Source organism: Afipia birgiae 34632, from assembly GCF_000308295.2.
GTDB lineage: Bacteria > Pseudomonadota > Alphaproteobacteria > Rhizobiales > Xanthobacteraceae > Afipia > Afipia birgiae.
This window is the reverse complement of sequence record NZ_HG326652.1, coordinates 1,758,186-1,873,528: the sequence shown is the minus strand read 5'-3', so window position 1 is coordinate 1,873,528 and position 115,343 is coordinate 1,758,186. Positions and strand designations below refer to the sequence as shown.

Genomic DNA, 115,343 nt, shown 5'->3' with positions numbered 1-115,343 from the left:
ATGCGTGGCGGGCGACGACGCTGAAGCAGGGCGGGTTGTTCGCCCCGATCTCGCGCGAGGGCGCGCTGGTGCTGAACAACCTGTTGCTGACGACCGCCTGCGCGACCGTCTTCGTCGGCACGCTGTATCCGCTGGCGCTTGAGGTTCTTACAGGCGACAAGATTTCCGTCGGTGCGCCGTTCTTCAATCTGACGTTTGCACCGTTGTTCCTGCCGCTGATGATCGCGGTGCCGTTCGGTCCGCTACTGGCGTGGAAGCGCGGCGACATCGTCGGCGCGTCGCAGCGCCTGACCGCGGCCGGCATCGTTGCGCTGGTGACGATGGCGGTGCTGTGGGCCTGGACCAAGGGCGGCGGCGCGTTCGCACCGCTGATGATCGGCATCGCGGTGTTCGTTGTGATCGGAGCGATGACCGACATCGTGGAGCGCACGCAACTGTTCCGCGCACCGCTGACGACCTCACTTCATCGTGCGCGCGGCCTGCCGCGTTCGACGTGGGGCTCGGCGTTTGCTCACGCGGGGCTTGGCATTGCGCTGATCGGAATTGTCTGTGAGACGACGTGGAATTCGGAGAGCATCGCATCGATGAATCCGAAGGATGTCGTCACTGTCGGCGGCTATCAGGTGCGCCTCGATGATGTGACGCAACAGCAGGGCCCCAATTACCGCGAGGCGATTTCGCATTTCACGGTGATGCTGGACGGCAAGACCATCGGCATCCTTTCGCCGTCGAAGCGCGACTTCGCGACGCGCAACATGTCGACCACCGAGGCTGCGCTGCTGACGCGGGGCGCGAGCCAGGTTTACATCTCTCTCGGTGATGCTCATGCCGACGGATCGATCGCGGTGCGGATCTATCACAAGCCGATGGTGCTGCTGATCTGGTTCGGTCCGGTGCTGATGGCGTTCGGCGGGCTGCTGTCGCTGACCGACCGGCGGTTGCGCGTCGGCGCGCCGAAACCGGCAAAGGCGGGCAAGAAGGCCGGCGCGTTGCAGGCGGCAGAGTAGCTGCGATGAAGCGCATTCTGGCGGCCTTGTTCGCGATCATGCTGACGGTAATGCCGTCGGCGCTTTACGCCGTGCAGCCCGACGAGATCATGGCCGATCCGGCGCAGGAGGCGCGGGCGCGTAACCTGTCGCGCGAATTGCGCTGCATGGTTTGTCAGAACCAATCCATCGACGATTCCGATGCGCCGCTGGCGCGCGATCTGCGTCTGCTGGTACGCGAGCGGATCGCGGCAGGCAGTACCGACCAGCAGGTGATGGACTTTCTCGTCGCGCGCTACGGCAAGTTCGTGCTGCTGAAGCCGCCGGTCGGGCGTGACACGCTGATCCTATGGCTGCTGCCGCCACTGGTTCTGGCTGGAGGCGGCGTTGCGCTGTGGTTCTACAATCGCCGCCGCAATCGTGCGGCCGCTAATGAGGAGGGTGCGTCATTCCAACTCACCCCCGAGGAAGAGGCGCGGCTGGAAAAGCTGATCGCCGCTCAGGAATCGCCGGAAAAGCCGGTTTAACGCGCGTTTTGGACCGGTTCCGGGGCGGCATTCCCCGCGGCCTCGTTTGCGGGGGTCCAGCCCAAGGCCAGTAATTTTGCAGGATTGACAACAAGCGGGCGTCCAATGCGGTCCCACGCATCGCTGTGCCCGGTCGAACGGCACAGGATCTCGATCAACCGTTCAGGCACATTTAGCAATCCGGCCCGGCGACCAATTTGGGCCCGCATTTGAGAGATCAACGCGCCAAGCGTCACCGGCTCCGGGTCGGCGACAACGTAGGTCGTGTTCAGCGCGTTCTCGCTTCGCAGCACTGTAAGCACGGCCGAATTGAAATTGTTTACGGTCAGGACGGAACGCTTGGTCCGCAGTGCGCCGAATGGCAACGGAGCGCGCAGCGCGGCGATACGGTGCAGGGTGGCGATGTTTCCCTTCGCTCCGGCTCCAAGCGTCACGACGGGGCGCAGGATCGTGTACGGCGCGCCGGTAGACGCCAGCGCCCTTTCCGCCGCCAACTTCGCGCGTCCGTAGGTCGTAGTCGGGCGCGGTTCTGAGAGCTCAGTTTGAACGTCATTGGAAAAGGGGCCGACCTGAGCCGCGATGGACGAAATAAAGATGAACCGAGAAACACCGGCAGCTTTTGCATCCGCCGCGAGTGCCGCCGTCCACCGATGGTTGACTCTGTCGATTTCATCTTCGCTGTAATCGCCGTGCGCGAGGGCAGCCAAATGAACGACCGCATGAACACCGTCAAAGTTTGGCGGTGCTGATCGCGTTGAACGGATCACGTGGTAGCCCGCAGTGGCCAGGAAGGGCGCAAGATGCGACCCTAAGAAACCTTCAGCTCCGGTGACCAGTACCCTCATACTTCCCCCCTCACGGTGGGTTTAATAAGGCCCCCAATTTTTGTATGCCCTGCAATATTCCCCGCTTGGAACCGCTAGACAAGGCGCTGAAAACACCAGCGTTTTTGCTTTTTCCGATCATGTTACGAGAAAACTGCAAGGTTACAAAACATTAATTCCCCCGTCAGAGCGCGGTAAGGCCGCGTGCCCCATCTTCCGGAGCACAGGTGCACACATGCACCGCGAGATTCGCACCCCGTTTTCGCCGTTCTCCTGGAGATTGTTCATGACCGACCACCCCACCGATCTTTCCAAACTCCCATCCTACGTCGCTCCCCGCCGTTCCATTTTCTCCGCACGCAAGTTCGCGCTGATGGCGTCGGTGGTGGCTGGTCTGGGTGTTGCCGCCTATGGCTTCAGCCCGTCGAACAACTTCGATGTGCTCACGACGACCGCGCACGCGCAGGTCAACAAGGAAGTCCGTCAGGTTCAGCAACCGATCGGCTTTGCCGACATCGTTGAACGCGTGAAGCCGTCGGTGATTTCGGTGCGCGTCAAGATGGCCGAGAAGGCAGCCACCGGTGAGGCGAGCCCGGAAGATAATCCGTTCCCGCCGAACTCGCCGATGGAGCGCTTCTTCCGCCGCTTCGGTGGTCCGGATGGATTCCCCGGCCCCGGTGGCCGTGGTGGACGTGGTGGACGCGGCGGTGGTCAGATGACCGGCCAGGGCTCGGGCTTCTTCATTTCGGCTGACGGCTTTGCCGTGACCAACAATCACGTCGTCGACGGCGCCGACAAGGTTGAAGTGACGACCGACGACGGCAAGGTCCACACCGCGAAGGTGATCGGTACCGATCCGCGCACCGACCTCGCCTTGATCAAGGTCGATGGCGTCAACAATCTTCCGTACGCCAAGCTCTCCGACAGTCAGCCGCGCATCGGCGACTGGGTGCTCGCGGTCGGCAACCCGTTCGGCCTCGGTGGCACTGTCACCGCGGGCATCGTCTCAGCGCGTGGCCGCGACATCGGCAACGGACCTTATGACGATTTCATCCAGATCGACGCGCCCGTGAACAAGGGCAACTCCGGTGGCCCGACCTTTGACACCACGGGCGACGTGATGGGCGTCAACACGGCGATCTACTCGCCGTCGGGCGGCAGCGTCGGCATTGCCTTCGCGATCCCGGCCTCCACGGTGAAGAGCGTCGTCCAGCAGTTGAAGGACAAGGGTACGGTCAGCCGCGGCTGGATCGGCGTCCAGATCCAGCAGGTGACGCCTGAGATCGCCGACAGCCTCGGCCTGAAGAAGCCCGAAGGCGCGCTCGTTGCGGAGCCTCAGGTCAACGGTCCGGCTGCCAAGGCCGGCGTTGAATCGGGAGACGTGATTACGCGCGTCAACGACCAGCCGGTGAAGGATGCGCGCGAACTCGCCCGCACCATCGGCAGCATGGCGCCGGGTCAGACCGTCAAGCTGGTCGTGGTCCACAAGGGTCAGGACAAGATCCTGAACATGACGCTCGGCGAGTTGCCGAACGCCAAGGCTGCGAAGGCCGATACCGACCAGAAGGACAGCGGCAAGGCGGGCCGAGGCAACGTGACGGTGCCGAACCTCGGTCTGACACTGGCTCCGGCGAACAGCGTTGCCGGCGCGGGCAAGGAAGGCGTGGTCGTGACCGACGTCGATCCGAACAGTCCGTCGGCAGAACGTGGCTTCAAGGAAGGCGATGTCATCCTCGAAGTCGCCGGCAAGCTGGTGAGCAATCCGGCCGAAGTTCGCGACGCGATCGCCACTGCGCGTAACGAGAACAAGAACAGCGTTCTGGTTCGCGTGAAATCCGGAGACTCGTCGCGCTTCGTCGCGATGCCGGTCGCCAAGGGCTGATCAAGGGCTAAACATCCGCGCAAGCGGGTGAGGAATGGGGAGTTGTCGCCGGCATAGTAGCCCCCGCCGACGGCTCCTTCCCGGGGGCGGGCCAAAAGCCCGTCCCTTGAATCCAGGCATGATGCTGCCTTTTTGCATCATGCAGAGATGCTTTCGGTGGAAAACGCCCCCCTCCGTCGAAAGCGGCGCGATCGCACTCCAGTCGGTCGTGCAGTGCGGGCGGTGAAGTCCCCCAGCTTCGCCGCCCGTTTTTATGCAAGGGGCTGGCGGCCGCAGGCACGTCATTCGCTGCCTTGCATGAGGACGATCATCGCGCCATGGTGACACAAAGCTCCGCTGCTCAGATCCAGACCGAATCACAGATGCGACTGCTCATCGTTGAAGACGACCGCGAGTCGGCTGACTATCTCGTGAAGGCGTTTCGCGAGGTCGGTCATGTTGCCGACCATGCAAGCGACGGCGAGGAAGGTCTCGCGCTCGCCGAGTCCGGCGAGTACGACGTGCTTGTGATCGACCGTATGCTGCCCAAGCGCGACGGGCTGTCGATCATCGGCACCCTGCGCGGCAAGGGCAACCATACACCTGCATTGATCCTGTCTGCGCTGGGCCAGGTTGACGACCGCATCAAGGGTTTGCGTGCGGGCGGCGACGATTACCTGCCGAAGCCTTATTCATTTGCCGAGTTGCTGGCGCGCGTCGAGGTGCTGTCTCGCCGTCACGGCGGTCCGTCCGAGGAGACGACCTATCGCGTCGGTGATCTTGAACTCGATCGGCTCTCGCATCAGGTCAAGCGCGGCGCCGCCGAGATTACGCTGCAGCCGCGTGAATTCCGGTTGCTGGAATACTTGATGAAACATGCGGGGCAGGTGGTCACCCGTACCATGCTGCTCGAAAACGTGTGGGACTATCATTTCGATCCGCAGACCAACGTGATTGACGTGCATATCTCGCGGCTGCGCTCCAAGATCGACAAGGGCCAGGACAAGCCGCTGCTGCACACCATTCGTGGTGCCGGATACATGATCCGTGACGGCATTCGGTAAGCTGATACGAACGACGGCGTTTCGGCTGACGCTGGTCTATCTGCTGCTGTTTGCGCTGTTCGCGGCGTCGCTGCTGGGCTATTTCGCCTGGAATACACGGCGCATGATCACCGAGCAGATCACCGACACCGTCAATTCCGAGCTGAGTGAACTTTCCGAGCAATATACAAAGGGCGGCCTGCGCGGACTTGTCGCCGCGGTCGAGGGCCGCGCGCTGCGTCCGGGGGCCAATCTCTATCTCGTCACCACGCCGCAGGGGCAGGGCGTCGCCGGCAACGTGTCGTCGCTTGAGCCCGGCGTGATGGATCATCCCGGCTGGGCCGAGACCTTCTACAAGCGGCTCGAAGAAACCGACACCAAGAACCATTACGCGCTGGTGAAGGTGTCGCAACTCTCCGGCGGTTTCCGGATTCTGGTCGGCCGTGACCTCGAGGAGCGGCGGCGGCTGTTCGGGATTGTCGCCAAGGCGGCGCAATGGTCGGTGCTGATCGTGGTCGTGCTGGGTCTGGGTGGCGGGGTGTTCGTCGCGCGTCGCGTGCTGCGCCGGATCGACGCCATGACCGGCACCACGCAGCGGATCATGGCGGGTGACCTGTCCGAGCGATTGCCGGTGGGGCGGAGCGGCGACGAGATCGACCGGCTCGCGGAAAATCTCAACGCCATGCTGGAGCGCATCGAGGCGCTGATGGTTGGCCTCAAGGAGGTCTCCGACAACATCGCCCACGATCTCAAGACGCCGCTCACGCGGCTTCGCAACCGCGCCGAGGAGGCGCTGGCGAAGGCCGGCAACGAGGGCGAGTACCGCGCGGCGCTGGAGCGGACCATCGACGAGTCGGACGGCCTGATCCGGACCTTCAATGCGCTGCTCATGATCGCGCGCGCCGAATCCGGTCAGGCCCGCGACAACATGATCGTCTTCGATGCCGCGGAAGTGGCTCATGGCATCCATGAACTTTATGAGCCGCTGGCCGAGGACAAGGGCCTGACCCTCGACGTCGCGGCCGACGCCGCGACAATCCATGGGAACCGCGAGTTGATCAGCCAGGCGCTGGCCAATCTGGTCGAGAACGCCATCAAATATGGCCAGCCAGCTGGCGCGCCCGCAGGGAAGGACCCCGTTGGCTCCGGTGCCGCCGCAAGAAACCCCGATATTCTGATCGAGGCGCACCGGGAAGGGGACAATGTTCTTCTCAGTGTCACAGACCACGGGCCTGGTATTCCAGAGGCCGACCGGCAGCGCGCGGTCGAACGGTTTGTCCGGCTGGAGGCCAGCCGTACCCAGCCCGGATCCGGGCTCGGTTTGAGTCTGGCATCGGCAGTCGCGACGTTGCATGGTGGCGACCTGCGACTCGCGGACGGCCAGCCGGGGCTGCGCGTGACGCTTGTGATCCCGAGCCGGGGCGTGGAACAGAAGACCGTATGAGTTCACCCGAGATGGGCGGTGCGGACCGACCCACCCTGGCGGCCCGTTTCGTGGCCGGACCGAAACTGTTCGCGCCTGAACAAGCCGGACGGCGGCTCGCAGAGTGGCTGGGCGATGTCTCGCCCGAGGCCGCGAGCGCGCTCAAGGCCATATCCGGCTCTCTCCCGCAGGCAAAGACAATCCTCGAAGGCATCGCGGAAGCGTCGCCCTATCTGTTCGACCTGATGCGGGCGGACGCGGGGCGCGTCGTGCGCCTGCTGCAATCCGATCCCGACGATCACCTCGCTGCACTGATCGCCAAGACGGAGGTCGATGTTGCTGCCGCGCCGGGCGAAGCCGAGGTCATGACCGCGCTGCGCCGGATGAAATCCGAAGCCGCACTGTTGATCGCGCTGTGCGATATCGGCGGTGTCTGGCCGGTGATGCGGGTGACCCGGGCGCTGACCGACATCGCCGTGACCTCCGTTCAGTGCGCCATTCGCTTCCTGCTCAAGCAGGAGGCCGCACGCGGACGGCTGCTTCCACCCGATGCAGAGCATCCGGAGGTCGGCAGCGGCCTTGTCGTGCTGGCGATGGGCAAGATGGGCGCGGGCGAGCTGAATTACTCCAGCGACATCGATCTGATCGTGTTCTACGAGCTGGAGGCGCCTACGCTGGCCGACGAAGGTCGAGCCGTCGCCGTTCTTCGTCAAGGTCGCGCAGGGCCTGTCGCGTCTTCTCCAGTCGCGCACCGCCGACGGATACGTGTTCCGTGTCGATCTCCGGTTGCGGCCCGATCCCGCGTCAACGCCGGCGGCGATCTCCATCGCGGCGGCGCTGCACTATTACGAGCGCGAGGGCCGCACCTGGGAACGCGCGGCGATGATCAAGGCGCTGCCCTGCGCGGGCGACCTGAAAGCCGGCGATGCGCTGTTGGCGGAGATCGCGCCGTTCGTCTGGCGTAAGCATCTGGATTTCGCCGCACTGGCCGATGTCCACGACATGAAGCGGCAGATGCAGACGTTCCGCGGCCAGAACGAGATTTCCGTCGAAGGCCATAACGTCAAGGTTGGACGCGGCGGTATTCGCGAGATCGAATTCTTCGCCCAGACCCAGCAGTTGATCGCGGGCGGGCGGCATCCCGAATTGCGTGTGCGCCCGACGCTCGAGGCGCTCAATATTCTGGCCAACAGCAACTGGATCACGTTCGAAGCCCGCGAGGAACTGACGGCGGCTTACGAATTCCTGCGCCGGGTCGAGCATCGCCTGCAAATGGTCGCCGACGAACAGACGCACAGCCTGCCGACGGAGGCCGAGGCGGTTGAACGCTTCGCGCGCTTCTTCGGATATGACGACCGCGCTGCGTTCGCCGGGGATCTGCTTGCGCATCTTAACCGTGTGCAGAACCACTACAGCCGCTTGTTCGAAGGCGATCCCGCCGGCACCGAGAAATTGCCGGACGTGGACTACAGCGCGGGGCCTGACGACAAGCGGTTGCTCGAATATCTGCTCACGCTGGGCTTCAAGAAGCCGAAGATGGTGGCGGAGACCGTCCAGCGCTGGCTGAGCGGCGAGTATCGCGTGTTCCGGGTGGACGCGACGCGGCAGGCGTTCAATGAGTTCGTACCCGACCTGATGCGGGGTCTGTCGCGCGCCGAGGAGCCGGACGATGCCGTGATGGCGTTCGACCGCTTCCTTCAGGCGCTGCAGCGGGGCGGGCGGCTGATCTCGCTGCTGAGCCAGAACAAGGATCTGGTGGCGCTGGTCGCGCTCGTGCTCGGCGCGGCGCCGCGCCTGAGCGACATGCTGGCGCGAAAGCCGCAGATCATGGACGGCTTGATCGATCCCCGCTTCTTCGGTGCGATGCCGGATCAGAGCGAACTGTCTGCGCGCCTTGCGGCGACCCTGTCCGATGCGAATTCGTACGAGGAGTTTCTGGATCGGCTGCGGCTGTTCGGGCAGGAGAGCCTGTTCCTGATCGGCACGCGCATCCTTTCCGGCACGGTGTCGGCACAGCATGCAAGCGTGGCGTTCGCCGATGTGGCGGAGGGCATCGCGCACACCGTGAATGGTCTGGTGATGGACCAGTTCGCGGAACAGCACGGACGGATCAAGGATCAGGAAACCGCCATCGTGGCGATGGGCAAGCTTGGCAGCCGTGAGATGACAGCGTCGTCCGATCTCGACCTGATCCTGATCTATGACTTCGACCACGAAGCTCCGGACTCGGACGGGGCGCGACCTCTGCAGGGCTCGCAGTATTTCGCGCGGCTCACGCAACGTCTCATCAGCGCCTTCACGACGCGAACCAATTACGGCGTGCTGTACGAAGTCGACATGCGGCTGCGGCCATCGGGGCGGGCCGGGCCGCTGGCGTCGCGGATCGACTCTTTTTCCGAGTATCAGGAGCACGAAGCCTGGACCTGGGAGCACATGGCGCTGACGCGCGCCCGTGTCATTTCAGCATCGCCCGCTTTTCAGGCCAAGATCGAGGCCGTTATCCGCGATGTTCTGACGCGCAAGCGAGAGACCGGCATTATTGCCAACGACGTTCTGGAAATGCGCCGCGCCATCGCTGAGGAAAAGGGCGAGAGCGACATCTGGGATCTGAAGAATGCCGCCGGTGGCATGGTCGATATCGAATTCATCGCGCAGTACTTGCAACTGATCCACGCGGCGGACAAACCGGGCATTCTCGATGTCAGCACGGTGCAGGTGCTGGATAATGCCGCGCGGCTTGGGGTGCTGTCGCAGTCCGATGCCGATATTTTGCGTGCGGCGTCACGGCTCTATCATGATCTGACCCAGATCATTCGTCTGTGCGTGATCGCGAAGTTCAAGCCGGAAACAGCTGGGGAGGATCTTCTGCGAGTGCTGACGCGGGCTGGCGACGCGCCGGATTTTTCGTCCCTTGAGGCGCGCGTGCGGGAGACACAGAGCGACGTGCGCGAGGTTTTCCTGAGGCTGCTTGAAGGGATGTCTCGGCAATAATGCTGGGGGCGGGCTGTTCGCGGTGTCCGCACGGCAGCATCACGCAGACGATGGTTCCGACGCCAAGCCTTGAGCGCAGCTTCATCGATCCACCGTGAAGGCTGGCGAGGGACTTGGCGATGGCGAGCCCGAGGCCTGAACCATGGTAGCTCTTGGTGAGCTGGCTTTCGACCTGCTCGAACGGGCGTCCGAGTTTCGCCAGTGACTGCGGCGCAATGCCGATGCCACTGTCCGCGATGGTGAGTATGATCGATCCGTTCCGCATTCGGCTGCGCACCGTGACCTTACCGCCGTCGGGCGTGAACTTCACAGCATTCGACAGCAGGTTGACCGCGATCTGCTTCATGGCGCGGCGGTCGGCGACGATCGGGATCGCGCCGCGGATGTCCGCGTTCAACGTCAGGTTTTTGTTCTCGGCGCGGCCGGAAACGACGCGCAGGGATTCGGTGAGGGTTTGGGCGAGATCGAGCGGCTCGTAATCGAGCTTCATGCGTCCGGCTTCGATCTTCGACATGTCGAGGATGTCGTTGATGACGTCCAGCAGGTAGTTTCCGCTGGTCATGATGTCGTGGCAGTACTCCTGATATTTCTCGGAGCCCAGCGCGCCGAACATGCCACTGCCCATCACTTCCGAGAAGCCGATGATGGCGTTTAGCGGGGTGCGCAACTCGTGGCTCATGTTGGCGAGGAATTTCGACTTGGTCTGGTTGGCTTCCTCGGCGCGGTTCTTCTCATCGGCATATTTCTGCGCGAGTTCGGCCAGCAGTTGCGCCTGTCGCTCCAGTTCGGCCTGTGAGCGCTTGAGGTCGATCACGTTGGCGGTGAGGCGCATGTCGTTCTCGATCAGCTTCTGCTCATGCAGCTTGATCTGGGTAATGTCGGTACCGACCGACACGTAGCCGCCGTCCTTGGTGCGGCGCTCGCTGATGTTGAGCCAGCTTCCGTCTTCCAGCTGGGCTTCGAAGGTGCGGGCGCCCGGGGCGACCGAGTTGGGCAGCCGGGTACGGATTTCCGGCATGCTGCCGACTTCGATGACGGTTTCGTAGGAGGTGCCTTGCTTGACGGCGGAGTCGGGGAGCTTGTGCAGGCGCTTGAAGTGCGAGTTGCAGAGGACCAGGCGGTTGTCGGCGTCCCAGAGTACGAAGGCTTCCGGGATGGTCTCGATGGCGTCGCGCAGCCGCAGGTCGGCCTCGACGGTTCGCTCTGCAAGACTCTTCTGTTCGGTGATGTCCACCGCGATGCCGATCAGGTGGCTGCCGCCGCCGTTCTGGCCCTGGCTCAGTTCGCAGCGGACCCGCAGCCAGATCCAGTGCCCGTTGGCGTGGCGCATCCGGAATGTCTGGTCGATATGATCGAGGTTGCCGGAGACGAGCTGATCGGCGATGTGGAACAGGTCGATGTCGTCGGATTTCACCAGCGCGTTGACCTCGCCAAAGGTCAGCAGGTCGCTGCGGCTTTCCAGTCCGAGCAGTTCGAACATCGACTGCGACCAGAAAATCCGGCCACGTGACAGATCCCAGTCCCACAGGCCGCAACGGCCGCGGTTGAGCGCCGTGTCGATCCGCGAGCGAACCGCGTCGTTGATGAGGTCGCCCTCGCGAGCACGGGTCGATTGCCAGTGAAACGCGAATCCAAGGATCAGCACCACGAAGCCGGTGGTCGCCGAGAGCGTGATTTGCAACGCCGCGTCGGAGCGCCAGGGCGATTCGACCTGCTCCTGAACGATGATGACCTGGCCGGGCAGCGATTTCACAATACGCTGGGTGGCAAGGGCGCGGGGGCCGCCTGGAAGTTCGACCTCGATCACATTGGTCTGGCCGAGAGCGCTGAGCTTCGAGGTGGCGCTGAGCACGTCAAGGATGCGTCCCGTATTTTCGGCAGGAGTATCGATGGGGACGCGCGCGATGATGCGCTGTTCGGGGCTGGTCACGATGATATGGCGGCCGGCGGCGGTGCCCCACGAGGGGACCAAGCCGGGCAACAGGCTCTGAAGCCGCTCGGCCGACGCCGCGCGATCCTGACGAACAGGGCCCGCGCGGTCGAGACGTTCTGCCAGCAGATCAGCCAGCGCTGAGAGGTCACGCTTGATGGACGCGCGCTTCTGCCGGGTCTGGTCGACGACCTGGACGAATGCACCGATGCAGATCGTGATGAGGAACGCGATGATCAGGGTGGGAACAGCGCGTCGCAACGCAGGCTCCGCAATCAGCAGCCGGTGATATGCCGGCTTCGCGATCGACTGTGCCAATCCCTTGATAGAATCGGATTGGACACACGTTGTCGCTGCGTGCGAACGCGCCATTCCTTCGCCCCTCGAATTTTCTTGTCTGCACCCCGTTCGGGAGGTTTTCCCCAACCCTCCGAATCAAGTGTGATTTGAATCCACTTTTCCCACGCTGTCGAGAGTCAACGAATCGTTAATGCGAAATAAATGTTGTCCCAAGGAAATTCAGACTCGTTTTTGCGTGTTGGGTTGAGTCCGAAACGAGAACGGCGCGCGTGAGAGCGTCATTGCGAGCGCAGCGAAGCAATCCAGCATCTCCGATCCGCAAACAAGGACTGGATTGCTTCGTTGCTTCGCTCCTCGCAATGACGGGGCGAGATTTCTTCACGGATGAGGTGTGGGAGTGAGCGCGATTCGCTAGCGCGCGGGCTCGGCGTGGCTGATGACGCGCTTCACGGATGGAAATGCGCGGCGTAGCGCGCGTTCGATCTCGTCGACCTTCTGGTGAACCGCGATAACGCTCATCGACGGCACTGCGCGGCAGTGAAAATTGACGATCTCGCCGGCGTCAGTGTTGCGTACCCGCACATTGTGGACGTCATGGATCGCGCCGCTCTCGGCCGCGAAGCGCATCAGGGCCTGCTGGATGATCTCGACGCGGCTGGTGGCGGCGTCGGTGCCGTGCGGCAGTTCAGGTTCGAGCGGTTCGATGTGGGTGTCGACTTCGACGTCGGCACCGAATTCGTCGCGGATGGCATGTTCGAGCCCGTGAGCGATGTCGTGGGCCTCATTCAGCGGCATGTCGCCATCGACCTCGAGGTCGATGCTGACCGTCAGTTTCTCTCCGAGGTCGTGCACGGTCACATGATGAATCGCCAGACCCGAATTGCGGGCGATCACCATGATTCGCTCGCGCACGCTTTCGTTGTTGCGCGCCACCGGTACGGCGGTGAACGTCAGATCGGCGTCGTGAAGTGCTGTGGTCACCGCGTCCTGCGCCTTGCGCTTGATGGCATCGATACGGTCGATGGGGTAGGTGCGGGGCACCTGCACCGTCGCATCGACGAAGTGCCGGGCGCCGACCATCCGCACGCGCAGCCGCTCCACATCGACGACGCCGGGAATGGCGCGGATTGCCTCCTCGGCTTTCTCGGACGCGCCTTCGGGCGCGCGATCCAGCAGCGTCTCGATGGTCGATTTGCCGAGCCGCAGCCCCAGAATCGAAATCAGCACGGCGACCGCGATCGCCGCACCGGCATCGCCCCAGCCATAGCCGAATGCCGCGAGGCCAAGGCCGATGATGACGGCGAACGAGCCGAGCACGTCTGAGGCAAAGTGGAGCGCGTCGGCTTCCAGCGCCTGGCTTTTGGTTTCCATCGCCGTGCGATGGAGCGCCCGCGCCCGCCAGAAGTTTACCGCGATGTCCACCACGAGCACGACGAAGGGCAACGCGGTCAGCGTTGGCGGCGCCACGCCTTCGCGCAGGCGGCTATAGGCCTCGACCACGATGCCGCCGGCCAGAATATAGAGAAGGGCGATCACGCCGAGCGCCGAGAGGCTTTCGAGCTTGCCGTGACCGTAATGATGTTCGGCGTCGGCAGGTTTGTCGGACACCCGCACCACGACCCATGTCACGATGGTGGCGATCAGATCGACCGACGAGTGCAGCGCTTCGGAGATCAGCGCGATACTGCCGATGGCGACGCCCACGGCGAATTTGACCGCGGCCATGCTGGCGCTGGCGGCGATCGAAATGGCGGCGACCCGTTGCTTGACTGCGCTCATCGGCTCCTCAATGCGCGGGTCTTGTCACGGCCGTGGAGTGAACGTCAATGCGGGAGTTCGCGATTCAAAATGCGTATCATTCGCAGGAAGCGTAGCCCTCAAAGCTTAAGGACAATCTTGCCGAAATGCCTGTTCGCCGACATGTAGTCCACAGCCTGTGCGATGTCGCCGAACGCGAATACGCGGTCGACCGGTAGCTTTAGTTTGCCGGATTCCACTGCGGACCAAATGTCCTGTTTGACCTTCGCGAAGATGTCGCGAATTTCCTTGATGGAGCGGGTGCGGAAAGTCACGCCGATGTACTGGATGCGGCGTGCGGCATGCAGATCGAAATCGAAATCGCCGTGGGTGCCGCCGAGCCGTCCGACATTGACAATGCGGCCGAGCACTTTGGTCGCCGCCAGATTCTGGTTGGCGAGCTTCCCCGAGACCTGATCGATGATGACATCGACGCCCGCGCCGCCGGTGGCTTTCAGGACCTGATCGACCCACGCCGGATCGTTCGAGTCGATCGCCATGTCCGCACCGTGGGCAGTGAGTTGCGCGCGCCGCGCAGCGTCCGTGGACGATCCGATCACCAGCTTCGCACCCTTGAGCTTGGCGATCTGTTGCGCCATCAACCCGACGCCCGAACTCGCGCCTTGCACCAGCACTGTCTGGCCTGGCTGGAGCGCACCATTGGTGACAACGGCGTTGTGCATGGTGGACAACGCAATCGGCAGCGTGGCGGCCTGCTCGAAACTCATGGGCGCGGGGACAGGAAGCAGGCGGCCATGGTCGGTCATCGTATATTCCGCATAGCCGCCGGGGCCGGAGCCCATCACCCGGTCGCCGATCTTGAGCCCCTTTGCATCGGGGCCGAGTTCAACGATTTCGCCGGCCCACTCCATGCCGAGTACGGTGCCGACACCGCCGGCCGCACCGTGAACATGCCCCTTGATCATGCCCAGATCGGCGCGGTTCATGCCGCAGGTATGGACCCTCACCAGAACCTGCGTGCCCTTCGGCGAGGGCTTCGGCGCATCGGTGATCGCGGCGCCGTTCGCGCCGTAAACGTAAGCCTTCATGTGATTGCTCTCTGAGTTACGCGCGCTGAGGATGGTCTTCAGGGTATAGCAGTACTTTCGCGGCCGCGTAAAATTGGCGTCTGCGACGCTTGTCGAGTGGGCGCCTATGGCCAGCGCGGCGAAATAGCCGATAATGACCCGCATTTTGGTAAGGCGGCGCTCACCAAATTCTGTCACAGCTTCGTTATCGGATTCGCGGCAACGGCCTGCGGATAGCATCCATGCGCGGAGAAATGATGGTCCTGCGGATAGCCTGTCTGGTGGTCATGCTGTTCTCGGTCCTGCCGTTCGCGCAGGCAGAGGATACAACATCAGCGATTCCGCAGCGCGAACTCGTGGTCGGCGTGAAGGATGCGCCGCCGTTTGCCGTGAAGGGCGCCGATGGTGCGTGGTCGGGCCTTAGTGTCGAACTCTGGCGTCAGGTCGCGAAGGCAGCGAAGCTGCAGTATCGCTTCACCGAACTGAAAGACATGCCGGAGCTAATCCAGGAAACGGCCGCTGGAAACCTTGACGTTGCGGTCGGCGCGATCACGGTCACCGTCGATCGTGAGAAGATTCTCGATTTCACGCAGACCTATTATTCGACCGGTACGGGCATCGCCGTTCCAATCGTGAGTGTCATGAACTGGGGCACGTTGCGCCGGGCGATGACGTCGTTCAATTTCCTGCAGGCGATCGTCGCGCTGATCGGACTGACGCTGGGGGCCGGCATTCTCGTATGGCTTCTCGAGCGGCGGCAGAACGAGTATTTCGGCGGAAGCGTCACCAAGGGCATCAGCTCCAGTGTGTGGTGGTCGACATTGGCGATGACGCAGCGATCGTCGGCGGAGAAGGGGCCACAAACCATTCTCGGCCGGTGCGTCGCGACGATCTGGCTGGTCGTCTCGGTGATTACAATTGCCGTATTCACCGCGGGTGTGACATCGGTGCTGACCACATCGCAAATTCAGGGAACGATCACCGGCGTCTCCGATCTGGCAGCCGTTCGCGTCGGTACTGTCAAGGGGACGTCGTCAGAAGGCGATCTCATCAGGCGCAAGCTTAAGTTTCACTCCTACGACACAACGCGCGATGGCCTGACGGCGCTGCGTGCCGGACGCCTCGACGCCTTCGTCTACGACAAGCCGTTGCTGACCTGGGCCATCCGCCAAGGTTATGCGTCACGGCTCAAGGTGCTGGATATTTCCATTGAAGCCCAGAACTATGCATTTGCGGTGCCGCCCGACAGCCCGCTGCGCAAACCGTTGTCGATTGCGATCCTTGCTACGATCCAGAACGAGCAATGGACCGAGGCGCGCATCCGCTACCTCGGAGAGGACTCACTGAGTTCGCCTTGAGGCCAGCCCGGTGCGTTCCGCAGTTACGAGACTATGGAATGGACGTAGCGTTGGCTCAGAACAGTTCGGCCGACGCGACGCGATTCAGAGCCTGAATTTGCTGCGGGGCAGGAGCCTGCTTTGAATTTTCGGCTTCCGCGACGATGTCCCTGAGCTTTCTGTACGCACGCTCCGCGGTATCCACCGGAAGCGGTGCTTCATCGAAGGACTCGATATATCTGTCGGCCATCGCCGCGAGCAACTGGTACAGCGCGCGATGCTCTGAGTCAGAAGCGGAAAGCTGAAGAGTTTTGGTGCGGAAGGCCTTGTAAGTATGAAGGCCGGGATGCTGACCCGAAAGCCAGGTACTGAGTTCACCCAAGATGTTTCTCCCTTGGAGCAAGAGGAAACAACCGTTTCTAATCGTGCGCCGCTATTCCCACAACCCTTGCTCAATCACAGCCGCTTGAGCAGTTCAGTAGACCCAGCCGCTTGTTTCGGCTCTCCACGCAATTGTTTCCGAAAGTTTCAATCGGTGCGCATATGCCGCATGCGCCACCGCCAGTGCAGCCCGGAGCCGATTCCGGCTAGATACGCATAATACGCCCCGCGCCCGCTTTCAGGACACTTCGCGAAATGGACGCAATTTCAGCGAAGCAGTCTCCGGCGACGGATGGTTTGCCGCCCGAACGCAGGCGGTGGGCTGTCCTCGCGATTTTCACTGCGCTGGCGATGGCTGCGCTCGATACTGCGATCGCCAACATTGCGCTTCCGGCGATTGCGGCTGATCTGAATACGACGCCCGCCGACGTGATCTGGGTCGTGAACGTTTACCAGATCGCCATGGTCGCAACCTTGTTGCCGCTGGCGGCTCTCGGAGAGATCGTCGGTCATCAGCGCATCTATCTTTGGGGCTTGCTGCTGTTCACGATTGCCTCGCTGGCCTGCGCACTGGCGTGGTCATTGCCGACGCTGCTGATCGCACGTGTGCTCCAGGGGTTGGGGGCGGCCGGTGTCATGAGCGTCAACACGGCGCTCGTCAGGTTTGTTTACCCGTCGCGTCTTCACGGGCGCGGCTTCGGTAACAACGCGCTGGTGGTGGCAACGGCCTTTACGCTGGGTCCGGCACTCGCATCCGGCATTCTGTCGGTGGCGTCGTGGCCCTGGCTGTTCGCGATCAACATCCCGTTCGGCGTGGCCGCGATGCTGATCGGCATGAAAACCCTGCCGCAGACGCCGCGCGCCGCCCATAGCTTCGACGTTCCCGGCGCGTTGCTGACGTCGATAAGTCTCTGTCTCTTTATTGTCGGAATCGGCAGCGCCGCGCACGGGACGTCTGCTGCCGTTGTCGCCGTCGAGCTTGTGGGGGCCGTCATCTTCGGTGCGTTGCTGATCCGCAGACAGGCCGATCATCCGGCCCCGATGCTGCCGGTTGACCTGTTTCGCAGGCCGATGTTCTCCCTATCGGTCGCCACGGCGGTGTGTTCGTTCGCGGTGCAGGGTCTCGCATTCGTGTCGCTGCCGTTCTACTTCGAGGACGTTCTCCACCGTACCCAGGTCGAGACCGGCTTCTTCATGACGCCATGGTCGGTTGTGGTCGGCATCATGGCGCCGATCGCAGGGCGGCTGTCGAATCGTCATTCTGCCGGGATGCTGGGCGGATTGGGGTTGCTACTGCTCGCGATCGGCATGGCGCTGCTGGCGACGTTGCCGCCATCGCCAAGCGTCCTCGATATCGTCTGGCGCATGGCGATTTGCGGTTGCGGTTTCGGCTTTTTCCAAGCCCCGAACATGAAGGCCATCATGAGCAGCGCGCCGGCCGGGCGCAGCGGCGGGGCCAGCGGCATCGTTGCCACCGCACGCCTGATCGGGCAGACCACAGGTGCGGCGCTGGCCGCGCTGTGTTTCGGGCTCGCCGGGCTCGCCGGGCACGACGGCGCGACGTGGGCGCTTGCGCTGGGCGCGGGGGTCGGTGTGCTCGGCTGCGTTATGAGTTTCCTGCGCCTGACTGTGCGTTGACGCTCCGGATTTTCCGGCCTACCGATTGTCAAAACAATAGTCGTCAGGGAGATGTCAGTGTCCGACCAGCCGGTGCTTCTGAAAGTCGATGGACCGATCGCCAGGATCGTTTTCAACCGTCCCAAAGTCCTGAACGCGCTCAGTGTGGCCGCCGCGGAAGCATTTCTCGCCGCCTGTAAAAGCGTCGCGGCCGATTCAGGAAATCGCGTTGTCATTATCGCAGGGGAGGGCCGCGCCTTCATGGCGGGCGGCGACATCTCCGCTTTCGAGGGATCGGCGGCAGAGGTGCGTATGCGTGTGCCGACGATCATGGAGCCGCTGCATGAAGGCCTCGAAATTCTGGCAGGGCTACCGAGGCCGGTGGTTGCGAGCCTGCAAGGGGCAGTCGCCGGGGCCGGCATGAGCATCGCGCTTTCGACGGATCTCGCAATCGCGGCGGACAACGCGATTTTCACGTTGGCCTATTCGAAACTCGGCACAAGCCCAGACGGATCGTCATCATGGACGCTGCCGCGGCTTGTGGGTTTGCGCAAGGCGATGGAAATTGCATTGCTGTCGGATGTCTATGACGCGCCAGAGGCGCTCCGGCTCGGTCTCGTCAATCGCGTGGTGCCTGCGGCCGATCTGGCCAGTGAAACCGACAAGCTCGCGCGCCGACTTGCCGACGGGCCGACATTTGCTTTCGGCAGGACCAAGGCATTGTTGCGTGGATCGCTGGACAACTCACTGCATGATCAGCTTGCCGCCGAGGCTGCGGGCTTTGGCGCGTGCATTGGGACCGCGGATTTCGCGGAAGGTGTCGGCGCGTTCCTTGGCAAGCGTCAGCCAACCTTCAAAGGCAAGTAACGGCGCAGCGTTTAGCTGGAATTGAGCGAACATCGGAGAATGAATCATGAAAACGAGACTGGCCCCTTACAAAATCGCACCTGACCTCATGAAGGCGATGGGCGCGCTTGAAGCCGCCGTTGCGGGCAGCGGGCTGGAGAAATCCCTGATCGAACTGGTCAAGACCCGTGCCTCGCAGATCAACGGCTGCGCCTTCTGCGTTCACATGCACACCAAGGATGCCCGCGCGCTGGGCGAAACCGAGGAGCGGCTTTACGTGCTGAGCGCCTGGCGTGAGTCGCCGCTCTACACCGATCGCGAACGCGCGGCGCTTGCCTGGACTGAATCCGTGACGCTGGTCTCACAGACCAATGTTCCCGACGATGTCTATGAGCAGGTTCGGGGCAGCTTTTCGGACGAGGAGATCGTCAAGCTCACCATGCTGGTGGCGACCATCAACGCGTGGAACCGTATCGCCGTCAGCTTCAGGTTTATCCATCCGGTGAAGGCGGCGGCTGTTGCCTGACCGCTACACCGCCGGCGATGCCGCCGCCGCAGATTTCTGCGGCGGCCCGATCAGCAGCTTCGTCAGCCAGCGCCGGCTCGGGTTTTCGACGGTGACGTAGGAGATGCGCCCGATCGCAAGCACCAGCAGCGAAATCGCCGTCACCAATAGAAGCTGCGGCATGAGGCCGATGGTCTTCGAGACCTGCGAGATGAGGATCATCCCGACCGCGTAGTGGTAGAGGTAGATCGAGTAGCTGCACTCGCCGATCCAGACCAGCGGGCGAACTTCGAAGATCCGCACCGATGCGGATTTCGTCGCCAATAGCCAGAACAGGGCCAGGAACGACAACGCGGCGGTGCTGGCGACGATCGGGTCGCGCCCGATCATGGCGTAGTTTGTACTGACCCGCGCGATCAGCGCATACATGACGGCGAGCATGATGAGGGCCGCGCGCTTCGTGAGGCGTTCCTTGTACATTTCATAGAACACCGCACCGGCCGCGAACCATGGCATGTAGTCCGGGATGAAAAGCGCGTCGTAGACGCCGTTATATCCCGGCATCGCGCGCCGTAGCAGCGCGCGGGCGATGTAGATAACGAGCGTGAAGATGACAAGGTTGCGCGCCAGCTTCTGCCGCGAGAACAGCCAGAACAGCAACACGGCGATCATATAGAATCTGATCTCGACCACGAGCGACCAGTAGACGCCGGTGACGAATTCAACCTTTGGAAACAGCCCCGACCACAGCGAGGTCGGCGTCAGTGTCAGCGAGGGCAGGAAGTTTGGCCAGAACTGGCGGCGGGTGAGGGCGAACGGTGAATCGGACCAGTTCAGCAAGAAGAAGGTGATGACTGCGGAGACAATCAGCGCCGGCCAGATGCGGACGAAGCGCCGCACCACGAAATCAAGCGCCGATGCCGATGACTCGAGCGTCATCGCGATGACGAAGCCCGAGATGATGAAGAACAGCTCGACGCCCATGTAGCCGTACTTGAAGATCAGGACGTTGCTGAACGTCTCGCCGTAGGGGTATAGCGTCGATTTGTAATAAAATGACTCCAGATGGTAGAAATAGTGGAAGCCCATCACCAGCAGGATGGCGACGCCGCGCAAACCGTCCAGGGCACGGAGTCGGTGGCTTGCCATGGCATGCCCACGTTTGTGATCGATCGCGGGCCGACAGTCAGTCCCGCCTGGTCGATTGTCTTTATGTTCCCTGTTTTGTCAATTTGCGTAAATGCAAAGGTGCTTAGCCCGCCCGCGCGATGTCCTCCGCCGTCCGCACTTCCGGCTGTGACAGCGCGCGAAGGTTCAAGGACTCTCCGCGCATTTGGGAGAGCGATTGTAACGCCCGGTCTCGATCTTCCTCAAGCAGTTTGCCGTGGCTTGCGACCGCCGCGTCCGGGTCTCGGCGCTTGATGGATTCCAGAGTCGACGTCATCAGATCTGTCGCCAGTCGCCTCAGGTCGCGAGTCTGATAGTCGAGCGGTGACTTCCAGATCGTCGTCCAGACCGTTTGATTGGCGAGGTCGGTGAGCAACTCGACCAGAAGTTCGTTGCCCGAGCCGCGTGCGACCGTCTTGACCGCGCGTGTTGTGACTCTGGCGAATGCCATCGGATCACCATTTTCGACCATCGTCTCGAGTTCCGCGCAGCGCCGCGCCAGCGTCTCGACATAGCTTTCGATAGGGGCGGTCGCCATCGCGCGAACTGCCAGTAGCGAAAGCGCCATGCGCACATTGAACAGGTCGGCGATCGATTTCAGTGAGAGCGGCCGCACGTAAGCGCCGCGGCGGGGCAGCAATTCGACGAGACGGCGGCGTTCGAGAATGCGAATGGCCTCGCGGATCGGACCCCGGCTGACGCCAAAGTCCCGTGCAAGGTCGAGTTCGACCAGACGTTCCCCCGCCTTGCGGCGGCCGGCGACAATCTCGGCGCCGAGTTCGTCGGCGACCTGGTCCGGGATCGTTCGCGCCGCGAACTTTCTCTCGAAGTCGTCGTCTCGTGTGGTCATTGGCTTTCGGAGGAGTGCTGCCATGACTTGGTTCTCTATCAATTGGTCCGCATATCGAACCCCTACGTCTATTCTACCGTTAAAAGTCAATTGTTGACAATCGACAAATGATGATCTTTCATGCCTGACGTCACCCTGCAAGGCGAACTCCATCGCATTTGTTCGGGAAAGGAGCCTGTCCGGGGCCGGATCTGACCGACCTGGATGCGAAAGGCCGACGATCGACCCGGCAACAAGACCGGTTAGTTCAGGGAAGGAGCAAGTAATGCAGACGCCGCGTGCGACGTTGATATTTGTGACTCCGGCGGCCGGAAGGACTTGCCGTAACGACCGCACAGCGTACGAGCCTGCTCTGAAATCCCTCTCAATTCATCTCGTCTGATCGCGCGATGGTTAGCGCGACTGATTTGTCCGACCCCACGGTGATGCGTCCGCAATCCGCGTCGCGGCTGCTCGATGTGCGGGGGCTTTCACTCTCCTTCGCAACGATCGAGGGTGAGTTGCCGATCACCAAGAACGTGAGCTTTTCGATCCGGCCGGGCGAGCGGGTCGGGATTGTCGGTGAGAGCGGCTGCGGCAAGACGGTGACGGGCCTTTCGCTGCTGCGCCTGCTGCCGCCGCAATCCGCGCGCGTGAAGGGCGAGATCCTGTTCGAAGGCACGGATCTCGCAGGGTTGTCGCAGCGGCAAATGCGCGCTGTGCGCGGCCGCGATATCGCGATGATCTTTCAGGAGCCGATGAGCGCGCTCGATCCCGTCTTCACTGTCGGAGACCAGATCAGCGAAGCCTATCGGGCGCATTTCCCGGCCAGTCGCGCCGAAGGGCGCGAGCGGGCCATTGCCGCGCTTGCGGAAGTCGGCATTCCCGCGCCGGAGCGCCGCTGCGACGAATATCCGCACCAGTTGTCCGGGGGCATGCGCCAGCGCGTGATGATCGCGATGGCGCTAATCTGCAAGCCGAAGCTGCTGATTGCGGACGAGCCGACGACGGCGCTCGACGTCACGGTGCAGGCGCAGATCACCGACCTTCTGCGCTCGCTGAGTGAGCGAACCGGGACCGCGCTCATTTTCATTACACACGATCTCGGCGTGGTGGCTGAAGTCTGCACGCGCATGATCACCATGTATGCCGGCGAGGTTGTCGAAGACGCGCCAGTCGACGACGCGCTGCTAAGGCCGCGCCATCCCTATACATCGGGACTTCTGCGTTCGTTGCCGGGCCTCAGTCAGCGCCGCGGCGTGCTGCCGTCGATTCCGGGCCGTGTCCCGTCGCCGACGGGCATGCCTGCTGGTTGCCGCTTTCGTCCGCGTTGCATGCACGCGGCAGACGGCTGCGAGCGCGAGCAGCCGATGATCGAGGTGGAGCCGGGCCGTTTGGCGCGTTGCTGGCGCGCGTCCGATCTCACTCTGCCGGGAGCGGTGAACTGATGGCCGAGACCAATTCCGCAGTGAAAGACATTCTGGCGGTGCGTGATCTGCGCATCCTTTTCCCGACGCGTGATGGCCGCGACACCGTGAAGGCGATCGACGGAATGGACTTTGACGTCCGCGCCGGAGAAACCTTCGGCGTGATCGGTGAATCCGGTTCAGGCAAGACGACACTGGGCCGTGCGCTGGTATCGCTGATTACGCCAACGCACGGACACATCCTGCACAACGGCACTGATCCTGAATCGCTCAGCACCAGCCAATTCAGGAAGCACCGGCGCGATTATCAGATCATCTTCCAGGACCCCAATGCGGCGCTCAATCCGCGGATGACGATCATCGATAGCGTGATCGAACCGATGGAAGTGATGCGGGAGGGCAACGACGCATCGCGCCGCAAGCGCGGGGTCGCGGCACTGGAGCGGGTAGGGCTCTCGCCCGAAACCGCCGGCCGATATCCGCACCAGCTCTCGGGCGGCCAGAAGCAGCGGGTCAACATCGCTCGGGTTTTGACACTGCGCCCCAAGGTTATCGTCTGCGATGAGGTCGTGGCCGCGCTCGATGTTTCGATCCGAGGCGACGTGCTCAATCTCTTCACCGATCTGCAGCGTGAATTCGGGTTGACCTACGTTTTCATCACGCACGATATTTCCGTCGTCTCCCATGTCTCCGACCGCGTCGCCGTGACCTATCTCGGCAAGCTGATGGAGCTTGGCCCGACGGAAGACGTGATCGAACACCCGCTTCATCCCTATACACGGGCGCTTCTGTCGGCGGAGCCTGTTCCTCTGCCGTCCAGCATGCGCGTTGATAAGCGGATCATTCTCCAGGGCGAAATCCCAAGTCCGGTGGCTCCGCCGTCAGGCTGCCGGTTTCGCACCCGCTGTCCCTCGGTCCAGCCGCGCTGTGCGGCGGAAGTGCCTGCCTGGCGGGAACTGAAGCCCGGACATTCGGTCGCCTGTCATTTCGCTACCGCGGAAGGGCCGCCGCCTGACAATCAAAATGCGCCAGTTGCGCAATAACAACGGGAGGAAAAAGGAATGAAGAAGTTCGATCACATGACAGGCGCATTGCACCGTCGCGAGATGCTGGCACTGATGGGCGGCGCCGCTGCCGCAGGAACCTTCGGGCTCCCGGCGTTTGCTCAGGACCAAAAGAAGGGCGGCATTCTAAAGATTGCGGCTCCGGCCAACCCGTCCTCACTCGATCCGGCCACGGGCGGCGCGGGCTCCGATCACAGCATTCTCTGGACCATGTACGACACGCTAGTCGAGTGGGACTACGAGACACTCAAGCCGAATCCCGGTCTTGCCAAATGGTCGTACCCTGACCCCAAGACCCTGGTGTTCGACATCCAGAGCGGCATCAAGTTTCACGATGGCACGCCGCTCGACGCGGAAGCCGTCAAGTTCAATATCGATCGCGGCCGCCAGGATCAGCGCTCGAACGTGAAGGCGGATCTTACCAGCATCGAGGCGGTCGAAGTCACCGGTCCGCTGCAGGTGACCCTGAAGCTGAAGAATGCGGACAGTGCATTGCCCGCAATCTTTTCCGACCGCGCCGGCATGATGGTGTCTCCGACCAACATCAAGGCGCTCGGCAATGACACCGACCGCAAGCCTGTCGGAGCGGGACCGTGGAAGTTCGTGCGGTGGGCCGACAACGAAATCATCGTCGTGACCCGCAATGAAAATTACTGGCGTCCCGGACGCCCATACCTGGACGGCATCGAGTTCAACATCATTCCGGAACTTGCGACCGCATTGCGCTCGGTGGTTGCAGGCCAGAATGACATGTCGTTCGCGCTGCCCGCGCGCCTGAAGCCGGTGATCGATCGCGCGAAGAACCTCACGACGGTGATGTCGCCGACGCTGTACTGTATTCAGATCTACTTCAATCACGCCCGCGCGCCGCTCGACAACGTCAAGGTCCGGCAAGCCATCAACTTCGCGCTGGATCGCGAAGCGTTCGTTAAGGCGACGATGGGTGGCCTCGGCGAACCGGCAAAAATGACGTTACCCAGCACCCACTGGGCCTTTGACAAGTCCATTGCCAGTCTTTATCCGCACGACCCGGACAAGGCGCGCAAGCTGCTGGCGGAGGCAGGCTTCAAGGATGGCCTTGAGTTGACCATCGGCGGTTACATGGATCAGGACTCGGTCCGTCGCGGCGAAGTGATTCAGGATCAGCTCGGCAAAGCCGGAATTCGGCTTAAATTCTCGCGGGGCACGATCGCGGAAATCAGTTCGCAGTTCTTCGCCACTGAAAAGAAGTTCGATCTTTTGGTGTCCGCATGGACGGGGCGGCCGGATCCGAGCATGACCTATGCGCTCGGTTTCGATAAGGGCGCTTACTACAACGCCGGTCGTCTCGCGGCTCCCGAACTGTCCACGCTGATTCAGGAAAGCCGCGAAAGCGAAGACCTGACCAAACGCGCCGCCGTGTTCGCGAAGATCCAGCGCTTCACGATGGAGAACGCGCTGTCCGCTCCGCTCGCGTTCCAGTTCGAGATCGACGCGCTCTCCGAGAAGGTGAAGGGCTTCAAGCCGAACCTGCTCGGCAAGCCGAAGTTCGAAAACATCTCGCTGGGATAATACCCACACCGGCGCCGCAGCGATGAGCGCGGCGCCGGTCATCGACCATCGAAGGCCTGGTTCCGTCATGATCACCGCCGCCAAACTCAGCATCATCGGCCGCCGTCTGCTCCAGACGTTGCCGGTGATCGTGTTGTCGACCTTCATCGTTTTCGGCTTGCTCAAACTGGTGCCGGGCGATGTCGCCGTGACGCTGGCGGGCGACAATGCGTCGGAGCAGCGGATCACGGAAATCCGTGAAATCTACGGTCTCGACCGGCCATTCTTCGTTCAGTACGGGACCTGGCTCTGGAAAGCCGCACATGGCGATCTATCGAACTCGCTGGTTTCGAGCGAAGCGGTTCTTACATCGATCAAGCGATGCCTTCCGCACACGCTGTTGATCGTGAGTCTGGCGTTGTTGCTGGCGCTGATCATCGGAATCCCGCTCGGTATTGCAGCGGCAAGCAGGCCGAGCTCATGGGTCGACAGCTTCGTCATGGCCGTTGCTTCGCTTGGCGTGGCGGTGCCGAATTTCTGGCTCGGCATGCTGTTGGTGGCATTTTTTGCGCTTGAGATGAATTGGCTACCGGCCACCGGGGCAGTGGCCTTCGCGCAGGACCCATGGGGCGCGTTACGGCACGCACTTCTGCCTGCGGTGGCGTTGGCGTCGGGCGGTATAGCGGAGGTCGCCCGGCAGTTGCGATCGTCGCTGGTCGAAATCCTGTCATCGCAGCAGGTGCGAACGCTGCACGCCAAGGGTTTGCCGCCGTCCTCGATCCTGTGGCGGCACGGACTAAAAAACGTCAGCGTCAATCTTCTGACGGTGGTGAGCCTGCTTGCCAACCGCATGCTGGCGGCCACGGTGGTCGTGGAAGCCGTGTTCGCTATTCCGGGCATGGGCAGCCTGATCGTCAACGCCGCCATGAACCGGGATTTTCCGGTGGTGCAGGGCGTGGTGTTCGCCATGGTGCTGATTGTGGTTGGCCTCAACCTGCTGACCGACATTCTCTACAGTGTTCTCGATCCGAGGATTTCCTGAGATGGCGGACACAGTCGTTACCTCGGAACGCAAGCCGAGCTGGTTCGCCGGTTTCGGCCGCTGGTTCCGATCCGATCTGCGTGGCGCGCTGAGCCTTTCGTTCCTCGTCGCTCTCATTGTGATTTCGATTCTGGGGCCGTGGATTTCGCCTTACCCGCCGACGATGCAGGATCTCGATGCAGCGCTGTCGCCGATGACCGCAAAGCACTGGCTTGGCGCTGATGATCTTGGGCGCGATACGCTGAGCCGATTGATCTACGGCGGCATGGCGTCGCTCTATGCGAGCTTTCTGGCAGTCGCCATCGCGGTGGCGATCGGTGTTCCGGTTGGTGTGTTGGCCGGTTATCTCGGCGGCTGGGTCGATGAAGCGATCAGCCGTGTCGTCGACAGCTTCCTGTCGTTCCCGGCCATCGTGCTGGCAATCGCGGTCACGGGCGCGCTGGGTATCGGCCTGACCAACGGCATGATTTCAGTCGGCATCGTCTTCGCCCCGCAACTGGCGCGGCTGGTTCGCGCGCGAACGCTGGTGGTGCGCAACGAGCTTTATGTCGATGCGGCGCGATGCTTCGGTGTGTCCACCGGCCGCATTCTGTGGCGTCACGTTCTGCCGAACGCGATCCAGCCGGTGATCGTGCAGGTGACGCTGCTGCTGGCAGCCGCGTTGCTCGCGGAAGCGAGCCTCAGCTTCCTCGGTCTCGGCATCCAGCCGCCGGATCCGAGTTGGGGCGCGATGCTGGCGCGCGCTTACCAGAACATGGAGATCGCGCCCGAGCAGATGTATCCGCCGGGACTGGCGATCCTGTTCACGGCGCTTGCCTTCAACACACTGGGCGAGTCGATGCGGGTTGCGCTGGATCCGACCATGAAACGCCGCTGACATTTGGTTTTAAGAACAAGAAGGAAAACAGACATGGCCGCGGGCATTACTGAAAGGGACTATCTGGAGCAGCTTCATGCCTTGTGGGACAAGGCTTGGCCGAAAGGCATTTCGCGGACACCGTATTACCCGCACGGCGAAGTCGCACTGACCGAGTATCTGCGCGCTTGGGCGAAGCAGCGGCCGCAGCGCCCCGCGGTGATTTTCTATGGCCATGTGACGACCTACGCCGATCTCGATCAGCAGAGCGATCGCTTCGCGGCGCTGCTTCAGGCCAAGGGCGTGCGCAAGGGCGATCGCGTCGCGGTGTTCCTGCCGAACTGCCCGCAGTTTCACATCGTGTTCTTCGGCATCCTGAAGCTCGGTGCGATCCATGTGCCAGTCAGTCCGCTGTCGCGCGCGTTCGAGCTTGCCTATGAACTGAACGACACCGATGCCGAGGTGATTGTTGCGCTGGACCAGCTTGCGGCAACGGTTGAACAGGTGCGTGGCGAGACCAAGCTGCGCGAGGTCATTGTGACCAGCTTCGCAGATGTGCTTCCCGCAAAGCCCTCGATCCCGGTTCCGGATTCGATCACCGGGCCGCGCCTCGCAGTTCCGGGCGCAACCGACCTGCTGCCGGCGCTGGTGGCGATGCCTGCGCCGATGCCCCTGCCGCCCGCCGGCCTCGATGATGTCGCGGCGCTCAATTACACCGGCGGCACCACGGGCATGCCGAAAGGCTGCGTTCACACGCAGCGCGACATGGTCTACACCGCCGCCGCCAATCAGGGCATCTCGGTCACGTCGAGCGAAGACAGCATCTTCCTGTCGTTCTTCCCTGAATTCTGGATCGCGGGCGAAAACTTCGGCCTGATCTTTCCACTATTCACCGGCGCGACGCTGGTATTGCTGGCGCGCTGGGATGCGGTCAGCACGCTTGCCGCGATCGACAAGTACAAGGTGAACATCACGGCGATGCCGGTTGATGGCGCCGTCGAACTGATGGATCATCCGCGCTTCAAGGACTTCGACCTGTCGTCGCTGACGCAGGTGCGCGTGGTCTCCTTCGTCAAGAAGCTCAATCCGGATTACCGCAAGCGCTGGAAGGATCTTACCGGAACGATCCTGACAGAGGCGGCGTATGGGATGACTGAAACGCATACGTCCAACACCTTCACCGCCGGTTTTCAGGGCGATGATTTCGATCTGATCTCGCAGCCGATTTTCGTCGGGCTTCCGGTGCCGGGTGCGGAATTCAAGATCACCCACTTCCAGACCGGCGAACTTGTCCCGTTTGGAGGCGAGGGCGAAATTCGTGTTCGCACCCCGTCGCTTCTGAAAAGCTACTGGAACAAGCCTGAAGCGACGGCGGAATCGCTGGTCGATGGCTGGCTTCGTACCGGCGATATCGGATGCATTGATATCGATGGCTTCATTCACTTCCTCGGCCGCCGCAAGGAGATGCTGAAGGTCAAGGGCATGAGTGTGTTTCCGCCGGAGATCGAAGCGCTGCTCGGACAGCATCCGGCCGTTCTTGGATCCGGTGTTGTCGGACGCGAGGATCCTGACAAGGGGCAGGTGCCGGTGGCGTTCATTCAACTCAAGCCTGAGGTGATCGGAACGGTCAAGCCGGAGGACATTCGCGCGTGGTGTGCCGAGCGGATGGCCGTCTACAAGGTACCGGAAGTCAGGATCATCGAGGCGCTGCCGATGACGGCGACCGGCAAGGTCAAGAAGCAGGAACTGGACGTGTCAACGCCCGCCGCGTCCTGAACTGATCGCTGAATTTTCTTTCGGCGCGGCGTCACAGCGACCCGGGCCGGATAGACGTTGTTCCCTGACGGAGAGTGTTATGTCCTTTCGCAAGTTGCTGATCGCCAACCGCGGCGAGATCGCCATTCGTATCGCGCGCGCCGCCGCGGACGCGGGCCTCACCACGGTCGCGATCTATCCGGCTGACGACGCGTTGTCGCTTCACGTGCGCGCCGCGGACAAGGCCTGCGAAATTCCGGGAAGAGGCGCGCGGGCCTATCTCGATATTGAAAGCGTAATCTCGGCGGCAAAATCCACTGGATGCGACGCGTTGCATCCGGGTTACGGCTTTCTCAGTGAGAACGCTGTGCTTGCGCGGCGATGCGCGGAGGAGGGGATCGTCTTCGTCGGTCCGTCGCCCGCTGCGCTCGAACTGTTCGGAGACAAGGTCGCGGCGAAGGCGCTCGCAAAGCGCTGTAACGTCCCTGTGATCGAGGGCACTGTCGGTCCGACCACGCTGGATGAGGCGAAAACCTTCTTCGCTTCGCTTGGCAAGAGCGGCGCGGTCATGGTCAAGGCGATGGCCGGTGGCGGCGGCCGCGGCATGCGCGCCGTCGAGAATGCATCCGATCTGGCGGAAGCCTATGCGCGCTGCCAGTCCGAGGCGAAGGCGGCGTTTGGCAGCGATGGTGTCTACGTCGAGCGGCTCATCCGCAAGGCGCGGCATATCGAGGTGCAGATCATCGGTGACCGGCATGGTGCAATCAGTCATTTGTGGGAGCGCGAGTGCACGATCCAGCGCCGCAATCAAAAGCTAATCGAGGTCGCACCAAGTCCCTCCCTGAGCGACGGCCTTCGCGCGCGTATCCTCGATGCGGCGAGGCAACTGGCTGCCGCCGCCAACTATGACAGCCTTGGCACCTTCGAATTTCTGGTGGATGGCGAAGCTGGAGAGGGCGAGGGCGCCTTTGCTTTCATCGAAGCCAACCCGCGGCTTCAGGTTGAGCACACCGTTACGGAGGAAGTGCTCGGCGTTGATCTCGTGAAGTCGCAGCTGGCGGTCGCTGATGGTGTAACGCTGGATTCGCTCGGATTGGCGCAATCCGCCGTTCCCGCACCTCGCGGCTATGCGATGCAATTGCGCATCAACATGGAAGTCATGGACGAGAACGGCGCGACGAAACCGACCGGCGGCGTGCTGGCGGTGTTCGAGCCGCCGTCCGGCCCCGGGGTCCGCGTCGATACGTTCGGCTACGCGGGCTACAAGACCAGCGCGGCCTTCGACTCGCTGCTGGCCAAGGTGATTGTCCATGCGCCGTCCGCGCGCTGGCCGGATGTTGTAACGAAAGCAGCGCGCACATTGCGCGAATTCCGCATCGACGGCGTCGCCACAAACGTTCCCTTCATGCAGGCCATGTTGGCGAACCCGGATTTCATCGCCAACAAGATCAGTACGAATTTCGTCGATACCAATGTTGCTGCGCTGGTTGGTGCTGCCCGGGAAACAGCGCCACCGCTGTTTTTCTCCCCCAGCAGTGTTGGTGCGGACGCCGCCGTCTCAACGAAGAAGGATACTGTAGGGGTAGCGCCCGCTGGCTCGGTGCCGGTATCGGCGCCACTGCAGGGCACGGTGGTCGCAATTCCCGTGGCCGAGGGCGACGTGGTTCATCCCGGACAGCAGCTTGCGATCATTGAATCGATGAAGATGGAGCATCTGGTCACCGCGCAGCAGGGCGGCAAAGTCACCAGGATCGCGGTGACTGACGGCACCACGCTGATGCAGGGTGAGGCCATTCTCTACATTGAGCCGGTGGAGATGGACGAGCGCGTGGCCGTGGAGGAGGCGGAGATTGATCTCGACTACATTCGCCCCGACCTCGCCGAGATGATTGCGCGTCAGGGCAACACGCTCGACGAAAACCGTCCTCAGTCGGTGGAACGCCGCCGCAAGACCAATCAAAGGACGGCGCGGGAGAATATCGCGCAGCTGGTCGATGAGGGATCGTTCATGGAATATGGCTCGCTGGCGATTGCCGGCCAGCGCCGTCGGCGAGCGCTCGATGATCTCATCAAGAACACGCCGGCGGACGGTCTCGTTGCCGGTGTCGCGACGGTGAATGCCGCCAAGCTCGGCGAGCAGGATGCCCGCTGTATGGTGATCTCGTACGATTACACCGTGCTGGCTGGCACCCAGGGCCATATGAACCACAAGAAGATCGACCGGATGCTGGCGCTCGCCGAGCAATGGCGCATGCCGCTGGTGTTCTATGCCGAAGGCGGCGGCGGGCGGCCGGGTGATACCGACCGGCTCGGCATGACCGGCCTCGACGGACCGTCCTTTGTACAGTTCGCGCGGCTTTCGGGACACGTGCCCGTGGTTGGCGTGGTCTCGGGCTATTGTTTCGCCGGTAACGCCGCGATGCTCGGCTGTTGTGACGTTATCATCGCCACCGAGAATGCCTCAATCGGTATGGGTGGTCCGGCGATGATCGAAGGCGGGGGGCTCGGAGTCTATCATCCCGCCGAAGTCGGGCCGGTATCGTTCCAGTCGCCAAATGGCGTTGTCGATATTCTGGTCAAGGACGAGGAAGAGGCGACCACCGCCGCGCAGAAGTATCTGTCTTATTTCCAGGGTGCGCTTGCCGATTGGAGAGCGCCGGAGCAGCGCCTGCTGCGCCGTGCGATCCCCGAGAACCGGCTACGCGTCTACGACATCCGCTCTGTGATCGACTTGATCGCCGACGAGGGATCCGTTCTCGAGATCCGGCGTGATTTTGGCGTCGGCATGATCACGGCGTTCATTCGCGTCGAGGGCAAGCCCTTCGGACTGATCGCGAACAATCCGAAGCATCTGGGCGGTGCGATCGACGCCGACGCGGGCGACAAGGCCGCGCGCTTCCTGCAGCTTTGCGATGCATTCGACATTCCGATCGTGTCGTTGTGCGACACGCCGGGATTCATGGTGGGGCCTGAAGCAGAAAAGACCGCGATCGTGCGTCACGTCGCCCGCATGTTCGTGACCGGCGCAAGCATCACGGTGCCGATGTTCGGCATCGTGCTCCGCAAGGGCTACGGGCTCGGCGCGCAGTCGATGATCGGCGGTGGTTTCCATGCGTCGTTCTTCACGGCAGCGTGGCCGACCGGCGAGTTCGGAGGGATGGGACTGGAAGGTTACGTCCGGCTCGGATTCCGGAAAGAAATGGAAGCGATCCCTGATCCGGCCGAAAGGGAGAAGTACTACAAGGCGAAGGTCGCCGAGCTGTATGCCAACGGCAAGGCCACCTCGATCGCGTCAGTGTTTGAAATCGACAACGTAATTGATCCTGCCGAAACGCGAAGCTGGATCATGGCGGGGCTTCGTTCTGTACCAAAGCCAGCGCCGCGGGAGCACCGCAAGCGCCCGTGCATCGATACCTGGTAAGAGGCAAGATTTCCGGCAAACGATTTCGATAGACCAGGAAGACGGACAGCTAATGAGGTCCGTCGTCCGTACCCAATCGCTTCTGCTCGTTCGATCTTTCAAAAAAGTCCTTGGTCAACACAGCGACCTCGGTTCTGTTCCTTGCCCGAAGCTTTCTCATGATGTGGCGCAGGTGAACCTTAACGGTATGTTCGCTCATGCCTAGTTCATAAGCGATCTGCTTGTTTGCCATCCCCTGACACAGCGCCTCGACGACCATCATTTGTCGCTCGGTCAGGAGATCGCCCGTCCTTGCCGCAACTTCTTGTTTGCTGCGATCCATCGCCAGGCTGCTCACAGGCACGAAGGTGCCGCCAGCTTCAACCAGCCGCACGGCCTCTACGGCGACATTGAACGACAGACTTGTCGGGATGTATCCGCGCGCTCCGCCTTTAAGAGCGCGCACGACATAATTCACGTCGTCGATATCCGACACAATGACAACAGGCGTATCTATCGCGGTGGCTTCAAGAAACTGGAGATCGGTGACGCTCGACGCGTCGTTGCCATCGACGAAGTACACGACAATGGAAGGGTGTACGGCGCTCTCCACCGGCGAGGCCCTCCATGTGTAGATATTGGCGAACGCCATGATGTCATGGCTTTCGTATGAAATCTCCAGGCAGCGAACAAAGCAATCACGGAAAAAAGCACGCGGATGAATTACAACGAGCCCTGGCCGTTTTGGGGTGGCGAGCGGGTCATCAGTTCTCGCGGTTCCATTGATGCGCGTTACCTCATTGGCTCTCGTCGGGATCTTGATATTGACGCGGTGCTGCGCCGAGGGATGGTTGTTCTGGGCATTCATCCCGCGCGGGTTCGAACAATTTTCCCGCGTACTGAGACGGAGTTCGTCAGACAAGATCTGCGAGGGGTGGCGAGGGCTGTTCAGTGCAGGTTGATTCGATACGGAGAATTGCGGGCGTCCGGCGGGAGGATCGCTACTACCTTTATCAATGTGATCAGATGCAATTTCACTGTGAGGCAATCGCTCTGGAAAACGATCAAAACTTTTTTGCCCTCGTCGCAATGAATGCGAATAACCGGTGATACTCATGACACACCTTTACTCGTAATATTCCGTACTAGAGAGATTCTCCGTGACTCTGCTGGCTTCGCTGTTGGCTCTGCTTAATTCGTAATTTTCTGCTCAAATAATTCATCCAACTTTAGGGCACCCTGCGTTTATTGCAAGCCTGTGATGCTTTTCCGACGTGCTTGTGGCGTCGCACAACCTATTGGTTCCATTCCGGCGGGAACTCATTTCAAAGAAAATCTGGACTGGATCAATGTTTCCGTTCAGGAGAATTCAAAGGGCGTTTTGCCCAGCTCTCTTCCGATGTCGGAAATATGTACTGCGACATGCGCATCAAAGAATCGTTCCTAAAGTGCAGATATATCATCTCGCTCCGACCAGATGATGCTGGCGCCGTCATCGCGTAGATCGAGATTGCGTTCTTGCCATTCCGTGCCGGGACCAGGCGTCAAAATTGAACTGCCGATGAGAGCCCAGCGTCATTGCGTTCTGACAGCCGATCTCGAAATCGCGATTTCGTGCAGCGTTCAGCAGAAGAACTTCTTCGCCGATCAAGCCCGATCTGCGGCCGGTGATGTCCTGCCATGCTCCCGCTTGCACGAGACACAGGGGTTGACCCTCGATCTTTCCGATTTCAGTTTTGGCTGCGATCGTAATCAGCATGACCATGAAGCCTACGACATAGGGGTTCGACCATGTGGCGTCAGGGATAACGCCCAGGCGGAGCCGGCTCCTTGCGATCAAGGGAGAGATCGCTGCGCAAGCCGCCTTGCGAGCTCTGCGGACTCTGGAGACGTCAACGATCCAGCGCAGCATGCTGTCGCTCCATCCGGTCGTTCCAAAAACGACCAAAATGCATGCGTTGCCCTTGTGTTGGTCAATGACCTGCCTGATCATACATCCAAAGACACGTAATGCTCCAGATCAAGTTAGGGGTAGACCAGTCTCATGGTGCTCAGCCAGCTTCCACCAAAGCCGGATTTCGAGGCGCTCGCCGCATCTGCGCCGGCAACCGCTGATCGCCGTACGCTGATTCTGGCATTGATCGGAAACCTGGTTTCGAGCTGGTCTAACAATGAAAGCCTCTTCATCTATATTCTGATGATCTTGCTGAAAACAGACCAGGCGTCTGCAGCACTAACATTTGCTACGCTCAACACCACCAGAGCGCGGCTCGATCTTATCCAGCGCCTGTCGAAGATCATGATCAAGGATAGGGCTCTCGACCGGTCGCTTTCGAAGATCATCGAACGGTTCAACGAAACGACGCATGTTCGAAATGAATTCAATCACTGCATGTACACGGTCGATGCCGGCGGTCAGATAGCACATACCCAGTCGATGCGAATTGTGCAGACCAAGAACAGTCTTCAGTTCGGCGAGATGAAGCCGATGGATGAGGCGCGGCTGAAGAGCATGCTCAAGACCATCAAAGAAATGACCCGTATCAATCGCGACATTTGGGATTTTCTGCCACGGCTTGAAGCTCACCTGCAATCAAACGCCGTGCTGTCCCGGGAGGGGGCAAGACAGCCAAATCCGCGCGGTGCTGAGAAATGACCTTCGGTAAAAAGGCTGCTAAACAATTCATTTCATTCCGCGTTTCTATGTTGCGCCAGGCAAGGCAGCATTTCGCAGGTTGAAGTTTCAGAAAATCTCGCGTGGTTGGAGAATGGAGCTAGCCGAAAGGATTAGCGCGGCTGCCACATGGCTTATGGTTTTGTCTTCAGAGCATCAAACGGTTACTGCGCCGTAATGCCTAAGGCTGCGGGAGGTGCTCGAATGTGCGGCTATTCCGTGACTTCCACATAAGCAACGCTGACGATGCGAAGTCTCGCAAAGAGTTGCGAGGGGATCGCAGTCGGGAGACCGACATCAACCGCATCGCAACGCAGTGACGATCGCAGACGCAGAAGATCAGCGATTTTCGAGGCGACGAGATGCTCCTTACCCAATAGGAGTTCGTCATGGGTCAGCGTTATCAGCCCAAGCCAAAGAGTGATCCCAACCAAGACCAGAAGCAGGATCAGGATCAAGACCAGAAGCAAGCCAATTTGCAGGCGCAGCTTCAGGGGCAGGAACAGGCCCAAGGTCAAGCTCAGCTCGCGGTTCAGTCGCTTGATTTCAAGAGCGAGAACGACAATGACAACAGGAACAGCAACGACAACAAGATCGAGAACACCATCGATAACAAGGTCAACGTCGATGTGGACGTCAAGGTCGATCTTGATCTCAGAGCCGATGGTCTGAGCAGCCCGGTTATCGACCTGCCATGCCTCAGCGACGTGCGTGGCGCGGTGATCATGCCGGACGTGGTGAACCAGACGCTCGAGGGAGACGGTAGCGCCTTCAACATCGATCACGTCAACAACCTTGTCGATCACGACGCGTCAACCGCCAGCGTTACCTACAGCGGAAGCGGATTCGATATGGATCCGAAGTCCGAAGGCGGCGACACCAAGATGGACTCGAAGATCGATGACGTCATTGGTGATAGCGCGAGCGGTGTCATTGCAAGTGCAGACGCGGCGCTCTCTCAGGACGCGTTCAACCAGACCATCACGTTGGGCGCGAACATCCAGTTCAATAGCATCACCCTGAATGCAGCTGGTAATGGCTGGACCGACAGTCACGATCTCGGCGTAGGCTGATCAGAAATAGAACCCGCGCAGCATCCGCCGCGCGGGTTTTCCTCGATTTTTCATAGGTTGAAACGATTTGTAGTTTGCGACTCGCCCAGCAGGATCGTCGCTCGCTTGAGCCTGACATAGGAGGCTCCCATGGTGCCCGGCGGTATAACCGAAATGGTCTGGCACTTCGCAGGCTATCTTCAGATCATAAATGATGCCGCGCGGGACCGTATCGACTACGACCCGTCGGCCTTCCGCAGTCTGCAAGATGATTACGTTACACCGCGCTCAAGTTTCACAAGCAGACCGGAAATGCCGCATTGGTTTCCGCTTTGGAAAGGCCGGAAATCGCCAACCGAAAAAATGGCAGTAAATTGAAAGGAAGCATATCGTTGATCGCGTAATGGCACAGGGTGAAGCAGCGTTGCTATAGCAACGGATGGTATCGAGCGGAGGCACCAGAACCCGCATGAGCAAGATCAGTATGCAGAATTTTGTCGAGTCCGTAGTTTCGGATGGATTCACATTTGGACCGGAAGGCGCGGAAAGTCCTGCAACTTTCAGCGCTGCCGCAATTGTCGACGCTAAATTGCTATTTTCCGGAAGCTATGACCGGTTGGGTGTCGATCTCGTTATTTCCCGCGAAACGGCAAGCGTCACTATCCCGGAATATTTCAAGGGTGAACATCGTTCGATGCTGATGTCTCCAGAAGGAGCGAGCCTCTCGGGACGAGTCGTCGAAGCGATGACAGCAAGGGTTCAATATGCCCAGGCAGACCAGATCGCGGGCGCGGTCGCCGCAGTTGGCAATGTTGTCAAGGTGGGCGGCACTGCGGTCGTTACCCGAAATGGTGTGCCCGTTGAGTTGAAGCAGGGTGACAGGCTTCTCAAGGGCGACGTTGTCCAGACGGGCGCTGATACCACGATTGGAATCAGTTTCGTCGATGGTACAGCCCTTGGCCTTGCTTCGAATGCGCGTATTGTTCTGGATGAGATGACGTATGATCCAAACGGATCGTCCAACTCGTCGCTTCTAAGTCTCGTGCAAGGAGCCATCACCCTCGTTGCCGGACACACGGCCAAATACGGAAATATGCGCGTTGAAACGCCTGTCGCGACGATGGGTATTCGGGGTACCGCCATTATGGTGGAGATCGCGGCGGACGATGGACCGAGCAAATTCTCTGTGCTCAAGGAGCCGGACGGAAAGGTCGGATCGTTTCATCTCTATGACAAGGTCAGTGGCGATCTTATTCGCGTGGTATCGCACGCCGGACTTGTGACGGTAGTTTCGCCGCTCGGCGCGGGCCAGCCGGTCTCAGCGGTTGATCAGCTGAAAACGCTCGCGGATATTCAGGGCGAGAAGAGCCTCATTCAGGAGGTCTTTCAGATCTACTATCCCAACTACAATCCGGACGGCCCCGGAAACGATCGGACCGGTTCCAGTGTGAACCCGCTTGCAAATTCCACTAGGAGCTTTGCCGCGCTGGGGAGTGAGTCCGGCGTGCCTGCGCTGATCGCTCTGGCAAACGGCGCTGTCCTCATACCGACCATCGCAACGGCGCAGGATCTCCTGATCTTTCCAGAGGCTCCCGCAGCTCCGGTGGTGCGCGCAATCGCAGTGGCAAACGTCGTGGATGTACAGGCGTCGCAAGGACCCGTCGAACGAAATTTTACTATCAGCGGTCAGGTCACGGTCTCAGTTGACGGGCGAGTTATCGAAGAATCGGCGGGACGCTATGTCCCAGGCACCGGCACTGTTACGAACGTGGAAAGCACTGTGCCGACACCTCAGGGCGTCAACCTCGCCAATTTGGTGCATGTTGATCCCGCTACCGGCGTCGTGACGTACGATGCGAGTCAGTTCGCATTTCTCGGCGTTGGGGAATCGGCGATCTATACGATCGGATTCGAGAGCCAGCCCGGAACATCCGCTATTCCGGAAACGCTGACACTGACAATCAATGGACTGAACGACGCGCCAACGGTGGAGCACGCGATTCCGGATCAGCGGGTGCGAGAGGGCTGCAGATTCGATTATGTCATCGCGGCCGGTGTATTTGCCGATCTCGACGCGAACGACACTCTGACTTACCGCGCGACATTGGCGAATGGCGATCCGCTTCCATACTGGCTTGACTTCGATCCGGTGACGATGACGTTTTCCGGAACGCCGCCCAAGGGTGAAGAATCTGTGATTCACATCAAGGTTATCGCGAGTGATGAGCATAATGCCACGGCCGTCGATGAGTTCGATCTCGTTATTGCGGACAATCATCACCACCACCATCATCACGGGTTTGACGATGATTTAACGAGCCGCGCGACCGCTTCGCAGGATCACAACCTCGTTGCGGACAAGGACGGTCGTCCTGACGTAACGGGGGACGACAGCGATGTTGCTTCCAGCGGTTTGGAACATGACAATCACAGATTCGAGGCACGAAAGACCGATGTCGCCAGCTGCGACGAAAAGTGCTCCCGAGAGTCCACGCTGGCGAGGGATGAAAATTCGGCATCGTCATCAAGACAGGCGACTTCGTCGTCTTCCAATGAACACGTTTCATATGAGGTATCGTCGAACAATGCGCATGAAAGCGGCGCGATCGGAGCGCGTGCACATGGGTCGCCCTACATGCCGGATCCAACAGACCTTGATTCTGATCGATCGGGATTCTCCGACCAGAATGCGGGCGGGTCGCGAGCGGTTTCCGAATATTCAAGTCAAACGAATGCATCACACCATGGTCATAACTCTTTCTCGACCAGCTTCAATGTGACATTCAACTGGAGCGGCACTTCCGGACATCAGCGCGATGTTTCGAGTACTGATAGCTTCGTTTTTAGATCGGATCTGGGCCGCGACACAGACCACGCCGTCCGCTCGGCCCCTGATCTGACACCTTCCGGCAGATCAGGGTCGGGGGATGGGCCTGATGTGGCAGCGCTTGTCCATGTGATGACAAGCTTTGACCTCTTCACGGCCCATGACGAACACGGGAGTGCCCGGCTCAGTTCATCGGTGGAACTTCATACGCATCAAAGCGATTTTCACCTGGCCTAGATGGATATTTGAAGGCGCCGCGGCGGCTCGGAACACCCTTCCGTTGATGCGCCACATGGCTTAAAGCACGGCCGAAACTCCTTGTTCCGGGTCCCGTGCACATATGATTCGTCTCGACAATATCAGCAAGCAAAATGGCCATCAGATTCTCTTTATTGAGGCGTCCGCGGCCCTTCAGAGGGGAGAGAAAGTCGGATTGGTGGGCCCTAACGGCGCAGGAAAGACGACGCTGTTCCGGATGATTACGGGCCGGGAAGTACCCGATGAAGGGCAGGTCGCCGTCGATCGGGGTGTGACCATCGGTTATTTCAGCCAGGATGTTGGCGAGATGTCTGGCCGCAGCGCGGTGTCCGAGGTGATGGACGGTGCGGGCCCGGTGAGTGCCGTCGCCACGGAACTGAAGGAACTGGAAGCTGCCATGGCCGATCCGGATCGGGCAGACGAGATGGACAGCATCATCGAGCGCTACGGCGAGGTGCAGCATCGGTTCGAGGAGCTTGACGGCTATGCGCTTGAGGGCCGGGCGCGCGAAGTCCTCGCGGGCCTCAGCTTCAGCCAAGAAATGATGGACGGCGACGTCGGCGCATTGTCGGGTGGCTGGAAGATGCGCGTGGCGTTGGCCCGCATTCTCCTGATGCGTCCCGATGCCATGCTGCTCGACGAACCGAGCAACCATCTGGATCTGGAGAGCCTCATCTGGCTGGAAGAATTCCTGAAAGGCTACGAGGGCGTTCTGCTGATGACGTCGCACGACCGCGAGTTCATGAACCGCATCGTTACCAAGGTGGTGGAGATCGACGGTGGCGGCTTAACGTCCTACTCCGGCAACTACGAATTCTACGAACAACAGCGTGCGCTGAGCGAAAAGCAGCAGCAGGCCCAATTCGAGCGTCAGCAGGCGATGCTCGCCAAGGAAATCAAATTCATCGAGCGCTTCAAGGCGCGTGCGTCCCATGCCGCGCAGGTCCAGAGCCGGGTGAAGAAGCTGGACAAGATCGAGCGGGTCGAACCGCCCAAACGCCGCCAGACGGTTACTTTCGACTTCCTGCCGGCGCCGCGATCGGGTGAGGATGTTGTAAGCCTCAAGAATGTCCACAAAGGCTACGGCAGCCGGAGCATCTACGAGGGGCTCGACTTCCAGATCCGCCGCCGGGAGCGCTGGTGCGTGATGGGAATCAATGGCGCTGGAAAATCCACACTGTTGAAGCTTGTGACTGGCTCGACCGAGCCGGATGACGGAACGGTGGCTGTGGGAGGTAGCGTGAAGCTGGGCTACTTCGCCCAGCACGCGATGGATTTGCTCGACGGCGAACGCACGGTGTTTGAAGAGTTGGAGTACTCGTTTCCTCAGGCGGGGCAGGGTTCGCTACGCGCGTTGGCCGGCTGCTTCGGATTCTCGGGCGACGATGTCGAGAAGAGATGCCGTGTGCTTTCAGGCGGCGAGAAGGCGCGGCTTGTCATGGCGAAGATGCTGTTCGACCCGCCCAACTTCCTGGTGCTGGACGAGCCCACCAACCATCTCGATATGGCGACGAAGGAAATGCTCATCACAGCGCTATCGCAGTATGAGGGCACCATGCTGTTCGTTTCGCATGACCGGCATTTCCTGGCCGCATTGTCGAACCGGGTACTGGAATTGACGCCCGATGGCATTCACCAGTATGGCGGCGGCTATACCGAGTATGTCGCACGTACCGGCCACGAGGCTCCCGGCCTGCGTAGCTGAGCTTACCTGAAGTCGTTCGGCTCTGGACTATGTCGTTCGCAGAGCCAGCGGTGGCTCGGACGGGCGTATCAGCGCAAACGCAATCTGGATGATGCCAGCCGTCAGACCTATCGCGACGCCGACCTGCCACGCCAGCGTGTAGGAGCCGAGCGAGTCGTAAATCAGGCCGCCGCCAAGCGCGCCGAGGAAGCTGCCGAGTTGGTGGCTCATGAATGCAAGGCCGCTGATCATCGCCTGCCACTTCAGTCCGAACATCTCAACGATTGCGCCTGCGACCAGCGGGCCGACGCCGAGCCACAGAAAGCCCATCAAGGCCGCGAAGATCAGTGTCGTCGTGGTCGTCGGCGTCTGCATGAAGTACCACGCCAGAATGAGAGACCGCGAAAAATAGATTCCGCCGAGCAGCGCGAGCTTATTCCATCTGCCGCCTGCCCAGCCGAAGAACAGGCTGCCGATAACGTTGAATCCGCCGATCACGCCGAGCGTCTGGGCGCTCAACATCGGGTCCATGCCACAGATTGCGAGATAGGTTGGAAGGTGTGTCGTGAGAAACACGAGCTGCATTCCGCAGACGAAATACGCCCCCGTCATCACGATGAAGGAGGCGTTTCCGAATGCGCGGCCGGCCGCGGTTTTCGCGGAAATATTATCCATATCAGTTGATGTCGTCGCGGGAAGCGGGACCTTGTCCACTTTTCCGGCAAACCATGTTGCGGGGATCAGCGCCAGCGACAGGATTACGAAACCGGCAACGCCAAAGCGCCAGCCATATTCCTGACTCAGTGCCTGACCAAGCGGCGCCGCGATCAGTGCACCCAGCGATCCCGCGGCCGATACGATGCCGAGGACCAGACTGCGCGATGGTGCCGGAACGGCACGTGCCGCCACCGCCATGCTCACCGACGAAGCGATACAGGACAGCGATGTGCCGATCAGGATGCCGGCGCCGATCATGATGCTGAGAAGGCCCTGAGCGCTCGCCATGAGAATGAGGCCGGCAATGTAAAGTCCCGCGCCGATCAGCATGATGGGCCGAAATCCGAAGCGCGCTGCATAGGCACCTGCAATCGGCTGCGTGAAGCCCCACGCCAGGTTCTGGATTGCGATGGCCAGCGTAAACTCGGAGATCGAGATGCCAACATCCCGTGTCAGCGGTTGCATGAAAATGCCGAGGCTCTGCCTGATACCCATGCTCAGGGTGAGCATCAAGGATGCGCCGAGCAGAATCGGGAAAACCGGGCGGAGTGCTCGCAGCGCAGTCATGACGTGGCGTTTCCCTTATTGTTATGTTTTTTGCTTCACCCGTTTGACGGCTTGCGTAACTGGATTGAGGCCGGAATATGATACTGTCAAGAAGCGCCGGAGCAGAGCAGGAAGTCGCAAGTCGATTGCGTGTGAGTCGTACATAAGCTTCGAAACTTTGGTCGCTTGGCGTACAATAACGGTCCCGGATTCCCCCGCATGACTTGAGCTGCGCCACTGAAAGCGGGTAATTTGCAACGGATGGCGCTCGGTCAGGTGCCTAATAGGCAACGAGCTAATATATTGAAATATAATCATATTTTCTCTATCGCGCCGATGATGGACTGGTCGGATACTCATTGCCGAGTATTTCACCGCCTGCTGTCGCGCCATGCCCGGCTCTATACCGAGATGGTGACTACGGGCGCGGTCATTCATGGCAATCGCGAGCGGTTGCTGGGCTTCGATGCCAGCGAGCATCCCGTAGCGCTTCAGCTCGGCGGTTCGAACCCGCGTGACCTCGCCGAAAGTGCACGGATCGGCGAGGGATTTGGCTACGACGAAATCAATCTCAACGTCGGCTGTCCGTCGGATCGCGTAAAGGGTGGAAATTTTGGCGCTTGCCTGATGGCGGAGCCGCAACTTGTGGCGGAATGCGTTGCCGCGATGAAGCAGGCTGTCAAAATTCCGGTCACGGTGAAGTGCCGCATCGGTATCGACGATCAGGACCCTGAAGTGGCGCTGGACACACTGAGCCGGACTGTGATCGCAGCAGGCTCGGATGCGCTGGTGGTTCATGCCCGCAAGGCGTGGCTCAACGGATTGTCGCCGAAGGAAAACCGCGACATCCCACCGCTCGATTACGATCGGGTCTACCGCCTCAAGGCGGCGTTGCCCGATGTGCCGGTCGTCATCAACGGCGGCATCACCTCCATCGCCGCCGCGAAAGCGCATCTCGATCATGTCGATGGCGTCATGCTCGGCCGTGCGGCCTATCATGAGCCGTGGCGGCTACTTGGCGTCGATCCGGAACTGTTTGGAGAGTCAGCTCCGCATGCGACGATGCATGACGCCATCGCGGCGTTGATGCCTTACATCGAGCGTGAGCTCGCAGCAGGGACCCGACTTCATTCCATCACGCGCCATCTGGTCGGCGCGTTTCACGGCGTGCCCGGTGCGCGGGCATTTCGCCGTTATCTAGCAGAGAACTGCACTAAGGCTGGTGCGGGTACGGCATCGCTGCGAGCGGCGCTTGATCTCGTCGATCCGAATGCGTCCGCGTCAATCGCAGCCTGAACTACGGATATCCACGCAGCATTAGCTTGTCGGGCCGCACTTCCCAACTTTCCAGCCGGTTCAGGAAGCTCATGCCGAGCAGATTTGATTTCATCTGGCCGCGCGGTACCACCAGTGCGGGCACCGAACGCTCGACCAGTTTGCCAATAGAGAGGCGATCGAGCGTCAGCCGCGCGGCGCGAACGCGGCCGCCTGCGGTTTCGACGTCCACGCTGTAGTCCAGCAGTTCCAGTGGCAAGCCGGCAGCCTTCGCGGTCTCATAGGTCAGGACCACGGAGGTTGCACCGGTGTCGATCACCATTGGCGTGCTCACGCCGTTGATCTTTGCCCGCAATGAAAACTCACCGCTGTCGCTGCGTGCAATTTCCACGGCGCGTGCGGGTTTCGCATTCAAGGTTTGATCCGTGGCGCGGATCAGCGCGCCCTTCATGCTGGCGAATGCGACGGGATGGGACATCGAGAGCAGAAAGCCGACAGACGATACGACGATGGCAATGATCATCAGTCCGCGCATCATGCTGCACCTGTCGCGTTCAGGAACCAGTCTGGCGTCCGGGCGGCAGCGCCGGAATTGGCAGCCCGGCATCCAGCATGCGCTGGTGCAATGTCGCCATAACGGCGAGACGTTGGCCATTGTCCATTTTGTGCCAGCTTGCGATCTCGGGCAGAGTGCGCCCGCAGCCCAGACAGAGCTTGGCCCTTGGATCGATGAAACACACGGCGATGCAAGGCGTTTCTTGTTTCGGTGTCGTTTCTTGTTTCATAGACGTTACTGATGGGCATTTTCATCGCTCGCGCAAGGTGCTCTAGAGGCCCGTTCCCGCGTTCATGATAGGCTTGTAACGGGGGCGGCTCTTGTCGCCGGTCATTCCTTCCGGCGGCCGGTCGGGCTGCAGCGGTGGAGAGTCGTCCCGCATCGGAGCGAGGGCCGTCATCACGCGCTCCGGTGGATAAGTGACGATCACCTCAGTTCCGACACGAAGGGTCGATTTGAGCGTGAACGTGCCGCCGTGCATATCGATGAGGCTTTTGGCAATCGGAAGGCCGAGTCCCGCGCCTTGTTCTGCGGACTTGATCGAGTTCGATCCCTGACCGAACGATGCAAGCACGACCGGAATCTCGTCCTCGGCGATGCCGGAGCCGGTGTCCTTGACGCTGAGATATTGTCCGCCCGATGCAGTCCAGCCGACCTTGAGCCAAATCTCGCCGCCGGGCGGCGTAAATTTGATCGAGTTCGACAGCAGGTTGAGGACGACCTGCCGCGTGGCGCGTTCGTCGCCCCACAACTTCGGCATGTCCTGCTCGAAGACCTCGTGAATGGTGATGCCGCGGCTCGACGCGCGCAGTTTCAGCAGGTGATGACAGTCCGCGACGACATGAACGAGCGAGACCGGTTCTTCATTGAGTTCGTAACGCCCGGCCTCGATTCGCGACAGATCCAGAATCTCATTGATGAGATTCAGCAGATGAACACCGGAGTTGTGAATATCTGCGGAATAGTCCTTGTAAACCTCGACGGCATGCGCCCCGAAGATTTCACTCTTCATCACTTCGGAAAAACCGAGAATGGCGTTAAGCGGGGTGCGCAGTTCGTGGCTCATCTGGGCGAGGAAGCGCGACTTCGAAACGTTGGCGGATTCGGCGCGATGGCGCGCCTCGTCGGAGATCGCCTTGGCCTGTTCCAGTTCGCCGATCAGCGCGTCCTTTTCGGCGCGCGCCTCGAGTGTCGCAAGGGTCGTCGAATGCAAGCGGTGAGCGAGCAGGGCGAAGTATCCCTCCGCCGTGACGGCGAGCGCTGCAAGAATATAGTCGTCGAAGGTGCCGCGAAGAACGAAGTTCATGGCGATGGCTGCCGATACCGGCACAGTCGCAGCGAGCGCCGCAATCGGCAGGCTTGCGGCCAGCATGCTCGACACCGCAATGACCAACAGCATCACGAAAAGCATCAAAGTATTTGAGACGACGTCGATACCTGATGGATGAATCAGGACCAGCGTCCATGCCAGGCCGTAAAGCAGATCCAGTCCCACAAAGCGCAGGCGCCATTTCCGCGTGATGGCGGGCGATGACGATGTAACGGCAAGAAATTTCGAACAGAAGCGAATAATGATGCCGTGGATCGCGAGAATCCCGGCAGTCCAGACCAGCGCGGCGACGAGAGGAATCCAGAAGCTCGCCAGAATGCCGGTCGCGACGACGAGCAGAATGACCACAAGCGAGGCCGAGATGCGCGTTTGCGCATACTGCCGCAGCAATTCGTGATCAAAAGCTGGCCGGGTGCCGCTGGTCGATGTCAGGCGGTCGCGCGCTTCGCGCACGCGTTGCGAAGCTGCCCGGCGGTTTCTCGCCGGCATTTCCGCCGATGTCGCGGAGAGTTCTCTTTTGTCGGCGGACTCACTCATATTTACGCGACAAATCCTGAACAAATGCGAATGTTGCGCTTGGCCGAGCGCATACTGCTGCTCGCTATTTCTCGCGCTAAATCATTAAGAGGTGGCTTAAAGGTCAATTTATTCGGGTTAAGAAAGTATGAATTTCGGTGCTGTCTGTACCCCTGTCCGCGCATGTCAAGGCCACAACCGAAAACGGCGGCACGGGATACCGCGCCGCCTCATATCTCGCCCCTCACGGGAATTGATATTATCGCTGGAGCCGCGCTAGCAGGCTCGATGTGTCCCAGCGCTTGCCGCCCATCTTCTCGACCTCAGAGTAGAAGTTGTCCACCAGCGCGGTCACCGGCAGGCTCGCGCCGTTGCGGCGGGCCTCCGCGAGGCAGATCGAGAGATCCTTTCGCATCCATTCAACCGCGAACCCGAAATCGAACTTGCCCTCGTTCATGGTCTTGTAGCGATTTTCCATTTGCCAGGACTGCGCGGCACCCTTCGAGATGGTGTCGATCACGGCCTGGACATTGAGGCCGGCTTTCTTGGCGAAATGAATACCCTCCGACAGGCCTTCGATGAGGCCGGCGATGCAAATCTGGTTGACCATCTTGGTGAGCTGGCCGGAGCCGGCGGGGCCGAGCAGATTGCACATCCGGGCATATGAAGCGATCACGGGCTCTGCCTGTTTGTAAGCGGCTTCTGTGCCGCCGCACATCACGGTCAGCACGCCGTTTTCCGCGCCGGCCTGACCGCCGGAAACCGGCGCGTCAATGAACTGGAAGCCATGCTTAGTGGCCTCAGCATCAAGTTGCCGAGCGACTTCGGCCGATGCCGTGGTGTGATCGACAAAAACGGCGTCGGACTTCATACCCGAAAACGCTCCGTCGGCCCCCATGGTTACGGCGCGCAGATCGTCATCATTGCCGACGCAGGCCATAACGAAATCCTGGCCTTCCGCAGCCGCCTTCGGTGTCGGAGCGGCGCGGCCGCCGAATTTCTCGGCCCATGCTTTCGATTTCGTGGCGGTGCGATTGTAGACGGTCACCTCATGGCCGCCTTTGGTGGCCAGGTGTCCCGCCATTGGGAATCCCATGACGCCGAGGCCGAGAAATGCGACTTTTGCCATATCTTGCTCTTTGGATTGTTGGTGTGCTTCGGCCGGATTTCCCGGCATGTGGGATGGCAACAGCTATGCGAATGATGGACGGCCTTGCAAGGCCGTTGACGGCACAAGTGACACGCGTATGAAAGCCAGCGAGCGTGGGTCCAACTGGGCCGTGTGCGGGAGATGCGTTGTGGCAGTCGATAAAACTCAAGTTCTCGCGGTTCTTCACAACATAGCTTCGCCGCGCGGTGTATCGCTGACCGAAGCGAAGGTGCTCTCGGAAATTATCGCCTCAGACGGCAAGGTTTTCTTCTCGATCAACGTCGATGCCAACGAGGCGAGGGCGTGGGAAGAGGTCCGCGCCAAAGCGGAGGCGGCGGTTCGAGCGATTCCCGGCGTCACCACCGCGATGATCGCGTTGACAGCCGAGCGCAAGCCGGGTGCGGCAGCTCCGGCGCCGCACCAACATTCGCACTCGCTTGGTGTGAAGCCAGTGGCGCAGCACAGGCCTCAGGGCGCACCGGCGGATTCCCCGATGGGCAAACAAGCCTCGATTCCAGGCATCGGTTCCATCATCGCGGTGGCGTCCGGCAAGGGTGGGGTTGGCAAATCAACCACTGCACTCAACCTTGCCCTGGCGCTCCGTGATCTTGGCCTGCGCGTTGGTCTTCTTGATGCCGATATTTACGGTCCGTCGGTGCCGCGCCTGACCGGGGTGCGCGAAAAGCCGACACTTAACGACGCCAAGAAGATGATCCCGATTGTGCGCTTCGGGCTGCCGCTGATGTCGATCGGTTTTCTGGTCGAGGAAGAGACCGCGATGGTCTGGCGCGGACCGATGGTCATGTCCGCGATCCGGCAGATGCTGTGGGATGTCGCTTGGGGCGAACTGGACGTCCTTGTGGTGGATATGCCGCCCGGTACGGGGGATGCTCAACTGACGCTTGCCCAGCAGGTGCCGCTCCGGGGCGTGGTGATCGTTTCTACACCACAGGATCTTGCCCTGATCGATGCGCGGCGGGGGATCGCCATGTTTCACAAGGTCAACGTGCCGACACTCGGTATCATCGAGAACATGAGTTATTTCCAATGTCCGGAATGTGGCACGCGCTCCGATATCTTCGGACATGGCGGGGCCCGACATGAGGCTGAACGGCTCAAGGTGCCGTTTCTGGGTGAAATTCCGCTGCACATGTCGATCCGGACGTCGTCGGATGCCGGCACGCCGGTGGTCAACAGTGAGCCCGACGGCGTTCACGCAAGAATTTACCGCGCCATTGGCGCGGAAATCAAAAAGCAGCTTGCGGGCGCGGCGGCTGTCATCTGACGTCCTCAGAATACCCCGTTTTATGGTGATTTGAGGCCCTATTCGACTTTGGTTGAATGCCCGCAGGAAGCCATGTTCCTGCATTTTCCGCCCATCGACTTCCGTGCTAGAGACCCGCTCAGAGGGTTTCAAAAAGAAACACCCCAAAAGGAGATGCCTAATGAAGCGTCGTGATTTTTTGAAAGTAACTGCCGCCGGAGCAGCAGCAACTGCGGTTGCTTCGCCTGCCATCGCCCAGTCGTCGCCCGAAGTTAAGTGGCGCCTGGCGTCCAGCTTTCCGAAGTCGCTCGACACCATCTACGGTGGCGCCGAGCAGCTCTCGAAGTACGTCGCCGAAATGACCGACAACAAATTCCAGATTCAGGTGTTTGCTGCGGGCGAAATCGTTCCCGGTCTGCAGGCGCTCGACGCGACCTCCAACGGCACGGTCGAAATGAGCCACACGGTGTCTTACTACTATGTCGGTAAGGATCCCACCTTTGCCATTTTCGCATCGGTGCCGTTCGGCCTCAATACACGCATGCAGAATTCGTGGCTCGATCAGGGTGGCGGCAACGATCTTGCCAACGAGTTTTACAAAAAGTACGGCGTTCTGGGCCTGCCTTGCGGCAACACCGGCACCCAGATGGGCGGCTGGTTCCGCAAGGAGATCAAGACGGTTGCCGATCTTCAGGGCCTGAAGATGCGCATTGGCGGCATCGCCGGTCAGGTGCTGGCCAAGGTCGGCGTCGTTCCGCAGCAGCTTGCGGGCGGCGACATCTATCCTTCGCTGGAAAAGGGCACCATTGACGCTGCCGAGTGGGTCGGTCCGTATGACGACGAAAAGCTCGGCTTCAACAAGGTCGCGAAGTACTACTACTACCCGGGCTTCTGGGAAGGCGGGCCGACGGTTCACGCGTTCACCAATCTTGAGAAATTCAACGCGCTGCCGAAGAATTATCAGGCAATCCTGACCAATGCGGCGGCACACGTTAACGGCTGGATGCCTGCACGTTACGACATGCAGAATCCCGGCGCACTGAAGCGTCTGGTGGCCAGCGGCACGCAGCTGCGTCCGTTCACCAACGAAGTGCTCGACGCATGCCTGAAGGCGACCAACGAACTCTGGGCCGAAATCTCGGCAAAGAATGCCGACTTCAAGAAGGCGATTGATGCGATGCAGGCCTACCGTTCGGATCAGTATCTGTGGTGGCAGGTTGCTGAGTACACCAACGACAGCTTCATGATCCGGTCGCGCACCCGCGGCTGATTTCGTCGGACCCGAAGTAGTCCGAATGAGCCCGGCCTCGTAAGGAGGCCGGGCTTTCTTTTGCAGTGCGGTTTATGAAATCGGCGTGGATATTGGGAACCAGTTGTTCCATGCTCAACCCAAGCCGCAAAAAGAAAGGTGGGTGAATACACAATCACATTCAGGGAGTTATTCATGAAACGTCGCGAATTTATCAAAGTCGCGGGTATCGGCGCAGCCGGTGCCGCGATGGCATCACCTGCCATTGCCCAGTCATCGCCTGAAATCAAATGGCGTCTGACGTCCAGCTTCCCGAAGTCTCTCGACACGATTTACGGCGCGGCCGAAGTGTTTTCGAAAGCTGTTGCGGAAGCCACTGACAACAAGTTCCAGATTCAGGTTTTCGCTGCCGGCGAAATCGTTCCTGGCTTGCAGGCGCTTGATGCGGCGTCGAACGGCACCGTGGAAATGGCCCATACGGCCACCTACTACTACGTCGGAAAGGATCCGACTTTTGCGATCGGGACCGCCGTGCCGTTCGGCCTGAACAGTCGCATGCAAACCGCCTGGCTGCAGGTTGGCGGCGGCTCCGAACTCTTCAACGAGTTTCTGAAGCCCCACAACGTTGTTGCGCTTCTGGCTGGAAACACGGGCTGCCAGATGGGTGGCTGGTTCCGGAAGGAGCTCAAGGATCCGGCTGACCTGAGCGGTCTGAAAATGCGGATCGGCGGCTTCGCCGGAAAAGTCTTGACCAAGCTCGGTGTGGTGCCGCAGCAGGTTGCCGGCGGCGACATCTATCCGTCGCTTGAGAAGGGCACCATCGATGCCGCTGAGTGGGTCGGTCCCTACGACGACGAGAAGCTCGGGTTTCAGAAGGTTGCGAAGTACTATTACTATCCGGGCTGGTGGGAAGGCGGCCCCTCGCTGCACAACCTTGTCAACCTTGCAAAATGGGAAGCGTTGCCGGCCGGCTACAAGTCGATCCTCAAGACGGCGTCGACGCTGGCCAACGAGACCATGCAGGCGCGTTACGATGCCTACAACCCACCTGCGCTGAAGCGGCTTGTAGCAAGCGGAACGCAGTTGCGTCCGTTCTCGGCGTCGATCATGGATGCCTCCCTGAAGGCCGCGAACGAGGTTTATGCCGAGACATCGGCGACCAACGCTAATTTCAAGAAAATGTATGAGGCGATGGCCGCGTTTCGTAACGATCAATACACGTGGTGGCAGGTCGCTGAGTACGGCTTCGACAGCTTCCAGATCCGTTCGCGCACACGAAGCTGAGATTCCATCACGCAAGCGTGAAAAATAAAGCCCGGCCTCAGACGAGGCCGGGCGCTTTTCGTTGTCCCGTTGCCGTCGGCTACTTCGATGGCCCGAGGTCGAGCTGGGGCATTTCGATCTGCGGGATTTCGATCTTGATGTTGGTGGTATCGACCTTGGTGGTGTCGATCCAGTAAGTCACCGCGCCCGGCCAGTAGATCACGATAATGACCAGGATAACCTGCATCAGTACCCAAGGCATGGCGCCCCAGTAAATATCTGAGCTCTTTACTTCAGGTGGGGCGATGCCGCGCAGGTAGAACAGCGCGAAGCCGAACGGTGGATGCATGAACGACGTCTGCATGTTGACGCAGAGCAGAACACCAAACCAGACCAGATCGATGCCGAGCTTCGCGGCAACCGGCGCAAGCAATGGGATGATGATGAAGGCGATCTCGAAGAAGTCGAGGAAGAACGCCAGGAAGAACACGAAAATGTTGACGAAGATCAGGAAGCCGACGACTCCGCCGGGCAGGCCCGTCAGTAGGTGCTCGATCCAGCGCGCGCCATCCATTCCCTGGAATACGAGGCTGAAGCAGGTTGAACCGATGAGGATGAACACCACCATGGCCGTCAGGCGCATCGTGGACGTCATGGCCTGTTCGACCAGCGGCCACGTCAGGCGGCGATGCATCGCTGCGAGAACCATCGCCCCCACCGCGCCCATGGCGCCGGCCTCGGTGGGGGTTGCGAGACCGAGTCCGATGGTACCGAGAACGAGGAAGATCAAGACGATCGAAGGGATCATGCCCCACAGCACGCGGCTGACAAGTTTCCAGTCCATCGGCTCTCGTGCCGACTCGGGGATGGGAGGCATCTTCTGTGGCTGAAGGATCGACACGCCCACGATGTAGAGCAAGAAGATCGCGACTTGCAGAATCGAAGGGCCGATCGCGCCGAGATACATGTCGCCGACGGAGCGGCCGAGCTGGTCGGCAAGCACGATCAGCACGAGCGACGGCGGGATTAACTGCGTAATCGTTCCGGACGCGGCAATGACACCGGTCGCAAGGCGCATGTCGTAACCGTAGCGGATCATGATGGGCAGCGAAATCACGCCCATTGCGATGACGGACGCAGCCACCGTGCCGGTGATTGCGCCAAGAATGGCGCCGACGATGATCACGGCATAGGCGAGGCCGCCTGGAATCTTTCCGAACAACTGGCCGGTGCCCTCGAGCAGGTCCTCAGCGAGACCACATCGCTCAAGAATCGCACCCATGAAGGTGAAGAACGGAATCGACAGCAGCAGGTCGTTTGAAATGATTCCGTAAAAGCGGAAGGGCAGAGCCTGCAGGAACGACGGGTCGAAGTGGCCTGTATTGATTCCGAGAATGCCGAAGAACAATCCGACCGCAGCCAATGAGAATGCGACCGGAAAGCCGATCAGCATGAACAGGATCATGGTCCCGAACATCAACGGGGGAAATACGCCGTGCGAAAACATCAATTAATCCCGTCTCGTGCGGTTGCTATTGCAGAGGAGCTTCGTAATGCGTGTCGATGCGTATCGCGCCAGCGAGCGCCGCAATGCGCTTGGCAAGTTCGGCAAGGCCTTGAATAAAGAGCAATGCGAAACCAGTGGGGAGCAGAGCCTTCGCGGGCCACAGGATCAGCCCGCCCGCGTTCATCGACAGTTCCTTCGACTGGAAAGAATTGAAGAAGAAAGGCCAAGTCAGATAGGTGAGGTAGGCCATCACCGGGAGCAGAAAGACCGTGAAGCCGAAGATGTCGATCCACAGCCGCGTCCTGTCCGAGACCCACGAATACAGCAGATCAACGCGGACGTGCTCGTTAAGCCGCAGCGTCTGCGCTGCCCCGAGAAGCACGATGCCGCCGAACATGTACCACTGGATCTCCAGCAGTCCGTTCGAACTGAAGCTGATCAGATAACGGACGATCGCGTTGCCTGCACTCACGAGGCAGGCGAGAAGCACAAGCCATTTCGCTATGTAACCGGCGACATCGCTGATGCCGTCGACAACGCGCGTGAATTTTACGATGTGCAACGCATCCCCCCGGATCAACCTGCATGCATTTGCTTTTTCTTACCCCGTATGCGCGAGGCGCGGCTCTACTCTGCCGAGGCAATATGACGCGGCGGCACCATTTCAGCGACTTTCGTTGCCGTCAATTGGAAGTTTGGATGTTTTGCGATGAAACGATGACGAAGCTACCGCCGCGCACCGGTGTAGGAAATTAATGTCAAGAAATCGGCACGTGGAAGCAATAATTGCAGCCTTAGCCGCCGGTTACGCTCATGTGCCTGCTGACGCTCGGCCGATTGTGGCGACGGTCGATAATGAAATCGTGGCCCTTCGGCTTGAGCCCGATGGCCCGGTCGATCGCAGCTGCAAGCAGGGCGTCGTCGCTTGATGCCCGCAGCGGCTTGCGCAAGTCAGAGGCATCCTCGTGGCCGAGGCAGGTATGGAGCGTCCCGGTGCAGGTGACGCGAACCCGGTTGCAGGATTCGCAGAAGTTGTGGGTCATCGGCGTGATAAAACCGAGTCTGCCGCCCGTCTCGCTCATGCGAACGTAACGCGCCGGGCCGCCGGTGTCGTCAGCGAGGTCGGTCAGCGTGTATCGCGCGGCGAGGCGAGCCCGAAGCAATGACAGCGGCAGGTATTGGTCGATACGTCCTTCGCCGATATCGCCCATCGGCATGACCTCGATCAGAGTGAGGTCCATATCTTTGCCGTGTGCCCATTCCATCAGCGAGGGGATCTCGTCCTCGTTCATGTTCTTCAGCGCGACAGCATTGATCTTGACCTTGAGGCCAGCAGCCCGCGCAGCCTCGATGCCGCGCAGTACCTTGTCGAGGTCTCCCCAGCGCGTGATGGCGCGGAACTTAGCGGCGTCGAGAGTGTCCAGCGAGACGTTGATGCGCCGGACGCCGGCGTCTCTGAGTTCGACGGCAAACTTCTCGAGCTGCGAGCCGTTCGTTGTCAGGGTCAGTTCGTCGAGTGCGCCGGTATCGAGGTGGCGGGAGAGGGACTGCACCAGAGACATGACGTTGCGCCGGACCAGGGGTTCGCCGCCCGTCAGGCGCAATTTTCGAACGCCCTTGGCGATGAAAGCCGAGCATAGCCGGTCGAGTTCTTCGAGAGAGAGCAGGTCCGATTTCGGCAGGAATGTCATGTCTTCCGACATGCAATAGAAGCAGCGCAGATCGCAGCGGTCGGTCACCGACACGCGCAGATATTTGATCATCCGCCCGAAAGGATCGGTCATTGGGGACGTGGTCGATGCTGCCATGGAATTCGGAAGCGATCCGTTCATTCAGGGCGCCTTGGTTGTCACTCAATATCAAGCCGCTGTCGCCAGCTTGGCATACCAGTCACAATCTAGGGATGATCTGATGCGGACACAATGAAACTGTCCGCAGGAACCGTCAGCGGCTCGGCGGCGGCGGGAAGGGGGAGTTCGGCTCGGCAGGCTCAGCGGCCGCTGGCGCGGGCCGTGGTTTTTTGGCTTTTGGCGCCGCTTTGGCACCCTTCTTGGTGGGAAGCGCCGGTTGCAACTCGGCGTAGACCGGGTTTGGATCGACGACGACGCTACCGGGGCTGCTTGGATCTCTGATAATCTGAACCGGGACCGTTTCCGGTTGATACTTCGGCAGCGAGAAGGCCACCGAGAGATTCTCAACCGCAGCGACCGAAAGCGAGCAGGGGGTTTTGCAGGTCTCGCCGCTGGAGGCGCGTGCCTCAGCGCCAGTTGGCAGAGATTCAAGCTGAATCGTTGCGCTTGGCGGCGTCGACTTGAACATATCAGGCATGGAGAACGATGAGCAGCCCGCGAGGCCAAGACCCGCCGCAACAACAACAATGATACGCATGGTGCATCCGTCATGTGATGCGGTGAAAGCCGCATAGTCCCCGCGCGGACCTTAGAAGTGTCGTTCCGCCCGCGCAACGGGTCGCATTGCATTCGTTAAGAGAAGGTTAATGCCGCGTCGGAAATTTGGCGCGGCATAAATATAATAAATATCAATGCCTTACGTCTGTTTAAGAAGGTTTTCGACAGCGTCAGGCAGTTCCCGCATGTGACCAATGATCGTGTCAGGCTTCAGCTCTCCAATCGGGATTTCTGTGTAGCCGAATTCCACCCCGATCACCGGAACACCGGCTCGCCGCGCGACCCCGATATCCGGTCCCGAGTCACCGACCATGACTGATCGCGAGACCTCCCCGCCGGCCTGGGCAATGGTTTGGCGCAAGATGGTGGGATCGGGCTTCGCCACCCCGAACGTATCGGCTCCGCAGATCGCCGCAAATCGCCCGGTCATATCCAGCTTGGCGAGCAAAAGCTTCGAGAGGCTCTCCAGCTTATTGGTGCAGACGGCGAACCTGAATCCCCGCCCTTCCAGCCTGTCGAGGGCAGCATGGAGGCCGTCGAACGGGCGTGAAGCGTCGGCGATGTGGTCCTTGTAGTAGGCGATGAAATCGGTGGTCAACCGGTCGATATCCGCGACGCTCATGACCAGGCCTTCCAGTTCCAGGCCCCGCTCGATCAGCTTGCGCGCGCCGGCCCCGATCATATTGCGCGCAGATGCAACCGGCACGAGCGGGAGGCCCTCACGCTGGAGAACGAAGTTCACTGCCCCAACCAGGTCGGGCGCGGTGTCAACGAGGGTGCCGTCGAGATCGAAGACAATCAGGGGGGGAGTGGCCATGGCGGGATCGCTAGCGGGTGGGGCAGGATCATGCAAGTCCTGTGGTGGGATTGGTCTTATGCCAGTCCCTTTTGGCGGTTTTCGCCCCCAAGGCCGTATCCACCACTGCGGAAACCGCGCTATATGCCTCGCGTTCCACGGGAACGGAACGTCGAGGGCGACAATGTCGATGGACGATCTGAAAAGACAGGCTGCGGCGCGTGCGGTTGAGCAGGTGCGGGACGGCATGAAGCTTGGGCTTGGCACCGGCTCCACCGCCAAGCACTTTGTCGAACTGCTCGGCGAACGTGTGCAGGCAGGCCTGAAGGTTATTGGCGTCCCGACCTCCGAAGCGACGCGGGCCGATGCCGAGCGTTGCGGCGTGCCGCTCACCACACTCGAAGAAGTCGATCGGCTCGACCTTACCGTGGACGGCGCCGATGAAATCGATCCTGATCTCGAACTCATCAAGGGCGGAGGCGGGGCCTTGCTGCGGGAGAAGATCGTCGCGGCTGCCTCAGACCGGATGATTGTGATCGCGGATGAGTCGAAGTGGGTCCAAACCCTGGGGCGTTTTCCGTTGCCGATCGAAGTCGTCCCCTTTGGTCTCGGCGCGACGCGCCGGGCCATTGAGGTGGCCTTTGCCGAAAATGGCGTTTCCGGGCAAATGGATATCCGCAAGGCCAAGGATGGCCATGCTTTCGTCACCGATGGCGGCCACTGGATTGTTGATGCCCGGCTTGGGCGAATACCGGATTCCCCAAGGCTGGCGACGTCACTGAATTCGATCCCGGGTGTAGTCGAGCATGGCTTGTTTATCGGTCTCGCGCGCACGGCCGTGCTCGCCGGTCCCCAGGGTATTCGCGTTGTTGAACGGCCCTTGCGCCGCAATTGAGGAGAATTGAGATGAAGAAGTTTTCGAACGTGTTGCTCGCAGCCGGCGCGACGCTCGCCCTGATGGTGAGCAGTGCGATGGCGCAGGCTCCGAAGCCGCCGTCCGCTGCCGCCATCGGCTATGCCAAGGAAGTCCTCGCGTCCAAGAACGTCAGTGCGATCTATCAGGGCGCGGTCCCCGGCCTCGTACAGCGGACCAAGGACGTGCTGTTGCAGTCCAACCTGAACTATCAGAAGGACCTCAACGAAGTCGCCGTTCAGGTCGCGAAGGATCTCGCTGGCCGCGAGAAGGAAATCGGCGAGGAAATGGCGCGGATTTACGCCGCCGCCTTCACCGAGCAGGAGTTGAAGGAGCTTGCGGCGTTCTACAAGTCGCCGCTCGGCGTCAAGGTGATCGCGCAGGAGCCAGTGGCATTCAATACTGCGCGTCAATATATGGATCAGTGGGCGCAGAAGTTCGGCGAAGAAATCAACGGCAAGTTTCGTGCTGAAATGAAGAAGCGCGGCAAGGACATTTAAGTACGATCGGAATTCCAGATGGCGGACTCGAACGTTGATCTGCTCGTGATTGGCGGTGGCTCGGGCGGCGTACGCGCAGCCCGGATCGCCGCCGGTTACGGTGCAAGCGTCCTGGTCGCCGAGGAATACCGTATGGGCGGAACCTGCGTGATCCGCGGCTGCGTGCCCAAGAAGCTATTAGTCTACGCGTCTCATGTCCGTCATGAACTGGATGACGCTGCCGGTTTTGGCTGGACCATTCCGTCCGCGACATTCGACTGGCCAACCTTGATCGCCAACAAGGACCGGGAAATTGCGCGGCTTGAGGCCGCCTATACATTTAACGTCGAGAAAGCCGGCGCCAAAGTTATAAAGGCCCGCGCGACGTTCGAGGACGCTCACACGCTGCGGCTTTCGACCGGTGAAACGGTCAAAGCAAAGTATGTCCTGATCGCCACCGGCGGCACGCCGAGCCACGGCGAGGCCATTCCGGGCATCGAGCATGTGATCTCCTCCAACGAGGTGTTTCATCTCAAGACGTTTCCGAAGCGTATCGTGATTCAGGGGGGCGGCTACATCGCGCTCGAATTTGCCTGCATCTTCGCTGGCCTTGGTGCGGATGTGACCGTGATTTATCGTGGCGAAAATATCCTGCGTGGCTTCGACAACGACGTGCGTGCGCATGTGCGCAGCGAAATGGAAAAGTCCGGCATCACGGTGCTGACGGGATGTATCGTCACCAGGATCGACAAACACGGTGAAGCTTTCACGGCACATCTGTCGAATGGATCGAGCATCGCCGCCGATCAGGTGATGTTCGCGGTCGGACGACATCCTAACGTCAAAGGACTTGGGTTGGAGAAGGCCGGCGTTGCGCTCAACCCGGTCAATGGCGGCATTGCGGTTGATGGATTTTCGCAGACCAATGTGCCGCACATCTACGCTGTCGGCGACGTCACGCATCGTCTCAATCTGACCCCCGTCGCGATCCGAGAGGGGCATGCTTTCGCCGACACGGTGTTCGGCAAGCGGCCGACGCGCGTTGACCACGCCGATATTCCGACGGCCGTGTTCACCCAGCCCGAGGTCGGCACCGTAGGACTGAACGAAGCCGAGGCGCGGGCCCAATATACCCACGTCGACATCTACAAGACCGACTTCCGTTCGCTGAAATCGACACTGTCGGGAAGCGAATCCCGGATCATGATGAAGCTGATCGTCGATGCCTCGACCGACCGCATCCTCGGCTGTCATATCGTAGGGCCGGAGGCGGGCGAGCTGATACAGATCGTCGGCATCGCCGTGAAAATGAAGGCCACCAAGGCCGACTTCGACGCAACGATTGCGGTCCATCCGACCGCGGCAGAAGAGCTGGTGACCCTGCGCAGCCCAAGCGCCCGTCACGTCCGTCAGGCCGCCGAATAATCCACCCGGATCGAGCTGGACCAAAGGGCGGCCCGAAAATCCCCTAGCGGCAGACGGCCTGACAAGGCGGCATATTTGAGCCGGCAAGTCACTGATCCGTCATGCCGATTTGCAACTGGCAAGACCGGGATCACCTGTGTATAACCCGGCGCTATCACTTATTGCCGTTTCCTGAGGAGTTTCAGTCATGTCCGAGCGGTGGACGCCCGACAGCTGGCGCAAGAAGCCAGTCATGCAAGTGCCAGACTATCCCGATGCGAAAGCGTTGGCCGATGTCGAGGCGCAGCTTGCTACGTTTCCGCCGCTGGTTTTTGCAGGTGAAGCGCGCAACCTGAAGAAGGCGCTGGCCCGTGTTGCGGCCGGCGAAGCCTTTCTGCTGCAGGGCGGCGACTGCGCCGAGAGCTTCGCCGAGCATGGCGCCAACAACATCCGCGATTTCTTTCGCGTGCTGCTGCAGATGGCGGTGGTTCTGACCTATGCCGGCGCGTTGCCGGTTGTGAAGGTCGGCCGCATCGCTGGTCAATTCGCCAAGCCGCGTTCCTCGCCGATGGAAAAGCAGGGCGATGTCGAATTGCCGAGCTATCGGGGCGACATCGTCAACGATACGGCTTTCACGAAGGAAGCGCGCACTCCCGATCCGCAGCGCCAGTTGATGGCGTACCGGCAATCGGCGGCGACGCTGAACCTGTTACGCGCCTTCGCGACCGGTGGCTTCGCCAATCTCGGCAGCGTGCATCAGTGGATGCTCGGCTTCCTCAAGGATTCGCCGCAGTCACGCCGTTACAAGGAACTGGCCGATCGTATTTCCGAGGCGCTGAACTTCATGCGCGCCTGTGGCCTCGATCTGGAGAGGCATCCGGAACTGCGCGCGACCGACTTCTACACCAGCCACGAGGCGCTGCTGCTCGGCTACGAGCAGGCCTTCACGCGCGTGGATTCCACGACCGGCGACTGGTACGCGACCACGGGGCACATGATCTGGATCGGCGACCGCACGCGTCAGCTCGATCACGGCCACATCGAATACTTCCGTGGCATCAAGAACCCGATCGGCCTGAAGTGCGGACCATCGCTGAAGTCGGATGAACTGATCAAGCTGATCGACGTCCTGAATCCGGACAACGAGCCGGGCCGGTTGACACTGATCAACCGCTTCGGTTCGGACAAGGTTGACGCGCACTTGCCGCAGCTGATCCGTGCTGTGCAGCGGGAAGGCCGTGTTGTGGTCTGGTCGTGCGATCCGATGCACGGCAACACCATCACATCGACGTCCGGCTACAAGACCCGGCCGTTCGATCGCGTGCTGTCCGAAGTGAAGTCGTTCTTCACCATCCATGCGGCGGAAGGTACCCATGCCGGCGGCGTTCATCTGGAAATGACCGGACAGGACGTCACCGAATGCATCGGCGGCGCACGCGCGATCACCGACGAGGACCTCAACGACCGTTACCACACGGTCTGCGATCCGCGCCTGAACGCCGAGCAATCGATCGACATGGCTTTCCTGATCGCCGAACTGCTTAAGCAGGAGCGCGTTGGCAAGGTGAACCCGATGCCGGCCGTTGCGGGGTTCTGATGGTGCGAGTGGTGCTGTCGCGGATGTGCCGCGCCACGATCAACAGCCGGAACGGATTGGCATTTGCTTTCCGTTCCGAACAAGCCTTCCGCGAAGAGTTGATTGCGCTCCTGCTGGCGATCCCATTGGCATGGCTGATCGGCGTCACGCCGGTACGCCGTCTTGAACTTGTGATGGTTGTGCTGTTGCTGATGGTGGTCGAACTCCTGAACACCGCCATTGAAAAGCTCGCCGACCGTCTCACTACCGATCACGACCCCCAGATCGGTCGCGTCAAGGACATGGGATCGGCTGCGGTCGGCGTCACACTGCTGATTGCGGGCGCATTCTGGCTGTTTGCCATCGGCGAGCGCATAGGTCTCATCTGAATTGTGCTCATATTGAGCAATTGCAGATGCCGCAGTCGGCGGGCTAAAAGCGATCATGACCAAGTCTCAGTTCACGATCACGCTCGCGCAGCTCAATCCCGTCGTCGGTGACGTCACGGGCAACGCTGCCAGGGCTCGTGCAGCTCGCGCGCGGGCGAAATCCGACCGCGCAGATTTGCTGGTGCTGCCTGAACTGTTCATGGCCGGTTATCCGCCGGAAGACCTTGTCCTCAAGCCAGCATTTCAGGCCGCTTGCCGTGCCGAGGTTGAAGCGCTCGCGCGCGAAACCTCTGATGGCGGACCGGCGGTGCTGATCGGCACACCCTGGGTCGAGGACGACAAACTCTATAACGCCTGTGCGCTGCTCGACGACGGCCGGATTGCAGCGCTGCGCTTCAAGGTCAATCTTCCGAACTACGGCGTGTTCGACGAAAAGCGCGTGTTCGCGCGCGGGCCGGTATCCGGCCCGGTCACGATCCGCGGTGTGCGGGTCGGCGTGCCCATCTGTGAAGACACATGGATGGAAGAATCCGAAGACTACGAAAACGTCACCGAATGTCTCGCGGAGACCGGCGCGGAAATTCTGATCGTGCCGAACGGCTCGCCTTATACGCGTGAGAAGAACGACATGCGGTTGTCGGTCTCCGTTGCCCGTGTGGCTGAAAGCGGACTGCCGCTGATCTATCTCAACCAGATCGGTGGGCAGGACGAACTGGTGTTTGATGGTTCGTCCTTCGCGCTGAACGCGGACCGCTCGCTGGCCTTCCAGTTGCCGGGCTTCGTGGAAGACATCACGACAGTGCGGTGGACCAAAGGTGAGGGCGGCTGGAACTGCAAGGGGCCGGTAACGCCGGTGCTCGACGGCGACAAGGGCGACTACGCCGCCTGCGTGCTCGGTTTGCGGGATTATGTCGGCAAGACTGGTTTCCCCGGTGTGCTGCTCGGTGTGTCGGGCGGGATCGATTCCGCCTTGTGCGCAGCTATTGCAGTGGATGCGCTCGGCGCGGACAGAGTGCGCGGCGTGATGCTGCCGTTTCGGTTTACCGCCCAGGAATCGCTGGACGATGCAGCGAGGCTCGCGAAGCAACTCGGCATTAAGTACGAGGTGCTGCCAATTGCAGCGGCCGTGCACGGGTTTGAGGAAATCCTGAAGCCGGCATTCGTGGGGCGTGAGCGCGATGTCACTGAGGAAAACCTGCAGGCGCGCGCGCGCGGGGTCCTCCTGATGGCGATTTCCAACAAGTTCGGTTCGATGCTGGTGACCACCGGCAACAAGTCCGAAATGTCGGTCGGCTACGCCACGCTCTATGGCGACATGAACGGCGGCTACAACCCGATCAAGGATATCTACAAGACGGAAGTGTTCCGGCTTTCGACGTTGCGCAATTCATGGAAGCCCGAGGAGGCGCTTGGTCCGTCCGGCGAGGTCATCCCGCCGAATATCATCACGCGTCCGCCGACGGCGGAATTGCGCGAAAACCAGACCGATCAGGATTCGTTGCCGCCGTATGATGTGCTGGACGCAATCCTCGAGAGGCTGGTCGAGCGCGAAGAGCCACTGGCCTCGATCATCGCGGAGGGCTTCGATCGGGAAACTGTCACGCGCATCGATCGGTTGTTGAATATCGCCGAATACAAGCGCCGTCAGGCCGCACCGGGCGTGAAGGTGACGCGCAAGAATTTCGGCCGCGACCGCCGCTATCCGATCATCAATAAATTCCGGGATACAGGGAAAGCGCCCGCCGCCCCCGATCATTCGCTCGTGACGCGATCGAGCCGCGGTTCAGCGGAAGCGTTCGAAGGTTAGGCTCGTCTCAGCGCGCCGGAATAAACGTCGGCCCGACTGAACGGATTGGCTTGTCGCCGGAATCGGAGGTAGCGGCCGGTGCGCCAGTCGGCAGCGGTTGCGCGTTCGTCGGCGTTGCGACCGAGCCCGCTTTCTTCTGGGCTGCCGGCGTCGTCGCTGTCTTTGGTTGCGACATCTTCTTCGAGCTCTCATCGGTCACGATGATGTCGCCCTGTTGAGCGGCAGCGGCCTTGTCGTCGATGTTTTTCAGCGCATCGGACCATGTCTGGCCGACCGCCTTGCAGCTGCACGACTTGTCGAACGCCTGGCGATACTTGAATGCGTTCGGCGATTGCGAATAGGGCTGGCCATTGATCGATACGGCCTGGTTCATGTCTTCGCCGGGGTTGCGATAGCTGTAGAGCGTCGCGTCGGCGGCAGGGCATAGCGCCTTGCAGGTGCGCTCATCGTCGGCGAAGCGGCCTGGTACGGTGGCGAAAGAAATCGGGAAATAGAAGCCATCGCAGCTTCGCGCGCAGACCGTTCGGTAGGTGCCCGAGGCGGCTCCGTTGTCGATCGGTGCGCCGGTGTTGTTGCTGCCGCCGCCGAACAAGTTCTCGAGGAAACCGCCGCCGCCGCTGTTGCGCAACTGAGCCGCGTATTGCGGACCGCAATTGTTCTGCGCCAGTGCCATTAGTACAGAACGGCGCTGGTTTTCGCGCTCCGAACCGCCGAACCCGCCGCCGCGCAATCGTTCAAGATTGCCGGTGATCTGGTCGAGGTTGGATCGCATCTGCTGAATTCGCGTGTTGATCGGCCCGCATTGCGCAGACTGGCCGCTGAACAGCGAGAAAAAACCCGAACTGTCGCAGCCCTGACGCCTGGCCTGATCCTGCACGCGCTCCAGCTCGGATTGCTGGCGGCTCTGCGCCTCGACATAGCGCTGAATCTGTTCAGTCTTGGCGCTGTCGCCGCCCTCGATTGCCGACAACTGGCCAACGAGCCGCTGGCAGATGGGGTTGGCGCCCCCGGGCTGACCTGACGGAGGAGGCGGAAATCCCTGCTGTGCTGCGGCGCCATGGCTGAGCAGCGCTGCGCTCACAAGCGCAACGCTGGCAAAAGTCCATCGCAGAAACGAAGAATTCGGCAAGCTGTCCCGATCCGGCTGGCTGACCGCGGCGCGGCCGACGGACGCTCACATACTAGCTTCCGGCGGCAAGGTCACGTCGATTCAGGGAGGCAGATAAGGCAGAGAATCGTGACGAAAAGAAGCCCCCCGGGAACTGGGGTGCCCTGCTTTAGCGATTGCAGGTGATCGCGATGAACTCGCCGTGACTTCCGGTTGTGCCGGTGGATGCCGGGATCGCGCCGGTTACTTCATCGGGGTCGATGCGCCGGTAACCGGTGGCCTGCGCGAAATCCCGCGCCTGGCAATAAGCCCGCGCAGCGGGGGCTCCGCATCTTTCACCCTTGGCCAGACATTCGTCGACGCCGTAGCCGTCCGGCTGGTTGGCCACAATGAAAACACGGCTGTCGGCGCGGACTTCGACCGCGGTCATGAGAGATACGCAGACAGTCAGTGTGAACAGGAATCGCATGGTGGCACCGGTTCGGGAGAAGCACAGGCGCCTCCATCAATAAGCTCGAACGGTTAAGAATGATTAAGGACGGCGATTCCGTGGCGGACCGGACCGAAAGAGGCCGAAATCCATGGAGTGTGACCTTGACGCGGTCACCCCGGCTGGACCATTGTGCGGCCCATGAACGGTTCTCTCTCCATTTTCGGCATCTGCCGCGAGATTATTAGCTAGCGATTCGCTGGCTGGAGCCGTCTTTTCTCAATCGAGATCATGGGACGACCCGGCCGCAAGGCAAGGGATTCTATTTCCATGGAGCTGAAGCTCTACGACACGCTGACCAAGGAGAAGCAGCCGTTCCGGCCGCTCGATCCCAAGGACGTGCGCATGTATGTGTGCGGGCCGACGGTCTATGACTTCGCGCATATCGGCAACGCGCGTCCCGTCATCGTATTCGATGTGCTGTTCCGGCTGTTGCGGCACGTTTACGGCGCGGACCACGTCAAGTATGTCCGCAACATCACCGACGTTGACGACAAGATCAACGATCGCGCGGCGCGGGATTTCCCCGGACTGCCGCTGAACGAAGCGATCCGCAAGGTCACCGAGCAGACTGAAAAACAGTTTCATGCCGATGTCGATGCGCTGGGCTGCCTGCGGCCGACGGTAGAGCCGCGCGCGACCGAGCATATCGCCGAGATGCGGCAGATCATCGAAAGGCTGATTGCCAACGGAAATGCCTATGCAGAGCAGGACCACGTCCTGTTCAAGGTGGCGTCCGATCCGAATTACGGAAAGCTCGCGCGCCGCTCGCTTGACGAGATGCTCGCTGGTGCGCGGGTCGATGTTGCGCCCTACAAGCACGACGCGATGGATTTCGTGCTGTGGAAGCCATCGAAGCCGGGCGAGCCGTCGTGGCCGCCTCCGGCCGGCATTGAAGCTAAGGGGCGTCCGGGCTGGCACATCGAATGCTCGGCAATGGCGTGGAAACATCTCGGCGAGCAATTCGACATTCATGGCGGCGGCATCGATCTCGTGTTTCCGCATCATGAGAACGAACTTGCGCAGTCATGCTGCGCCTTCCACGAAGAGCGCATGGCGAATGTCTGGATGCACAACGGCTTCCTGCAGGTCGAAGGCGAGAAGATGTCGAAGAGTCTCGGTAATTTCGTCACGATCAGGGAACTACTTGTGGGCTGGAGGGGGCGCTCGTGGCCCGGCGACGCGCTGCGGTTCGCGATGCTGCAGACTCAGTACCGGTCGCCGATCGACTGGTCATTGGCCGCATGTGACAATGCGTTCAATACGCTGAAGGACTTTTTCAGCGTGGCAGCTCCTGCGACCTCGGCACTGCCGCCAGCAGCCATTGTCGAAGCGCTGGCCGACGATCTGAATACGCCCAAGGCGATTGCAGAGCTGCACGCCTTGCGCAAGCAGGTCCGCAATCCAGGAGATGATGTCTCGATCGCGCTGAGCAATGCGCTTGCGTTCCTTGGTCTTGATGCCGCGCGGTTTTCGGCGTGGATCGCCGAGGCTGATGCGAGCGTTGTTTCCGGTGCGGGGAAGGTCGACGAGCTGATCTTCGCTCGCGCGGCGGCTCGCGCACGAAAGGACTTCAAGGAGTCCGATCGCATCCGCGACGAACTCGCCGCCAGAGGCATTGTGCTGAAGGACGGCAAGGATGCCGACGGCAAACCCGTGACCACGTGGGAGATCGCGCGATGACGAAGCCGGATACGCCTTTTCCAAAGCACTGGCGCTATTATATCGCAATTAAGTGGCTGCTGATCGTTGCAGCCATCGCGCTTGCGCTCAAACTCGTCAACGTCTGGTAAGCCGATGGGCCAGTCCATTCCCAAAGTCGGCCTGCGGCCGTTTCTCCCTGAGGACACCCCGGTGCTCGCGGCGATCTACATTGCCAGCATCGATGAGCTCGCTGAGGAAGACTATTCGGATGCGCAGCGCGAGGCATGGGCGGGTGGTGCCGAGGACGAGGATAAATTCGGAAAACGTCTCGCCAGTCAGCTCACGCTGGTTGCAACGATCGAAAGCTCGCCGGTCGGGTTTGCCTCGCTGAAAGGCAAGGATCATTTGGATCTTCTTTATGTGCTGCCTGGTTTTGCACGGCAGGGCGTCGCGACATCGCTTTGCGATGCGCTTGAGAAGTTAGCGGGAGCGCGAGGGGCAACCTCGCTGACAGTCGAAGCCAGCGACACGGCCGAACCGTTCTTCGTGAAGCGGGGATACACCAGCCAGCAACGCAATACGGTGTCGGTCGGCGACGAATGGCTGGCCAATACGACGATGAAGAAATCACTGGGCGGCGACGCGCCGCGAGGCGAAATGCCGGGAAGACCATCATGAGCCGTGAGCGCCTCTATCTATTCGATACCACGCTGCGCGACGGCGCACAGACCAACGGCGTCGACTTCACGTTGCATGACAAGCAGATCATTGCCGACATGCTCGACGATCTCGGCATCGACTACGTTGAGGGCGGCTACCCGGGCGCAAATCCGTCCGATACCGAATTTTTCGCAGCCAAGCCGAAATTCGATCATGCGAAATTCACCGCCTTTGGCATGACGCGCCGTCCTGGCCGTTCGGCATCGAATGATCCGGGTCTCGCAGCGTTGATCGAGGCCAAGGCTGACGCGATCTGCTTCGTCGCGAAGTCGTCCGAGTATCAGGTCCGGGTGGCTCTGGAGACCACCAATGAGGAAAATCTCGCCTCGATCCGCGACAGCGTTGGCGCTGCCAAAGCGGCGGGTCGCGAGGTCATGCTCGACTGCGAGCATTTCTTCGACGGCTACAAGGAGAATCCGCAATTCGCATTGGCTTGTGCCAAAGCGGCGTACGACTCCGGCGCGCGCTGGGTGGTGCTGTGCGATACCAACGGCGGCACGATGCCGAACGAGATCGAGGCCATCGTCGGTGAAGTGGTCAAGCATATCCCCGGCGAGCATGTCGGCATTCACACCCACAACGACACGGAGCAGGCGGTGGCGAATTCGCTGGCCGCAGTGCGCGCGGGGGCAAGGCAGATTCAGGGCACGCTGAACGGCTTGGGCGAGCGCTGCGGCAATGCCAATCTCTGTTCGCTGATCCCGACGCTGAAGCTGAAGAAGGAATTTGCCGATAAGTTTGAGATCGGCGTCTCGCAGGAAAAGCTTGCCACGCTGGTCCATGCCTCGCGCGCGCTGGACGATATCCTCAATCGCGCACCGGATCGTCATGCGCCGTATGTCGGCGAGAGTGCGTTCGTCACCAAGACAGGCATCCATGCCTCGGCAGTGCTGAAGGATCCTCAGACCTATGAGCACGTGGCTCCAGAGGCCATCGGAAATCATCGCAAAGTGCTCGTCTCCGATCAGGCCGGTCGTTCCAACGTCATTGCCGAACTCGAACGCGCCGGTATTCCGTTCGACAAGAGCGATCCCAAACTGACGCGTCTGGTTGAGGAGATGAAGGAGAAGGAAGCGGCGGGCTATGCCTATGAATCTGCAGATGCCTCCTTCGATCTGCTGGCACGCCGTACGCTCGGCAAGGTGCCGGATTATTTCCGCGTCGTGCAGTTCGACGTCAATGTGGAGCAGCGTTACAACGCGCTGGCCCAGCGTGTCACCGTGGCGATGGCGGTGGTGAAGGTCGACGTGGCCGGAGAAATGCTGATCTCGGCGGCGGAAGGCAACGGCCCGGTAAATGCGCTCGACGTCGCACTGCGGAAGGATCTCGGCAAGTATCAGAGGTACATCGAGGGCCTGAAGCTGGTCGATTACCGCGTGCGTATCCTCAATGGCGGCACCGAGGCCGTGACGCGCGTACTGATCGAAAGCGAGGACGAGACAGGCGAGCGCTGGACCACGGTCGGCGTATCGCCCAACATTATCGATGCGTCGTTTCAGGCGCTGATGGACTCGGTGGTCTACAAACTGGTGAAATCGAACGCGCCGGTATAGGCATAACCGGTCCCGTAAGCGGAAGGGGGCTCAATGATTGATCACGTCTCGGTGGGCGTTGCAGATATTGAGCGGGCCGCAAAATTCTACGAAGCGGCATTCGCTCCGTTAGGGCTGAACAGATTGATTGAGCGGCCGGCAACGGTCGGTTTTGGAAAGACCTATCCAGAATTCTGGATCAATCTTCGTGCGGGCATGTCGCCAGTGCCGCCGGAAAGCGGCACGCACATCTGTCTGCGTGCGAGAAGTGCTGCAGAGATAGACGCATTTCATGCTGCGGCGTTGGGAGCAGGAGGAACCGATGACGGTGCGCCTGGGCCGCGTCCGGAATATCACCCAAGCTATTACGCGGCATTCGTCACCGATCCCGACGGAAATCGCATCGAGGTGGTGACGTTCTTGAAGGACGATCAACCGGCGTGAGCTGGACGGCTTACAGGCCGCTCGCGACCTTTTCGTCCATCAGCTTGGCGGATTCGGGCACCTGCGCGGCCGCCTGCTGCAGCGTCGGAAGAATGTCCTCGACGCGATCAGCGGTCAGCACATCGACCCACAGGTTGGCGCGAATGAATTCCGTCTGCCTCATGTGATCGATCAGCACGAGCAGGGGTTTCCAGAATCCGTCGATGTTGGCGAGCAGGATCGGCTTGCTGTGGCGGCCGAGCTGCGACCAAGTCATCTGCTCGACCAGCTCTTCCAGGGTTCCGACACCGCCCGGAAACGCCACGAAGGCGTCGGAATGCTCAAACATCAGTTGCTTGCGCTCGTGCATGTCCTTGGTGATGATGAGCTCCTGTGCGTCTTTAAGCACATGCTCCCGTTTCGTCAGGAATGTCGGGATGATGCCCGTGACCTTGCCGCCGTGGTCGAGCGCACCGGCCGCGACCGCACCCATCAGGCCGATCGAGCCGCCGCCATAGACGAGGCCGACACCATTCTGGGCGAGGGTCTTGCCGAAGGCTGTGGCCGCTTTGACGAATTCGGGGTTGGTACCGGGACCGGAACCGCAATAGACGCAGACGTTCTTAATGGTATTCATGCTCGGTTATGTGGCGGTTTGTTGCGACATCTTCAAGACGTGTATCTCGCAATGCAAGGTCGATAGTTCTCCAAATCGGTTGTTTTGGGGAAAAGAATCGGTCGGGAAGGGTGCGAAAACCGCGTAAACGCTTTATATGACGGCCATGACCGCAATCACGAACGGGCGCCCCGCGCTGCATCAGGCCCCGCTGGGCCTCAAGGCGACTGACGTTTAATGGCCGACCTCTATCCTGCCCAGCCCGACGAGGCGTCGCACAACGCCAAGCCACCGACGCCTGCCGATCTGAATGCCGAGAAAGCAACGCTCTTCGGAACGCTCGCCCATCTGTGGCCGTATATCTGGCCGGGTGACCGGGACGACCTCAAGATGCGTGTCGTCTGGTCGATGGTGCTGCTGCTTGTCGCCAAAGCGGCGACACTGTTCGTCCCGTTCACATTCAAGTGGGCGGTCGATGCTCTGACAGGCGCCGATACCGCACCGGTTCAATCCTCGAACTGGATGCTGTGGCTGATCGCGTCGCCCCTGATCATGACACTGAGTTACGGCGGCATCCGCATCGTCATGATGGTGCTGACGCAGTGGCGCGACGGCCTCTTCGCCAAAGTGGCAATGCACGCCGTGCGCAAGCTGGCCTTTCTTACGTTCGTGCACATGCACGAGCTGTCGTTGCGGTTTCATCTGGAGCGCAAGACCGGCGGCCTGACGCGCGTGCTCGAACGTGGCCGCACCGGCATCGAGACCATGGTGCGCATGGTCATCCTCCAACTCGCGCCGACTATCGTCGAACTGGCGCTAATGATGGGCGTGCTGCTGTGGCAGTTCGACTGGCGGTACGTGCTGGTGACGTTCGTTACGGTCGTCATCTACATGATGTACACCTACTACGCGACCGAGTGGCGCATTGAGATTCGCCGCCGCATGAACGATTCCGATACCGAGGCCAATACCAAGGCGATCGACTCGCTGCTCAACTACGAGACGGTGAAATACTTCAGCGCCGAGGAGCGCGAAGCGCTGCGCTATGACAAGTCCATGGAGCGCTACGAACGCGCCAGCGTTCATACCTATACGTCACTCGCAGTACTGAACACGGGGCAGGCGGTGATCTTCACCTTCGGTCTCACCGCGACCATGATGATGTGCGCCGTTGGAATCCGTAACGGCACCAACACGGTTGGCGATTTCGTCATGATCAACGCCATGATGATCCAGCTCTATCAACCGCTGAACTTCATGGGCATGGTCTATCGCGAGATCAAGCAGGCGATCATCGACATCGAAAAGATGTTCGGCGTGCTGTCGCGCAATCCGGAGGTGAAGGACATCCCGGGCGCGCAGCCGCTGCAGATTTCAGCCGGTACGGTTCGCTTCGAGGACGTGCAGTTCTCCTACGACCCGGAGCGTCCGATTCTGAAAGGTCTCTCGTTCGAGGTGCCTGCAGGCAAAACCGTCGCCATTGTCGGTCCGTCCGGAGCGGGAAAATCAACGATCTCTCGTTTGCTGTTCCGGCTCTATGACGTGAGCGGCGGAAAGATCACCATCGATGGCCAGAATATCCGCGACATCACGCAGTCGTCGCTGCGCGCATCCATCGGCATGGTGCCGCAGGATACTGTGCTGTTCAATGACACCATCCGCTACAATATCCGCTACGGCCGCTGGGACGCGACCGACGCGGAAGTCGAGGAGGCCGCAGCGATGGCTCAGATCGACGGCTTCATTCGGATGTCGTCGCACGGTTACGAGACCGAGGTCGGCGAACGCGGCCTGAAACTGTCCGGCGGCGAAAAGCAGCGCGTTGCGATTGCCCGGACCATCCTGAAAGGGCCGCCGATTCTGGTGCTGGATGAGGCGACGTCCGCGCTCGACAGCCACACCGAACGGGAAATCCAGGATCAGTTGGAGAAAGTCGCGCGCGGCCGAACGTCGCTGGTGATCGCTCACCGGCTATCCACGATCGTGGGCGCGGACGAAATTATCGTGCTGGATCAGGGGCGCATTTCCGAACGTGGCACCCACTCACAGCTTCTGGCGGCAAATGGCCTTTACGCGAGCATGTGGAACAGGCAACGTGAGGCTCAGGAAGCGCGGGAAAAGCTGGCCATGATGGCCGACGAGAACATCGCGCCCAATCGCGCGCCGCCGCCGGTCGACGATCCGCTGGTTACGCCCGCCGCCGCCGAATAGTTTTGGGTCACATTAAACGCAGGTCTTTGAACTCATGTCCGTCGTCAATTCCATTCGCGCGCAAATTCCCCCAATCCATCCGGAGGGGTATCCCTTTATCGGAGCTTTTGCCTTCGCCAGCCTGATCCTGTTCTGGATATGGACGCCGCTCGGCTGGATCGGATGCGGACTGACGGTGTGGTGTGCGTTGTTCTTCCGTGACCCGGTGCGCGTCACGCCGGTGCGCGAGGGCATCGTGGTGTCGCCGGCCGACGGCCGGGTGTCGATGGTTGTGCAGGCTGTGCCGCCGGCGGAGCTCGGCCTTGGCGACAAGCCCCTCCCGCGCATCTCGATCTTCATGAGCGTGTTCAATTGCCACGTGAACCGCAGCCCGGTGGCTGGCCGCATCGACCGTATCGCTTACCGTCCCGGCAAGTTTCTGAACGCCGATCTCGACAAGGCCAGCGAGGATAACGAGCGGAATTCGCTGGTTATCTCCACGCCGGCTGGCCGGATCGGGGTCATCCAGATCGCGGGACTTGTGGCCCGGCGCATCGTGTCCTTCGTGAAGGAGGGGCAGGTCCTTGGGGCGGGTGAGCGGTTCGGGCTGATCCGCTTCGGTTCGCGGCTCGACGTCTTCCTTCCGGAAGGCGCCAAAACCCTGGTATCCGAGGGCCAGACGGCCATCGCCGGCGAAACCGTGCTGGCCGACTTCAAGCTCGGCGACGGCGGGCGCAGCTACCGCGTGGATTAACCAAGCCTGCGATCATCCAGCAGGCTTTTCGCCACAATGGTGAAGCAGGGTGGGGCTTGTTATATAAGGTCCCATGGCCATGCTTCCCGACCCCAGAACGCCTGATTTGCGCCGCCGGCGGTTTCGCCAGATTCCGATCCGGATGCTGGTGCCCAACGTCATTACGTTGCTGGCGATCTGCGCCGGCTTGACTGCAATCCGGCTCTCCATCGAAGGCCGCAACGAACTTGCCCTCGGGGCAATCGTGTTTGCGGCGATCCTCGACGGTATCGACGGACGCGTGGCGCGCATGATCAAGGGGCAGTCCCGTTTTGGCGCGGAGCTCGACAGCCTCGCGGATTTCGTCAATTTCGGCGTCGCGCCCGCGCTCATTCTGTATTTCTGGCAGTTGCATGATCTGAAGAATGTCGGCTGGATCGCAGCGATGATCTTTGCCATCAGCGGCGGATTGCGGCTGGCTCGGTTTAACGCCACCATGGACGACCCGAACAAGCCCGCTTTCGCTGGAAACTATTTTACCGGCGTACCCGCCCCGCTGGGCGCGCTTTGCGTATTGCTGCCGATGTACCTGGTTTTTATCGGCGCGCCGCAGTTGCCGGCCCCCATCACGGCAGTATTCACCTTGTCGATCGCGTTCCTGATGGTGTCGCGGCTGCCCGTGTTCTCCGGCAAGATGATCGGCGGCAAGATCGCGCCGGACATGGTGTTGCCGGTGGTTGTGCTGGTCGTGTTGTTTATCGCTGTTCTGATCAGTTATCCGTGGCAACTTCTGACCGGAGGCTCGCTGATCTATCTTCTCAGCCTCCCGATTGGATGGACCTCCTATCGCGCGAACGAACGCCGCGCGCGCGAAGCCGCAGCGGTCAGCGAACCGGGCCATGCGAGCCCCGCCGCGCCGGATTTCAACGTAGCAGTTGATTCCGTGAAAGAAGACCGGCCACCGCGTCTGAATTGACTGCAGCGGCTTCCCACCGCTGTATGGTTAATGATTTCCTGAGATTCGGTCGGATCACATTGCGAGGCGCTGCCGATATCGGCGCCAATCGCTACCATTTGACCGCATCGGAAGGGGAATGACGATTATCTCGTCGCCTCCGGGCATCGATTCAATAACCTTTACCCGACCTTAATGGCCCCGCCGCTACTGTTCCGATGCGCGCTCAGAACGGGTCGCGCTGTTGGTTGCGTCGGAGTTTTCAATGGATATCACCACGGGCATCGGCCTTGTTGCGGGCATTGCGGTGCTTTGCACACTCGTTCTGATGGGTGGCGATTTCCGGATGTTCTACGACATCCACGCAGTGATCATCATCTTCGGCGGTTCGTTTGCTGCCACTCTGATCAGGTTTCCGCTGTCCGCCATCCTTCATGGCTTGCCGCTGGGCGCGAAGTTCGCGTTCACGCTGAGCCGACTGTCCGCGCGCGATCTTGTCGATGAATTGGCCCGGATCGCCGAAGTCGCACGCAAGCAGGGACCGGTCGGTCTGGAAAAAATCGAGGCGGACGATCCCTTTCTGGCGAAAGGCATCCGTTACATCGCCGACGGTTACGATCTTGAGTTCATTCGCGACAATCTCGAGCGCGACCGCGACAACTTTCTCATGCACCTCACCGAGGGATCGAAGATTTATCGCGCGATTGGCGATTGTGCGCCTGCATTCGGCATGATCGGCACGTTGCTCGGCATGGTGCAGATGTTCTCCAACATGTCCGACCCGTCCAAGCTCGGCCCCTTCATGGCGGTGGCGCTATTGGCCACGCTGTACGGCGCGCTGGTCGCGAACCTCATTTGTCTGCCGATCGCTGACAAGCTGCACGTCAAGGTGCTCGATGAGGAGACCAACCGCACGCTGATCATCGACGGGATCCTGATGATCCGTGATGCGAAATCTCCAACGCTTGTTCGCGAAATGCTGCTGGCCTACCTGCCGGAAAAACATCGCCACGAAGAGGGTGAGCCGGTTCCGGCTTAAACAACGGCTGCGGGAACGGACCCACCGGGATGGCTAAGAAAAAGCGCGCAGAGGAGCATGGAGGTCACGGCTGGTTCGTGACCTTCGCCGACCTGATGGCTCTTCTGTTGAGCTATTTTGTGATGCTCGTGGCGTTCTCCAGTCAGGACTCCAACAAGCTGAAGATCGTTGCCGGATCGATGCGTGAGGCCTTTGGCGTTCAGACCCAGTCTCGCTTCTCCGGCATTATCGAGTCTGACGGACTTCCGACCCGATCGCGTCTGAAGAACACGTCTCACGTACCGCCGGAGGAGGCGACGAACAATCCGACGCCGGATCAGGAAGACAAGTTCAAGATTGCCGGCATGCGCATGAAGACCGATCGCGAATTCGCACTTGCGTCGGCTTCCCTGCGTCAGGCGCTGCAGGATCTGCCCGAAATCTCAGAACTGTCCAAGCACATCCTGTTCGAGGAAACCAAGCAGGGGCTTAATCTTGAGATCGTTGACCAGGACGGCCGCTCAATGTTTGCCGATGGTTCGAAGCAGCCGCTCGAGCGAACTCGTCGCCTGCTTCAAAGACTCGCCGCGCCGCTGAAGGCGACCCCGCTACGCGTCGCCATCGTCGGCCATACCTCTGCGGGCTTCATGCCCACGCGGTCCGGGTATGACGGCTTTGACCTGTCTGCGGACCGCGCCAATGTCGTTCGCCAGATCCTCGAGCAGGAGGGGTTGCCAGCCTCGCACGTGTTCTCTGTCGCGGGCAAAGCGGATACCCAGCCGTTGTTTCCAGACGATCCCTCGCTGGCCGCAAACCGGCGGGTGACCATTACGTTGATGCGGGAGGATCCGCCGCTGCCGCCCAACCTCAAGCCATGATTGGCGGTATATTTATACCATTTAATGGTGTGTTTGGGGTTCCGATCTGCGTCGCAGTAGACATAGGATGGCAGTGATATAAGAAGCGCCACTCTAAAGTGATCACCGGGCTTGCCGGGATCAAAGACACCGTCAGGGCGTTCCTTCGATCATGGCTGCCAGCGATACACCTGCCGATACGCCCCAAGAGGTGCCGGTAACCACCGGCTTTTGGGCACTCACCCTTGGAAGTATCGGTGTGGTCTTCGGCGACATCGGCACGTCGCCGCTGTACGCCTTTCGAGAGGCCGTCCATAACGCATCTCACGGTGGCCCCGTCTCCCGCGAGATCGTACTCGGCGTTCTGTCGCTGATCCTGTGGTCGCTGATCGTTGTCGTGACTCTCAAGTATGTGCTGCTCCTGTTGCGCGCCGACAACAATGGAGAGGGCGGAACGCTGTCGCTGATGGCACTTGGCCAGCGGGCGCTTGGGCGGCGGAGCTGGTTTCTTTTGGCGCTCGGCGTGATCGGCGGATCGATGTTCCTTGGCGACGCGATGATCACGCCAGCAATTTCCGTGCTCTCCGCTGTCGAAGGTTTGAAGATCGCAGCCCCCGCGCTCGAACACTATGTCGTCCCGCTCGCAATCGTCATCCTGATCTGTCTGTTCGCGGTGCAGAGCCGGGGAACGGCGATGGTCGCCAGTGCCTTCGGCCCCGTGATGATCGTCTGGTTCTTGACGTTGGGCGTTATGGGGCTGATGCATATCAGCGACGATCCCGGCATCGTACACGCCATCAATCCGGTGTTTGCCGTCCAGTTCCTGCTGACGCACGGCGTGATCGGACTCGTGATTCTCGGTGCTGTGTTTCTGGCAGTGACCGGCGGCGAGGCGCTGTACGCCGACCTTGGGCACTTTGGCCGTAAGCCGATTCAGGCGGCGTGGTTCTACTTCGTGCTTCCATGTCTGCTGCTGAATTACTTCGGTCAGGGTGCTCTGGTTTTGTCGCATCCGGAAGCAATCGAGAACCCGTTCTATCGAATGGTGCCGGACGGTGTGCTGGTGCCCTTGATCTGTCTCGCGACCGCAGCGACCGTAATAGCCAGCCAAGCCGTTATTACCGGTGCGTTTTCGCTCGTGCGACAGGCGATTCAGCTCGGCCTGCTGCCCCGGTTCGAGGTTCGCTACACGTCGGAAACGCATGCGGGCCAGATCTATCTGCCGCGCGTCAACATCATGCTTCTGATTGGCGTGCTGTTGCTCGTCGGGCTGTTCCGCACCTCAAGCAACCTAGCGTCGGCCTACGGTATCGCCGTGTCCACGACAATGGTTTGCGACGGCATCATGTGCTTTGTCGTGATCTGGAAGGTTTGGAACTGGCGCGCCGCGACGGCGGCCGCGCTGATCATTCCTTTGGTGATTGTCGATTTGACGTTCCTGACGGCCAATCTCCTGAAGCTTCTTCAGGGCGCCTGGGTGCCGGTGCTGTTTGGCATCCTGATGGCAGGTCTGATCTGGACGTGGCGTCGCGGCGCCGCAATCCTGATCAACAAGACGCGGCGAACCGAAGTCCCGTTGCTCGATCTCATCAAGAGCCTCGAGAAGCGGCCCCCGCATATTGTCAAAGGCACGGCGGTCTTTTTGACAAGCGATCCCGAATACGTGCCGACGGCATTGCTGCATAACCTGAAGCACAACAAGGTGCTCCACGAACACAATGTGATCCTCACCATCCATACGGCGGAAACACCGCGTGTCGATCTGGCGGATCGTGTCAGGATGGGGAAGATCAGCGACAAGTTCTCGACCGTTCGGCTGTCCTTCGGATTCATGGAATCGCCGAACGTACCAAAGGCGCTGGCTGTCGCTCGCAAGCTCGGCTGGCAGTTTGACATCATGTCGACGTCGTTCTTCGTATCGCGGCGCTCGTTGAAGCCCGCAGCGCAATCCGGCATGCCGCAGTGGCAGGACCATCTGTTTATCGCGATGAGCCGGTCTGCGAATGACGCTACCGATTACTTCCAGATCCCGACGGGGCGCGTGGTGGAAGTCGGTACGCAAGTCACCATTTAGAGGCAATCGGCGCCCGCCCACGCTTGATTTTCTTGCTGCAAAAAGGGAGGTTGTGCGCCGTTCGCGCGTAATCTCGGGGCCGTGATTTTCCGATAAGCGGCTCTGCTTTTCGGATTGCCCCCAGTGGAGGTTGATGTGTCACAGGCTGAAAAAATTCACGATTTGACAGCGGAAGAGGTCGCTTCCGGAATTGCGCAAGGGCGCTATCTCCTGATCGACGTGCGTGAGCCGAATGAGGTTGCCGTCGAGGCTTATCCGGATGCGGTGGTTCTGCCGCTTTCGACCTTCGATCCAGCAGAAATTCCCGATCCAAAGGGAAAAACAGTGGTTTTCGCCTGCCGCTCCGGCAAGCGTTCGGTCACGGCGTCGCTGGCCGCACAAGCCGGCGGAAAGCCTTACGACTCACACCTCGCGGGTGGCATGCTGGCGTGGAAGGCTGCCGGGTTGCCGTCCAAAACCGGCGGCTGATCTTCCGATGAACAAGATTTTCGCGGACCTGCCGAATACTATTTTCGACGTCATGTCGCAGGCCGCCCGCGATCTCAACGCAATAAATTTGGGCCAAGGCTTTCCGGACGATCCTGGGCCGCTCGACATCAGGGAGAAAGCCGCGGATGCCGTTCTGAACGGCTACAACCAGTATCCCTCGATGATGGGGATCCCTGAGCTGCGCCAGGCCATCGCCACCCATTATGCTCACTGGCATGGTGTGCAACTCGATCCGATGAGCGAGGTGATGGTGACCTCGGGCGCCACCGAAGCATTGACGGGATCAATCCTCGGACTGGTTCAGCCTGGCGACGAGGTGCTGGTTTTCCAGCCGATGTACGATTCCTATGTGCCGATTATCCGGCTCGCGGGCGGCATTCCGAAATTCCTGCGCCTTGAGCCGCCGCACTGGCGCCTGCCGGAGGAGGCGATCCGTGCCGCGATCACTCCCAAGACGCGTTACGTGATCTTGAACAATCCGCTCAACCCGGCCGCCGTGGTCTATCCACGCGAGGATCTCGAGATGCTCGGACGGATTTGTCAGGAGCACAACCTGATCGCGATCTGCGATGAGGTCTGGGAACATGTGGTGTTCGACGGCCGCGAGCACATTCCGCTAATCGCGATTCCGGGAATGCGCGATCGCACGGTGAAAATCGGCTCCGCAGGCAAGATGTTCGGGTTGACCGGCTGGAAAATCGGTTTCGTCTGCGCCGCACCGCACATTCTGCGCGTGCTTGCCAAGGCGCATCAGTTTATCACCTTCACGACCCCGCCCAATCTTCAGGTCGCGGTCGCTTACGGCCTTGGCAAATCCGACGATTACTTCCTGCAGATGCGGGCCGATCTTGCGCGAAGCCGCGATCGTCTGACCAAGGGTCTGTCCAGCCTTGGTTTCCCGGTACTGCAGTCGCAGGGGACCTACTTTCTCAATGTCGATCTCGCGCCGCTGGGTCTGAACGAAAGCGACGTAGCTTTCTGCAAGCGCATCGTGCATGAGCACAAGGTTGCCGCTATCCCGGTGTCGGCCTTCTATGAAGAGAACCACGTCACTTCGGTGGTGAGGTTCTGTTTCTCCAAGAAGGATGCAACGCTCGACACGGCACTGGAGCGGCTCACGAACGTTCTTCACGGTTGAGAGGAAATCCGGTGTCCGTTGGCGTCAAGAGAGGGCTGACCCTCGCCGCAGTCGTCGCGAGCGCTTTTGTTGCTTCAGCGTCGTTCGCGCCGGCGCAGCAGCGTAGCGTAAACTTCTACAACTGGTCGAACTATATGGCGCCCGGCGTCCTCGAACAGTTCACCAGGGAAACCGGCATCAAGGTTTCGTACGATACATTCGATGCCAACGAGACGCTCGAGACCCGGCTGCTGGCTGGCAAGTCTGGCTATGACGTCGTGGTGCCGACGGCGTATTTCCTGCAACGCCAGATCGCGGCCAACATTTTCCAGAAGCTCGACAAGTCAAGGCTGCCCAATCTTGCCAATGCATGGCCAGAAGTGACCAAACGTCTTGCGGTTTACGATCCCGGCAACGCCTTCGCGGCCAACTATATGTGGGGTACTACGGGTATCGGTTACAACGTCAAGAAGGTTCAGGAGATTCTGGGCAACGACGCCAAGATCGATTCAGCTATGAATTCGTGGTCCATCGTGTTCACGCCCGAGAATCTGGCAAAGTTCAAGGATTGCGGGATTCACATGCTGGATTCTGCCGACGATATCCTGCCGGCTGCGCTGAACTATCTCGGCCTCGATCCGAACACGACGAAACAGGCCGATCTCGATAAAGCAGCAGAACTGGTTGGCAAGATACGGCCCTATGTTCGCAAGTTTCATTCGTCGGAATATTTGAACGCGCTGGCCACGGGCGAGATCTGCTTCGTAGTTGGCTGGTCCGGCGACATCAAGCAGGCCCAGAGCCGCGCTGCCGAGGCCAAAAACGGGGTCGAGATCGGATATGCGCTACCGAAAGAGGGCGCGCAGATGTTTTTCGACAACTTCGCCATTCCAGCGGACGCACGGAATGTGGCTGAGGCCCACGAGCTGATCAATTATCTGTACCGGCCAGACGTCGCCGCGAAGAATTCTGACTTCCTGTCTTACGCGAGCGGCAATCTCGCCAGTCAGAAGCTGATTGATCCAAAGATCTTCAACGACAAAACGATCTATCCGGATGAGGCAACGCTCGATCGCCTGTTCGTGATCACGGCGCGCGATCCTGCGACCCAGCGCATCATCAATCGTTTGTGGACGCGGGTGAAGACGGGGCGATAGTTACCGCCAGCGGCGATGGAGCCAAAGCCATTGCTCTGGATGCTCGCGAACCCATCGCTCGATCACACTGGTGACCGCCTGCGTGGTCGCCTGAACATCGATCCTGCCTTTGGCATCGCGGACTGGTGTTACTTCGTCCGATAGCTCCGCACGGAAACGATGGTTCGGCAGCCGGACGATGCGCACGCCATGAATTGGGACTTCGACCTGCCGGGCGAGGCGCGCGAGCAGGGGATTGGCCTTGGCCGTGCGGCCGAAGAACGTCACGTCAACGCCGCGCCCGAAATGCTGGTCCACGAGCATTCCAACATGCACGCCCTCTAGCAGCGCCTGCGCCAGCCGTAGCGGTGCATCGTGCGTGGTGGCGATCATCGTTCCCATGTTGACGGAGCGGATATCCTGGATGGCGCGATCCACGGCGGCGATATTGGGGCGACGAAACAGCACCGCCGACTCCAGTCCGTAGGCTGGGGCTGCGAGCGCCGGGAGTTCCCAGTTGGCAAGATGGCTTGCGAAAATCAACGCGCCCTTGCCGTCGTCGCGCAATGCTTCGAATTTCTCGGCAGTGCCGGACGCGAGTTCGACGCGGCTGGTGTCCAAATGCTCGGGGTCGAGTTTCCAGACGTAATCGAGATGTGCGAACTCGGCACCGACCCGGCCAAGATTGTCCCAAACGCCCATGAGAATGGCGTCGATCTCGGCAGGTGATTTCTCCGGGAATGCCGCGATCAGGTTGGCCCGGCCGATCTTGTGTTCGGGGAGCCAAGGACCGATGGCGCGTGTCACCGATGCGAAAAAATTCGCGGTGCGTTCTGGGTCGAAGTACCGCGTGACGCGCAACATGCCGACCGCAATCCCGCCAAGGATCGCTCCCGTCACGGGCTTCAGCGCACCGCGCAGGATGGCTTTCGTACGAAGGAACAGGCGGCGCATCAGAAAGTGACGACGATCTTGCCGAACACCTGCCGGCTTTCCATCCGCTTGAGCGCTGCGGCAACATCTTCGATCGGAACTTCGGTGTCGATGACCGGCTTCATCCCTTGAGCCATCTTGTCGAGGCTCTCGGCGATGTTGCGCATCGTAGCTCCGAACGATCCGAAGATGCGATACTGCTGCTGGAACAGTTGCATCAGGTTGATGGTGGTGGTGGGACCGGAGGTCGAGCCACAGGTCACCAGTCGTCCGCCGCGCTTCAGGACCAGCAGCGAACCGTTGAAGGTGTCCGCGCCGACGTGCTCGAACACGACATCGACCCCCTTCTTCTTCGTGATCTTGCGAGTTTCGTGTTCGAAGCGGTCCTTGCGGTAGTTGATGACGTGATCGGCGCCGAGCGCCTTGACGCCTTCGATCTTGGAGTCGTCGCCGACGGTGGTGATGACAGTGCAGCCGATTGCCTTGGCCATCATGATTGCGACTGTGCCGATTCCGGAGCCGCCGGCGTGCACCAGCACGCTTTCACCCGGCAGGAGCCTGGCGTTATCGAACAGCATGTGCTGAACGGTCGAGAATGCAATTGGCGCACAGGCGGCGTCGCGATCCGAAACGCCGTCCGGCACAGGAATGACCAGCCGTTCGTCAAGGTTCATCAATTCGCGGGCGAAGCCGTCGACATGGAAGCCCATGATGCCGGCGACGTTTTCGCAGAGGTTGTCGCGGCCAGCCCGACATGCGGGACAAACGCCGCAGGTCAGCGCGCCGTACATCACCACGCTCTGACCCGGCTTGAAGCGTGTCACGCCTTCGCCGACGGCGGCGATTTCGCCCGAAGCTTCCGCGCCGACGACGAGCGGGAGCTTGCGCTTGGCGAACGCCATGCCGCGATAGCCCCAGACATCGATGTGGTTGAGGGCGACGGCCTTGACGCGGATCTGCACCTCGCCAGCGCCGGGCGGCGGGGGCGGGGGTGTATCCGCGACCACCAGTTGGCGGTCGGCAACAAGACTGAGCGCACGCATAATACCGCGTCTCCGGCACAAGGATTGTGGACTTTAGGCTGCGTATCGCCGGTTCGGCAGATGCCGTCAACCGCCGAAAGTTGCATTCGTCGCTGCTAGATTGGCTCGCGGGTCAGGATCAGCGATGCGTTCTGACCGCCGAACCCGAACGAATTCGACATTACCGCGCTCACGCGCGCGTCGCGGGCCTTGTTGGGCACCACGTCAAACGGGATCGCCGGATCGGGCACGTCGTAATTGATGGTTGGCGGAATGCGCTGGTGCTCGAGGGTCAGCAGCGAAAATACAGCTTCTACCGCGCCCGCGGCCGAGAGCGTATGCCCAACCATCGATTTGTTGGACGACACCGGAATGTGGTTGGCGCGCTCTCCGAACACCGTGGAGATGCCGAGATACTCCATCTTGTCGTTCTCGGGCGTGCCGGTACCGTGAGCGTTGATGTAGTCGATCTGCTCGATACCGACACCGGCGTCGGCCAGCGCATTGCGCACGCAGCCGACGATCGGTTTGCCGTCGGGGCTGGAGCGAGTGCGGTGGAACGAGTCGGCGAGCTCGCCGCAACCCGCGACGACGCCGAGGATTTTCGCGCCACGTGCGGTTGCGCCTTCCAGGCTTTCAAGTACCAATGCGCCGGCACCTTCCGCCATGACGAAACCATCGCGGTTCTTGGAGAATGGGCGCACCGCCGCATGTGGCGGATCGTTGTGGGTCGAAAGAGCGGACAGCAGCGAGAAGCGGATCAATGCTTCCGCGTTGACCGAGCCGTCGGTCGCGACGCACAGCGCTGCGTCGGTTTCACCGCGGCGGATTGCCTCGACGCCGAGTTGGATTGCCGTCGCGCCCGATGCACAGGCGGTCGATAGCGAGATCGGGGAGCCTTTTGTGCCGAAGGTGTCAGCGAGGTGATCGGCAACCGAACCGAAGATGAAACGGCGATGCAGGTTGGTGAAGCGTCCGCCGCCGCTAGCCTGCAGCAGCGCGTCGTAATCAATGCCGGATTTCATGCCGGTGGCGCGGGCAATGTCCTGCCGCGGCTGCCATTCAAGTTCTACTGGTGCGACGGCCAGGAACAGCGGGCCGGGGAAGTCGCCCTTGGCGCCGATGCTGGCCTGCGCAACCGCTTCTTCGGTCGCGACGTCGGCAAGACGCTCGGAGAGCACCGTCGACGAGAACGGCTCGACCGGAATGAAATCGACCGTTCCCGCCATCGTGGTCTTAAGACCGTCGGTGGGGAAACGGGTAATGGTCCGGATTCCGGATTCGCCGGCCGTAAGTTTGGCCCAGTTGTCGGACTTGCCTGCGCCGAGGGACGTGACGAGGCCCATGCCGGTGACGACAACGATAGGCCGTCCGAACTTGTCGCGAGTCGATGTCATCGTGCCCCCATATGTGGCTTATACCGCTTCGACCAGCGCCATGCCTTCGCCGCGCCAGTGCCCAGCCCCGATCACAACAATCTGGGACGGCGGCTTCGTCATTTCAATCTCGACACCGGTGGTATCGTTCGCCGGGAACAGCGCTCCGCGCGAAATCGACAGCGCGGCCAGGGCGATCCCGAGCGCAAATTGTGCCTCTACGGCGTGGCCAAATGCGGTACCGGTCGCGCGGGCCGGGGTGTCACGATGCTTGGCCAGAAATGCGCGTTCTTCTTCCGTGACGGGCGCGGCACCGGTTGCGCCGGTGATGATTGCACTGTCCTTGCCAACCGTTCCGATCTCCGACCACAGGCCGTCGAGCGTTGCCGTCACATCGCCGGAAGCCTTGCGCTTCGCGCGGTCCGCAACGACGTTGGTAAGCTTGGCGTATGGCTTGGCGCCGCGCGCCTGCGCGTGTTCCTTGGATTCAATAACGAGGAACACGCCGCCCGAACCCAGCGCAAAGCCGCTCTCGCGTTCCCAAACCGGCTTGAATTTGTCCTTGAGATTGAAATCGCCGAACTCATAGAGCATCAGCATTTCCTTGCGCTCGCTGTTCTGTGCGGCTCCGACAAGGGCGATATCGCTTTGGCCTGAGGTGATCCGCGCCAGCGCAATACGCGCGGCATCCACACCGGCGGCTTCTTCGCCCATGAATGTGCGGGATGAGCCGGTGACGCCATGGACGATCGAGATATTGCCGGCGAGCAAATTGGACAGCTGCGCCAGAAACAGGGTGGGGCGCAGATCGTTCATCAGCCGTTCGTTGAGAAAGCCGGGCGCGGCATTGCCTTGAACGTCGGCATTGATGATCGCGGAATCCACGGCGAGATCGCGTTCGCCGCCACCGGCAGCAACGATCATATCCATGCGCGAGAGAATGTCAGTGTTGCCCTTGATGCCGGCAGAGTCGAGCGCGAGACCGGCGGCGTAGGTGCCGATCCGCTGCCATGCTTCCATCTGGCGCTGATCGCCCTTCTTGGGGATCTGCGCATCGAAGCTCAACTTCGTCATCGGATGGACGACGTAGGGAGCGAACGTCGTCTCGTCGACGTTGACTGTCTTGGCGTTCAACGCGTCCCAGTGCGCGTCGAGACCTTCGCCGAGCGACGTCGCAAGGCCGATGCCGGTGATCCAGGCTTCGCGTGCACCGCCGGTTGACGGAAGGGTCTCAGCCATGAGCGATTACCTGTTCAGGAAAGCCGATCCGCTTCGCCATCAATTCCATGTGTGCGCGTAAATCGGGATGGGGAAACAGTGTGTGACGGAAGGTCAGCGTCGCATTGCACTTGAGTTTGCCGTCAACGCGGACCTTGGCGTCGGTGACTGCAAAGCCAGAGCCATCATGAACCAGACTTGCATCAATCGTCAGCAACTCGCCGGGCTTTACGAAGTCGCGCATCTTTGCTTCCTTGACGCTGGCAAGAAATGGCATGCGTTCGAACTTCAGTAGCGCGATCAGAAGCCAGCCGGAGGTCTGGGCCATCGCCTCTGTCAGCAGCACGCCCGGCATCAGCGGATACCCGGGGAAATGCCCTTCGAAGACGGTGCTCGTCTCAGGAACCTGCGACTCGACCGTAATGGTCCGCTTACCGACGTCGAGGTCGGTAATGCGGTCAACCATCTGGAAGTATTCGAGCTGCATGGCGGGCGCGTCAGGCGCCCTTGGCGGCGACCAATTCGTCGATGCGCGCGCTGAGGTTCTTCAGGACAAAATACTGCTCGGTCGTGGCCTTGCCGTCGTTGACCTCCTGCGTCCACTTCTCCAGCGGCAGCTTGATGCCGAACGCCTTGTCGATGGCGAAAGCGATGTCGAGGAAGTCGAGGCTGTCGATGCCCAGATCGTCAATCGCATGGCTTTCCGCGGTGATCGTGTCGCGGGGAATGTCGCACGTTTCCGCAATGATCGTGGCGACCTGATCGAATGTAGACGACATGCTAAACCTTTGATATTTTTGAGAAAATGCCACTTCTTGGCGCGAGGCGCTGGCTTGAAACCGTGCCGCGTTCCCCTCGGGACGGGTTGAAACCCCGTATATCGGAGCCATGATCCGAGTTCAATGGCAGAGCAGGGCCGAAGAGGGATCGGCTTTCGAGCCTAATTGTGGCGAATCAGATCGGTTTTCTGCGCCGAAATATTCGCGCAATCTCGCCGGCCCATCAGGACGCAGTCCTGCTTGTTGCGGAGATCGGCGAGGGCCATTGCCAGCCAAATGCCGACGCCTGTCAGCGCCGCCGTGAACGCGATCGCGGCGGCATTGGCGATCATACGGTGACGGTAGTCGTCGCGGCTTTCGCCCGCGCGCTCGTATCGGGACAGGTCTGGCGCGAGCTTGCTTGACCGTTGAGCCGCCGGTAGCGGTGTGTGCGTGCGCGGACGGAATTTCAGTACGCGATGCTCGCCGTCAGTCATCGGTAAGGGTCCCAAATCAACGTAAGCATTCTAACGCGCCGAACCAATGTGTCTTCTGACAAGACCGTAACGCTGCGATGAAAAAAAGGACAGCCGGGAACCGGCGTTCCCGATAGTGGAGTCGCCCCGGGGAAATGCCCGGAAAGTGATGTTGCTGACTCGCTGGGGAACTGCGCCGCGCGGGCGGCTTTGCAAAGGACACCACGCCGTTCAGCGAGTTTCTGTGGGCGGACTTTCTCCGCCGGCGGATGTCGCGCAAGACAGTCGAAGCGGACTTTGAGAAGGCGATCGAGCAGGCGTTGTCGCTTGGCAAGAGCAAGGACGCGATCTATCTGCCTGGATGGTGTGGACCAACCGGCGACGATTAGTATCTTCCACGAAGCTCGATCAATTCCGGCGGCTAAGCTGACGGTGGTTCGTCAGATTTCCCGCGGAAAACGCGATGCAGCGTTCGCTCGAACGGGCCGCCGAACGCGAGAAGCACCAGAGCAATCGCGAGAGCGACTGTTACCAGCCGCCACAACCCCAACCCGCAAACGATTCCGATGCAGGCGGTGAACCACACACACGCTGCGCTCGTCAGGCCTTTCACCTTCGACTGATCGGCATGGACGATGACGCCCGCGCCCAGAAAGCCGATGCCCGTAAGTAGCCCCTGGATAACGCGACTCGTTGAATCGGACAGTCGGCCTGCTTCCAGGGCGACTGGATTTGCAAGCAGGACGACCGTTGCAGTGGCCAGGCCCACCAGGCCCAGCGTGCGGAGACCAATGGGCTTTCCATGCAAGTCGCGGTTAAGGCCGATGACTCCGGAGGCGACCGTCGCGATCCCAAGCCGCAAAACGATGTCCCACCAGTCGAGCATGGATCGCCTTTCTGGCCGTGAGCGTTACGCCTTCGGCACGCGGCCCATCATATAGAATTCATCGTTCGGACGCATCTCGGTGACGCTCGCCATGCGGTTTGACAGCGCAAAGAATGCTGCAATTGCGGCGATGTCCCAGATATCGTCGTCACTGAAACCGTGGCCGCGCAATACCTCGAAATCCTGCGGCGATGTCTTTTGCGATTCGAGGCAAACCTTGACGGCGAAATCGAGCATTGCGCGCTGGCGCGGCGTGATGTCGGCCTTACGGTAATTGTTGGCGATCTGATCGGCGATCAGCGGATTCTTCGCGCGAATGCGCAGCACCGCGCCGTGTGAGATCACGCAGTAGTGGCACTGATTGGCAGCGCTGGTCGCGACCACGATCATTTCACGTTCGGTCTTGCTCAGCCCGCCGTCTTTCTCCATCAGCGCGTCGTTGTAGGCGAAAAATGCCCTGAATTCGTCAGGCCGATAGGCCAGTGCGAGGAACACATTGGGGACGAAGCCTGACTTCTCCTGCACGCCGAGAATGCGCGTCCGGATATCGTCCGGCAGCGCGTTTAACGCTGGAACAGGAAAGCGGCTGATCGACGGTGTGGTCATGCTGATGATCCGATGCAGGCGGGGGTATCTGCGGGGGACCATAGTCGAGGAAGACACCGGCGCAAAGCGTTCGCCGATGCAAGGCAGTCCTACGCGGCGCGTGGCGATCAGCGCAGGGGCTTTTTCAGCAGCGAGAAGCGGTCGGGATCGAGGCCAAGAGACGGTTGCAGCATAGGGGATTCCGGCATGCGCGGAGCAGGCCGATCCATGCCGCCACGGTCGAACGTCGGATCGTTTGGCGTTTCGCGATGAGATGTTGCACCGCGCCAGCGCTCCAGTACGGAACTGACGAAGTGAATGTCGTGACCGCTGAGAGCCGAAGGTGTCGTCGCGATGGTCGCTTCACTGCGCGGCAATTGGTGCACCGGGACTTCCTTGAAACGGAGCCGGGTCGGCAAAGCAACACCTTCGCCGAACGCCAGAACTTCGCGAGTTCCTAGCGACGGGACAAACGACAGCAGATTCGCCGCGGCATCCGAGACTGCGGAGCGTAACAGCATCTGGTCACGCTCGTTTGCAAGGCGCATCGCGAACAGCGTGTTGCATTGGGAAATGATCGTCGCGTCGAGCTCAGCGGGACGCTGCGTGACCAGCGCAAGGTAGACACCGTATTTGCGGCCTTCCTTGGCGATGCGCGATACGGCCTTGCGCGTCGGTCCAAAACCGATGCCGCGATCAGCGGACGCATAGCGGTGCGCTTCCTCGCAGACGAACAGGAGCGGCGAGGCGCCGTCACTCCACAAGCCGAAATCGAACGCCATGCGGCAGAGTACGGATACAACGGAATCCACGACCTCCGCCGGAAAGCCTGCGAGTTGCATGACGGTCATAGGCCGGCCGTTGGCGGGCATCCGGAACAGATGGCTGATGACTTCGGCCATCGTGTCGCCGCCGACGTTGGCGTTTTCGAACATGAAGGCGTAGCGGGGATCGTTCTTGACGGTTTCGATGCGCGAAATCAGCTTGTGATAGACGATGCGTGAGGAGCGGTTTTCCAGCTTTCCCATGCGCTCGTCGATCAATGAAATCAGATCGACCAGCCGATAGGGCACCGGTGTATCGGCGGTGTAGCCGACGGTCTTGGAATCGATACGCTTCAGTCCGACACGGTCCGTACTCTGATATTGCGTGTAGGTCGCTTTCGCCACCGGGATGAGCTCAACGAGAACTTCGAGTTCTTCGGGCACGCCTGGGCGGCCGCCGAAGATCACGTCGACGAATTCCTCGAAATTGAAAAGCCAGAACGGCAGCTTGAGGTTTCGTGGGTTGAGTACCAGCGATTTGTCCCCAAAGCAGCGGCCATATTCGTTGTGCACGTCAAGCAGGAATACGCGCAGGTTCGGTCTTACCCGCAGAATCTCGTTCAGCAACAACGAGACGCCGCTGGATTTGCCGACGCCGGTGGAGCCGAGCACGGCAAAGTGCTTGCTCAGCATTTCCTCGACGTCGACATAGGCGACGACGGAGGGATCTTGCTGCAGCGTACCGATATTGATCTGCTCGGCTTTCGATGGCGCGTACACCGTGCGCAATTGCTGGTTGGTTAGCACGTCCACCAGGTCGCCGATGGTCGGATAGCTCGTGACGCCGCGTTGGAAGCGGCCGGACGGGCCGACGGCGATCTCACCCAGCAGGTCGACCGAGGCGATCGCAATGTAGTTGTCGGTGGGCGGCAGGTTTTCGCGGCTCACCTCGGTGATCATCGCAACAATGATGGTTGTCGCTGTGCGGATACCGAAGAACTGGCCGACCGTGGCACGCACGTTCGAGTCGTTGATCTGACTCGTGGTCACGAGGCCGACGCGGGCTTGCGAGCCGCGTACGGAAATGACGCGCCCGAGCGAGGCTGGCTGCGGTGATGTCAACATAGAGCGATGGAGCCTGTCTGAACTTGCTAAATTTCCTCGACTGTACAAAGGCTTGTTGCAGGAATTGTTAAATGCCCCGGCGACTTTGTGCGGTTCCGCGCGGTAGTGTCATGTCGTTGGTACAACCGCTGAATTCCCCCAGCCGGCTAAGGGCCCGTAGCTTAAGGCATATTTTGATGTTGCTGAAAGCGGGCCTGCAGATGGATCTTATCTGCGTTAAGCCTTTGTTTACCCTTGGCTAATGGACGATCGTCTCGTCTGACCCGGTTCGGGAGCCAACGAATTCTTTTTCCTGCTCGGTTGGTGGACAGAGCAAGGCGGGGGTAGACCGCGGCGCAACACCGCTCTATATCCAGCGCGCGATGTTAATTTGCTGATTTGGATAGCAATCCGCCACGGTAGTTTACCGCGCGCAAGATGAGGATCCGCAATCGATTGGGGAATGGTGTAACGGTAGCACAACAGACTCTGACTCTGTTTGTCTAGGTTCGAATCCTAGTTCCCCAGCCAACCAGTCCGGCTTTCATAGAATATTATTTTTTAGGTGCAGAAAGGCCCGCAAATAGCGGGCTTTTCATGCGTAAGGAGTCTCTGTGGAGACCGATGTTCGCACCAAATCCTCCGAAAATTCCTGAAAGTCTCCATGTATCCATTGAAAAATTCCCGTTTTCTGGAGACTCGCTCCAGAGACCGGAGAATAAAACCACTGCGCGGTAGGGGATTCAGTCAACGCGAATTCTAGCATTCCCGATTTCGTGGAAGCGGATAGAGAGACTGGGTTCGAACTAGACTGGTTGAGTTCGAATCCTCGTTCTCCAGCCAACCAGTCCGGCTTTCAGAGAATATCCTTCTCAGACACCAGAAAGGCCCGCCAAATGCGGGCTTCTTTAGGGTCGATGAGTCTCTAAGATACCAATTGTCGAACTTTTGCGGCGGAAATTCCTGGAAGTCTCCAGCGACCTATTGGAAAATTCCCGTTTTCTAGAGACTTGCTCAGGAGACCGAAAATAAACCCACTGCACGGGTCGAGCGACCAGTCCAGTTCGCACCTCTTAGCTGCCAAAGCCGACCGAGCGAAGACGGCTTTGAAGCATGTCGATCGGGGGGTAGTCGGAATTCAAGGAGCGCAAAATATGCGTGTCTTCGCGCCGACGCTTCCGGCGGCCGCGATAGTGGTCTGTAATAGGTGATTTAGCTGGAGAGTTTCAGGTAGCGGTGAATTTTTCTGCAATCCTTTGTAGAAGGCATCAGCGGAAAGCATGTTGCCCAAGACGAGCCAGATTTCCCGATTTGTCAGCGGATTTTGAAGCAGTTCGAGAAGTGTCGCCCAGGCGGCGGCTGCATTTGCCGTAGCGGGCTTACGTATACGCCGGTTGACGGTCAGTTGGACTTTGCCGTCACCGGCGAACTTGTGTGCGCGGTCCCACAAGTTGAAATTCCCCGGCTTCTGAAGCGAGAACGTCGAAAACAATGCCATGTTTTTCTGCGCTTGGGCGCACACCTCTTGAACAGCGGAAGCGGAGAACTCGCGGAATGTGCCGGAGGCTTTCGCGTGTATCAGTACGACACGCCGATTTATCGTATCGGCGAAGATGAAGTCGGCGCTTTCCTTGCTCATGTCGTCGCAGATGCATAGTCCGGGGTCGAACTTGACCTTCTCTGGTGCGAACAAACCGACCCAGCTTGGCGAAAGCTGGATTTTGTCACTGTCGAAGCCGGTCTTCCAGCCGTCTACGAGGCCGAAAAGGCTGTTCTTGTCGTATTCATCGTTCGAGACGGATTTGCCCTTCTCTGATGAGAACTTTTTGAACGTCTCGGATGGATATAGGCAATGCCCGACGAAAAATCCGGCGTGGGTGAACCGGCCGCCAAATTTGAGGCCAGGAGCATAGAAGCGGCCATGAACGTAGATTACGCTCAGATCGTCGGGGATGACGTTGAACGATTGGGTGTCGTTCAAGGTCCGGCAGAGCGGAAGTCGTCTGGCCCCCATTCCGACGAAATCGGAATCCAGCGCATCTGACTCGATCCTGTAACGCTGCGACGCTTCGTTGAAAATGACTTCGATCGTATAAGGATTATCGTTGATCGTTACGACGAATTTCGATGTCAGCTTCCCGCCGGAAGATGTGGGAGTGCCGACCCTGTCGACGCAAAGTTCGTCGCTGCGAATAGCTTCCTTCGTCTCTTTGTGCTGGTAGAGGTCGGCGATATCAAAGATATCGAGCAGGAGGTTCTTGGCGGCCCCTCGCTGGATCGTCGCCGGCGCCAACGCCGCGTATCGCTTATAGACTTGATCGTATCGGGAGGTTGATCCGATTTGCTTGATTAGCGAACCAACCCATTGCCGGAAGGCCTTTAGGCGCAAAGGCGGCCCCTGTTCTGAAATTCGACCGCTTGCTATTCCGATGTAGCGCCTAATCAGTGCGGCTTGTGTGGGGGTGTTCCCCATTGGCGCTGGCGCTGCGAGTCCGACGATTTCCATCCCTTCATCGAAGGCTTCCAAATAATCCATGTCGTCGACAATGCGCGGGACCGTTCCGTTGTAGCCCGTCACGGTCGCGACGATGTGCCCGTGCTCGTCGAGGATCGGCGGGACGTCCGCGATGGACGGAGCAGAGATGGTACGCCTGCGTACGACGCGGTTTCCTAGATTCGTGTTTTGCGACGAGACGCTGCTGACGCGACCCAGCTGTCCCGGGAGCAGTAGGCGTTCGAGCTTCTTCGGGTTTAGTGGTTCGAGATACTCTACCCCATCCGAACCTGTCCCAGCTCCAGTTGAAGCTACGGCGAGGATCTGCTGGCCGGGAACGAGCAGCAAAAGACGGGCGCCGTGACGGACTTCCGCAAAGAACAGGTTGTTCAGGAAGTCTGGGCTCGCCACCTTTGCGTATACGTATACTACCGCGTCGTCGCCGAACGCGTACTTCTCGAATTCGCAGTCATCGATCGTCATGGCCTCCTCAACCTGGGCGGCCAGCGACGTCAAGGTGTCACCTGTCCCAACTTTCCGGAGCACGACGCGACGGTCGAACAGGATTTCGTCATCCGCTGAACCGAGTTTCTTGAGGTCGAGCGGTTTCCTGAATTTCTTTGCGATGTAGTCGACGGGAAGCTGAACTTTCTGGAATTCGTCGAGATAGTATTTCGACATCGACTTCGTGAGGTAGTCGGCGCTGATGGCCTTGTCATAATCCAAGAACAGGTTCCAGGATCGTTCAATCAGCCCCCGAAAGTGGTCAAGGACGTAGGCGGTGTTGGCCGGCTCTCCAGGCGTGAGGCGGATCACTCGCCCTATTTGCTGAACCACGGACCGGACGTTCTTGAGCGGCGCAAAGAATGCCAGGACCCGGAAGCGATGGTCGTCGATTCCTTCCATCAACTTGTATTGGTGTATCCAGATTTGAGAATCCGTGGTCCGCGGAGGTGGCACTGATCTGTGTTGCCATGACTGACGGTCGGACGCTTTAGCCGAGAAACGGTCATGGATGGCCGTAATCTGTCCGCCAAAACCGTTGGCGATGAACTTTTCGCCCAGCCTTGTGATACTGCCCAGATCGTCGCAATGAATGATGATGCGAGGCCAAGTCGATCGGTCGAGTCCAAATTCAGCCTCTGCGAACGCGATGATGTCGAGACAGAACGCGTGCGCGTCTGGGGCCTGGGGCCGCTGCAGTACCGTGGCTTTCCGTATGACGTTTTCCTCGACCGCGCTGGAGAACCTGTAGATGTGGATGTTGCTCGCTTCGATGTGGAAGGGCTTTAGATCGTTCCGGAAAGGCGTCGCCGAAAGCAGGACGACCGGCTTATCCAGGCCTCGGACGGCCTTGCTGTACTTCGCGGCGGGCTCATAGTGTCCTTCGTCGAAAAGTATTAGATCGACGTGATCTTTCAGCGTCTTGTAGGCCGCTCCGTCTTTATCTAGCCCGGTCAGCATCTGCACCGTCATAACCACAATCGAGCGCTTCTCGTTCAATTCGCTTACGAATTCTTCGTCTGGATGGTCGACGAGGCGAGAAAACTGAGCGGCGCAGAAGCGGGCGAGCGTTGGGTCCGTGATAAGCTTGAGCGTTGCCCGGTGCAGGTCGGATGTTTGACCTTCCAGCATCCAGCTTTCGGTCGCGACATATGTGTTTTTCGATAGCCTGATGTTTTGGCCTAGGTTGAATTTATCTTGCTCGATGAAGATGTTGCCCGATAATTCTCGTGCGAGCTGGTCGCGGACCGCCTCTCGTGTTGTAAGGATTAGGATGTTGCCAACTTCCGGCGCCCCCTGCGAAAGTCCAGCGATGACCGCCGTTTTCCCCGTTCCGGTGGGATGACAGACGAGGAATGCACCGGGCGAAGGCGTCCCTTTCGAGACCGAGTTGCGGAAGGCCTGCCGATATCGCCGGGCCTTCTTTATAGCTTCTTGCTGGTACGGCCTGAACTTGTCCGAGTAACGAAGCTTCGGAAGCTGTTCGGTCGCGCTCATGTCATCCCCAGACCCGAGCCTGCTTCGCTTGCAACGGGGAATCCCGCTCCATGCCTCCCTCGCAGGCTTCTTGCTCGATTGCGTGTTCGACCTGTAAGTGAGTACGGGCTTGGTAGCAACGCTTTCGAGTTAGCGATCCTTTCCGCCGATAGCACGTCGCGTCAACTCTGTGGACGTCGAAAGCTGGTTCAACGCCGCGCTTGTCCTGGCGCGCATTCACAACGTTGCGTCAGATGTGAAGGTTCAGAGGTAAGCTGTTACGCAGGCACAACCTTGGGGAGGGGCAGCAGTGAAGAACATCGTCGTCTGTTGCGACGGAACGGGAAATGAGATCAGCGAGAACATCTCCAACGTTCTGAAGCTCTACCGCGTACTTCGTAAGACCGGAAAGACCCAGCCGCAGCAAGTGGTATTCTATGATCCGGGCGTTGGAACACTTGCCAGACCGGATCCATGGACCAAGTTCAGGCAAGATGCCATCGCTGTGCTTGGTTTGGCGACAGGCTACGGTCTCGATGACAACGTCCTTGCTGCCTATGAGTTTCTCGTCAGTCAGTATGAGGACGGTGACGAGATCTATCTATTTGGTTTCAGTCGCGGTGCTTACACGGTCCGCGTCCTTGCGGGACTTGTTCATAGAATTGGACTCCTTTCGCCCCATCAGCGGAATCTCGCTGGCGCTGCGTTGACGGCGTACAAGCAGGCAGGATCCGTGGTCGATGCGGTTCGGGCGGCAACGACGGAGGAATCTGAACGCGGAGAAGAAAGCGGCCAACCTGTTCCATCGACGAAGGACGATCGCGCCTCGCAGTTCGCCCGGATCGTTTCGTCGAGATGGCCGACAATCAAGTTTGTAGGAGTATGGGATACGGTCGCGAGCGTGATAGTCCCGCGTCCGGATAGGTTCTATGCGTTCAGCCTGCAGACGCTTGCCAACACCAGAAACAATCCGAGCGTTCGTATTTTCCGCCAAGCGATTGCGATCGACGAACGAAGAAGGATGTTCAGGCTGGATACCTGGGATGAACCGCAGACATTCATGCACAACAGATTCAGCGCGACGAACAACGCGGAACCTCAGGACACACAGCAAGTCTGGTTTTCAGGCGTTCACGCCGATATCGGAGGAGGCTATCCGGAGCTGGAGAGCGGTCTCTCGAAATATCCTCTGATCTGGATGATCGACGAAGCTGTGAAGCATGGCTTGGCCGTCGACCCGAGGACGGTCAACCAGTTGGCTTGGGGAGTGCAGCGAAAGGGGAGTCCGTTCAGTTACATCAGACCCGATATCATGCGCGATCCGCATGACTCGATGTCGACCGTTTGGCGCCTGCTGGAGGGGTTGCCGAAGGGTGACAGATACAAGGAGTGGGCTACTCGCAAGTCGTTCCTCGGTCACTACATCCCTGGCGCCGAGCCACGCTTCATACCGCCCGAGGCATTTGTCCATCAATCCGTCGTGGACAAAATGGCGGCTGTCCCAAACTACAGGCCCGAAAATTTTCCGAAGAGACATAGGGTGATTCCTATGTCCGCAGGTCCGGCGTAGACGAACGGTAACAGCTACTTATGATCGAAGTTGCGGCTGTCAGCTTGTTTGTCCGGAATCTGGCATTCCAAAGTCGGCCGAGCTTCTTCCAAGGTCCGCCGACCGGCGCGAAGTTGACGTGAACGAAGAGCCAATCGACGCAGCCTTGCGCGATGATGCTAATTCGTAGACGGAGGATTTGTCGCACACAGAAACGCATATTCCCACGGGAATTGGGTTTCTGCCGACGACAACCATAATGAAGCCATTCAGCGCGTGGTAGGAACGACGTACGCAATCGGCGATGTTTCGGCGGTCGATATGGGAAGGCGATGCGACGTCCTCCGGGTGGGTATGCCAGCAGCCTACGAAATGCAGTCCGCGCGAAAACATGTCGTCGATCTCGCGCTGTTCGGCCCGCTCGTCCGGCCAGTAAGAATAGCGGGAGCGCCGATCTCCGCGCCTCGGGCCGGTCGCGACGTCGATATTGATCACCGGAAGCTCGAACCGCGCGAACAGAAGCCCGCCAGCCTCCTTCTGCCAAAAGCGCGTTTGACGGTGCCGGTTGAAATGCTTCAAGACGCCGTCGCTGAACGCGAGCGACTGTCCCGATTGCCCGATGTCGAAAAAGATCACGCCGCAAGATCCTTCGCGGCCCGGCTCCAACGTCTTTCGATCATGGTCGCGCCGTCGAGCGCTTGCGGAGCGATGGCTCGCAGTTCGTCGCTCCACGCGCCGCCCGCGGCTTCCACGAAGGCGCGGCGCGCGAGCCAGATGCGATGTGTGGCCGACACCGCCTGACCGAGAAGGGCGTCGAGCGCCGTCTGTGCGACCATCGACGTAATGAATCCGAGCTCCACGGGTCCATAGGGATCGAACGCCGCCCCGCAGGCGGGTTCGTACTGCCGGGTTTCGTGTGCCCATCGTGTGGCGACGAGATGCGGCGATCCGGTGGCGTCCAACCCATCGCGCAGGCGGTCACCGCCGGTGGAGACGACGATCGCGTGTCCCGCAGCGGCATGCGGCTCCGTCCAACCGTACACGATCGGAAAACGTCGTGTTTGGGCGGCCTGCCATTCGTCGAGAAGGGACTCGCTCGGCCAATCGCCGAGGGCGGAGACGATAAGGTGGACGCCGGCGAGGGGACAGTCGGCGCGGAGAAGGAGATCTTGCACGAGCGAGTTATGATACTCCACCTCGATATGCGGCAGGTCCGAGCGGATGCGCTTCGTGAGCTCGATTGTCTTGGACGCGCCGATCGAGCCTACTCCGAGAGAGTGCCTGCCGACATTGGCGCCCGTAAAAGTTTGCTTGTCGACAAGGATGAGCTTGCCGACGCCGGCCCGGGCCAGCGTCATGGCGACGGGTGCGCCGACCGATCCGCATCCGAGAACGGCGATGGTCGCCCCCCGCAGCGTGAGAATCCGCGGATCGTGGTCGCGCCCGTGAACCCAGGTCGGATCGACGCGCTCGACCGAAGCGCGGTCGGCGGCTGCTCCTCCGAACAATCTAGCGTGCAGCACATCTTCGGGTACGCGCGACGGCCGGAAGCCGGCGATCAGCGGATCTGATCCACGAACGATCTTCGGTCGGTTGACTACGGTGGTTGCGAGCGCGGGTCCGTTCTCGGTGTTCGCGCCCAGCATGACGATCATGCGCTGGCGTGTCTCGCGGGCAAGCTCGTCGAGATGTTCCGCGACGCCGGCGCGGGCGGCCATGTCGTATACGTCCTTTGCCGATGACGGGTATTCGGACGGCAGCGGCACAGCATCCAGCCAGACCAGTAGGCCGTTATGAAATCGGAGCTCGGCTGCGGGAATTCCCGGAGCGAAATTGCGAAGCCAATCACGCAACTTCTCGTCATTGTCGGCGATGATCGTTCTTCTGGTGCCTTCCCAGATCTTGACGACCCGCGATGGCGGCACCGGTTCGATCAGCGAGAGGATGGTGCGGGTCGGTCCGCGCTCTGCATGATGCCAATATGTGAGGAACTCGGTCTGGAAATCGCCGGTGCGTTCGCCACGGATCAGCGCTTCGATCAGGTCGTACGTCCTCTCGAGCAGGTGGGCTATTCCGGCGTACGGATCATCGATAGGGAACGTGGCGTAATCCGGCACCAAACAGAGTGCGCCGTCGCTTTCGACATGAGGCCAAGTCAAAAAAAGAGGTCGATCGACCAACGCAATTCGCGCGGGCACAAAAGGAAAGCCCGCTGTCACCAGGACATCGAGCCGGCGCCGGCAATCGGGAAACTCGCAGTCGAAACGCCAGCCGATTTCGATCGAATGCCGCCGGTAGGCGGCGAGTTGTCGGGCGTCGAGCCTTCGCGGCCGCAACCCGGCTTGCTGCCAGTGCGATTCAACGACGCTGACGGCTGATTGGAAGCGCTTGGTAAGAGGGGCGATGCCCTCAGGCATTCCGGCGATCTCCCTCGATGCGAACTGCAGAACTTCGCGCCTCCGCCTCGCTGCGAACGAGGCCGGCCGTCAGGACGGTCGGCGTGCCGAGGCGCGCGGCCGACCGCTTGCGGACTCGGTCGGCGAGGCCGCGGCCGATCGACTTGGCGAGGTTCTCTGTGATGAGCTGCTTGTTGGAGAGCTCGGCGGCCTGAGCGAAGTCGCGACGGGCCTGTTCTAGCCACTCGAAGAACGCCGCTGCCCGCTCGGGGTGCTTGCGCCATTTATCTGCGAAGTTTTCGGTGGGATCGCTGGGGTTCGCCACGACGTAGCTACCATCGGGTGCGCGGGCGATAAACCGGTCCATGCCGTTCAGAATGGCGAACAGCGCATCGGAGATCTTTGCTTCGCCGTTGTAGGCGTGAGCTGCGAGCGTAGTGAGGATGATCGAGATCGGACGCTCGTCGGATCGCGCAATGAACATAATGTCGCGGTGACGTTTCAGGATCATGATGGCTGACTGCAGCGGGGTCCGCACGGCGTAGAACGGAATAGGCTCGGTGCCAGCGCGGACGCCCTTACGGATCAGCTCCCGCTTGCGCTCCTCGAAGATTACTTCCATTCGGCTTCGGAACCACTTGAGATAGCCGCGCGGATTCGACCGGGGCCAATCGGAAGAAAGGGTTCGATACGCTGGATGATCGATGTCCGTGATGGCAACTGCAGTGTCGGCGAACGTCGCGTTGAGTCCGCGCGAGAGAAGAAGCGCGCGCTGCTCGGCGGCGTTCAAGAGACCGGGCGTGACGTCCATGTGGAATTGGACGCCGTCTGCGTATTCCAGGCGCCAGCAGCGTCGATGCTCCTCGAGGGGCTTATTCATGTTCTGCGCGTGGGCGTAAAGCTTCATCTCCTCGCCGAGCAGGTGCTTCAACTGCTGCTGCGTCGTCTGCGACTTCGTCAGCTTGCGGAACTCGCTGACGGCGTCGATGTCGTAGTGCTCCTCGTCGCTGATCGGCGGGATCACCGTGCCGAGGCCGAACGAGCCCTGGACGTGAACCTGCGGATCGAACTGCCGGATGCTGGAGTTCGGACGGTTCAACCAGTCTCCCAGCGACTTGTAGCTCCGTTCTGCCTGTTCGTATCGAGACTCGGGAATTGCCAGCGAATCCGCGAGATCCTCAAGCGTCTCTTCGGCTTCAGGGGTAACCGTGGGACGCATGTACACGTTCATTCCGATCTCCGTGATGTTAGCCGGCGTGTTCGAGAGTGTGGGCGAGGGCGAAGCCATTCAGCTTCCAGTTCTGGTCGTAGATTGCGAGGGACGGGTGCGCCTTCGGTTGCCAGGATCGGCCGGCCTCTATGGCTATCGAGACTGGAGTGGCGGGAAACACGTTTACCTTCGTGTTCTCACCGTGGACGAGTTTGATGTCGTCGAGCGTTTTGCGGAAGAGCTTGGCGAAGACCGCAATGTCCTCTGGACGGCGCACAATGTCGTTGTGCGTGCCGGCGGTCGAGATAGACCAGATCGACGCTTCTGGACCGAGCACTTTCCGGACGCGCTCGTCGACGACGGGTGCGCTGATCTCGAGCTTGAGCGCGACGGGGCCGCCCGTCCGGTCCGGACGATGGAGGTTGTACTGGACCGGGAACGACGACGGATCCCACTTCCAGCCTTTCGGGTCGCGCAGGAACTGCCGCACGTCGGCGGTTGCGATGTCGGAGATCAGGCGACCGAGTTCGAAGAGCAGGGGAATGGGCGCTAGGCCGAACACAGTAAGGCGCCGGATCTCCTGGCGCTCCATCCTACCACGAACCTTTTCGCCGAAGACGGTCCGCAAATTCTGGACATGGGTGGGCCAATAACCGGGATCGTCGTCGCGAAGATCGAGCGTGACCAGGTCGAGGTCGATCCAGCCGTTGTCGAGCGGATAACGCTCCGGGATCATCGACCATTTGACGGCGCCCTTCTCGACAGGCGACTCGTTGGTGCCGATCTTGGCGGCGTATCGGATGACGTGGCTGCCGAGATCCTCGTCGATCCCGCCCACGATGCGGATGCGGTCCTCATGGCGTTGCTTCATCTCGCGAAGGACGTCGACCGAATGCGCACCGACCATCTCGCGATCGACAACGCGATGATGCGCGTCGCAGACGAGCATCAAATTGTCCGGATCGTGCGCGAGTTTCGGCGAGAGGATCACGTCGCCGCGCGGTCCGTCGGGGGAGTCGCCGACGATGTGGGCGATGTAGGATTTGTTGGCGTTCTTGGCGCCGGAAATCTGCTCGCCGATCAGCAGCTTGTTACAGCCGGCGTACTGGCAACGGCCGGCGGCACGGCCCCACAACACGTTCTGAACCCTGTTCGGGATGAGCTTGCGAGGCGTTTTCTGGCCGCGCGCGCGTGCAGTCTTCGTTGTCCTAGTTACTCCCACCGGAAACTCATTCGGCGGACCTTCAGCACTGCTGAGGGCAGACTGCTCTTTGACCGAGATTGACATGGGCTCCCCACTCGTCCCAAAGCCTCCCCGCTTAAGGACGTCGAATCGAAGTGGGAACCATCAAAGCGAATTCAAGATGTGGGGTATGCAATCTTAATTTGCACTATATATTGACATTTCATTTAGAATCAGATTGGCGACCTTGGATGCGTGGCTGCACGCTTATCCTATTCAGCCATGTGCTCATCCAATCGGTCCTTTAACTGCACAAATACCAAACGGTCTCAACTGGCCTAAGGATGCTCCGTAACATTCGGTCGGCGAATTTCTGCCTTGGACCGAAGGCGGATATTCGGTGCTGTTTGTTCGCAGCATCTTGCTGTATTTGTTGTTTTTATTCACACTTGCTCTCATAGGTTGCGGGAACAATCCTTTCGCGTCTGCCCGCCGACTTGCTTAATCAGGGGCGCTCCATGACCGGGGAAGAAGCCTACGAAGCACGCTCTCGAATATTTGGCGGTTTACCGCCGGATATCTTTCGCATTTTTTCTGGCGAGGCGCGTTGGTTCTACGCCGACCTTCTGGAGCACATCGACCGCGATGTTTTCGGAGATATTCCGGGCGTCGTTTCGCGGCAGGAAATCACCCAGGCGATTCGAGAATTTATCGATCGTGAGGGGCGTAATGTACAACTTGACGATGAAGCTCCGTACGCGCCGGCAGCGGAGACCGCAGATGCCAAGGCCCTCGTCGCGTACCGGCGGCTTCTCGACACGGGGTGGCTAACCGAATTTCGGAATCGTTATCGCCGCGTTGTCGATATGAACGCCAACGGGCGCCTCATTCTGACAATCCTACTCGAAATCAAAGCAGGACGAACGCGCTCCTACGGCGGCGAAGTCTTGCAAGTTCTGTTGCAGCTCGAAGGAGCCGATAAAGATCCCGAAAATAGGTCGGAGGCTGTCCGCAATGCGGAGCGGTCCGCCAAGTCCTTTATGCATCACTTGCGCTCGATCTCAAGCGCAATACGGCAAATTGAAGAAGAGCTGGTCGGCCAGACCGATATGCGGACTCTGTTCAGGAAGTTCTTTGACGATTTCGTCGAGCATTTCTTGATCTCAGATTTCAAACGGCTGAAGAGTACAACCAATCCGTTCCGGTTCAGACGCAAGATCATCGACACAGCGGAGGGCATCCTTGCCAACGAGATAAGGATGACTGTCCTCTCCGAAGCCTACGTCAAGGAGGGGCGCGGCGAGAGTGTTGAATACGCGTATGCGCTAGTTACTCAGGAATTGCGCAACGTGATCTCGGTATTTGACCGGATCGGGGACTATCTCGAAATTATCGAGGCCACGAACCAGCGGCTTGAACGACGAATTTCCAATACCTTGCGATTCATGGATCGCATTGCGGAGACGAAGACCGAACGTGTGATCGAGGCGTTAGCCAAGCTCGGCGACCTGGCTGGTCCTTCCTCGCTAGAGCTATCCCTCCCGCATAGCCTTCTTCCGGAACAGGCGGTGATCGGCAGGGAAGACCTCTATCAGCACAAACGTGAGCGGGAAGCCGCAAAACCCCAAAAAATCCGGCGCGAAGCACCAGATCCAGCATTTCTCGCCTATCGTGCGGCGCTTGATGCCTACCGCGGCCGTACGGCAATCGCGGCCGCCAAGATGGCGACCTATCTCGAAACCGCGTTTGGCGAAAGACAGGAGCTGCAAGCGGCCGACATGCCTCTTTCGTCGCTAGATGACTTCTTCATTTTCGAGCGGCTCCGTACCTTACAGCAGATCGGCGACGGCGCCCTGGCGCGGCGCTACGCGATCGAAATCAAGCCCACACAATTCGAGAATGAGTGGATCTCGTGTCCCGACTTCGTCGTTCGTCGCGTGGGGAAGGTAGCGTCGCATGCTGGAGCTTGAAGAACTTCGCGACCTTCTCGAAGGTCGGCGGGGCAACCCGCCCGTCGAGAAGGTCCATATTGAGACCGCGATTCAGGCGCTCCTTGCCCATCAGATTATTTATCCGGATACAAGCCTGCTTCGGCGAGAAATTTACGACCTCATTCGCCGTCACAGCACATTTTTCGAGCGGTACTTCGGTGCGATGGGGGTTAGCATTGTCATTGAGCCGCCGACCGGAATGATCGCGCTGGTCCGGGGCCAGAATCGGTACGGCTGGCAATTCTCGCGTCTCAAGAAAGATGAAACTCTTGTCCTGCTTGCGCTGCGCGTTATCTATGACGAAGGCTTGCGCGCGGGCCTTATGGACGAAGTCGGTCGGGTGGAGACCAACACCGACGAGATATTCGACCGAATCCGGACGCTTGGAAAGGCAGATCCACCGATTGAGTCCCGGCTAGAAGAAATCCTGAAGTCGTTGCGGCGGCGAGGAGCCGTTCTGTTGCATGATGCGGATCGCGTCGAGCGACTTACCCCGGTTACGGTCCTCCCTGGCATAGCCATTCTTGTCGATGATGTCTTTACCGCCTCTGTTGTGAAGTGGGTGGAGCTGGGAGCGTCTGAAGAATTCCTTGCTTGGAGTGCGCGCGAGCGCGACTCAGCTGTCGCGCCGGATAAGGCTGGATCGTCACCGGAACGGCAACGTCTCGATCCAGACGAGGCATCTTCTGATGTATGAGCTCACGCGCCTTTCGTTCCACAATTGGTATGTTTTCGAGGTTCTTGACCTCGATGTGAGCGGCATGATCGCGGTCATTGGACCGACAGGAGCGGGCAAGAGCGCGATCCTCGACGGCCTTCAGGTGGTCATTACAGGTAATAATGGGAACTTCATCGACCTCAATCCTTCTGCCGGCGAGAAAAGCGACCGCACGGTCCTGAGCTATTGCCTTGGCCAAGTGAGTGATTTCGATCGTGGGGCACCCAAACGTGAGCGGTGCGAGACGGTTCTCGCTCTTACGTTTCGCGATACGATTTCGGACGAGCCGTTGACCATCGGCCTGCTTCTACATGCGGATCACAACGAGCGAACGGAGTCGTCGCGGGCGCTGTTCATCGCGCGGGGCTACGCATTCTCGTTTGAAGATTTTATCGAGCGCGATGAAGACGGCGACGAGTTTGTAGTTTCCCATGACGAAATCATCGAACGGTTGAAGAAAAACCACGGCAAAGCCCTCACGCTGCACGCTCGATCGACGCAGTTCGTCGCCGAGTACCTGGCCGCGATGCGGCCGCGCTCATCACCGGATGCGCGGCTCTTTCTGCGCAGCTTTAATAACGCCGTCCTAGCCAGAGAAATCCGCGACCCCACAGACTTTGTGAGGCGCTTCGTGCTTGAAGCGGATCCCCTCAATGTCGAGCGCATCCGCTCGTCCATTGAGACATGGCGGTCGATGGAAAAGCGCGCTGAAGAACTTGAAATGGAAATCAGAGCTATCCGCCTTATCCGAAGTCGCTTCGCGACATGGGCAAGGCAGACGCTTCAAGCGCAAACGGAAGAATATGTTGCTAGCGCCTCGGAACGCATGCGGCTGGAATTTGAGATCAGGGAGCTAGAGAAAGAAAAGGAGCGGGCGGACCAAGAGAACGCATCGCTTAATCGGCTGATTGTCAACCACACCAGCGTTGTATCAGAGAACCGCGACCAGATTATCCGCAAGCGTACCATGCTCGCGGAAGGCGAGGGTGCATCAAAGATTCGAGCCATTGAGGTCGAAGAACGGGTTGCCAACGACGATAAGGCCCGCGCCGTCGCATCATTCGACAGCGCCATGAATGAGTTTCGCCACATCTCCCAATTTTCCGCGATACGTCAATTCGTGCCGATTGTGCATCACGGTGCCATACAGGCGGCGGCGGAGCTTGTCCGCGCTGCCAGCGAACAGACCACGGAGCGGCTTGTAGCTGAAAGCGAATCCTTGGCGGAAACGGCGCAGCGCGCGTTAGCGATCCTTGTGGTGCGCGCATCGCTCGCGCAGCAACGCGATATTCGAATCGCGGAAATTGCCGAAGACCGTCAGCAGTTAAGCAATCTGGAGCAGTCGCTTCGCGGCGCGAATAACGGACGCGCAAGTGTGCTTTCGCCCCATGTGCGGGAATTTATGAATGCTCTCGCGCGGAACGATGTTCAAAGCAGCGCTCTTCCAGATGTTGTGGAGATCGCCGACGAATCGTGGGCTCACGCCTTGGAGATGCTTCTTGGACCGAACCGAGAAGCGCTGATCGTGCCGGAGTTGCAGCTTGAAAGGGCGTTTGACTATCTGTGGCGGCACCGTTCGAGCTTGCACGGTTGCCGGATTGTCAATACGCGCAAGACCCGACGCGGCTCAAATCGCACCCTGCCGCAAAGATCGATTGCGAACGTGTTGCAGACCGACAACATTGACGCGCGTGCCTTTGTCGATACCCAGGTCGGACGCTATGCTCGCGCCGATACGGAACAGGAATTGCAGGATTACGATCACGCCGTTATGCGCAACGGCAAGACGACTGCCGCGCTTTCGCTGCGGGTGTTTAGCGATCTCAGCCCTATTCTTGGAAAGACGGCGCAAACTGCGGCGTTGGCGTCCGTGCAAGCAAAATGTGCCCTCCTTCGAAACCAGATTAGCGAGAAGGATCGGGAACTGAAGATGCTCGACAGCGCGGTCACGTACCTCGCGGGGCTCGAACGTAAGGATGACATCGCATCGCAGTTGCGAGAAGCGGCGGAAAACGTCAAGCGGGCTGAAGCGCGGAGAATAGCGCTCCGGAAGGATCGGGAACAGATCGAAGATCCCAAGAGCCAAGCCCTTCGGCTGGAGATTGAGCGCATCGAAAAGGAGACTGCTGGTCACGAAAAAGATCTGACAGAGTTGCGTGAAAAAGAACGGACGAGCACTACGCGTTCAATTCGTGCCGTCGAGCGGATCACGGAGCGTCAGGACGCCGTCGCAAAGATGTCGATGGCCGCTGAAGCAATTGAGCGAGAACAAGCCACCGATAGCATGGCGAAACTGATCGCCTTCGCAGAGGCGGGCGCATTTACGATCGACGAGGCTCGGACGACACTGGGTGTGCAGGTATTCCAGAAGCGCGGCGAAGAGGTAAGATTTCTCGCGGAGCGCCGCGATCAAGCAAGGCAAGCCGCGGAGGAACATGCGCGGCTCGCGCGCGACAACGGTACGCGTGCCCTACGTGAATTTGGCGAGTACGTCCGGGAGTATATTCAAGGCCCAAGTCCTCTTCCAGAGGACGCCGGCCATGCTGAGCACTGCTTCTGGTGCGCCACGCGGGAGAAGCGGCTCGAAGAACATGAACTCCGGCCCCACCGCGAGAAAGTCATTCAGGCCCGTCATGAATTTGAGGCGGCGCTTAAGGAAGACCTGCTCGCCAAAATGTCCGACCGGTTTGAGAAGATAAAGACGCAGCTCGACATTCTGAACAAGCGGCTCGCCGCATATTCGTTTGTAGGCCAGAAGTACTCTTTCAAAAGGTATATATCCGCGGACTTCAAGCCGCTCTACGATCTCGTGAAGCGCATTATCGGAAGCCAGGATGCATCATTTGCGGCGTTGGCGGATAAGGCAAGCACAGCCGATGACGAGATGAAGCGCGCGATGGCGCAAGTGGAGGAGATCGTTACGCGCGATCAGGATACGCGCCGCTTGGAAGACTACCGGAATTATTTCGAGTTCGAGCTGTTCCTGGAGAATCAAGCGGGTGAACAGCAAGCGTTCTCGAAGCTGGTTGGGCTTTTATCGGGAGGGCAACGCCAGGCGCCTTATTATGTGGCCATTGCCGCCAGCATGGTGTCCGTTTACTTCCCCAAAGGGGGACGCGAGGGCAGTACCGAAGGCATGGGTTTGGTCGCATTTGATGAAGCCTTTAACAAGTTGGATATCGGTAACACGCAGAATCTTATTACGCTCTACCGTGATCTCGGGCTTCAACTGGTCATCGCAGCACCCGAGATTCACCGTGCGACGTTCCTTGAATCAGTGGACTGTATCATCTCGGTGACGCGCATGAGCGGCACGGATCGCGTTGCCGTCGATGCCGAACGGATTGGTCCGAGAGCTCAGGCCGAGATGCAGGCAGCCAATCCGGAGCATCGCGGCGTGGAATGGTTCAGGACAGAGATCGAGCAAGCGACGCAAAAGGCAGCGGAATAACGTGAGCGCAAGCAAGGCACGCGACATTTTGGGCACTCTTCTCGACCGGGTGGAACGTGTCCCAGACAGGACACGCCAACCGGCTGAACGCGCACCTGCCGACTTCCCTTCTGCAGCGGAGCGTGCGGCATTCGATCGGCTTCTTGCGGATGCAGAGCGCCAAGGCGCCATCAGCGTAGTCAAAGGCCGCGGTGAGGCGCAGCACCTAACCGAACGTATCCGATTGAGAGATGCCGTCCGCCTTTACGAGTTTCTTGGAAGGATTCCGGCGGTCGAGCGTGCAAGAGCGGCGGTATCTCGACTATGGGCGTCTGTGGCACCAAAGCACACCGACGCGGTAGGAGCGCGAGACAGTATTATCGACGGATGGCTGCGGGGACAGCGGCCGTTCTCGATTAGTTTTGAGCAGGCGGATCAGGCGGTAGAATTCATCACAGCTCTGGATGCCGTTCTTGCGCGTGATCCGATGGACCGACGCGATCTTCGAACGTATTCCGGGCAAACTACAGGCAATACCAAGCTTCTGGAACGGTACGCATCGCGGATCATCAATTTCCTGAAGCAGATCGGAAGACTCGATGCCGATCTGTCTGACAATGAAGCCATGGCTAGCCTGGGCTTGGAGAAGTTTTCGCAGCCCGTCTTATTGGCCGGTCCGGTTCGACTCGCGGGCGTGGATCTCGCGGGCTTGGTTTATGTGGGGCTTCCTCCTGAACAAGCACCAGCGATCGAACCAGCGGGTGCGATCCGATCGATCATCACGATCGAAAATCTCGCAAGCTTCAATCGGCATGTGCGGGAAGCGCTGCAGGCCGACGACGTGGTCGTCTACACCGGTGGTTTCCCGTCGAGGGCAGTGGCAGCGGCGTTGGTAGCGATTTCACGGTGGCCCGGAATCACGCGTATCCATCATTGGGGAGACATCGACGAAGGCGGCCTGCGTATCGCGCTGCATCTAACGTCCCTTGTATCAATCCCGGTCCTGCCCCATCTCATGAGTCCCGCTTTGGCGCGTCTGCACGGAAGCCCCGGCAAGGCGTCGCGGAAAATCGATCTGCTACCAGGCCACCCGTGGCAATCCTTGGCTACTTTCTTGGGAGGGGATGACGCTCGATTTCTTGAACAGGAAAAGATCGATCCGGTGCCCACTACTACCGTTGAAGCTGTCTCATGATTTGTCTGAGGCCAACTAACAAACGAAGATTGGCGTCAAATACACAATGGTGGCTCGAAATATGGCCTCGGTAATGCGGGCTTCAAATGCCGAATGATGACTTGGTAAAGCGGCTCGAAGGCCGGCTCCAGGATGATTTTTCTCGAAATTTGCTACGCGGAGCGATCGCTGCGCTGGACCAGGAAAACGTTGCGACAAGGGCTCAGCATTTCTCGGTAAGCATGCGCGATCTCAGCGACCACATGCTGAAGCAACTGGCTCCGGATGACGACGCGATCAAATCATGCTCTTGGTACGAGCCGCACCCGAAGCTCGAAGGCCCAACTCGCCGCCAACGTGCCTACTTTGCAAGCCGCGGTGGTCTGACGGACCAATTTTTAAAGTGCGGACTAAAGGTCGATCCGAAGGAATTCCACACCGAGATTGGCCCTGCATTTAACGAGTTGAACAAGCGTACTCATCTAAAGCCTGATACAGTTATTAGTGATCCAGCCGAACTCGAAAATCTCGCAAATGAAACCATCAGCGCGCTGCTCGAGATCTTTGAGGTGACCGAAGACGTCCACAGGGAGGTTATAAGCCGGATCGAGGGGCATCTCTATGATGAAGCAGTCAAGGCTTTCATAGACGAAACAATTGACAGCCTTGATCTGATCGCCGGACATTATGAGACTGGGGGTATCCTCTACGATGAAATGCGCGTTCTGAGCATAGATGGTGATATCATCCGCTATGAGATTACCGGTAGCGTTGATGTCACGTTGCATTACGGTTCGGGGTTGGACGCCGCAATGATCGAGGAGAACTTTCCCTTTGTTTGCACGACAGCGGCCACCATAGCCGAGCCCCTTCAGCTCCTTTCAAATCAAACCGAGACGAAAGTCGACACAAGCTCATGGCACGGGGAGCCAGAGGACGATGACGCGTCGTGCCCGTGAGGCGGAGACCACATCAATGAATGTCTGCGCAAAAGCGGACCTTCACATTCCACACAATTCGATCTGCGAATGGCGCGATGATGAAAGGCCGATGGCACGTCGCTGCGCGGCCCACGACAAGGGCAGGGTCGGCAGCATCGCGGTCAGCGTCAGGCCAGCTGGCTGGTCGCCCTGCAACATCGCCGTGAGGATGTCGGGCGCGAGAAACGCCAGCCGCAATTCCTGCCGCAGCATTTTCGAGTGGGCCTTGGCAGAGGCAGCGAGCGCTTCAACTGTATCGAAGCGACCGCCCTCCAAATCCTTGATGCGGGCATGTGCCCGGGCGATGGCATGAACAAGGACCGGGTCAGCCTCACTGTTGTCCTTGGCTCGATACTTCGGTGATGTCGTTCCACTTGCAGCGTTGACCCAAGGAATAGTTAAAGCCCGGAGGCCAAGCTGCGGCGGGAAGACAATCGTAATCGCATTCTTTGAGACGACGACGCGTTCAACATGGATCTCAATCAACTCCGCATCCGGAGTCACAATAGGATCTGGTCGGCCGCATTCCATGCGTACCGCCTGAAGCACGGTCGCTTCAAGTTCCATAGCAGAAATACGTGAGAGAGAGCCGGCCGCGGCCTTGCGTCCCCGCAACAGCGCCGCGCTGACGTAGAACCGATAGCGGACGCCCTTCTTGGTCGAGTAGCTCGGACTCATCCGGTTATCGCGGTCGTCGAACAGTTTGCCCATCAGCAGCGCGCCACTCTCTGAGCGTCGATTTTTGCGGATCACTTTGTTCGCACTCAGCCGCATCTGCACCGCGTCGAATAGTTTCGCGTCGATAATGGGCGTGTGTTCGCCGGGATGCCATTTTCCCTTGTGCGAAACCTGCCCGACATAGATCCGATTGTTCAGAAGATAGGCGAGGGGACCATAGGTAAAGCGCGACGCTACGTGGGTGTCAGATCCTTTGGATTTCTTGACCCGAGACCGAATACCTTTGGCATCAAGATCAAGCACCAGTGGCTCAAAGCTACCTAATTCTAGGTATCGTTTGAAGATAAATTGGATCGTCTCAGCTTCCGGCTCATGGATCACCAACTTTTTGTCGTGCGTTTTGTAACCAAACGGGACGTTGCCACCGGTCCATTTGCCCTTGGCGCGAGACGCGGCGATTTTATCCCGGACCCGCTCAGACGAGAGCTCTCGCTCGAACTGAGCGAAGGATAGCAGAACATTCAAAGTAAGCCGCCCCATTGAGGTGGTGGTGTTGAACTGCTGGGTGACTGCCACGAACGAAATCGATCTCGCATCGAACGCCTCGACCAGTTTGGCGAAGTCAGCCAACGAGCGGGTGAGGCGGTCGATCTTGTAGACGACAACCACATCGACCCTATGGGCCTCGATGTCAGCCAACAATCGCTTGAGGGCAGGGCGCTCAAGATTGCCGCCCGAGAAGGCCGGATCGTCGTAGAGCTGTGGCAGTGCTTTCCAGCCCTGCGAGGCCTGACTCTTTATATAGGCCTCGCAAGCTTCCCGCTGGGCATCAAGCGAGTTGAATTCAAGCTCAAGGCCATGCTCGGTCGATTTGCGGGTATAGATGGCGCAGCGCAGGGTTTTCGGAGAGTTACTTGCCATCGGCAGACCCTTGAGGCTTTGCCCGCAGCCCGAAGAACCGCGGTCCATTCCAGTTGGTGCCGGCGATCAGGGACGCGATTTCGGAGAGTCCCGCATAGGTCTTGCCGTCATAGGCAAACCCGTCCGGACGAACCACGACGCGGTAGCTCTTGCCCTTCCATGTCCGGACGAGTTCTGAGCCGGGCTTGATGCGGCGTGGAAGCTCCAGCCGTCCGTTGGGTTTGGCAGCGATGGCTTTTACAAGCTGGTCGAGCAGGCGCTTGGTCGGACCAGGCAATCGGCCATAGGCTTTTTCCTGAATTCGATGAGCAATGCTCCGGCGCAGCAGATCAGGCCCGAATGCTTTCGGCGGGTCGGTTCGTAAAACTTCTCGGTAGCGTTTGCGCAGTTCGGCGATGGGGGCTGTTGCCAGCCGGACCAACTCAGCTTCTACGGCCGGATCGGCTGGCTTCATGGGTGAGGGGGCTTGGATCATTTTGTGGGCTCACCCTTGACGATCCGATAAACGCGCTCGTCACCCACCATTTGCGACGTGAGATTCAGGTTCAGCTTTGTGCGCACGGTTCCTGCAAAGAAGCCCCGCACCGAATGTTGCTGCCAACCCGTAGCCTTCATGACGGCTGCGATGGTGGCTCCGGCGGGAGCATGCAGCATGTCCAGGATTTTGGCCTGCTTGGAGGATGCGGCGGTAGAGGCGCTTGGTGCCGGAGCTTTCTTGGGCGGGGTGGAGGGGCGGGACGTCGTTGTACGCGCGGTCCCTCGCTTAACGGCGGTCCCTGATTTCGGTTGAGTTTTAGACTTTAACTTTCGGCTTGTGGCCATCTGGCTCTCCTTGCATCGTCCGACAGCATCGTTTGCTGCCACTGACGCAAGACCGCCTCTGGCCAGAGCCGCGCGGTAGGGAATTCGCGGCGGTTTTAGTTATCGCGGATCGGGAAGCAAGGTTTGTCTCACCTTCAATGCGGTACGGAATAGATTCTGAACCTCGCGGGTCGGTCCCTCGACATCCATCAATACTCGCAAAGCTTTCTCGGCCTTACCACGTTTGGCCAACCGGTCAGCTGCTTCTGCGACCGCGATGGTTTCTTCGGCGCAGCTGCGGAGCTCGCTAATCAGTGCGCAGATTACGGTACCGCTGGCTTTCTTTGGCATGACACGCTCCCTCTTGATGCGTCCATGCATGCTCCACGAACCACCGAAGTCCAGTGGATTTGCAGCAATCTTATTGCTTCTTGCGACCCGGCTTCAGAGCTACCTTACGCCCGGCAGGAAGGGGTTTGGGGCGCGGAGCGCCCTTTGGCACCTTGGCAAACAACTCCGCCATATCGGCCTCCAGCACCTTGGCGAGCCGTTCCAGTAGATCAATGGTCGGGTTCTGGGTTTCGCGCTCAAGGCCGCCCACATAAGCCCTGTCGGCGCTGGCTTCGTCGGCAAGCGCATCCTGAGACAGTCCCCGTTCCACACGGATTCTCCGCAGATTCCAGGCCAGGAGCGCACGAGCTTTCATGCGCCAAGTCGGCCATTCCAGAGGCTATTAAACCACTGGATATAGACATGGTATTATGGCATGGACGGTTGTCCTTGGAACGGACTGAAAGCCCCGGACCGACATATGCTGCGATTTGATTGGCAATCTGTACGGTGCGCGCAATTCCTCGGCTTGAAGCCATTCCGCAAAAGACTTGGCGGGTCGGTGAGGAGGTAATCTCGAATCCGTGAGATTGCGTCGATGGTCTAGTTGACCGCTATATGGAGGAAGTGATGCACCTACTTTTTAGCCTTATGGTCGGATTCTTGCCCTTTGCGGTCGCAGTGACCGGAAGAGGGTTCGTTTGGAAGTTTCTTGCTCTCCTCTTCGCGGCCGCAGCTGTAGGGTGCTTTTTGCTCGCGCCGACAGATCCGATCTGGTGGGCGATCTCCTTGGGGTGCTGGGTAATTTCCTGGATATTCGGTGGAATTGCTCGGGCTCGTAGGGAAACGGCAACCGCATCCGACATTACCTTGCGCCGGAGCATCCGTAGATGAACGGCTCATGTGCAATGTTTGTTGTGCTATCCACTATTGCGGTGAGCGGTTGCGCAAGCACGATACGTGATCGACAGCCGATAACGGTTTTATCGTCCCGTCAATCGCTTGATACTCTTTCAAGCTGCTTGATTAGAGAACTGAACGAAGTATCGAAAACTCTCACAAACGATCTAGCGAAATCACTCGGTACGGCCCAGACGATTACCAACCAAATCCGGATACTTGATCCGAAGCGATCGTATGAAATTGGGCCGGTCCAACCGGCAATGATTGATCTTTATGCTGTTAAACTAATCGTTCAGAATGAACGACAGACAGCGATTGAAATCTATTCTGATGCGTCAAACGCAGGATACTCGGCTTTAACCCCACGTCTTGTGACAGCGGTGTCAAAATGCGAATGAAGTAAAAGCAGGTGCCTTTCGAACTCAACGGGTTTTGTTAGAGGCTGCACCGTTTGCAGCCGCTTGTTCATTATTGTACTTGGCAACTAATTCCCTCGCTTGAGCGCGAACGCCCTCCAAGTACTTTAGCTGTTCCCCGTTTAAGGGACGTTGTTCCGGATTTTCCATGATTGAACGGAACGCATTATTCTCCGTCAAAAGTTTGAGAAAGCGAAAGTTGCCCTTCGCGGCCTGATCGACCGCTTGCTTTACGATGAGTCCAAGCTTCCGAATCTTCCTCACCTTTCCATTCTGCCTAATCTCTACGATTGAATTCAGTTCTTCCCGAACCAATTCATCGAAGCTGAGTGTCGGTGTCCTGGGCCTTCCTCGGCGATTGCCTGATTGTCCAGGCTTGAACTTCCCGTGCGCGGGTGGATTGCCAGGCCCAACCGAATTGTTGTCGCGGTCACTCATGATCGTATTCCTTTTACGCCCGATGCGCGATGCGGCGGGCCTTCACCTGCTCGAAAGTCTCATTGGTTTCGGCGACACTTGCCGTCTTTCCGGTCGCAGACTGCCAACGCTGAACGATGACATCACAGTAGAGTGGGTCGTACTCGATAAGCCGTGCGACGCGACCGGTGCGTTCTGCAGCAATCATGGTGGTTCCAGAGCCACCGAAGGGATCGAGAACAATGTCGCGGCGATTGGAGCAGTCCTTGAGTGCGTCGGCGACAAGAGCGACGGGCTTGACCGTGGGATGCATGGCCAGTTCCTCGTCCCGCTTGCGGCCAAAGGCGTTCGCGCCCGGATATTGCCAGACGTTGGTCCGATAGCGACCCTTGCCTCCAAGACCGAAGTTGTTGACCGGGCGGGCACCCGGAAGAACATACGGCACGATCAATTCGTGCTGCGACCGATAGAAGGAGCCCATGCCGGCATTGGACTTGACCCAAACGATCATGTTTCGCGGCTTACCAAAAATTGGATCACAGGCGACCCGCAACTCACCCAAATGGCTCCAGTCCATGCAGGTAAAGACGACGGCGCCGGGCTTGATATGCTTGGCGATTGCAGAAAAGCTCTTGTTCAGGAATTCCGAGAACTCCGCAAACGACAGTTCTCCAGCAGCCATGGCGAATTCACGCACGTTGCGACGACTGGTGACATGTCCGACATTGCGCACATCCCCGTGGGTCGGTCAAAATCCCCCGGGTATGGTCACTTGAAACTCCCCCACTCGATAATCGCGGTCAGCGCCGCTGAACAGCGGTAGCCGATCAGGCAGGACGTTTATTTTCGGTCCCTTTAACCAGCAAGGGGCCGGGGAGTTGAACGTCTTGAAGCCACACCTGCAAAGCACGGTATTTACGTTACTCGATCGCAACGCCAGCCAGCGCGAGATCCACAGGCTGACGGGGGTCGACCGCAAGACGATCCGGCGTTACCGGGCGCTGCGGGCTGGTACGGAGGCAAATTCCCCCGGGGAAGTGACCACCGGCCCGGTGAGCGCGGACGGCCAAATTCCTCCACCCCGACCACCGGCTTCTGGGGCATCGGGAGCGACGGCCGCCGGCAGCCTGGCCCGTTCGGCTTGCGAACCGCATCGGACGTGGATCGAAGAACAGGTCCGCCTGAAGCGGAATGCGCAGGCGATTTACCAGGACCTGGTCGATCAATTTGGCTTTCCGTCCAGCTACCAGAGCGTCAAGCGGTTTGTGCGCACGTTGCGACACAGCGATCCCGAGCAGTTTGATCGACTTGAGTTCCTCCCCGGCGAGGAGGCCCAGGTCGACTATGGCGAGGGCGCTCTGACGATTGATCCCAGGAGCGGCCGGTACCGCCGTCCCCGCCTGTTCGTGATGACGCTGCGCTACTCGCGGCGCAGCTTCCGGCGGGTGGTGTGGCAATCCAGCCAGCAAGTCTGGGCGCAGCTCCACGAAGAGGCGTTCCGGTATTTTTGGCGGGGTCCCCAGCTATGTCGTGCTCGACAACCTGAAGGAAGGCGTCCTCAAGCCGGATTTGTACGAGCCCGAGCTCAACCCGATTTACAGCGCGATGCTGGCTCATTACGCCGTGGTCGCCGATCCCGCGCGGGTGGCCGATCCCAATCGGAAAGGATGCGTCGAGAGCGCGATTCAACATACCCAGGGCACCGCGCTGGCCGGACGGCGCTTCGAGACACTGGAAGCCCAGAACGAGTTCTTGAGGCACTGGGAGGAGAATTGGGCCTCCAAGCGAATCCACGGCAGCACGCGGCGTCAGGTCGAGGCGATGTTCCAGGAGGAGAAGCCCCACCTGCGGCCGTTGCCAGTGGCTGCCTTCCGCATCTTCACCGAGGTCGTTCGGACCGTCTGCGACGATACCACCGTGCGTGTTGATAGCAGCTATTACGCCGCGCGGCCTGCGCCCATCGGCAGCCAGGTCGTGGTGCGGATCTACGCCTCGACGATCGAGATCCGCGATCGCCACACCCATGCGCTGCTGCGTGTTCATCCCCGGATGGCGCATCCCGGTTCGGTCGTCCTGCCGACCAGCGAACGGCCGTTCAATCCGTCGCGGCAAACCGCGGTGCTGCTGGCGAGCGCCGAGCGCATCGGTCCGCAGACCAGGGCGCTCTGCCAGCAAGTGTTCGACACCGAGGGGCGCCCCGGACAGCGCGCGATGTGGGGCATTGTCGGGCTGAGCCGGAAGTATCCGGCACGGCTGGTCGAGCAGGCCTGCGCGCACGCCATCGGCAACCGCATCTACCGTTACAAGCACGTGCGTGCGACCGTCGAGCGGTTGTTCGAACAGGCGATCGCGCAGGTTGGAGCGACGCCACAGCCGGCATCGCCGCTCACCCAGGATCATCCGCTGATCCGCGCTCCAGCCGAATACGGCGATCTCTTCAGCCGTGCCGCGCGGCACGATGCCGGCGCCAATGGCCGGCAGGCCGAGGCTCACGACGACCGCGCCCCTGCAACCCGCGCTCGTGGCGCCTGCGCAACCCCGACCAGCTCCGGCGCCACGAGCGCTCCCGCGGCTTCTCACCTCAAACTGGAGACCAAACCACATGATGACCATGCCGGAAATTGAACGTTGCCTGCGACAGCTGCGCCTGTCGGGCGTTCGCGACACGCTGCAGACGCGTGTGCTGCAGGCGCAGGGCGCCAACCAGCCCTTCCTCGAGACCTTCTCCCTGATCCTGCAGGACGAACTGGACCGTCGTCAGTCCCGCCTTATCGAGCGACGATACCGGCAATCCGGGCTCGACGAAAAGCTCACGCTCGCCGAGTTCGACTGGTCCTTCAATCCCAAATTGCCGCGCCAAACCTGCTTCCAGCTCCACACCCTGGCGTTCATCGCCGCCGGCGAGAACGCGCTGCTCGTCGGCAAACCTGGCACCGGGAAGTCCCACATCGCCAAGGCGATTGCCTATCAGGCGATCCTGCAAAGCCACAAGGTCCAGTATCTTGAGACCGACGACTTCTTCCACCGCTACGTCCTGAACTCCCCGGCGCAACGCGAGGTCCGGCTGCGAACCATCATCGACTGCGATCTCCTCGTGCTGGACGATCTGTTCCTCGCCCGCGCCATCCCTGACGACGCCGGCGCCTTTGCTGCAGACCCTGATCCATCAGCGCTACAAACTGCGCCGCAGCGTCATCGTCACCTCCAATCGCGTCGTGCAGGATTGGGGAACATACCTGGGGGACAACACCATGAGCACGACGATCCTCGATCGCCTGATGCATTATTGCCATCTGCTCGAGTTCGATGGACGAAGCTATCGGCTCAAAGAGGCCGCTGAAGCCCTTGCCCGGGAAACAATGTCAAACTAACAATCATCATGTCCTGCCTCGCGGGGTGGAGGAATTTGACTGACCACACCCGGAGGAATTTGAAGTGACCC

General features: G+C 59.9%; 94 protein-coding genes, 1 tRNA gene and 5 pseudogenes (1 of these 100 only partly in view). 56 read left to right on the top strand and 44 right to left on the bottom strand.

Annotated elements, in window-relative coordinates:
- Window positions 1–1,007, top strand: the 3' portion of a protein-coding gene (locus tag BN32_RS08910) for a heme lyase CcmF/NrfE family subunit (protein ID WP_019197813.1). The gene continues 985 nt to the left of window position 1, outside the view; only the last 1,007 of its 1,992 coding nucleotides appear in the window; the start codon falls outside the window, past its left edge; it ends in the stop codon at window positions 1,005–1,007.
- A gap of 5 nt (window positions 1,008–1,012) precedes the next feature.
- Window positions 1,013–1,513, top strand: a complete 501-nt coding sequence (locus tag BN32_RS08905) for a cytochrome c-type biogenesis protein (protein WP_019197812.1) — start codon at window positions 1,013–1,015, stop codon at window positions 1,511–1,513.
- Here the strand turns inward: BN32_RS08905 and BN32_RS08900 are convergent.
- Window positions 1,510–2,358 (bottom strand): NAD-dependent epimerase/dehydratase family protein, encoded by an 849-nt coding sequence (locus tag BN32_RS08900; protein WP_040425593.1) that lies wholly within the window; start codon window positions 2,356–2,358, stop codon window positions 1,510–1,512. The genes BN32_RS08905 and BN32_RS08900 overlap by 4 nt on opposite strands.
- A gap of 265 nt (window positions 2,359–2,623) precedes the next feature.
- On the opposite strand from BN32_RS08900, the gene BN32_RS08895 reads away from it, so the two are divergent.
- From BN32_RS08895 to BN32_RS26120, 5 genes and pseudogenes are all read left to right on the top strand, one after another.
- On the top strand, window positions 2,624–4,219 hold the full coding sequence (locus BN32_RS08895; RefSeq protein ID WP_019197810.1) for a Do family serine endopeptidase: 1,596 nt from the start codon (window positions 2,624–2,626) through the stop codon (window positions 4,217–4,219).
- Between the two features lie 317 nt (window positions 4,220–4,536).
- A complete protein-coding gene (locus BN32_RS08890; protein WP_019197809.1) occupies window positions 4,537–5,262 on the top strand; it encodes a response regulator transcription factor in 726 nt (241 codons plus the stop codon).
- Window positions 5,246–6,685 (top strand): sensor histidine kinase, encoded by a 1,440-nt coding sequence (locus BN32_RS08885; RefSeq protein ID WP_019197808.1) that lies wholly within the window; start codon window positions 5,246–5,248, stop codon window positions 6,683–6,685. Before BN32_RS08890 ends, BN32_RS08885 begins: the two co-directional genes overlap by 17 nt.
- Window positions 6,682–7,278: pseudogene (locus BN32_RS28130) on the top strand (bifunctional [glutamine synthetase] adenylyltransferase/[glutamine synthetase]-adenylyl-L-tyrosine phosphorylase); the annotation flags it as partial. The gene BN32_RS08885 and the pseudogene BN32_RS28130, both read left to right, overlap by 4 nt.
- A 112-nt stretch (window positions 7,279–7,390) precedes the next feature.
- Window positions 7,391–9,580 (top strand): annotated as a pseudogene (locus BN32_RS26120) (bifunctional [glutamine synthetase] adenylyltransferase/[glutamine synthetase]-adenylyl-L-tyrosine phosphorylase); the annotation flags it as partial.
- On the opposite strand, the gene BN32_RS08865 reads toward BN32_RS26120, so the two are convergent.
- The 3 genes from BN32_RS08865 to BN32_RS08855 all read right to left on the bottom strand — a co-directional run bounded on the left by BN32_RS08865 (window position 9,501) and on the right by BN32_RS08855 (window position 14,731).
- Window positions 9,501–11,957 carry a sensor histidine kinase gene (locus BN32_RS08865; protein ID WP_019197805.1) on the bottom strand — a complete coding sequence of 819 codons (2,457 nt, stop codon included), beginning with the start codon at window positions 11,955–11,957 and terminating at the stop codon, window positions 9,501–9,503. The pseudogene BN32_RS26120 and the gene BN32_RS08865 sit on opposite strands and share 80 nt — an antisense overlap.
- Window positions 11,958–12,296: 339 nt before the next feature.
- Window positions 12,297–13,664 carry a cation diffusion facilitator family transporter gene (locus BN32_RS08860; RefSeq protein ID WP_019197804.1) on the bottom strand — a complete coding sequence of 456 codons (1,368 nt, stop codon included), beginning with the start codon at window positions 13,662–13,664 and terminating at the stop codon, window positions 12,297–12,299.
- Window positions 13,665–13,762: 98 nt separating this feature from the next.
- Window positions 13,763–14,731 (bottom strand): zinc-binding dehydrogenase, encoded by a 969-nt coding sequence (locus BN32_RS08855; RefSeq protein ID WP_040426183.1) that lies wholly within the window; start codon window positions 14,729–14,731, stop codon window positions 13,763–13,765.
- Between the two features lie 221 nt (window positions 14,732–14,952).
- Between BN32_RS08855 and BN32_RS08850 the strand changes: the two genes are divergently transcribed.
- A complete protein-coding gene (locus tag BN32_RS08850) occupies window positions 14,953–16,068 on the top strand; it encodes a substrate-binding periplasmic protein (RefSeq protein ID WP_019197802.1) in 1,116 nt (371 codons plus the stop codon).
- A 55-nt stretch (window positions 16,069–16,123) separates the two neighbouring features.
- Here BN32_RS08850 and BN32_RS08845 read toward each other — a convergent pair whose 3' ends face one another.
- The gene (locus BN32_RS08845) at window positions 16,124–16,429 is read right to left on the bottom strand and encodes a hypothetical protein (protein WP_019197801.1); all 306 of its coding nucleotides are present in this window, start codon (window positions 16,427–16,429) and stop codon (window positions 16,124–16,126) included.
- A 254-nt stretch (window positions 16,430–16,683) separates the two neighbouring features.
- Here BN32_RS08845 and BN32_RS08840 point away from each other — a divergent pair, with 254 nt between their 5' ends.
- Genes BN32_RS08840 through BN32_RS08830 form a run of 3 tightly spaced genes read left to right on the top strand, consistent with a single transcriptional unit; the run spans window position 16,684 to window position 19,417 of the window.
- Window positions 16,684–18,066: an MFS transporter gene (locus BN32_RS08840; protein WP_019197800.1), complete on the top strand. Its 1,383-nt coding sequence runs from the start codon at window positions 16,684–16,686 to the stop codon at window positions 18,064–18,066.
- A gap of 57 nt (window positions 18,067–18,123) precedes the next feature.
- Window positions 18,124–18,912: an enoyl-CoA hydratase-related protein gene (locus tag BN32_RS08835; protein ID WP_040426179.1), complete on the top strand. Its 789-nt coding sequence runs from the start codon at window positions 18,124–18,126 to the stop codon at window positions 18,910–18,912.
- Between the two features lie 46 nt (window positions 18,913–18,958).
- Window positions 18,959–19,417: a carboxymuconolactone decarboxylase family protein gene (locus BN32_RS08830; RefSeq protein WP_040425591.1), complete on the top strand. Its 459-nt coding sequence runs from the start codon at window positions 18,959–18,961 to the stop codon at window positions 19,415–19,417.
- A 3-nt stretch (window positions 19,418–19,420) separates the two neighbouring features.
- Here BN32_RS08830 and BN32_RS08825 read toward each other — a convergent pair whose 3' ends face one another.
- Both BN32_RS08825 and BN32_RS08820 read right to left on the bottom strand, forming a co-directional pair.
- The gene (locus BN32_RS08825) at window positions 19,421–20,545 is read right to left on the bottom strand and encodes an acyltransferase family protein (protein ID WP_019197797.1); all 1,125 of its coding nucleotides are present in this window, start codon (window positions 20,543–20,545) and stop codon (window positions 19,421–19,423) included.
- A 103-nt stretch (window positions 20,546–20,648) separates the two neighbouring features.
- On the bottom strand, window positions 20,649–21,413 hold the full coding sequence (locus tag BN32_RS08820) for a GntR family transcriptional regulator (RefSeq protein ID WP_019197796.1): 765 nt from the start codon (window positions 21,411–21,413) through the stop codon (window positions 20,649–20,651).
- 389 nt (window positions 21,414–21,802) lie between these two features.
- Here BN32_RS08820 and BN32_RS08815 point away from each other — a divergent pair, with 389 nt between their 5' ends.
- The 7 genes from BN32_RS08815 to BN32_RS08785 all read left to right on the top strand — a co-directional run bounded on the left by BN32_RS08815 (window position 21,803) and on the right by BN32_RS08785 (window position 32,487).
- Entirely contained in the window at window positions 21,803–22,840 is a 1,038-nt protein-coding gene (locus tag BN32_RS08815; protein ID WP_019197795.1) for an ABC transporter ATP-binding protein, read from the top strand.
- Window positions 22,840–23,862, top strand: coding sequence for an ABC transporter ATP-binding protein (locus BN32_RS08810; protein ID WP_019197794.1), 1,023 nt, complete (start codon window positions 22,840–22,842; stop codon window positions 23,860–23,862). The genes BN32_RS08815 and BN32_RS08810 overlap by 1 nt, the downstream gene beginning before the upstream one ends.
- Window positions 23,863–23,880: 18 nt before the next feature.
- Window positions 23,881–25,434 carry an ABC transporter substrate-binding protein gene (locus tag BN32_RS08805; RefSeq protein ID WP_019197793.1) on the top strand — a complete coding sequence of 518 codons (1,554 nt, stop codon included), beginning with the start codon at window positions 23,881–23,883 and terminating at the stop codon, window positions 25,432–25,434.
- 67 nt (window positions 25,435–25,501) lie between these two features.
- On the top strand, window positions 25,502–26,455 hold the full coding sequence (locus BN32_RS08800) for an ABC transporter permease (protein WP_040426177.1): 954 nt from the start codon (window positions 25,502–25,504) through the stop codon (window positions 26,453–26,455).
- 1 nt (window position 26,456) lies between these two features.
- Window positions 26,457–27,332, top strand: coding sequence for an ABC transporter permease (locus BN32_RS08795; RefSeq protein ID WP_019197791.1), 876 nt, complete (start codon window positions 26,457–26,459; stop codon window positions 27,330–27,332).
- Between the two features lie 33 nt (window positions 27,333–27,365).
- Window positions 27,366–29,087: an AMP-binding protein gene (locus tag BN32_RS08790; RefSeq protein ID WP_019197790.1), complete on the top strand. Its 1,722-nt coding sequence runs from the start codon at window positions 27,366–27,368 to the stop codon at window positions 29,085–29,087.
- 79 nt (window positions 29,088–29,166) lie between these two features.
- Window positions 29,167–32,487, top strand: a complete 3,321-nt coding sequence (locus BN32_RS08785) for a carboxyl transferase domain-containing protein (RefSeq protein WP_019197789.1) — start codon at window positions 29,167–29,169, stop codon at window positions 32,485–32,487.
- A gap of 49 nt (window positions 32,488–32,536) precedes the next feature.
- Here BN32_RS08785 and BN32_RS08780 read toward each other — a convergent pair whose 3' ends face one another.
- Window positions 32,537–33,583, bottom strand: coding sequence for a LuxR C-terminal-related transcriptional regulator (locus BN32_RS08780; RefSeq protein ID WP_040425590.1), 1,047 nt, complete (start codon window positions 33,581–33,583; stop codon window positions 32,537–32,539).
- A 375-nt stretch (window positions 33,584–33,958) separates the two neighbouring features.
- Entirely contained in the window at window positions 33,959–34,378 is a 420-nt protein-coding gene (locus BN32_RS08775; RefSeq protein WP_156946957.1) for a hypothetical protein, read from the bottom strand.
- Window positions 34,379–34,510: 132 nt separating this feature from the next.
- On the opposite strand from BN32_RS08775, the gene BN32_RS08770 reads away from it, so the two are divergent.
- From BN32_RS08770 to BN32_RS08750, 5 genes are all read left to right on the top strand, one after another.
- The gene (locus BN32_RS08770; RefSeq protein WP_019197786.1) at window positions 34,511–35,122 is read left to right on the top strand and encodes a hypothetical protein; all 612 of its coding nucleotides are present in this window, start codon (window positions 34,511–34,513) and stop codon (window positions 35,120–35,122) included.
- A 407-nt stretch (window positions 35,123–35,529) separates the two neighbouring features.
- On the top strand, window positions 35,530–36,213 hold the full coding sequence (locus tag BN32_RS08765; protein ID WP_040425589.1) for a hypothetical protein: 684 nt from the start codon (window positions 35,530–35,532) through the stop codon (window positions 36,211–36,213).
- A gap of 129 nt (window positions 36,214–36,342) precedes the next feature.
- Entirely contained in the window at window positions 36,343–36,570 is a 228-nt protein-coding gene (locus BN32_RS08760) for a hypothetical protein (RefSeq protein ID WP_019197783.1), read from the top strand.
- Between the two features lie 91 nt (window positions 36,571–36,661).
- Window positions 36,662–39,256: a putative Ig domain-containing protein gene (locus BN32_RS08755; protein WP_019197782.1), complete on the top strand. Its 2,595-nt coding sequence runs from the start codon at window positions 36,662–36,664 to the stop codon at window positions 39,254–39,256.
- A gap of 103 nt (window positions 39,257–39,359) precedes the next feature.
- Complete coding sequence (locus BN32_RS08750; RefSeq protein WP_019197781.1) at window positions 39,360–40,982, top strand: ABC-F family ATP-binding cassette domain-containing protein; 1,623 nt, start codon at window positions 39,360–39,362, stop codon at window positions 40,980–40,982.
- 27 nt (window positions 40,983–41,009) lie between these two features.
- On the opposite strand, the gene BN32_RS08745 is transcribed toward BN32_RS08750, so the two are convergent.
- On the bottom strand, window positions 41,010–42,245 hold the full coding sequence (locus BN32_RS08745; protein ID WP_019197780.1) for an MFS transporter: 1,236 nt from the start codon (window positions 42,243–42,245) through the stop codon (window positions 41,010–41,012).
- A gap of 240 nt (window positions 42,246–42,485) precedes the next feature.
- Here BN32_RS08745 and dusA point away from each other — a divergent pair, with 240 nt between their 5' ends.
- Window positions 42,486–43,520 carry a tRNA dihydrouridine(20/20a) synthase DusA gene (dusA, locus tag BN32_RS08740; RefSeq protein ID WP_082773417.1) on the top strand — a complete coding sequence of 345 codons (1,035 nt, stop codon included), beginning with the start codon at window positions 42,486–42,488 and terminating at the stop codon, window positions 43,518–43,520.
- Between the two features lies 1 nt (window position 43,521).
- Here the strand turns inward: dusA and BN32_RS08735 are convergent, their stop codons facing one another.
- The 4 genes from BN32_RS08735 to BN32_RS08720 all read right to left on the bottom strand — a co-directional run bounded on the left by BN32_RS08735 (window position 43,522) and on the right by BN32_RS08720 (window position 47,078).
- On the bottom strand, window positions 43,522–44,037 hold the full coding sequence (locus BN32_RS08735) for a TIGR02281 family clan AA aspartic protease (protein ID WP_019197778.1): 516 nt from the start codon (window positions 44,035–44,037) through the stop codon (window positions 43,522–43,524).
- A gap of 16 nt (window positions 44,038–44,053) precedes the next feature.
- Window positions 44,054–44,284 (bottom strand): DUF1289 domain-containing protein, encoded by a 231-nt coding sequence (locus tag BN32_RS08730; protein WP_019197777.1) that lies wholly within the window; start codon window positions 44,282–44,284, stop codon window positions 44,054–44,056.
- A 42-nt stretch (window positions 44,285–44,326) separates the two neighbouring features.
- On the bottom strand, window positions 44,327–45,922 hold the full coding sequence (locus tag BN32_RS08725) for a sensor histidine kinase (protein ID WP_019197776.1): 1,596 nt from the start codon (window positions 45,920–45,922) through the stop codon (window positions 44,327–44,329).
- Window positions 45,923–46,160: 238 nt separating this feature from the next.
- Entirely contained in the window at window positions 46,161–47,078 is a 918-nt protein-coding gene (locus BN32_RS08720) for an NAD(P)-dependent oxidoreductase (RefSeq protein ID WP_082773416.1), read from the bottom strand.
- A gap of 121 nt (window positions 47,079–47,199) precedes the next feature.
- On the opposite strand from BN32_RS08720, the gene BN32_RS08715 reads away from it, so the two are divergent.
- The 3 genes from BN32_RS08715 to BN32_RS08705 all read left to right on the top strand — a co-directional run bounded on the left by BN32_RS08715 (window position 47,200) and on the right by BN32_RS08705 (window position 50,848).
- Window positions 47,200–48,336: an Mrp/NBP35 family ATP-binding protein gene (locus BN32_RS08715; RefSeq protein ID WP_019197774.1), complete on the top strand. Its 1,137-nt coding sequence runs from the start codon at window positions 47,200–47,202 to the stop codon at window positions 48,334–48,336.
- Window positions 48,337–48,496: 160 nt separating this feature from the next.
- Window positions 48,497–49,585, top strand: coding sequence for a TRAP transporter substrate-binding protein (locus BN32_RS08710; protein ID WP_019197773.1), 1,089 nt, complete (start codon window positions 48,497–48,499; stop codon window positions 49,583–49,585).
- A 174-nt stretch (window positions 49,586–49,759) separates the two neighbouring features.
- Window positions 49,760–50,848 (top strand): TRAP transporter substrate-binding protein, encoded by a 1,089-nt coding sequence (locus BN32_RS08705; protein ID WP_019197772.1) that lies wholly within the window; start codon window positions 49,760–49,762, stop codon window positions 50,846–50,848.
- 79 nt (window positions 50,849–50,927) lie between these two features.
- On the opposite strand, the gene BN32_RS08700 is transcribed toward BN32_RS08705, so the two are convergent.
- From BN32_RS08700 to BN32_RS08680, 5 genes are all read right to left on the bottom strand, one after another.
- Complete coding sequence (locus BN32_RS08700) at window positions 50,928–52,334, bottom strand: TRAP transporter large permease (protein WP_019197771.1); 1,407 nt, start codon at window positions 52,332–52,334, stop codon at window positions 50,928–50,930.
- Window positions 52,335–52,359: 25 nt separating this feature from the next.
- Window positions 52,360–52,890 carry a TRAP transporter small permease subunit gene (locus BN32_RS08695; RefSeq protein WP_430641913.1) on the bottom strand — a complete coding sequence of 177 codons (531 nt, stop codon included), beginning with the start codon at window positions 52,888–52,890 and terminating at the stop codon, window positions 52,360–52,362.
- A 238-nt stretch (window positions 52,891–53,128) separates the two neighbouring features.
- Window positions 53,129–54,166 (bottom strand): GTP 3',8-cyclase MoaA, encoded by a 1,038-nt coding sequence (gene moaA, locus BN32_RS08690; protein ID WP_040425588.1) that lies wholly within the window; start codon window positions 54,164–54,166, stop codon window positions 53,129–53,131.
- Between the two features lie 112 nt (window positions 54,167–54,278).
- Complete coding sequence (locus BN32_RS08685; RefSeq protein ID WP_019197768.1) at window positions 54,279–54,722, bottom strand: hypothetical protein; 444 nt, start codon at window positions 54,720–54,722, stop codon at window positions 54,279–54,281.
- 159 nt (window positions 54,723–54,881) lie between these two features.
- Window positions 54,882–55,559, bottom strand: coding sequence for an HAD-IA family hydrolase (locus BN32_RS08680; RefSeq protein ID WP_019197767.1), 678 nt, complete (start codon window positions 55,557–55,559; stop codon window positions 54,882–54,884).
- 163 nt (window positions 55,560–55,722) lie between these two features.
- On the opposite strand from BN32_RS08680, the gene rpiA reads away from it, so the two are divergent.
- The 6 genes from rpiA to BN32_RS08650 all read left to right on the top strand — a co-directional run bounded on the left by rpiA (window position 55,723) and on the right by BN32_RS08650 (window position 62,106).
- Window positions 55,723–56,433 (top strand): ribose-5-phosphate isomerase RpiA, encoded by a 711-nt coding sequence (gene rpiA / locus BN32_RS08675; protein WP_019197766.1) that lies wholly within the window; start codon window positions 55,723–55,725, stop codon window positions 56,431–56,433.
- An 11-nt stretch (window positions 56,434–56,444) separates the two neighbouring features.
- Window positions 56,445–56,951, top strand: a complete 507-nt coding sequence (locus tag BN32_RS08670; protein ID WP_019197765.1) for a DUF2059 domain-containing protein — start codon at window positions 56,445–56,447, stop codon at window positions 56,949–56,951.
- Between the two features lie 18 nt (window positions 56,952–56,969).
- Window positions 56,970–58,355, top strand: a complete 1,386-nt coding sequence (gene gor / locus BN32_RS08665) for a glutathione-disulfide reductase (protein WP_019197764.1) — start codon at window positions 56,970–56,972, stop codon at window positions 58,353–58,355.
- A gap of 187 nt (window positions 58,356–58,542) precedes the next feature.
- Window positions 58,543–59,931, top strand: coding sequence for a class II 3-deoxy-7-phosphoheptulonate synthase (locus BN32_RS08660; protein ID WP_019197763.1), 1,389 nt, complete (start codon window positions 58,543–58,545; stop codon window positions 59,929–59,931).
- A 14-nt stretch (window positions 59,932–59,945) separates the two neighbouring features.
- Window positions 59,946–60,299: a diacylglycerol kinase gene (locus tag BN32_RS08655; protein WP_040426175.1), complete on the top strand. Its 354-nt coding sequence runs from the start codon at window positions 59,946–59,948 to the stop codon at window positions 60,297–60,299.
- Between the two features lie 55 nt (window positions 60,300–60,354).
- On the top strand, window positions 60,355–62,106 hold the full coding sequence (locus BN32_RS08650) for an NAD+ synthase (protein ID WP_019197761.1): 1,752 nt from the start codon (window positions 60,355–60,357) through the stop codon (window positions 62,104–62,106).
- Between the two features lie 7 nt (window positions 62,107–62,113).
- Here BN32_RS08650 and BN32_RS08645 read toward each other — a convergent pair whose 3' ends face one another.
- Together BN32_RS08645 and BN32_RS08640 are read right to left on the bottom strand one after the other, a co-directional pair.
- The gene (locus BN32_RS08645; protein ID WP_019197760.1) at window positions 62,114–63,235 is read right to left on the bottom strand and encodes a DUF2865 domain-containing protein; all 1,122 of its coding nucleotides are present in this window, start codon (window positions 63,233–63,235) and stop codon (window positions 62,114–62,116) included.
- 148 nt (window positions 63,236–63,383) lie between these two features.
- A complete protein-coding gene (locus tag BN32_RS08640; protein ID WP_040425587.1) occupies window positions 63,384–63,683 on the bottom strand; it encodes a hypothetical protein in 300 nt (99 codons plus the stop codon).
- A gap of 291 nt (window positions 63,684–63,974) precedes the next feature.
- Between BN32_RS08640 and cysS the strand changes: the two genes are divergently transcribed.
- The 4 genes from cysS (at window position 63,975) to BN32_RS08620 (ending at window position 68,044) form a co-directional block, all read left to right on the top strand.
- Window positions 63,975–65,387 (top strand): cysteine--tRNA ligase, encoded by a 1,413-nt coding sequence (gene cysS, locus BN32_RS08635; RefSeq protein WP_019197758.1) that lies wholly within the window; start codon window positions 63,975–63,977, stop codon window positions 65,385–65,387.
- A gap of 114 nt (window positions 65,388–65,501) precedes the next feature.
- On the top strand, window positions 65,502–66,026 hold the full coding sequence (locus tag BN32_RS08630) for a GNAT family N-acetyltransferase (RefSeq protein ID WP_019197757.1): 525 nt from the start codon (window positions 65,502–65,504) through the stop codon (window positions 66,024–66,026).
- Window positions 66,023–67,621, top strand: a complete 1,599-nt coding sequence (gene cimA, locus BN32_RS08625; protein ID WP_019197756.1) for a citramalate synthase — start codon at window positions 66,023–66,025, stop codon at window positions 67,619–67,621. The genes BN32_RS08630 and cimA overlap by 4 nt, the downstream gene beginning before the upstream one ends.
- A gap of 33 nt (window positions 67,622–67,654) precedes the next feature.
- A complete protein-coding gene (locus BN32_RS08620) occupies window positions 67,655–68,044 on the top strand; it encodes a VOC family protein (protein ID WP_019197755.1) in 390 nt (129 codons plus the stop codon).
- 10 nt (window positions 68,045–68,054) lie between these two features.
- On the opposite strand, the gene BN32_RS08615 is transcribed toward BN32_RS08620, so the two are convergent.
- Window positions 68,055–68,660, bottom strand: a complete 606-nt coding sequence (locus BN32_RS08615) for an LOG family protein (RefSeq protein ID WP_019197754.1) — start codon at window positions 68,658–68,660, stop codon at window positions 68,055–68,057.
- Window positions 68,661–68,876: 216 nt separating this feature from the next.
- Here BN32_RS08615 and BN32_RS08610 point away from each other — a divergent pair, with 216 nt between their 5' ends.
- From BN32_RS08610 to BN32_RS08570, 9 genes are all read left to right on the top strand, one after another.
- Window positions 68,877–70,850, top strand: a complete 1,974-nt coding sequence (locus BN32_RS08610) for an ABCB family ABC transporter ATP-binding protein/permease (RefSeq protein ID WP_019197753.1) — start codon at window positions 68,877–68,879, stop codon at window positions 70,848–70,850.
- Window positions 70,851–70,884: 34 nt separating this feature from the next.
- Window positions 70,885–71,583, top strand: coding sequence for a phosphatidylserine decarboxylase (locus BN32_RS08605; RefSeq protein WP_019197752.1), 699 nt, complete (start codon window positions 70,885–70,887; stop codon window positions 71,581–71,583).
- A 73-nt stretch (window positions 71,584–71,656) separates the two neighbouring features.
- The gene (gene pssA / locus BN32_RS08600) at window positions 71,657–72,538 is read left to right on the top strand and encodes a CDP-diacylglycerol--serine O-phosphatidyltransferase (protein ID WP_019197751.1); all 882 of its coding nucleotides are present in this window, start codon (window positions 71,657–71,659) and stop codon (window positions 72,536–72,538) included.
- A 244-nt stretch (window positions 72,539–72,782) separates the two neighbouring features.
- On the top strand, window positions 72,783–73,556 hold the full coding sequence (locus tag BN32_RS08595) for a motility protein A (RefSeq protein ID WP_019197750.1): 774 nt from the start codon (window positions 72,783–72,785) through the stop codon (window positions 73,554–73,556).
- 29 nt (window positions 73,557–73,585) lie between these two features.
- Complete coding sequence (locus BN32_RS08590) at window positions 73,586–74,413, top strand: OmpA/MotB family protein (RefSeq protein ID WP_019197749.1); 828 nt, start codon at window positions 73,586–73,588, stop codon at window positions 74,411–74,413.
- Window positions 74,414–74,564: 151 nt separating this feature from the next.
- Entirely contained in the window at window positions 74,565–76,466 is a 1,902-nt protein-coding gene (locus BN32_RS08585) for a potassium transporter Kup (protein ID WP_019197748.1), read from the top strand.
- Window positions 76,467–76,589: 123 nt separating this feature from the next.
- Window positions 76,590–76,934 carry a rhodanese-like domain-containing protein gene (locus BN32_RS08580; RefSeq protein WP_019197747.1) on the top strand — a complete coding sequence of 115 codons (345 nt, stop codon included), beginning with the start codon at window positions 76,590–76,592 and terminating at the stop codon, window positions 76,932–76,934.
- A 7-nt stretch (window positions 76,935–76,941) separates the two neighbouring features.
- The gene (locus BN32_RS08575; RefSeq protein WP_019197746.1) at window positions 76,942–78,093 is read left to right on the top strand and encodes an aminotransferase; all 1,152 of its coding nucleotides are present in this window, start codon (window positions 76,942–76,944) and stop codon (window positions 78,091–78,093) included.
- Between the two features lie 35 nt (window positions 78,094–78,128).
- Window positions 78,129–79,229, top strand: a complete 1,101-nt coding sequence (locus tag BN32_RS08570; RefSeq protein WP_051488497.1) for a polyamine ABC transporter substrate-binding protein — start codon at window positions 78,129–78,131, stop codon at window positions 79,227–79,229.
- Here the strand turns inward: BN32_RS08570 and BN32_RS08565 are convergent, their stop codons facing one another.
- The 7 genes from BN32_RS08565 to BN32_RS08535 all read right to left on the bottom strand — a co-directional run bounded on the left by BN32_RS08565 (window position 79,230) and on the right by BN32_RS08535 (window position 85,012).
- A complete protein-coding gene (locus BN32_RS08565) occupies window positions 79,230–80,162 on the bottom strand; it encodes a lipid A biosynthesis lauroyl acyltransferase (protein WP_019197744.1) in 933 nt (310 codons plus the stop codon).
- Entirely contained in the window at window positions 80,162–81,184 is a 1,023-nt protein-coding gene (locus tag BN32_RS08560) for a zinc-binding dehydrogenase (protein ID WP_019197743.1), read from the bottom strand. Before BN32_RS08560 ends, BN32_RS08565 begins: the two co-directional genes overlap by 1 nt.
- 95 nt (window positions 81,185–81,279) lie before the next feature.
- Window positions 81,280–82,560 (bottom strand): beta-ketoacyl-ACP synthase, encoded by a 1,281-nt coding sequence (locus BN32_RS08555; protein ID WP_019197742.1) that lies wholly within the window; start codon window positions 82,558–82,560, stop codon window positions 81,280–81,282.
- Between the two features lie 18 nt (window positions 82,561–82,578).
- Window positions 82,579–83,778 carry a beta-ketoacyl-ACP synthase gene (locus BN32_RS08550; RefSeq protein ID WP_019197741.1) on the bottom strand — a complete coding sequence of 400 codons (1,200 nt, stop codon included), beginning with the start codon at window positions 83,776–83,778 and terminating at the stop codon, window positions 82,579–82,581.
- Window positions 83,771–84,244: a 3-hydroxyacyl-ACP dehydratase FabZ family protein gene (locus BN32_RS08545; protein ID WP_019197740.1), complete on the bottom strand. Its 474-nt coding sequence runs from the start codon at window positions 84,242–84,244 to the stop codon at window positions 83,771–83,773. Before BN32_RS08545 ends, BN32_RS08550 begins: the two co-directional genes overlap by 8 nt.
- 10 nt (window positions 84,245–84,254) lie before the next feature.
- Window positions 84,255–84,536, bottom strand: a complete 282-nt coding sequence (locus BN32_RS08540) for an acyl carrier protein (protein ID WP_019197739.1) — start codon at window positions 84,534–84,536, stop codon at window positions 84,255–84,257.
- 161 nt (window positions 84,537–84,697) lie between these two features.
- A complete protein-coding gene (locus BN32_RS08535) occupies window positions 84,698–85,012 on the bottom strand; it encodes a hypothetical protein (protein WP_019197738.1) in 315 nt (104 codons plus the stop codon).
- A gap of 158 nt (window positions 85,013–85,170) precedes the next feature.
- On the opposite strand from BN32_RS08535, the pseudogene BN32_RS26115 reads away from it, so the two are divergent.
- Window positions 85,171–85,380: pseudogene (locus BN32_RS26115) on the top strand (ParB-like protein); the annotation flags it as partial.
- Between the two features lie 32 nt (window positions 85,381–85,412).
- Here the strand turns inward: BN32_RS26115 and BN32_RS08530 are convergent.
- From BN32_RS08530 to BN32_RS08520, 3 genes are all read right to left on the bottom strand, one after another.
- Complete coding sequence (locus BN32_RS08530) at window positions 85,413–85,877, bottom strand: MgtC/SapB family protein (RefSeq protein ID WP_019197736.1); 465 nt, start codon at window positions 85,875–85,877, stop codon at window positions 85,413–85,415.
- A 24-nt stretch (window positions 85,878–85,901) separates the two neighbouring features.
- Window positions 85,902–86,483 (bottom strand): peroxidase-related enzyme, encoded by a 582-nt coding sequence (locus BN32_RS08525; RefSeq protein WP_019197735.1) that lies wholly within the window; start codon window positions 86,481–86,483, stop codon window positions 85,902–85,904.
- Window positions 86,484–86,590: 107 nt separating this feature from the next.
- Window positions 86,591–88,351, bottom strand: a complete 1,761-nt coding sequence (locus tag BN32_RS08520) for an ATP-binding protein (protein WP_019197734.1) — start codon at window positions 88,349–88,351, stop codon at window positions 86,591–86,593.
- Window positions 88,352–88,787: 436 nt separating this feature from the next.
- Here BN32_RS08520 and BN32_RS08515 point away from each other — a divergent pair.
- Window positions 88,788–88,861, top strand: a tRNA-Gln gene (locus tag BN32_RS08515).
- A 607-nt stretch (window positions 88,862–89,468) separates the two neighbouring features.
- Here the strand turns inward: BN32_RS08515 and BN32_RS08510 are convergent.
- Window positions 89,469–92,825: a DEAD/DEAH box helicase gene (locus BN32_RS08510; RefSeq protein WP_019197733.1), complete on the bottom strand. Its 3,357-nt coding sequence runs from the start codon at window positions 92,823–92,825 to the stop codon at window positions 89,469–89,471.
- A gap of 289 nt (window positions 92,826–93,114) precedes the next feature.
- Between BN32_RS08510 and BN32_RS08505 the strand changes: the two genes are divergently transcribed.
- A complete protein-coding gene (locus tag BN32_RS08505) occupies window positions 93,115–94,374 on the top strand; it encodes a T6SS phospholipase effector Tle1-like catalytic domain-containing protein (RefSeq protein WP_019197732.1) in 1,260 nt (419 codons plus the stop codon).
- 39 nt (window positions 94,375–94,413) lie between these two features.
- On the opposite strand, the gene BN32_RS08500 is transcribed toward BN32_RS08505, so the two are convergent.
- Genes BN32_RS08500 through BN32_RS08485 form a run of 4 tightly spaced genes read right to left on the bottom strand, consistent with a single transcriptional unit; the run spans window position 94,414 to window position 99,247 of the window.
- The gene (locus BN32_RS08500; RefSeq protein ID WP_244438117.1) at window positions 94,414–95,019 is read right to left on the bottom strand and encodes a Mov34/MPN/PAD-1 family protein; all 606 of its coding nucleotides are present in this window, start codon (window positions 95,017–95,019) and stop codon (window positions 94,414–94,416) included.
- Window positions 94,986–96,770, bottom strand: coding sequence for a ThiF family adenylyltransferase (locus BN32_RS08495; protein ID WP_019197730.1), 1,785 nt, complete (start codon window positions 96,768–96,770; stop codon window positions 94,986–94,988). The genes BN32_RS08500 and BN32_RS08495 overlap by 34 nt, the downstream gene beginning before the upstream one ends.
- Window positions 96,763–97,980: a nucleotidyltransferase domain-containing protein gene (locus BN32_RS08490; RefSeq protein WP_051488496.1), complete on the bottom strand. Its 1,218-nt coding sequence runs from the start codon at window positions 97,978–97,980 to the stop codon at window positions 96,763–96,765. Before BN32_RS08490 ends, BN32_RS08495 begins: the two co-directional genes overlap by 8 nt.
- 16 nt (window positions 97,981–97,996) lie before the next feature.
- On the bottom strand, window positions 97,997–99,247 hold the full coding sequence (locus BN32_RS08485) for an SAVED domain-containing protein (RefSeq protein ID WP_019197728.1): 1,251 nt from the start codon (window positions 99,245–99,247) through the stop codon (window positions 97,997–97,999).
- A 413-nt stretch (window positions 99,248–99,660) separates the two neighbouring features.
- Between BN32_RS08485 and BN32_RS08480 the strand changes: the two genes are divergently transcribed.
- The 5 genes from BN32_RS08480 to BN32_RS08460 all read left to right on the top strand — a co-directional run bounded on the left by BN32_RS08480 (window position 99,661) and on the right by BN32_RS08460 (window position 107,414).
- Window positions 99,661–101,112: a Wadjet anti-phage system protein JetA family protein gene (locus tag BN32_RS08480; protein ID WP_019197727.1), complete on the top strand. Its 1,452-nt coding sequence runs from the start codon at window positions 99,661–99,663 to the stop codon at window positions 101,110–101,112.
- The gene (locus tag BN32_RS08475) at window positions 101,099–101,830 is read left to right on the top strand and encodes a DUF4194 domain-containing protein (protein WP_019197726.1); all 732 of its coding nucleotides are present in this window, start codon (window positions 101,099–101,101) and stop codon (window positions 101,828–101,830) included. The genes BN32_RS08480 and BN32_RS08475 overlap by 14 nt, the downstream gene beginning before the upstream one ends.
- Entirely contained in the window at window positions 101,823–105,302 is a 3,480-nt protein-coding gene (locus BN32_RS08470) for an SbcC/MukB-like Walker B domain-containing protein (RefSeq protein ID WP_019197725.1), read from the top strand. Before BN32_RS08475 ends, BN32_RS08470 begins: the two co-directional genes overlap by 8 nt.
- Window position 105,303: 1 nt before the next feature.
- Window positions 105,304–106,476, top strand: coding sequence for a Wadjet anti-phage system protein JetD domain-containing protein (locus tag BN32_RS08465; RefSeq protein WP_019197724.1), 1,173 nt, complete (start codon window positions 105,304–105,306; stop codon window positions 106,474–106,476).
- A gap of 86 nt (window positions 106,477–106,562) precedes the next feature.
- Window positions 106,563–107,414 (top strand): pPIWI-associating nuclease domain-containing protein, encoded by an 852-nt coding sequence (locus BN32_RS08460; protein WP_019197723.1) that lies wholly within the window; start codon window positions 106,563–106,565, stop codon window positions 107,412–107,414.
- 42 nt (window positions 107,415–107,456) lie between these two features.
- Here the strand turns inward: BN32_RS08460 and BN32_RS08455 are convergent, their stop codons facing one another.
- The 7 genes from BN32_RS08455 to BN32_RS08420 all read right to left on the bottom strand — a co-directional run bounded on the left by BN32_RS08455 (window position 107,457) and on the right by BN32_RS08420 (window position 112,583).
- Entirely contained in the window at window positions 107,457–109,034 is a 1,578-nt protein-coding gene (locus BN32_RS08455) for a recombinase family protein (RefSeq protein WP_019197722.1), read from the bottom strand.
- Window positions 109,024–109,509, bottom strand: coding sequence for a DUF2924 domain-containing protein (locus BN32_RS08450; protein WP_040425586.1), 486 nt, complete (start codon window positions 109,507–109,509; stop codon window positions 109,024–109,026). Before BN32_RS08450 ends, BN32_RS08455 begins: the two co-directional genes overlap by 11 nt.
- Entirely contained in the window at window positions 109,506–109,856 is a 351-nt protein-coding gene (locus BN32_RS26110; RefSeq protein WP_040425585.1) for a DUF3489 domain-containing protein, read from the bottom strand. Before BN32_RS26110 ends, BN32_RS08450 begins: the two co-directional genes overlap by 4 nt.
- A 99-nt stretch (window positions 109,857–109,955) precedes the next feature.
- Entirely contained in the window at window positions 109,956–110,186 is a 231-nt protein-coding gene (locus BN32_RS08440) for a hypothetical protein (RefSeq protein ID WP_040426166.1), read from the bottom strand.
- Window positions 110,187–110,256: 70 nt separating this feature from the next.
- A complete protein-coding gene (locus tag BN32_RS08435; protein WP_019197717.1) occupies window positions 110,257–110,541 on the bottom strand; it encodes a helix-turn-helix domain-containing protein in 285 nt (94 codons plus the stop codon).
- A gap of 949 nt (window positions 110,542–111,490) precedes the next feature.
- Complete coding sequence (locus BN32_RS26755; RefSeq protein ID WP_156946956.1) at window positions 111,491–111,922, bottom strand: DUF5681 domain-containing protein; 432 nt, start codon at window positions 111,920–111,922, stop codon at window positions 111,491–111,493.
- Between the two features lie 13 nt (window positions 111,923–111,935).
- Window positions 111,936–112,583 carry a DNA-methyltransferase gene (locus BN32_RS08420; protein WP_156946955.1) on the bottom strand — a complete coding sequence of 216 codons (648 nt, stop codon included), beginning with the start codon at window positions 112,581–112,583 and terminating at the stop codon, window positions 111,936–111,938.
- A 160-nt stretch (window positions 112,584–112,743) separates the two neighbouring features.
- Between BN32_RS08420 and istA the strand changes: the two are divergent.
- A pseudogene (gene istA, locus BN32_RS08415) lies at window positions 112,744–114,526 on the top strand (IS21 family transposase).
- Window positions 114,504–115,272, top strand: a pseudogene (gene istB / locus BN32_RS08410) (IS21-like element IS1631 family helper ATPase IstB). The pseudogenes istA and istB overlap by 23 nt, the downstream one beginning before the upstream one ends.
- The last annotated feature ends 71 nt before the right edge of the window (window positions 115,273–115,343 follow it).

Excerpts from the sequence above, each read along its gene's own strand:
- gor (WP_019197764.1), top strand. The coding sequence starts at position 56,970 with ATGGCGGACTCGAACGTTGATCTGCTCGTGATTGGCGGTGGCTCGGGC.
- BN32_RS08540 (WP_019197739.1), bottom strand. The coding sequence starts at position 84,536 with ATGTCGTCTACATTCGATCAGGTCGCCACGATCATTGCGGAAACGTGC.
- BN32_RS08455 (WP_019197722.1), bottom strand. The coding sequence starts at position 109,034 with ATGGCAAGTAACTCTCCGAAAACCCTGCGCTGCGCCATCTATACCCGC.
- rpiA (WP_019197766.1), top strand. The coding sequence starts at position 55,723 with ATGTCGATGGACGATCTGAAAAGACAGGCTGCGGCGCGTGCGGTTGAG.
- BN32_RS08550 (WP_019197741.1), bottom strand. The coding sequence starts at position 83,778 with ATGGCTGAGACCCTTCCGTCAACCGGCGGTGCACGCGAAGCCTGGATC.
- BN32_RS26110 (WP_040425585.1), bottom strand. The coding sequence starts at position 109,856 with ATGGCCACAAGCCGAAAGTTAAAGTCTAAAACTCAACCGAAATCAGGG.
- BN32_RS08435 (WP_019197717.1), bottom strand. The coding sequence starts at position 110,541 with ATGAAAGCTCGTGCGCTCCTGGCCTGGAATCTGCGGAGAATCCGTGTG.
- BN32_RS08805 (WP_019197793.1), top strand. The coding sequence starts at position 23,881 with ATGAAGAAGTTCGATCACATGACAGGCGCATTGCACCGTCGCGAGATG.
- BN32_RS08825 (WP_019197797.1), bottom strand. The coding sequence starts at position 20,545 with ATGGCAAGCCACCGACTCCGTGCCCTGGACGGTTTGCGCGGCGTCGCC.
- BN32_RS08830 (WP_040425591.1), top strand. The coding sequence starts at position 18,959 with ATGAAAACGAGACTGGCCCCTTACAAAATCGCACCTGACCTCATGAAG.
- BN32_RS08420 (WP_156946955.1), bottom strand. The coding sequence starts at position 112,583 with ATGGCTGCTGGAGAACTGTCGTTTGCGGAGTTCTCGGAATTCCTGAAC.
- BN32_RS08815 (WP_019197795.1), top strand. The coding sequence starts at position 21,803 with ATGGTTAGCGCGACTGATTTGTCCGACCCCACGGTGATGCGTCCGCAA.
- BN32_RS08630 (WP_019197757.1), top strand. The coding sequence starts at position 65,502 with ATGGGCCAGTCCATTCCCAAAGTCGGCCTGCGGCCGTTTCTCCCTGAG.
- BN32_RS08735 (WP_019197778.1), bottom strand. The coding sequence starts at position 44,037 with ATGATGCGCGGACTGATGATCATTGCCATCGTCGTATCGTCTGTCGGC.
- BN32_RS08895 (WP_019197810.1), top strand. The coding sequence starts at position 2,624 with ATGACCGACCACCCCACCGATCTTTCCAAACTCCCATCCTACGTCGCT.
- BN32_RS08820 (WP_019197796.1), bottom strand. The coding sequence starts at position 21,413 with ATGACCACACGAGACGACGACTTCGAGAGAAAGTTCGCGGCGCGAACG.
- BN32_RS08640 (WP_040425587.1), bottom strand. The coding sequence starts at position 63,683 with ATGCGATTCCTGTTCACACTGACTGTCTGCGTATCTCTCATGACCGCG.
- BN32_RS08620 (WP_019197755.1), top strand. The coding sequence starts at position 67,655 with ATGATTGATCACGTCTCGGTGGGCGTTGCAGATATTGAGCGGGCCGCA.
- BN32_RS08565 (WP_019197744.1), bottom strand. The coding sequence starts at position 80,162 with ATGCGCCGCCTGTTCCTTCGTACGAAAGCCATCCTGCGCGGTGCGCTG.
- BN32_RS08700 (WP_019197771.1), bottom strand. The coding sequence starts at position 52,334 with ATGTTTTCGCACGGCGTATTTCCCCCGTTGATGTTCGGGACCATGATC.
- BN32_RS26755 (WP_156946956.1), bottom strand. The coding sequence starts at position 111,922 with ATGAGTGACCGCGACAACAATTCGGTTGGGCCTGGCAATCCACCCGCG.
- BN32_RS08855 (WP_040426183.1), bottom strand. The coding sequence starts at position 14,731 with ATGAAGGCTTACGTTTACGGCGCGAACGGCGCCGCGATCACCGATGCG.
- BN32_RS08440 (WP_040426166.1), bottom strand. The coding sequence starts at position 110,186 with ATGCCAAAGAAAGCCAGCGGTACCGTAATCTGCGCACTGATTAGCGAG.
- BN32_RS08900 (WP_040425593.1), bottom strand. The coding sequence starts at position 2,358 with ATGAGGGTACTGGTCACCGGAGCTGAAGGTTTCTTAGGGTCGCATCTT.
- BN32_RS08795 (WP_019197791.1), top strand. The coding sequence starts at position 26,457 with ATGGCGGACACAGTCGTTACCTCGGAACGCAAGCCGAGCTGGTTCGCC.
- BN32_RS08615 (WP_019197754.1), bottom strand. The coding sequence starts at position 68,660 with ATGAATACCATTAAGAACGTCTGCGTCTATTGCGGTTCCGGTCCCGGT.
- BN32_RS08530 (WP_019197736.1), bottom strand. The coding sequence starts at position 85,877 with ATGCTCGACTGGTGGGACATCGTTTTGCGGCTTGGGATCGCGACGGTC.
- BN32_RS08595 (WP_019197750.1), top strand. The coding sequence starts at position 72,783 with ATGGATATCACCACGGGCATCGGCCTTGTTGCGGGCATTGCGGTGCTT.
- BN32_RS08490 (WP_051488496.1), bottom strand. The coding sequence starts at position 97,980 with ATGAACGTGTACATGCGTCCCACGGTTACCCCTGAAGCCGAAGAGACG.
- BN32_RS08755 (WP_019197782.1), top strand. The coding sequence starts at position 36,662 with ATGAGCAAGATCAGTATGCAGAATTTTGTCGAGTCCGTAGTTTCGGAT.
- BN32_RS08770 (WP_019197786.1), top strand. The coding sequence starts at position 34,511 with ATGGTGCTCAGCCAGCTTCCACCAAAGCCGGATTTCGAGGCGCTCGCC.
- BN32_RS08750 (WP_019197781.1), top strand. The coding sequence starts at position 39,360 with ATGATTCGTCTCGACAATATCAGCAAGCAAAATGGCCATCAGATTCTC.
- BN32_RS08535 (WP_019197738.1), bottom strand. The coding sequence starts at position 85,012 with ATGACTGACGGCGAGCATCGCGTACTGAAATTCCGTCCGCGCACGCAC.
- BN32_RS08800 (WP_040426177.1), top strand. The coding sequence starts at position 25,502 with ATGATCACCGCCGCCAAACTCAGCATCATCGGCCGCCGTCTGCTCCAG.
- BN32_RS08685 (WP_019197768.1), bottom strand. The coding sequence starts at position 54,722 with ATGCGTATCATTGTTGTTGTTGCGGCGGGTCTTGGCCTCGCGGGCTGC.
- BN32_RS08670 (WP_019197765.1), top strand. The coding sequence starts at position 56,445 with ATGAAGAAGTTTTCGAACGTGTTGCTCGCAGCCGGCGCGACGCTCGCC.
- BN32_RS08590 (WP_019197749.1), top strand. The coding sequence starts at position 73,586 with ATGGCTAAGAAAAAGCGCGCAGAGGAGCATGGAGGTCACGGCTGGTTC.
- BN32_RS08790 (WP_019197790.1), top strand. The coding sequence starts at position 27,366 with ATGGCCGCGGGCATTACTGAAAGGGACTATCTGGAGCAGCTTCATGCC.
- BN32_RS08460 (WP_019197723.1), top strand. The coding sequence starts at position 106,563 with ATGCCGAATGATGACTTGGTAAAGCGGCTCGAAGGCCGGCTCCAGGAT.
- BN32_RS08865 (WP_019197805.1), bottom strand. The coding sequence starts at position 11,957 with ATGGCGCGTTCGCACGCAGCGACAACGTGTGTCCAATCCGATTCTATC.
- BN32_RS08485 (WP_019197728.1), bottom strand. The coding sequence starts at position 99,247 with ATGTCAATCTCGGTCAAAGAGCAGTCTGCCCTCAGCAGTGCTGAAGGT.
- BN32_RS08510 (WP_019197733.1), bottom strand. The coding sequence starts at position 92,825 with ATGAGCGCGACCGAACAGCTTCCGAAGCTTCGTTACTCGGACAAGTTC.
- BN32_RS08745 (WP_019197780.1), bottom strand. The coding sequence starts at position 42,245 with ATGACTGCGCTGCGAGCACTCCGCCCGGTTTTCCCGATTCTGCTCGGC.
- BN32_RS08495 (WP_019197730.1), bottom strand. The coding sequence starts at position 96,770 with ATGCCTGAGGGCATCGCCCCTCTTACCAAGCGCTTCCAATCAGCCGTC.
- BN32_RS08725 (WP_019197776.1), bottom strand. The coding sequence starts at position 45,922 with ATGAGTGAGTCCGCCGACAAAAGAGAACTCTCCGCGACATCGGCGGAA.
- BN32_RS08850 (WP_019197802.1), top strand. The coding sequence starts at position 14,953 with ATGCGCGGAGAAATGATGGTCCTGCGGATAGCCTGTCTGGTGGTCATG.
- BN32_RS08545 (WP_019197740.1), bottom strand. The coding sequence starts at position 84,244 with ATGCAGCTCGAATACTTCCAGATGGTTGACCGCATTACCGACCTCGAC.
- BN32_RS08585 (WP_019197748.1), top strand. The coding sequence starts at position 74,565 with ATGGCTGCCAGCGATACACCTGCCGATACGCCCCAAGAGGTGCCGGTA.
- moaA (WP_040425588.1), bottom strand. The coding sequence starts at position 54,166 with ATGAACGGATCGCTTCCGAATTCCATGGCAGCATCGACCACGTCCCCA.
- pssA (WP_019197751.1), top strand. The coding sequence starts at position 71,657 with ATGGCCATGCTTCCCGACCCCAGAACGCCTGATTTGCGCCGCCGGCGG.
- BN32_RS08840 (WP_019197800.1), top strand. The coding sequence starts at position 16,684 with ATGGACGCAATTTCAGCGAAGCAGTCTCCGGCGACGGATGGTTTGCCG.
- BN32_RS08705 (WP_019197772.1), top strand. The coding sequence starts at position 49,760 with ATGAAACGTCGCGAATTTATCAAAGTCGCGGGTATCGGCGCAGCCGGT.
- BN32_RS08905 (WP_019197812.1), top strand. The coding sequence starts at position 1,013 with ATGAAGCGCATTCTGGCGGCCTTGTTCGCGATCATGCTGACGGTAATG.
- BN32_RS08560 (WP_019197743.1), bottom strand. The coding sequence starts at position 81,184 with ATGCGTGCGCTCAGTCTTGTTGCCGACCGCCAACTGGTGGTCGCGGAT.
- BN32_RS08480 (WP_019197727.1), top strand. The coding sequence starts at position 99,661 with ATGACCGGGGAAGAAGCCTACGAAGCACGCTCTCGAATATTTGGCGGT.
- BN32_RS08860 (WP_019197804.1), bottom strand. The coding sequence starts at position 13,664 with ATGAGCGCAGTCAAGCAACGGGTCGCCGCCATTTCGATCGCCGCCAGC.
- BN32_RS08775 (WP_156946957.1), bottom strand. The coding sequence starts at position 34,378 with ATGCTGCGCTGGATCGTTGACGTCTCCAGAGTCCGCAGAGCTCGCAAG.
- BN32_RS08760 (WP_019197783.1), top strand. The coding sequence starts at position 36,343 with ATGGTGCCCGGCGGTATAACCGAAATGGTCTGGCACTTCGCAGGCTAT.
- BN32_RS08710 (WP_019197773.1), top strand. The coding sequence starts at position 48,497 with ATGAAGCGTCGTGATTTTTTGAAAGTAACTGCCGCCGGAGCAGCAGCA.
- dusA (WP_082773417.1), top strand. The coding sequence starts at position 42,486 with ATGGCGCTCGGTCAGGTGCCTAATAGGCAACGAGCTAATATATTGAAA.
- BN32_RS08605 (WP_019197752.1), top strand. The coding sequence starts at position 70,885 with ATGTCCGTCGTCAATTCCATTCGCGCGCAAATTCCCCCAATCCATCCG.
- BN32_RS08525 (WP_019197735.1), bottom strand. The coding sequence starts at position 86,483 with ATGACCACACCGTCGATCAGCCGCTTTCCTGTTCCAGCGTTAAACGCG.
- BN32_RS08810 (WP_019197794.1), top strand. The coding sequence starts at position 22,840 with ATGGCCGAGACCAATTCCGCAGTGAAAGACATTCTGGCGGTGCGTGAT.
- BN32_RS08680 (WP_019197767.1), bottom strand. The coding sequence starts at position 55,559 with ATGGCCACTCCCCCCCTGATTGTCTTCGATCTCGACGGCACCCTCGTT.
- BN32_RS08720 (WP_082773416.1), bottom strand. The coding sequence starts at position 47,078 with ATGCCGGGAAATCCGGCCGAAGCACACCAACAATCCAAAGAGCAAGAT.
- BN32_RS08610 (WP_019197753.1), top strand. The coding sequence starts at position 68,877 with ATGGCCGACCTCTATCCTGCCCAGCCCGACGAGGCGTCGCACAACGCC.
- BN32_RS08780 (WP_040425590.1), bottom strand. The coding sequence starts at position 33,583 with ATGAGTATCACCGGTTATTCGCATTCATTGCGACGAGGGCAAAAAAGT.
- BN32_RS08520 (WP_019197734.1), bottom strand. The coding sequence starts at position 88,351 with ATGTTGACATCACCGCAGCCAGCCTCGCTCGGGCGCGTCATTTCCGTA.
- cysS (WP_019197758.1), top strand. The coding sequence starts at position 63,975 with ATGGAGCTGAAGCTCTACGACACGCTGACCAAGGAGAAGCAGCCGTTC.
- cimA (WP_019197756.1), top strand. The coding sequence starts at position 66,023 with ATGAGCCGTGAGCGCCTCTATCTATTCGATACCACGCTGCGCGACGGC.
- BN32_RS08475 (WP_019197726.1), top strand. The coding sequence starts at position 101,099 with ATGCTGGAGCTTGAAGAACTTCGCGACCTTCTCGAAGGTCGGCGGGGC.
- BN32_RS08765 (WP_040425589.1), top strand. The coding sequence starts at position 35,530 with ATGGGTCAGCGTTATCAGCCCAAGCCAAAGAGTGATCCCAACCAAGAC.
- BN32_RS08575 (WP_019197746.1), top strand. The coding sequence starts at position 76,942 with ATGAACAAGATTTTCGCGGACCTGCCGAATACTATTTTCGACGTCATG.
- BN32_RS08730 (WP_019197777.1), bottom strand. The coding sequence starts at position 44,284 with ATGAAACAAGAAACGACACCGAAACAAGAAACGCCTTGCATCGCCGTG.
- BN32_RS08555 (WP_019197742.1), bottom strand. The coding sequence starts at position 82,560 with ATGACATCGACTCGCGACAAGTTCGGACGGCCTATCGTTGTCGTCACC.
- BN32_RS08785 (WP_019197789.1), top strand. The coding sequence starts at position 29,167 with ATGTCCTTTCGCAAGTTGCTGATCGCCAACCGCGGCGAGATCGCCATT.
- BN32_RS08450 (WP_040425586.1), bottom strand. The coding sequence starts at position 109,509 with ATGATCCAAGCCCCCTCACCCATGAAGCCAGCCGATCCGGCCGTAGAA.
- BN32_RS08470 (WP_019197725.1), top strand. The coding sequence starts at position 101,823 with ATGTATGAGCTCACGCGCCTTTCGTTCCACAATTGGTATGTTTTCGAG.
- BN32_RS08650 (WP_019197761.1), top strand. The coding sequence starts at position 60,355 with ATGACCAAGTCTCAGTTCACGATCACGCTCGCGCAGCTCAATCCCGTC.
- BN32_RS08660 (WP_019197763.1), top strand. The coding sequence starts at position 58,543 with ATGTCCGAGCGGTGGACGCCCGACAGCTGGCGCAAGAAGCCAGTCATG.
- BN32_RS08890 (WP_019197809.1), top strand. The coding sequence starts at position 4,537 with ATGGTGACACAAAGCTCCGCTGCTCAGATCCAGACCGAATCACAGATG.